This window comes from Synechococcus sp. Cruz-7E5, assembly GCF_024345995.1.
Lineage (GTDB): Bacteria > Cyanobacteriota > Cyanobacteriia > PCC-6307 > Cyanobiaceae > Regnicoccus_A.
The window spans coordinates 1-111,667 of the sequence record NZ_JAGQCE010000003.1 but is presented as its reverse complement, the minus strand read 5'-3'; the positions used below and the strand labels follow the sequence as shown (position 1 = coordinate 111,667).

Below are 111,667 nucleotides of genomic sequence, written 5' to 3'. Positions count from 1 at the left end.
GGCCACCCGGCTGTGGCAGTGGAAGCGACTGGGGTTCTCCACACCGCTGAAGCGGGCATCCGGCAGGTACCGCTGCAGCACGGCGGTGGCCTCCGCCACCAGATCGCCCTGCTCTTCGGCGGGCCGCAGGTACACCCGCCAGCGCTGCTCGGGCAGGGCCGTGAGGATCAGCGGCGACGCATCGAGATAGGCCGCGTTCAATTCATGGCTGTCGGCCCAGCCCTCCACCGCCGCATCGAACACGGCCCAGGGGCGGGTGATGGCATGGCCCTCGAAGCGGATGCCGCTCAGCTCGCGGGTGGTGCTGCGCAGGCCGTCGCAGCCCACCACCCAGCGGGCCTGCACGAATTGCTCACGCTCGCCGCAGCTCACCGTGGCGGTCACGCCGTCGCCGCTGGGCTGGAGAGCCACCAGCCGGCAGGCGCGATTCACTGTTCCCCCCGCGCTCTCGAGATGATCCGTGAGGATCGCTTCGGTCACCTCTTCTGAGAGGCCGAGGTTGAAGCCGTAGCGGCTGCCGCAGACGGCCAGATCCAGTTCCCCCAGCCGTCGGCCGTCGGCATGGATCAGGATCCTGCGCTGCCGGCAGCCGGCTTCAAGAAACCGATCCACCAGCCCCAGCGCCTCGAAGATCTCCAGCGAGAGTGGGTGGATCACCGTGGCCCGGTCCCAGTGCAGGGCCTCGGCCCGGGCGTCGATCAGCAGGGTGGGCACGCCACGGCGCTGCAGTTCCCCCGCCAGCAGCAGGCCCGTGGGACCCGCTCCCACCACGAGAACGCAGGTCTGGCCGGGCAGGGAGGCAATCACGGGGCGGTGGCGGGTCGTGGTTCAGATGGCCCCGACATGGCTCAGATTAAATTCACCACAGGGCCCAAGGGTCTGTGGCGCCTCGCTGTTCCCCCGCTGCCCGGCTCAGCCGGCATTGGCTTGAGGCCTGACGGGTGGAGCTTCATCCGGCGCCAGGTACGCGCCGATCGCGCGGAAGATGTCATCAGCCGAATTCCCGTACTCACCGCTCGGATCGAAGGCCTCTTCGTCGAAGGTCACCGCCACCGCGATCGCGATCTTCTTCGACGGCAGGTAGGCCATGACCCCAGCCTGTCCAGAGAACAGCGGGTTCTGGAGGAGCCAGGGGCCCGAGAGCACGATCCCGATCCCATAGGTGTAGAAGTTGCTGAGCGTTGCGCAGGTTGCACAGTCCTTGATCGGTGTTCCGAAGCCCCGAAGCTTCGGAGCGATCTGCAGTCTGTGGGTCTCAGGCGACAGTAATCGTCCCGTCCCGATCGCCTCGGCCGACGTCGCCATGTCGTGGATGTTGGTGTACTGAACCGCACCGCGTGTGATCGTCCACGAAGGGTTCCAGTAGGTCGACTCTTCATAGAAGCGAGTCCCTGGTGCGATGCCGAGCGACTGCCGCCTTTCCGACGAGAAGGCGTGAAGAACGGGCGCCGCGACCCTGGGCGTGCCGCCGGGATCCAGGGTGTTGCGGAGTGCCAGGGGTGTGAAGATCCGCTCCTGCATCAGCACAGGGATCGTCTTGTCCGTGATTTTTTCGAGCGCCAGGCCGAGGAGGATGTAGTTCGTGTGCGCATAGTTCCAGCTCGTGCCGGGCTCGTACAAGAGCTTATGCAGATCCGCATACGAGAGCAGATCCTGCACCGCAAACTGGCGGAACGGATTCTCGAGCAGAACCTTGTCGAACGTGTCATTGCCGATCACGTAGTCGCGGTAGCCGGAGGTCATCTGGGCCAGCTGGCCGAGCGTGACGCGATCCGCGTTCGGGATCTCCGGAAGCCAGGTCGCGAGCTTGTCATCAAGGCTCACCCTGTTCTCGTCGACCAGTTGCAGGAGCAGCGTCGCCACGTAGGAGATGGCGACAGCACCATTGCGGAAGTGCATGTCCTTCGTTGCGGGCACGCCCGTCATCGACTCCCCCATCGCCTCGGTGACGATCTCCTTGCCGTCGATCGTGACGCGCACGATCACTGCTCTGAGATGGTCAACGGCCATGCGGTTGCGGACGATTCGCACGATGCCGGCAGCCTGGGCCTGATCCGCCGCCTGCCCCTTGTTGGCGTTCATGGCCAAGGCTGGAGCAGCTCCGCTCAGGCAACCAGCGAGTACGGCACCAAGCACGCGCCTCGCAAATTGGGTGAGCCAGCGACGATTTTCAGTCGCTCGTGCAGGCAGCCGCAACTGTCGAATCACCATGGCCATCTCCTGCACGCCTGTATTCGTTCGCCCGCAAGTATGGCCCTGGCTGTTCGGCTGGCCGAGCGAGTCAACGGCAGCGGCAATCGCCTCGACGTGCGCCAGGCTGCTGGAGAGCGTTGCCTTTCCAGCCTGGGGTTTCACTCCACCTGTGACAACATCGTTGTGGATTGATTCAAGTGGCAATGGCATTGTTATTGAATCCATCGGCGGCATGCTGCATGTTCATGGCAATCCCTCGGGATCTTCGCGAGTGCGCCGTCCTTTGTCTGGCAGATGACCCTTGCAGAATGATCTGCTGATCGCTGTCGCCGATCGTTACAGCCCAAATAGCTTCGGCAGGGAGATTGACCATCGCTCCGACATGATCCGATCACGCCGCTGGCTTGCCCTTGCTGCAGCTCTGCTCCTCCAGGTGCCGGCCCGGGCTGAGCTGGCTGCTGCCTTGCCCGAGCAGAGCATTCGCGGCTACGTGAGGGCTGTGCTTGGCGCCGATGGTGCTGCCTACGCCGCCCACACCACAGGAGATCCGCTCGGTGAGCGGCGCCTTTTCGGTGCAGAGCGGAACGAGGAGCTGCTGCGCCGGCTGGAGGACCACCCTGAAAATCTTGTGATCGAACCGATCCGTCCGTTCGAATTCCGCGGTCGGCCCCTGGCGGAGCAGGAAGCCTCAAGGCTGCCGACCGGCGCGGTGGGGCTCTACCGCCTGCACATTCTGGGCGGAAACGTCTCGATCGTGCGGCTGATCCGAAGGGATGACGGCTGGAAGGTGGACCTGCGCTGGGGGCTGGAAGGCAGGGCTGATGTGGAGAGCACTTCGCCCCCGGAGCTTGAGCCGCCAGGATCGCCGCAAGCGGTCGCACGCCGGCTGCTCCTCGCCCTGCTGGCCCTGGACCCCATAGCCGCCCAATCCCTGATCGTCTCCGGCGGCAGTGAGGAGCTGCTTTTTCTGGGGGCGCCCTCCAGTTCTGAGCCCTCGGGCCAGCTGATGGCACTGGCGATGGAGATGCCGCTGGTCTCGCTGCAGCCAGGTGAGTTCGCGGCCCTGCCCGACGGTGAGGTGGCGGAGGGGAGCTCAGACCCTGACAGGCTTCTGCTGCTGGGTCTCTTCGGAGTCGTGGAACTCCCCTTTCTGCTGCGGCGCATCGCCGGAGAGTGGCGTGCCATGCCCCAGCCCTATTTCAGGGTTCTGCAGTGATCGCTGTCCTCGCCGAGCACCCGATCGTGCTGCTCTTTGCAGTTCCCACCGCCGCGGTGAACTACAGCCACCGCCTCCATGAGCCGGCCCACCGGTGACCAAGGAGCAACCCGGAGCCTGGCGAGTGGAGATCCGCGAGAACGGACGCAGCGGGTCTGTCGTTTATCACGAAGGGGCAGACAGCATCACCTTTCACTGGGAATTCTGCGGCGGCAGGAGATTCTGGAGCGCATCGCCGAGCAGTCGGGATTCATCGCGATCAAGCGCCGTCTCCAGCTGGCTGGATCAGTGCTCTGAATGAAGCGGCCCTGGCTGCGCCTTCAGAAAGGCGATCACCTCATCGCACCAGCGGATCCATTCCTGCTCGAAGAGAATGCCGCGGCGCAGGGTGAGATATCGGTACTGCTCCTGCAGCGGCAGGTCGGTATGGCTGCGGAACAGCGTTTCTTTCTCCTGGTAGGAAGCAAGCTGGGCGGTATGCACGGCGCGGCGACGTTGCACTTCCGCCAGCAACTGATCAGGTGCGGCATAGGGGCCGCCGAGCACCTTCACCAGCAGGTCTTCGCGGATCGGTGTGGGTATTGAGGGTTCCGCGGCCCACTGGCGCAGCTCCTGCCGGCCTGCCTCTGTGATGGCGTACACCTTGCGATCGGGCTTGCCCTGCTGCGGCACCACCTGGGAGCAGGCCCAGCCGTTCTGCTCGATCCGCCCCAGCTCCCGGTAGATCTGCTGCTGGCTGGCCGTCCAGTAGCAGGCCATCGACTCCTCGAACTGCTTGCTGATGTCGTAGCCGCTGGCGTCCTTCTCGCAGAGCACCGTGAGGATCGTGTGCGCCAGGGCCATGGCAGGGGAAAGGTCGCAACGGCTTGGCTGATCCTGGCCCAGCCGCAGCCGTCGTCGCTTGACCTACTCAAAAGGTTGTGCATACACTGCCGCACATAACCAACTTGTTGTGCAGTCAGCGCTGGGCATCCCGCCGCTGCCCGCCAGCTCCTGCCCGCTCGAGCCCGCCCATGGATTCCGTGCCCGCTGCCACGCCCGCCGGCCGGTTCCGCTGGGGCCGCCCGCTTGCCGCCGCCTCCGCCGCCTCCGTTGGCCTCGCCGTGGCCCTGTCGGTGAGCCTGCGTCCCAGGCCCCCCGTCGTTCGCCCCCTGCCGGTGTCGGTGCTGACGGCCCAGCCTGTCAGCCAGTACTTCACCACCCGCGCCTACACCGGCGAAGTGGTGGCCGGCCGCAGCAGCAGCCTCGGCTTTGAGCTCGCCGGCACGTTGGAGCAGGTGCTGGTGCAGGAGGGAGACAAGGTGTGGGCAGGGCAGCCGCTGGCCCGCCTCGACAGCCGCCGGATCCGGGCCCAGCGCCAGCAGCTGCTGGCCCAGCAGAGCGTCGCGCGGGCCGCCGTGGAGGAGGTGCGTCAGCAGCTGATCCTGGCGGAGCTCCAGCGTGACCGCCGCCGCCAGCTCCATGCCCAGGGCGCCATCGCCCGTGAGGATCTCGACCAGCAGATCCATGGCAGCGCCGCCCTGCGCAGCCGCCTGGTCCAGGCCGAAAGTCAGGTCGACGACGTCAGCGCCCGCCTGCTCCAGATCGATGTCGACCTGGGCCGCAGTGTGCTGCTGGCCCCCTTTGCCGGCACGGTGAGCAGGCGGCTGCTCGATGAGGGCGTGGTGGTGAGTGGCGGCCAGGCGTTGATCACCCTGGTGGAGGCGGCCCCGCAGGAGGTGCGGGTGGGGGTGCCTCCCGCGGTCGCGCAGGACCTGCGGGTGGGCGAGAACCATCCCGTGCAGGTGGGGGATCGGCGCCAGGCGGGCACCGTGAGCGCTCTGCTGCCTGAGCTCGATGCCGCCAGCCGCACAGTCACCGTGGTGCTGCGGCTGGCTGCGGAGGATCTGCCGGTGGGGGCCACGGCCCGCCTCAGCCTGCGGCGCAGCGAGCGGGGCGAAGGCTTCTGGCTTCCCACCACCGCCCTGGTGGCGGCAGAACGGGGCCTCTGGTCGGTTTATGTGCTGGCGCCGCCGCCGGCAGGCAGCAGCGGTGCCCCTGGGCAGGCCCGGCAGGTGGCCCGGCGCCTGGTGGAGCCGCTGCACACCGAAGGCGATAGCTCGCTCGTGCGCGGAACCCTGCGCCCCGGGGAGCAGGTGATCGCCGCCGGCACCCATCGCGTGGTGCCGGGCGTCTGGGTGAAGGAGGCGATCTGATGCTCGATGTCTTTTATCGCAACCGGCAGCTACAGCTGCTCACCCTCCTGCTGGTGGTGGTCTGGGGGTTGTCTGCCCTGCTGACCTTGCCGCGGCTGGAGGATCCCCTGATCAGCCAGCGCAATGCCCTGGTGTTCACCGCCCTGCCGGGGGCCACGCCGGAGCGGGTCGAATCCCTCGTGACCGAACCCCTCGAGGACGCCCTGCTGGAGCTGGAGGAGGTGGACCATCTCGATTCCACCTCGGCCGCCGGCAGCTCGGTGATCGCGGTGAGCCTGAAGGATTCGATCCGCCAGGTGGCGCCGGTGTGGGGCAAGGTGCGCAGCAAGCTCGAGGAGGCGACCCCCAAGCTGCCGCCGGAGGCCACGGATCCGGACTTCCGCGACGGCAACGTCGGTGCCAGCGCCCTGATCGTGGGCCTCACCTGGGAACTGCCCGGCCCCCCCAACCTGGGGATGCTGGCCCGACTGGCCGACGACCTGGCCACCCGTCTGCGCTCCCTGCCAGCCACCGACAAGGTGGAGATCAGCGGCGAACCCCAGGAGGAGATCCGGGTGGAGATCGGTGCGCGGGAGCTGGCCCGGCTCGGGCTCACCGCAGGCGATCTCTCCGGGAGGATCGCCGCCAGCGATGCCAAGGAGGCCGCCGGGCAGGTGCGGGGCGAGGGCAGCGAGCTGCTGCTCCAGCTGGACGGCGCCCTCGACTCCCTGGAGCGCATCCGCGCCATCCCCCTGCAGACGGGGGCCGATGGCGCCAGCGCCCGCCTGGGCCAGGTGGCCGCCGTGAGCCGGGGCGTGCGCAGTCCCGCCGCCCGCCTGGCGCTGGTTCAGGGCCATCCGGCAGTTGTGGTTTCGGCCACGGTGGCCTCCGGGTCGCGGGTGGATCAGTGGGCGCAGCAGGCGCGCGGGCTTCTGGGGGAGGTGCGCGCCACCCTGCCCGAGGGCCTGGGGTTGCAAACGGTCCTGGATCAGAGCCGCTATGTGGAGGAGCGTCTTGATGGCGTGATCGGCAATCTGATCACCGGCTCCCTGCTGGTGGTGGCCGTGTCGGTGGTCATGCTCGGCGGCAGGGCGGCCCTGGTGGTGGGTGCCGCCCTGCCCCTCTCCGCCCTGATGGTGTTCGGCTGGATGCGGGTGCTGGAGGTGCCGCTGCACCAGATGTCGGCCACCGGCCTGGTGATCGCCCTCGGGCTGCTGATCGACAACGCCATCGTCGTGGTCGACGAGGTGCAGCAGCGGCTGCGCGCCGGCGTCACCGCCGGGCAGGCGGTGCGGCAGTCGGTGAGCTATCTGCTGGTGCCGATGCTGGCCGCCACACTCACCACCGTGCTGGCCTTCGTGCCCATCGCCACCTCGCCGGGGGCAACAGGGGAATTCATCGGCACGATCGGCCTCACCGTGATCCTGGCCCTGACCAGTTCCCTGTTTCTTTCACTCACGGTGATCCCCGCCCTCACCGCCCGTCTGCAAACCTGGCAGCCGCTGGGTCCGCGGGCGCGCTGGTGGTGGGAGCAGGGCGCCTCCCCGGCTGTTCTGGCCCGGCCCTACCGCCGGATCCTGCTCCAGGCCCTGCGCCATCCCCGCCAGGCGGTGGCCCTCTCGCTGCTGCTGCCGGTGCTGGGGTTCGCTGTCTTCGGCAGCCTCGACCAGCAGTTCTTCCCGCCCACCAACCGCGACCAGTTCCAGATCGAGCTGCGGCTGCCGCAGCAGAGCCCCCTGCTGCGCACCGAAGCCCTGGCGATGGCCGTGCGGCAGCGGATCCGGGCGGATCCCCACGTCGACGACGTGCACTGGTTCCTCGGGGAGAGTGCCCCTCCGTTCTTCTACAACGTCGTCGCCTCCGAGGAGAACGCTCCCCACTACGCCCAGGGACTGGTGCAGCTGCGGGGTTCGGAGCGGGTGCGCGAGACGATTCACTCCCTCCAGGGGGAGCTGGATCGGGCCTTCCCCGACGCCCAGATCCTGGTGAAGCAGCTGGAGCAGGGACCCCCCTTCGAGGCACCGATCGAGCTGCGGCTCGAAGGTGCCGATCTGGGGCTGCTGCGCCAGATCGGCGATGAGTTGCGCCGTCACCTGGCGCAGCTGGCGTCCGTGACCCACACCTCCGCCACCCTGAGCGAAGCGCTGCCCCGCCTCGCCCTGGCAGTGGATGAGGAGCAGGCCCGGCGCAGCGGCCTCGACAACCGCGCCATCGCCCGTCAGCTGCAGGCTGGCCTGGAGGGGAGCGTGGGTGGCTCGATCCTGGAGGGCGTCACCACCGTGCCGGTGCGGGTGCAGGTGGCCGAGGCCCAGAGGGGAGATCTCCAGCAGGTGGCCTCGCTCGATCTGGTGGCTCCCGGCCGCGCCGAACCGATTCCGCTCGGGGCCCTGGCCCGGCTGCAGCTGGAGCCGGAGCTGGCCGCGATCGCCCGTCGCGACGGGCAGCGCATCAACACCGTGCAGGCCTTCCTTGCGGCGGGAGCCCTGCCGGATGCCGTGCTGCGGGAGTTTCGCAGCCAGCTGGAACGGGAGGGCTGGCAGCTGCCGGCCGGGGTGACGCTGGCCTACGGCGGCGAAGCCGATGCCCGCGGCGATGCGGTCACCAACCTGCTCTCCACGGTGGGGGTGCTGATGATCCTGATGACAGCCACATTGGTTCTGTCCTTCCGCTCCTTCCGGATGGCCGCCCTGATCGCCTCGGTGGCGGTGCTCTCTGTTGGACTGGCGGCCCTGGCCCTGAAGCTCAGCGGATCGGTGTTCGGCTTCACCGCCATCCTCGGCACGCTCGGCCTGATCGGGCTGGCGATCAACGACTCGATCGTGGTGCTCAACGCGCTGCGCACCGATCCGGCTGCCGCCAGCGGTGACCCGACCGCCACCAGTGCCGTGGTGCTGCATGCCACTCGCCATGTCATCGCCACCACCCTCACCACCGTGACGGGTTTCCTGCCGCTGATGCTCGACCCCACCGGCTTCTGGCCGCCGCTGGCGATTGCGGTGTCCGGCGGACTGGTGGGGGCCACCGGCCTGGCCCTGTTCTATGTGCCGGCAGCTCACAGCCTGCTGGTCCAGGCACCTGCTGGCCATCGGCCCAGCGTTCTCTCTGGCTTGGCTTGGCTTGGATCCGCCGGTGAGCAGCTTGACGGGGCAACGCGTCAGGCGCTTCGGTAGGGAAACAGCCAGCGGCTGCGGTTGGCGATCGCCACCAGCGCCAGCATCACCGGCACCTCCACCAGCACTCCCACCACCGTGGCGAGTGCGGCGCCGGAGCGCACCCCGAACAGGCTGATCGCCACCGCCACCGCCAGCTCGAAGAAGTTGGAGGCGCCGATCAGGGCACCGGGGGCGGCCAGATCGTGGGGCTGGCGCCACTTGCGCATCCACAGGGCGGTGAGGGCGAAGATCAGCACCGTCTGCAGGATCAGCGGGATCGCCACCAGCACGATCAGGGCCGGGTTGGCCAGGATCGTGCTGGCCTGGAAGCCGAACAGCAGCAGCACCGTGGCCAGCAGCCCCACGATCGACCAGGGCTTGAGCCGCGCCTCGATCCGCTCGATCGCCCGCTCACTGCCGATCGACCGCCGGGTGAGCCAGCCGGCCACCAGCGGAATCACCACGAACAGCGCCACCGACAGCTGCAACGTGTCCCAGGGAACCGCCACCTGGCTCACCCCAAGCAGCAGCCCGGCGATCGGGGCATAAGCCAGCACCATCACCAGATCATTGGCCGCCACCTGAACCACGGTGTAGGTGGCGTTGCCACGGCAGAGCTGGCTCCACACGAACACCATCGCCGTGCATGGCGCCACGCCGAGCAGGATCATGCCGGCCACCAGCTGGTCTGCAAGGGCAACGGGAATCCAGGCTGCGTAGAGGCCGCGGATGAACCACCAGGCCAGCAGCGCCATGGTGAAGGGCTTCACCAACCAGTTCATCGCCAGGGTGACGATCAGCGCCTGGGGTTCGCCGCGAATACGACCGACGGCTGAGAAATCCACCGCCAGCATCATCGGGAAGATCATCAGCCAGATCAGCACCGCGATCACGAGATTGATGCGGGCCACCTCCACAGCGGCCAGGGCGGCGAACAGCCCGGGGAACAGCTGCCCAAGCACGATTCCTGCGCTGATGGCCAGCGCCACCCATCCACTCAACCAACGCTCGAAGAGGCCCATGGATTCAGAGAAAGGGGGTTGTGGGCAGGGCAGCCGCTGCCAGCTTTGACGGACGTTGACCCCAGCCTCGCTGACGGATGAGCAGCTTCTGCAAGCTGTCCGCCGCCAGCACCGCCACCGGTGCCAGCGCGATCGGGCCGAGGTAACCCAGAGGGAAGCGGGCCATTTCGAACACGGCGGCCATGGGGGCCACCAGCACCAGGATGCCGGCCACGACCGGCTCGCTCAACCAACCCAGCCACAGCAGCGGGTTGGGAATGGACAGCAGCTCCCAGAAGGGGCGCCGGTCGCTGCGGCAGGCCAGCAGTGCCCCCATCTGGCCGGCCACGATCAGGCAGAAGGCCACCGTGGAAGCCCGTTGCTGGATCGCCTGCAGCGCAGGCGCGGCGCGGTGGTGGAGCAGATCGGGGGCCAGCTGCTGCAGGGCGGCCAGGTCGACGCCGTTGTTGTGCCACACCAGCAGGTAGCCCGCCATCGACATCAGACCCTCCACCAGCCCCAGCACCAGGTAGGCCCGCACCATCAGCGGCCGGTTGAGCAGGGGCAGGTCACGGGGGCGTGGCGGCTGGCGCATCACCCCCGCCTCAGGGGCTTCCGAGCCCAGGCCCAGGGCCGGCAGCAGATCGGTGCCGAGATCCACCGCCAGAATCTGCAGCACCGTGAGGGCCGCCGGGATCCGCAGCACCACCATCGCCAGGAACGGCAGGATTTCCGGCACGTTCGAAGCCAGGATGTAGGTGATGAACTTGCCGATGTTCGCCACCACCGAGCGGCCGAAACGCACGGCCTCAACGATCGTGGCGAAGTTGTCGTCGAGCAACACGATGTCGGCGGCCTCGCGGGCCACATCGGTGCCGCTGATGCCCATGGCGAGGCCCACGTCGGCGGCACGCAGGGCCGGTGCGTCGTTGACGCCATCGCCGGTGACGGCCACCACCTCGCCCAGGGCCTGGTAGGCCTGCACCAGCCGCAGCTTCTGCTCCGGGGCCATACGGGCGAACACCAGCCGGTGGCGGTATTTCAGCAACTGCCGCAGATGCACGTCGCTGATCTGGGCCAGGGTGGAGCCCTCGATCACCCGCACGGGATCGGCACCTGCACGGCCACCCTGGGCGGAGCTCGGCTCCAGCAGGCCGATCTGGAGGGCGATCGCCTGGGCCGTGAGTCCGTAGTCGCCCGTCACCATCGTCACCTTGATGCCGGCGTCGCGGCAGCGGCGGATGGCGTCCGGCACTTCCGGTCGGGGCGGGTCATAGAGGCCCAGCAGACCGAGCAGGGTCTGGCCCGATTCCAGAACGTCCGCCGGCGCCACGTGCAGGTCTTCCGCCCCGGCTCGCAGGGCCACGGCAATCACCCGGTAGCCCCTGGCGGCCAGGTCGTCGTTGGCGGCCACAACCCGCCGGCGGCGGATCGGATCGAGCGGTTCGCTGCCGCTGGGCGTGAGCCAGGCTTCGCAGCGCTCCAGCACCTCCAGCGGCGCTCCCTTGGTGATCACCAGGCTGCCGCTGGCGGCGATCGGCAACGGCGAATCGTTCCACTTCACCAGCACCGTCATGCGCCGCCGGTGTGAATCGAAGGGGATCTCGCGGTGGCGTGGGTGGAGGCGCTGCCGCTCCGCCGGATCGAGGCCGGCGGCCTGTGCCGCCTGCAGCATCGCCGTTTCGGTGGGATCACCGACTGCACCACCGCCATCGAGGCGGGCGTTGCTGCACAGAGCGGCCCCCTCGAGCAGCAGCCGCTGCAGATCCTCGCCGGGAACCGGCAGCCAGGTCTCCTCCACCGCCATGCGATTGCAGGTGAGGGTGCCGGTCTTGTCGCTGCAGATCACACTCACCGATCCGAGCGTTTCCACCGCCGAGAGACGCCGCACCAGCGCCTTGCGACGGGCCATGCGCTGCACGCTCAAGGCCAGCGCCAGGGTGACCGTGGGCAGAAGGCCTTCGGGCACGTTGGCCACGATGATCCCGATCGCGAAGACAAGGCTCTCCAGGGGCGTCATGCCCACGAAGACCAGGCTCAAGGCGAAGGCGAGCAGGCCCATCGTGATGGCGATCGTGCTGATCGTGTGCACGATGCGGGCCACCTGCTGCTCCAGAGTGCTGGCGCTGCGGTGGGTGCCGGCCGTGAGGCGGGCCACCTGGCCGAATTCGGTTTCGGAGCCGGTGGCAAATACGATGGCCTCGCCCCGGCCGGAGGCGATCGTGCTGCCCGCCAGCAACAGGTTGGGCCGTTCAGCGGTGGGCAGATGCAGCTCGGCCTGAGCGGCGGGCAGGTCGATGGCCTGGCGAGCCACCTGCACCGATTCACCGGTCAGCACCGAAAGATCGACGCGCAGCTCATGGCTCACGCTGACGCGGCAGTCAGCCGGCACCCGATCGCCCTCCTCCAGCAGCAGCCGGTCGCCGGCCACCAGCTCCTCGGCGGAGCGGAAGCAAAGCCTGCCGTCTCGCCACACCTGCACCTGGCGGGGCAGGGAGCGGGTGAGGGCGGCCAGGGTGCGCTCCGCCTGGAACTCCTGCCAGAACGAGAAGATGCCGTTGATCAGCACCACCGCCCAGATCGCCCAGCCCAGCTGCGGGGTGCCGGCCACGAAGGCCAGCGCCCCGGCGATCCACAGCAGCAGGGCCATGAAGTGGAGCATCTGGTCGAGGAAACGCAGCACCAGTGGCCGGCGTTTCAGCGGCGGCAGCCGGTTGGCGCCGTAACGCTCCAGCCGCTGCTCCGCTTCCGGCTGGCTGAGACCCTCGGGGGTGGTGCGCAGACCTGGATACACCTGCTCCAGCGGCAGAGACCAGATCGGCTGGGAGGCAGCAAGCAGCACCGAGTCAACAGGCTGGGGTGCCTTCAGGATGGCCGCCATGAAGGCGAGCGAATCAGGGCGCGCACTTCCTCTGCGGCAGGCACCTGGCCGGCCACCACAATCTGCCCGTCGAGCACCAGCACAGGGGGGTTCTCATCACGCCGGCCAGCAGGTTCACATGGCCCGGCCGGCTGGTGCGCAACCACCGCATCGCCGGGGCGGGCTCGCTCACGGGCAGGGGCTGGCGGAGTTGCGGCAGTCGGCAGTCAAGGCGGCGAGCCAACCGCGGAGATCATCGAGGGCTTCGGGGCGCAGGCGGTAGTAAACCCAGCGGCCCTCCTGCCGGTCGGCCAGCAGCCCGGCCTGCTTGAGCACCTTGAGGTGAAAGGAGAGCTTCGACTGGGACAGGCCCAGATCGGCGGTGAGATCACAGACGCAGCGCTCGCCGCTGCCAAGGGCCTCGATCACCCGCAGCCGCAACGGGTCGGCGAGGGCCTTTAGCAGCGCTCGGGCCTGGTCGCTTTGGAGGGACGTGGTGGCGACGCTCATCGGATCGGGCCTGCCTCATTAATCAACGCTAGTTGATTGGTTTGAGGCAGCGGATCAGAAGGTCAGGCAGGACGCCTCAGGTGCTGAAGGCGCAGCTCGCTTACCGAGGCGATGGCCTCGAAGTCGGCGTCGAAGCTCACCAGCACGGCGTTGTGGTGCAGGGCCACGGCGGCCACCAGCAGATCGAGGCTGCCCACCGTTCGGCCGACCTGGCGGCAGGCCTGGCCCAAGGCAATCGACCGCTGCCATAGATCCGCTGGGGTAGGGAGCGTGGGAAGGGTGGCGAACTGGGCCTCCAACAACCTGGCTTCTTCAGGCCGGGCTGAGCGCAGGACTTCAAAGAGCACGGGTTCGGCCAGGTGGGCCCCCGGATCCAGCACGAAAGGCGCGATGAACTGCTTCAGCGCAGCCTGACTACGGGCACGGGTGAAGTCGATCCAGAGGCTGGTGTCGAGCAGCAGGGTCATGGGGCCAACTCATGCTCCCGCTGGCGATCGCGCTCCTGATCGGCTTCGTAGCCCTCCAGCTCCACGCCCCACTCGCCGCTGAGGAAGCGCTGAGCGATCTGGGCCCGGCGTCGATGCTGGAGGGCCTCCTCCATCAAGCGCCGGATGGCAGGGCCCTTCTTGCGCTCACCGGTGAGATCCAGGATTTCCCGCATCTCATGATCCGAGAGATCGACGGTCACTTTCATGGTTTCAGTGAGAACTTATCTGATTCTGGGGCAACCCAGGAGCTGTGGCGACCTCAATCCAGGTCCTGCGGAGTTCCTGGGATGCCGGGTCAAGGGATGGAGCCGTTGCGGGTGGCCAGCCGGGCGGCCTTCCAACTCCGCTGCAGAGCATCAACAGGATCCCCAATGGCCGGCAACATCTGCTTGCGGGTGCTCTCCAGCACTCTCCCATCAACCAATCTTGATCTAAGTTTCCAGGGCTTGCCTCTGCCTTCATGAAGATCGGCATCAACGGCTTCGGCCGCATCGGCCGCCTGGTGTTCCGCGCCCTCTGGGGCAGGCCCGGCATCGCCTTGGTGCATGTCAACGACCCGGCCGGTGATGCCGCCGCTGCCGCTCACCTGCTCGAATTCGACTCCGTGCATGGCCGCTGGCCCCAGGTGGTGCTTGCCGAAGCCGACGGCGAAGCGGATGGTTTTCGGGTGGCCGACCAGCCGGTGAGCTACAGCCGCCACAAGGATCCAACCGCCGTGCCCTGGCTTGATGCCGGCGTGGACCTGGTGCTCGAGTGCAGCGGCAGGATCAAAACGCCCGAAACCCTCGAGCCCTATTTTTCGAAACTGGGCCTGAAGCGGGTGATCGTGGCCTGCCCGGTGAAGGGGGTGATCGCCGGGGAAGAAGCGCTGAACGTGGTGTTCGGCATCAACCACGCGCTCTACGACCCCAGCCGCCACCGCCTGCTCACCGCCGCCTCCTGCACCACCAACTGCCTGGCACCGGTGGTGAAGGTTGTGCACGAAAGCTTCGGCATTCGCCACGGCTCGATCACCACTCTCCACAACATCACCAACACCCAGGTGGTGATCGACAGCTTCAAATCCGACCTGCGCCGGGCTCGCTCCGCCACCAGTTCGCTGATCCCCACCACCACTGGATCGGCCAAGGCGATCGGCCTGATCTTCCCCGAACTGCAGGGCAAACTCAACGGCCACGCTGTGCGGGTGCCCTTGCTCAATGCATCGATCACCGATGCGGTGTTCGAGCTGGAGCGCGCGGTGAGCGTGGAGGAGGTGAACGGCGCCTTTGCCGCCGCTGCCGCCGGCCCGCTGCAGGGAATCCTGGGCTATGAGGAGCGGCCGCTGGTGTCGGTGGATTACCTCAACGACAGCCGCAGCTCGATCGTCGATGCCCTCTCCACAATGGTGGTGAACGGCACCCAGCTCAAGGTGTTCGCCTGGTACGACAACGAGTGGGGCTACAGCTGCCGCATGGCCGATCTGGCCTGCCATGTGGCGGCGCTTGAAGCTTCTCGCCCTTCGGCCGCGGCTGAACAGGGTGCCGTTGCATGAAACAGCTCACCGGGCTGCAGCAATACGCGATCGTGACGGCCAATTACTGGGCCTTCACCCTCACCGATGGGGCGCTGCGCATGCTCGTGGTGTTCCATTTCCACCAGCTGGGTTACACCACCCTGGAGATCGCCTTTCTGTTTCTGTTCTACGAATTCTTCGGCATTCTCACCAACCTTTACGGCGGCTGGTTAGGGGCCCGCTTCGGGCTGCGGCTCACGCTCTGGGCGGGCACGTTGCTGCAGGTGTGTGCCCTGCTGATGCTGATTCCCGTCGCCGAAGGCTGGCCGCGCTGGTGGAGCGTGGCCTACGTGATGGTGGCCCAGGCGATCAGTGGGATCGCCAAGGACCTCAACAAGATGAGTGCCAAGAGCGCCATCAAGACCGTGGTGCCGGAAACCCCCGACGACCACAGCCGCGGCGAAGCCCAGCTGTTCAAGTGGGTGGCGATCCTCACCGGCTCCAAGAACGCCCTCAAGGGTGTGGGTTTTTTCCTGGGTGGGGTGCTGCTCGCCACGGTCGGCTTCAATGCCGCCGTTGCGGCGATGGCTGCCGGGCTGTTCCTGGCTTTCCTGGTCACCCTGGTGCTGCCGGGTGAGATCGGCCGCATGAAGGAGAAACCGGCCTTCACAGCCCTGTTCTCCAAATCGAAGGGCATCAATGTGCTCTCGACGGCCCGCTTCTTCCTGTTCGGCGCCAGAGATGTCTGGTTCGTGGTGGCCCTGCCGGTGTTTCTGCAGACCACCCTCGGTTGGCGCTACTGGGAGGCGGGCGGCTTCATGGGCCTCTGGGTGATCGGCTACGGGATCGTGCAGGGCTCTGCTCCGGCCCTGCGGCGCAGCTGGGGGCAGAGCGCTCCGCCGGGGGTGTCCGCCGTGCAGTTCTGGAGCGCCGTGCTCTCGGCCATCCCGGCCCTTATCGCCGTGGCGCTGTGGCGGGAGGTGGCCCAGCCGGGGGTGGCGATTGTGGTGGGGCTCGCGGCCTTCGGCGTGGTGTTCGCGATGAATTCCTCGATCCACAGCTACATGGTGCTGGCCTACACCGACGCCGAATCGGTAAGCCTCAACGTGGGCTTCTATTACATGGCCAATGCCGCCGGCCGGCTGGTGGGAACCCTGCTCTCCGGCGCCCTGTTTCTGGTGGGCGGCCTGCAGGCCTGCCTGTGGGCCTCGTGCCTGCTGGTGGGGTTGTCGTGTCTGAGCAGCCTGCGTCTGCCGGCGCCGCTGCGGCAGCCTGGCTTGTGCCCGTAAGGTGGGATCCCGTTTGTAGAGGCGTGGTCTGCGGCGATGACCCGAATGTTGGCCCTGTCGCCCGAACCTGCCACCGAAGCGTTGCCTTCAGGCGCCACGCTTCGGTCGGTGCCGAAGGAATTCCTCGATCCCCCATCGGCCTGGAATCCCACCGTGGCGCTCTTCCTCGGAGGCTTCGCTCTAGCGGGACTCACCATCTGGGGCTGGTTCGTGCCCCAGTGGCCGCTGCCGCTGCTGCTGGCTCTGGGATTCCTGGCCCTGCACCTCGAGGGCACCGTCATCCACGACGCCTGCCACAACGCCGCCCACCCCAGCCGCTTCTGGAACGCGGTGATGGGCCACGGGGCCGCGCTGCTGCTGGGCTTCAGCTTCCCGGTGTTCACCCGGGTACATCTGCAGCATCACGCCCACGTCAATGATCCGAAGCGCGATCCCGACCACATCGTCTCCACCTTCGGACCGCTCTGGCTGATTGCACCGCGCTTCTTTTATCACGAAGTCTTTTTCTTCCGCCACCGTCTCTGGCGCAAGTGGGAGTTGCTGGAATGGGGCCTGGCCCGTGCCATTTTCTTCTCGATCGTGCTGGCTGCCTTCAAATTCAACTTTCAGTCGTTCATCTTCAATTGTTGGTTTGCCCCAGCGTTGATGGTGGGCGTCACCCTCGGCCTCTTCTTCGACTACCTGCCCCACCGCCCCTTCAAGTCACGCAACCGCTGGCATAACGCCAGGGTCTACCCCAGCCGGGTGATGAACTGGTTGATAATGGGGCAGAACTATCATCTCGTGCATCATCTCTGGCCATCGATTCCCTGGTTCGAGTATCAACCGGCTTACCGGGCCACCAAGCCACTTCTTGATGCCAAGGGATCCCCCCAGCGCCTGGGGTTCTTCGAAACCCCCCACGACGGCATCAACTTTCTCTACGACATCTTCTTGGGCATCCGCAGCCACAAGCGCCGGCGCAGCCGCCTGCGCCCCATCGCGGCGTTGATGCCCACAGCCCGCTCACGCCGCCACCTGCTTTCGCTGTTGCACCGAACGGCTGTCTCGCCGGTGCCGCGTTCCTCCGCCGGCTGAGACTTGAGGCGATTGGATCAACCTCAATCAACCCAAGTCATCCCAGTCAGCTCAGCTGGCCAGGATCTGAGGAACCCTGAAGAAGTCGCCTTCGCGCTGGGGTGCCAGCTCCAGCAACTCCTCTCGCACGGGTGTTTCCTCCACCTCGTCGGCGCGGGTCACATTGACCACTTCCACCGCCCGGGTGGTGGGAGGAACTCCCTCCGTATCCACCTGCTCCAGGTGCGCCACATACTCGAGGATTCGCTCCAGCTGGCTTGTGTAGGTCGCGATCTTGGCCTCGGGCAGCTCCAGGCGAGCCAGCTGGGCCACCTTGCGCACGTCGTCTGAGGAAATCTGGGCCATCGTTGCGGTGAAGCTGGCTCTGCTGGCCTGAACCTAACTGGAGCACCCCGGGCACGTCCCGGACCTGTCCCGTTCACTCGCTCAGAAAGGTCTCCAGATCCTTGCTGAGGGCCTCGGCGGCCAGTTCAAGGAAGCGTTTGCCATCGTCGGCGCTGGCGAGGTAGGGGTCGGAGCCCATCCGACCGTCGGGGTGGCGTCGGCGGAAATCCTCGGGCCCGTGGATCGGCCCGGCGGGCGCCGGCTCCGGCAGGGGCCGCTGCTTCGCCACCAGGCTCGGCTCCAGGTGCATGGTGAGGGCGATTTCGCTGGGGGTGGCGTGATGCCCTTCACGGTTGCCGTAGCGCTCGCGGGCCTCCCTCATCACCGGCCCTGCCATGAACCAGTTGGCCAGTTGGCAGCGCAGCCCAGGCGCCCCCGCCAGACCCCTGCTGGCGGCACTGGCGTAGGCCTCGGCAAAGGCGGCCCGGGTGGTGGCGATGTTGCCGCCATGGCCGTTGATCACGAAGATCCGCTCGAAGCCATGGCGGGCCAGCGACAGCACCACGTCGTGGATCACGGCCAGAAGCGTGGAGGGCTGGAGGCTGATCGTGCCCGCGAAGCCCAGGTGGTGCTCGGCCATGCCGAAGGCCTGGGCGGGCGTGACCAGCACACCGGTGCGGCGACCCACCTCCAGGGCCACTGCTTCGGCGGTGAGGGCATCGGTGCCGATGGCGCCGGTGGGGCCGTGCTGTTCGGTGGAGCCCAGGGGCACGATCACCCCCTTGCAGCCCTTCAGATACTCCTCCACCTCCGGCCAGCTGCGCAGCTGCAGCCGGATCGCCTCCACGCTGGCGGCGGGGCCGGGCAGCGGGCTGCCGGCCGGCGCGGTGGTCTGGGGCGAGGAGATCGTCACCAGGGGCAGCTCGGCCACGGGGCCGAAACGAGGGATCCTCTGAAGTATCCCTAGGATCAGAGGGATCCGGGCCCCGATCCGCGCTCGGCCCGCTGGAGTCGGAGCTCAGGATGCTGCACCGGAAGCTGGATCAGTTCTGCAGCGAGAAGCGACCGGTCTGGGTGTTCCTGCGGGATCAGCAGCGCTGGATCGAGCAGGCTCTGGTGGTGGAGATCGCCGGCGACCTGGTCACCCTGCGCTACGACGAGGAGGAAGACGACGAATTGCACAGCTGGGAGGAGAGCGTTCGCCTCGATTCGATCGGAGCGGTGAGCACCCGCCTGGCCCACTTCAGCCGCAGTGCCAGGGCAGAGGATCTAGAAACCTCCGAAGACTGCCCTGAATCGGAGCAGCTGCACCGCCAGGGCTGAGCGCCGCGCCCGCCGCCCCAGCGCCGCAAGTTCAGTGGGCAGTGCCGTTGCCGTCGTAGTCGTCGCTGTCGTAGTAACCACCCCGGGTGCCGAAGTAGAGGGTCGCCAGGCAGAACAGACCGCTGCCGGCCAGCAGCACGGTGCCGAGATTGAAGCTGGAGAGAGCGTTGGACACGAAACGGTCGCGAAAGACAAGCAGGGACCAACCCCCGCAGGAGGTGGCGAACTCCAGTCTGGCGGCATCCGCTCCCGGGGCCGCTCCTGGCCCCGGGGGTGTCGATCTCCTGACGCCCGCCTTCTTTGCGCGCGGCGCCGATCAGGTGGCCCCGGATCTGGTCGGCTGCCAGTTGCTGCGCCGCTTCGAGGATGGGCGCTGCCTCCGGGGGCTGGTGGTGGAAACCGAGGCCTACTGCCAGAGCGAGCCCGCCTGCCACGGTCACAGGCGCCGCTCTCCCTCCAACGACACCCTGTTCGGCCCGCCGGGCCGCTTCTACGTTTACGTCAGTCATGGCATCCATCACTGCGTGAATGTGGTCACCGACCGTGAAGGCTGGGCGAACGGTGTCCTGCTGAGGGCCGTGGCCCTGGCGGGTGAGCCCGAACGCAGCGCCGCTGGCCCCGCCCTGCTGGCGCGTCGCTTCGGCCTGGATCGCCGCCAGGACGGCCAGCCGGTGGATTCCGCCGGCGGAGTGTGGCTGGCGCCGAGGCCCCCGGCCCTGCTGGCCTGGTGGCGGCAGCAGCAGCTGAAGGGTCAGGACCCGCTGCTCACCACCACCCGCATCGGCATCACCAGGGGGGTGGAGCTGCCCTGGCGCTGGTACCTCAAGGCCAGCCGCAGTGTCAGTCGCCGGGCCCGGGGCGACCGCACCCCGGCCCATTCCGTGGCCCTGAAGCCAGAGGCGGTGTTGCCCGCGGCGGCTGGGTCGGGGATGGAGCCGTGAGCGGCTGGTCGCACCGGCACCTGATCGATCTGGCGGCCTTCAGCCTCGAGGATTTCGCCACCGTTCTGGAGCTGGCCCAGCGCTTCAGGGTGATGCCCGTCAGCGGCTCCCGCAAGCTGCCGGCCCTGCAGGGCCGGCAGGTGACCAGCCTGTTCTTCGAGCCCAGCACCCGCACCCGCAGCAGCTTCGAGCTGGCGGCACGGCGCCTCTCGGCCGATGTCCAGAGCTTCTCCCCCTCTTCGAGCTCCCTCAGCAAGGGGGAGAGCCTGCTCGATACCGCCCTCACCTACGTGGCCATGGGCGCCGATGTGCTGGTGGTGCGCCATCGCTGCGCCGGTGTTCCGGCGGCGCTGGCCCGCGACCTCGACCGCGAACGTGAACGCCGGGGCGGCGGCCGGCCGGTGGCGGTGCTCAACGGTGGAGATGGACTCCACAGCCACCCGAGCCAGGGGCTGCTCGACCTGTTCACCCTCGCCCGTCATTTCGCCCCGGAGCAGCCGACCCCGGCGGCGCTGCGCGACCGCACGATCGTGATCGTGGGAGATGTGCTCCATTCGCGGGTGGCGCGCTCCAACCTCTGGGCACTCACCGCCTGCGGTGCCCATGTGGTGCTCTGCGCCCCTGCCACGCTCCTGCCCGATGCCTTCGCCCAGTTCGTGGCGGCACCACCCCCTGGTCAGGCCAGGGATCCGGTGGCAAGCCGTGGCTCGATCCGGATCGAGCGCCAGCTGGAGCGGGCCCTGCCCGGAGCCGATGCCGTGATGACCTTGCGGCTGCAGCGGGAGCGCATGCACCAGCACCTGCTCACCAGCCTGGAGAGTTACCACCGCCGCTTCGGCCTCAGCCAGGCCCGCCTGCAGCTCTGCGGCCCCTCAGTGCCGGTGTTGCATCCGGGCCCGGTGAACCGAGGCGTGGAGATGAGCGGCGATCTGCTGGATGACACCGAGCGCTGCCTGGTGGCGGAGCAGGTGCGTAACGGCATTCCGATGCGCATGGCCCTGCTTTATCTGCTGGCCGCCCGTGGCGATGAGCTCAGAGAAGCTTGAAGCCCTCCTGCAGCAGCCCATAGAGCAGGCCGATGCGCCCGGCGTCCAGCAGCTGCAGGGTCAGGCGGTCCTGGGGGCGCTGCAGCAGCCAGCGCCGGCAGCGGATCGAGAGTTCGATCGGCACCACACAGATCAGGGCCGCCAGCGGATCCAGATAGGCCAGGGCTCCGGTGAGCATTCCCACCGCCCCGCCGAAGAAGAAGGCTCCAAATCCGGTGATCAGCACCAGGGAGAGCCGCCGCCAGGGATTCTCTGCCCAGTGGCGCAGGCGCTCCCCCTGCAGAGCCACCTGACGATGCAACCGGGTCTGCTGCGGGCGGATCAACGCTGGGCCTTGGACGGGAAGAATGGGCAGGTGCGTTGGCTGGAGATCCCCATCACCCGGCTCAGCCACCTGCCGCCGCAGGTCTACACCCTTTCAGGCCGTCCTGCCAGTCCTGCGCCGGAGCTCAGCTTTCGCTGTCCTTGCTCTTGCGCGATCCCTTGCCTTCCAGCAGCTCCAGCAGCGCCTCCATCTGGGCCATCACACCGCGCACCTCACCCGCCTCCGGCAGCAGACCGTCTTCCATCACCCCCTGGTGCATCTCCCGGAGTTCCTGGCGGATGTAGCGCAGGTGACTCACCACCTGCTCTCGCTTGGACTGCGACATGGATGGGGCAACCTGTAATGCCCTCTCTTTTACCTTACGGCCGGTCAGGGGGGCTCCGACCAGGCGAAACAGGCCTGCCTGGCTGGGCCGGAGTCGATCAGGCCCCCCTCGCTCAAGCGCTCAGCAGACCTTTATTTTTCGCCGAAACGGGCCTTGGCGGCTGAGTAGAAATCAAGGTCGATGCTGGTCAGGGAGGCCTCTACGGCCAGGCTTTCGATCTTTCGCCGTACGGCGGGGCGCACGAAGAACGGCACTTCCTTGAGCCTGGCTTCAGCTTCGGGGGTCCACTCCATACGTTGTATTCAGGGCAGGTCCTGTGGAAGAATAGGGGGCTGAATCGTCGACATTGAGCGTCTGTGGGCTGAGAAGGAGATCACTTAGGCCCCCAGCCGCTGTAAAGAAATAAAATATGAACATGAAGTCAATCCAGCGATTGTGACCATCCTGCCCAGACCCCTGTCATGACAAGAGAGACAGTTGCAACCGACCCATGGCCGCCCCTGGACCCTCACCCGTTGTCAATACTCAGTTTCTGAGTGACGATGGCGTCTGGAATTTTTCAGACTTTGCTGACAATGTGCAGCTGAATAATTTTCCAGCCTCCTTCGGCGCCCCGATCCGTATGTTTGCGGGCAACGACATTGTCACTGGCACCAACTTCAATTCGCCAGGCTGGGCTAACCAGGTGAATGGAAACCTGGGGACTGATACTTTGATTGGGAATATCCTGCGAGACAAGTATCTGGGGGGTAAGGAGGGCGACCAGCTTTTTGGCGAGGCAGGGGCGGATTGGTTGAACGGCAATGATGGTAATGATTTGGTGTTCGGTGGGGCCGATAACGACATCGTGCGTGGTGGGAAGAACAACGACACTCTTCTCGGAGATGCTGGTAATGACATCTTGGTGGGCGACTTTGGCCGGGATTTCCTTGTCGGTGGGATTGGGAACGATCGCTTTGTGCTGCGCACAGATTCGGTCACAGAAGCTGGCGTCCTCTTGACGAACACCTCAGCAAACTCTTCCGAGGTCGACGTAATTACTGACTTCTCAACCGCCGTTGGCAACAAGGACAAGATCGTGATTCCAGGAGTGAGTTCTTTTGCTCAACTTGCCTTCACTAATACTAGTATTGATGGTTTTGCTGGCGCGTTGATCTCATTTACTGCAGAGGCAGGCGGCGAGCGCATCGGCTTTGTGAGAGGGATTACGGCAGCAGCGCTTAGTTCTGGCGGCGGCGCTAACTTCGTGATCGGGGCCACCGCCGACGACTTCCTCTCGAAGATCACCCCGGAGTTCTTCCTGGCCAACCCCAACATGGCCACGGATCTGATCCCTGTCTAAGCATCTACAGACACTTTCTGGAGATGGAGAATAGGGGACTCGAACCCCTGACCTCTGCGGTGCGATCGCAGCGCTCTACCAGCTGAGCTAATTCCCCTTGGGGTTATCCCTTCCAGAAATTTATCAGCCCTGCCCAGTGGCGGGGCTGATGCGCTGGAATTGAGCTGTGCTCCGCCCCATTGGCCCCTTGTCCGCAACCCCGATCACGCCTGAGCGACTGGCCGCCTTCGATGAGGCGTCCATCGCCGAGCTGGCCCAGCGCCTGGACGACGACGACTACCCCACCCCCTTCGCAGCTCTGCAGGACTGGCACCTGATCCGGGCTCTGGCGATCCATCGACCTGAGTTGGCGCACCCCTACGTGCATCTGGTGGACCAGGAACCCTTCGATGAGGAGTGAGCAGGATCCCCTCGCCGGTTGCAGGATCCTGGTGGCGATCAGCGGCAGCATCGCCGCAGTCAAGCTGCCTGCCCTGGTCAGTGCCCTGGCCCAGCGGGGGGCCCAGCTCCGCTGCGTGCTCACCCCCAGTGCCGCCCGGCTGGTGAGCCCGGTGGCCCTGGCCAGCCTCAGCCGGGCCGCCTGTCACCTCGACGAGGACCAGTGGAGCCACCGGGCACCCCGGCCCCTGCATGTGGAGCTGGCCGAGTGGGCCGAGCTGGTGCTGCTGGCTCCCCTCAGCGCCACCAGCCTCGCTCGCTGGGTTCAGGGTTCCGGCGACACCCTGCTTTCCAGCACCCTGCTGGCCACAGAGGCGCCGGTGCTGGCGGCTGCTGCCATGAACACGGCGATGTGGGGGGCGCCCGGGGTGCGGCGCAACTGGGATCAGCTGCAGGCCTTTGAGCGGGTGCTGCCCCTGGGGCCGGCCGCTGGCCTGCTCGCCTGCGACCGCCAGGGGGCCGGCCGGATGGCCGAGCCTCAGCAGCTGCTGCTGGGATTGGAAACCCTGCGCCTGCATGGCTGGCGGCGTGATTGGCAGGGGCGGCGGCTGCTGGTGAGCGCCGGTCCCACCCGCGAGTGGCTCGATCCCGCCCGCTGCCTCACCAATCCCAGCAGTGGCCGGATGGGGGTGATGCTCGCCCAGGCCGCCCTGTTGCGGGGGGCTGAGGTCGACCTGGTGCACGGACCCCTCAACCTCGATCCGCTCTTGCTGGAAGGTCTGCATGTGCATCCCGTCGAGAGCGGTGCGGCCATGGGTCAGGCGCTGGAGCAGCTGCAACCAGCGGCCGATGCGGTGGCCATGGCCGCTGCCGTGGCCGATCACGGCCGTGCCGCACCCGAACTCCAGAAGCTCAGCAAACAGGATCTGCTCGCCAGCCTCAGCGCCGGCTGGTGCGAGGTACCGGATCTGCTGGGCCAGCTGGTGGCCCGCCGCGCCGCAGGCCAGCGGATCCTGGGGTTTGCCGCCCACTCGGGGGATGTGCTTCCCCAGGCCCGCGCCAAGCTGCTGCGCAAGGGCTGTGATCTGCTCTTCGCCAACCCGATCGACCAACCGCAGGCCGGCTTCGGGGTGAACAGCAATGAAGGCTGGCTGCTTGGTCCGGGGGAGCGGGAGCTGCGCATCCAGTCAGCCGGCAAGTTCGCCGTGGCCCATCAGCTCATCAGTGCCCTCGGCGCCCTGCTGGATCCGCTCATGCTGCCAGCGGAGGCTCCTCGTGAAGGTCTGGCCGGTCGTCGCGCTGCAGCAGATCCATGAAGGTGCGCAGCTGCAGGCGGGGGATGTAGGGCCAGCCGCCGCTGCGCTCCATGTTCCTGAGCAGGCCGAACAGCTGCTGGCGGTCCTCCGGCAGGCTGCGGCGGAAGGCGCCGTCCTGAATCGAGCGATGCAGGGTTTCCAGCTCCCGCAGCAGGGTCAGCAGTGCCTCGGGCTGCCCTTCGAGCCCTTCGGCCAGCCGGTGGAGATCCTGTGCCAGCCTCCTCGCGGCCAGCAGGGGATCCTGAGCTTCGGGCGGCTCGTTGAAACCTTCGGTCATGACTGCCGTGTCGCGTCCCGCCCTACGGGTTGTTGAGAGCCGCAACATGCTATCGGGACTCGGGTTTTTCATCTGTAGGATCGCCGTTGGCGCACCCTCCATCAAGGTTTCACCCTGCTTGTGCGGCTTCTCCCAATGCGTTTTCGACCCCTGCTGGCCCTTGTGCTGGCGCTCTGCCTGACGCTGGTCACAGCGTGCAGCGGCGGTGCCACAGCCGTTGAACGGGCCAATGTCACCTACGACGACATCGTCAACACCGGCAAAGCCAACGACTGCCCGACCCTTCCCGATTCGGCCCGCGGCTCCATCCCCCTGGATCCGTCCGCCAGCTACCAGCTGCGTGAAATCTGCCTCCACCCAAGCGAAGTTTTCGTGAAGGGTGAGCCAGCCAACAAGCGCCAGGAGGCACAGTTCGTGGCGGGCAAGATCCTCACCCGTTACACCTCCAGCCTCGATCAGGTCTACGGCGATCTCAGCATCGACGGCGACAAGCTCACCTTCAAGGAGCTTGGCGGCATCGATTTTCAGCCGATCACCGTGCTCATGCCGGGTGGTGAGGAAGTCCCCTTCACCTTCTCCAGCAAGAAGCTGATCGCCACTGCCGTTGGTGCCTCGATCAGCCCCAGCACGGATTTCGAGGGTTCTTACCGCACTCCGAGCTACCGCACCAGCAACTTCCTCGATCCGAAGGGTCGTGGCCTCACCTCCGGCTACAGCAGTGCTGTGGGTCTGGTGCCTGCCGGTGACGACGAAGACCTCACCAAGGAAAACGTCAAGCAGTACGTCGATGGCACCGGCACCATGAGCCTTTCGATCACCAAGGTCGACAGCGCCACGGGTGAGTTCGCCGGGGTGTTCTCAGCGATCCAGCCTTCCGACACCGACATGGGCAGCAAGGCCGTCGTCGATGTCAAGGTCACAGGTCAGCTCTACGGCCGCCTGGAGAAGGTCTGAACCGAGCCGCCTCAGGCTCAGGCCTCTGGCTGTTGTTCGTCTCTGCCGCTTGCACCGTTGCTGCAGATGCTTCAAAAGGCCCCAGTCGGGGCCTTTTTTTGTGGCAGATCCACCCAGTCGCAACCGTATTCGCCACCTGGGCCACACGTTCTTGCCGCCCGGTCTGGAACAATTTCCCCACCTACCGCTGGCCCCCCATGACCACCGCCGCTCCTTCTGGTCGCTCCAGCACCGGTCTGATCCCGCCCCACGGGGGCTCGCTTGTGGATCTGATCGTGCCTGCGGAGCAGCGTGAGGCGGTGAAGGCGGGCGTGGATCGGGTGCTGGAGTGCAGCCACCGCAACGCCTGCGATGTGGAGCTGCTGATGGTGGGTGGCTTCTCGCCCCTGCTGGGCTTCATGCACCAGGAGGACTACGAGGCGGTGGTGAAGGGGAACCGCACCACGTCGGGGCTCCTGTTCGGGCTGCCGATCATCTTCGACACCGCTGACGCCACGATCCAGGTGGGCGAGCGCCTGCTGCTCACCTACCAGGGTCAGGAGCTGGCGGTGCTCACGGTGGAGAGCCGCTGGGAGCCCGACAAGGTGAAGGAGGCCAAGGGCTGCTACGGCACCACCTCTCTGGAGCATCCTGCGGTGCGCATGATCGCCACCGAGCGGGGCCGCTACTACCTAGGCGGTGCTCTCCAGGGCCTGGAACTGCCCCAGCGGGTATTCCCCTGCCGCACCCCGGCCCAGGTGCGTGCCGATCTGCCCCATGGCGAGGACGTGGTGGCCTTCCAGTGCCGCAATCCGATCCACCGGGCCCATTACGAGCTGTTCACCCGCGCCCTGCATGCCACGAACGTGAGCGAGGGGGGAGTGGTGCTGGTGCATCCCACCTGCGGTCCCACCCAGGAGGACGACATCGCCGGTGAGGTGCGCTTTCAGACCTACGAGCGCCTGGCGGCTGAGGTGGCCAACCCCCGCATCCGCTGGGCGTACCTTCCCTACGCCATGCACATGGCCGGCCCGCGGGAGGCGCTGCAGCACATGATCATCCGCAAGAACTACGGCTGCACGCACTTCATCATCGGCCGCGACATGGCTGGCTGCAAAAGCTCCCTGAGCGGTGAGGATTTCTACGGCCCTTACGACGCCCAGGACTTCGCGCGCGACAACGCGCCGGAGCTGGGCATGGAAACTGTGCCATCACTCAACCTGGTGTACACCGAGGAAGAGGGCTACGTGACGGCGGAGCATGCCGAGGCGAGGGGGCTGCATGTAAAGAAATTGAGCGGAACCCAGTTCCGGCAGATGCTGCGCAGCGGTGAGGAGATCCCGGAGTGGTTCGCCTTCCGTAGCGTGGTGGAGGTGCTGCGGTCCGCCTGACGGTCCCGGCGACGGTTAACATTCTGTTACTTCCCCTCTCAGGAGCACGCAGGTTGAAAAAACGCTGGCGCAACGCGGGGCTCTATGTGCTCCTGGCGATCGTGGTGATTGCGGTGGGGTCCGCTTTCCTGGGGCGCCCTGATCAGGCCAATGCCCCCAGAAGCCTCCGCTACAGCGATTTCGTCGAGGCGGTTCAGGAGAACCAGATCTCCCGCGTGCTGATCTCCCCCGACCGCGGCACCGCCCAGGTCGTTGAGAACGACGGCAATCGGGCCGTGGTCAACCTCGCCCCTGACAAGGACCTGCTCAAGCTGCTCACTGACCACAACGTCGACATCGCGGTTCAGCCCAACCGTGAACCCGCCGCCTGGCAGCAGGCCGTGGGCAGCTTGCTCTTCCCGCTGCTGCTCCTGGGAGGTCTGTTCTTCCTGTTGCGGCGCGCCCAGGGTGGCGGCGGCAATCCCGCCATGAGCTTCGGCAAGAGCAAGGCACGGGTTCAGATGGAACCCCAGACCCAGGTCACCTTCGGTGATGTTGCCGGCATTGAAGGCGCCAAGCTCGAGCTCACCGAAGTGGTCGACTTCCTCAAGAATCCCGATCGCTTCACGGCGGTGGGCGCCAAGATTCCCAAAGGTGTGCTCCTGGTGGGCCCTCCCGGCACCGGCAAGACCCTGCTTGCCAAAGCGGTCGCCGGTGAAGCAGGCGTGCCGTTCTTCTCGATCGCCGGTTCTGAGTTCGTGGAGATGTTCGTGGGTGTGGGCGCCAGCCGCGTGCGTGACCTGTTCGAGCAAGCCAAGAAGAGCGCTCCCTGCATCGTCTTCATCGACGAGATCGACGCGGTGGGGCGTCAGCGTGGCGCCGGCCTCGGCGGCGGTAACGACGAACGGGAGCAGACCCTCAACCAGCTGCTCACCGAAATGGACGGCTTCGAGGGCAACACCGGCGTGATCATCGTGGCTGCCACCAACCGCCCAGACGTGCTGGATTCGGCCCTGATGCGGCCGGGTCGTTTCGATCGCCAGGTGGTGGTCGACCGTCCGGACTACGCCGGCCGTTTCCAGATCCTGGGAGTCCATGCCCGCGGCAAGACCCTGGCCAAGGACGTAGATCTCGACAAGGTGGCGCGTCGCACCCCCGGTTTCACCGGAGCCGATCTGGCCAACCTGCTCAATGAGGCGGCGATCCTGGCGGCCCGCCGTCAGCTCACCGAGGTCTCGATGGATGAGGTCAATGACGCCATCGAGCGCGTGATGGCCGGTCCTGAGAAGAAAGACCGGGTGATGAGCGAGAAGCGCAAGCGGCTGGTGGCTTATCACGAATCGGGCCATGCCCTGGTGGGAGCCCTCATGCCCGACTACGACCCCGTCCAGAAGATCAGCATCATTCCCCGCGGCCAGGCCGGTGGTCTCACCTTCTTCACCCCCAGCGAAGAGCGGATGGAGTCTGGCCTCTATTCCCGCGCATACCTGCAGAACCAGATGGCTGTCGCCCTCGGTGGCCGCGTGGCTGAGGAGATTGTCTACGGCGAAGACGAGGTGACCACCGGAGCCTCCAACGACCTGCAGCAGGTGGCCCGTGTCGCCCGCCAGATGGTCACCCGTTTCGGCATGAGCGACAAGCTGGGCCCTGTGGCCCTTGGTCGCGCCCAGGGGGGCATGTTCCTCGGCCGCGACATCGCAGCCGAGCGCGACTTCTCCGAAGACACCGCCGCCACCATCGATGAGGAGGTAGGGCTGCTGGTCGCTGAGGCCTACCGCCGTGCCAAGCGTGTGCTTATCGATAACCGCTCGGTTCTCGATGAACTGGCCGAGATGCTGGTGGAGAAGGAAACCGTCGACGCCGAGGAGCTTCAGGAACTTCTGATCCGCAGCGATGTGCGGGTCGCGGAATACGTCTGAGTCCAGGTCGCTGCTGGCCGAACTCCGGGCACTGCCGCTGCTTGCGGTAGTGCGCCCGGTCCGTCCCCTTGATGCCGCTTCCCGGATCGCCATGCTGAGCGCGGCCGGGATTCGCCATGTGGAGATCGCCTGGAGCCCATGGCCCTGCTGGAGCCACGACTGCCGTGAGCTGGCCCAACGCTTCCCCGCCATCCGTTTCGGGGCGGCTTCTGTGCGAACGCTCCAGGCCCTGGAGGCTGCCGACCAGGCCGGCTTCAGCTTCGCGTTCTCGCCCGTACTGGATCCAGGCCTTCTGGGCCGAGCCCACCAGCTGGGCATCACCCTGGTGCCGGGGGTCTTCTCCCCCACGGAGGTGCACCAGGCGGTTGAGTTGGGCTGTATGGCCGTGAAACTCTTCCCGGCCAAGACCCTGGGGCCTGGTTACTGGGCCTCGCTCTCCGGTGCTTTGGCTCCCTTGCCCTTCTGCATCGCCGCGGGTGGACTGGGGGTCGCTGACCTCAGCGGCTGGCTCCATGGAGGTGTGGATGCACTGGCCCTGGGCTCCACGCTGTTCGAGCCGATCAGCGAGGCGGGAGCCTGCCCCCGCTTGGATCCGCGCCTGGCCGGCTGGGTGGCGACCTACCCCTCAGCCCTTCACCAGAGGCTGCACTGAGCCTGCTGACGCAGCAGGTGGTCGGCCAGCACCAGGGCCACCATCGCTTCCACCATCGGCACCGCCCGGGGCAGCACGCAGGGGTCGTGGCGGCCCTTGGCCTCCAGCACCGTGGCTTCGCCGCTGGAGGTCACCGTCTGCTGGGCCTTGCGGATCGTGGCGGTGGGCTTGAAGGCCACCCGCAGCACGATGTCCTCGCCGTTGCTGATGCCCCCCTGGATGCCGCCGGAGTTATTGGTGGCGGTGCGCAGGCTGCCGTCGCCGGTGGCGATGAAGGGGTCGTTGTGCTCACTGCCCCGCTGCAGGCTGCCGGCGAAGCCCGAGCCGATCTCGAAGCCCTTGGTGGCCGGCAGCGACATCACCGCCTTGGCCAGGTCGGCTTCCAGCTTGTCGAAGACCGGCATGCCCAGCCCCACCGGCGCCTGGCGCACCACGCACTCGATCACGCCGCCGCAGGAATCACCCTCGCGGCCGATCGCCTCGATGCGCTCGATCATCCGCTCCGCGGAGGCGGCATCGGGGCAGCGCACGATGTTGGCCTCCACGTCGTCGAGGGTGACAGCGGCTGGATCGATCGTGGCCTCGATCGTGTGGATCCGCTTCACCCAGGCGATCACCTCGGTGCCATGGGCGCGGGCGAGCAGTTGCTTGGCGATGGCACCGGCCGCCACCCGGCCGATCGTTTCCCGCGCCGAGGCCCGGCCGCCGCCACTTAGGGCCTGGATGCCGTATTTCGCCTGGTAGGTGGCATCGGCGTGGGAGGGCCGAAAGGCGACCGCCATCTCGCTGTAGTCGCCGGGGCGCTGGTCCCTGTTGCGCACCACCATCGCGATCGGCGTGCCCAGGGTGACCCCATCCAGCAGGCCGCTTAGGATCTCGACGCGATCGTCTTCCTTGCGGGGGGTGGTGATCTTGCTCTGACCAGGCTTCCTGCGGTCGAGCTCCGCCTGAATGGCTTCAAGATCGAGCGCCAGCCGTGGCGGACAGCCATCGACGATCACACCGACACCACCGCCGTGGGACTCCCCGAAGGTGGTGATCCGAAAGAGGTGTCCGAAGCTGCTGCCCATGGGCTGGAGCCTACTGAAACGCTCCGACTGCGGTCCTGCTGGTTCGACCGCCGCGGTGTGTCGTCCTCAGCTGCCGGTCTCCCTCATCCTGCCCACGAAGGCCGCTTCGGCCTCCTTGCTGGCCAGGGCACCATCATCCACAATGATGATCCGATCGGCCACATCGAGAATCTTGTTGTCGTGGGTCACCATGATGATCGTGGTTTTGTGATTGGTTGCCATCTCGCGCATCAGGTTCACCACATTGCGGCCTGATTCCTTGTCGAGAGCGGCGGTGGGTTCATCGCCGAGCAGGATCTTCGGTTGCGCCACCATGGCCCGGGCAATCGCCACCCGCTGCCTCTGGCCGCCGGAGAGATTGGCAGGGAAGTAGTCTTCGCGATCTCCGAGACCCACTTTCTCAAGCATTTCTGCTGCCAGCTTGTCCATGTCTTGCTCGTAGTACTGATTGTGCAGTTCCAGGGCGAGGCGCACGTTCTTCCTGGCGTTGAGGAACATCATCAGGTTGTGGGCCTGGAAGATGAAGCCCACGTTGAGGCGCAGCTTCGCCAGTACCTCCTTGCCGGCTCCATGGAGTTCCTTGCCGAGGATCTTCAGGCTGCCGTCCTGGCATGCCCGCAATCCCCCGAGCATGGTGAGCAGGGTGGTCTTGCCGGAGCCGGAGGGTCCTGTGCAGATCACAATCTCGCCTGGCTGGATGTCGAGAGTGATGTCCTTGAGGGCATGCTTGCGGTTTTCGCCGCTGCCGAACCAGTGGTTCACGTGATTCAAGGAGATCACGGGTTCGCCGGTCGGCAAGGATTCAGCGGCGGTCAGAGATTCACCAGGTGGCACAGATTCGGATTCAGAAGACATCGGCCGGATCGAGTTCCACAAGTTTGCGGGTGGCCATGGCGCCCGATCCCACGCACATCACGAAGGTGAGGATCAACACCTGCAGGGCCCGGTTCAGGGTCATGAACACTGTGAGCTTGGTGACGTTGGCCAGCAGGCTGTAAAGACCCATGGAGATGATCACACCCGGCACGAAGCCGATCACCGCCAGAATGGCCGATTGCTGGATCACCACGCTGATCACGAAGGAGTCGGTGTAGCCCATCGCCTTCAGTGTGGCGTACTGGGGCAGATTATTCATCACATCACCGAAGAGAATCTGGTATACGATGATGCTGCCCACCACGAAGCCCACAAGAACGCCGAGGGAGAAGATGAATCCCACCGAGGAGTTGCGTTTCCAGTAGTTCACCTCCAGCTCGGCAAGTTCATTGCGGGTGAGCACCTTCACTTCTTTCGTCATCAATGGCTGCAGGGCTGCCTGCACAGCGGTGGCGGAGCTGCCGGGCCGCAGCCGGATCAGACCCAGTTGGATCATGCGGCGATCCGCCTTGGGGAACATGTAGAGGAAGCTGTTTTCGCTGACGATCAGATTGGCCTCGGCTGCGAAGGTGGCCCCCATCGAGAAGGTGTCGACGATTCGGATCGATTTGCCGTTGATCTCCAGTGGATAGACGCCATCGCGCTTCACGATGCCGGCGACATCGCCGTACTGCTTCTTGGAGTTGCGATCGAAGAGCGCGTTGCGCAGTGGCTGCAGACGGAAAGGATCGTTCTCGAGTTCGGGAAAGGCTAGGGATGGCTTGGCGAGATCCACGCCAAAGGTGTAGATGTCGTACGACTGTCGGGTGGCGGGGGTGATCCAGGTGCCGCGCGAGATGCGCAGCGGCGAGATGCTCTCCACCCCTTCAACCCCGAGGGCCTGGTAGAGCCGGCTGCGCTGGAAGTCCTGCAGGGATCCGAGGTTGCTGTAGCCCTCACTGACCATCACCAGATCGGCGCGGAGGCGGTCGATGGGTTTGCGCTGGCTGTTGTAAAGGCTGTCCATCAACCCCAGCTGAAAGAACATCAGCAGGTTGGAGAAGCTCACACCCGCCAGGGCGATCATCATCTTCACAGGGTTGTTGGTGACCTGCAGCCAGGCCACCGGGGTGCGTTTCAGCAGCTTGCGCAGGGGGCTGATCATGGTGCCGGCGCCGGCTTGGGGTCGAACACCACGTTCACCTGGAGATTGGAGGCGTAGCCGATCCGTTTCTGCTCTGATTCATTGAGCTGGAGCTGCAGCTTCACCTCGAACACCCGCTGGTCCTGATTCTCACCGGGCTCCCCGGCGAAGATGGTCTGCTTCTGCACCTGGGGAATCACCTTGTACACCTTGCCCTTGAGGCTGCCCTCGATGCCATCGGCGGTGATGGTGGCGCCCTGGCCCATGCCGATCATGCGCATGTCGGTCTGATAGACCTCTGCCGTGACGACCATGCGGCTGGTGTCGGCCATCTCGAGGATGCCCTCGTCGCTCACCTTGTCGCCAGGCCTGGCGATGATCTTGAGGATGCGTCCGTTCTGGGGTGCCCGCACCGTGGCGAACTCGAATTCCTGGCGGGCACGGTCGCGGGCGGCTACCGCTTTGCGCAATTCATTGTTGGCGGTGGTGATGTCTTCGGGGCGCACTTCCTTGATCTGCTCCAGGGTCTGCCTGGCGCTCTCGATGTCGGAGCGAAGGGTGAGCAGGGTGCCGTCGCGGGTTTCGATCGCCTTGGCCAGATCGGCAGCACTGGTCTCGGCGCGGGTGCGGTAGCGGTCCCGTTCGAGCGCGGATACGCCCCCATTGGCGTACAGGCCGTCATAGCGCTGCTGTTCAACCCGTGCCTCGGTGGCCTTGGCGCGGGCGGCATTGACAGCCTGGTCCTGGGCGAGCTTCTGGGCGGCCAGTTTGCGCTCCAGGCTCTGCACGTTGAACTCCTGCGCGCGGATCTCCCCCTGCTTGGCACCGGCCCTCACCTGGGCCAGCTTGCTCTGGGCCACGGCCACATTCTCGTTGGCCTCGTCGTAGGACGCCTTGAGGGTGCCATAGCTGTTCAGCCGGGCCAGGGGTGTTCCCCGCGTCACCCAGGTGTCCTCCTGCACCAGGATCTCTTCGATGCGGTCGCCGCTCAGAGAGCTCGACACAGCCACCTTTCGGATCTTGGTTTCCGGCTCGATGCGCCCCAGGGCGGACACGCGCCGAGCAGCGGCGACGGGGGGCGGTTCGCTTGGTTTCGGCTGGCACCCCAACAGGGTCGCTCCCACCCCGGTCAATGACAGTCCGATCAGAACGATCGCCAGACCCCCTTGAGATTGGCCCCGCCGCAGCAGCTGGCGATGGGCGTGGGGTATGCCGCGACGGGCGGCATCTGGACGTGCGGGTCGGACCCTCAAAGAAACGAATCCAGTACAGCCGTTTTGACTGTACGCAGGGTTTCCAGACCGCAGCACAGGGTGACACAGGTTGTTGATCACAGGGGCAGCCCCCGCAGCTCCGACTGATTGCTCTGTGGATGATCGCTCCTGGAGCTGCTGGGGTCATGGAGCTGCAGGTATGAGCCATAAAAAAGCCCCCGCCAAGGCGGAGGCTTTCATTCCTATTGAACTGAGTTGAATCAGCTGGTGGACCGCAAGGACCAACCGGTTGAATCAGCCGATCGCCGGGGCGGTCAGTGCCACAGGGGTGGCTTCTGCAGATGCCAGGTCAAGCGGGAAGTTGTGAGCGTTGCGCTCGTGCATCACTTCCATGCCCAGACCAGCGCGGTTCAGCACATCAGCCCAGGTGTTGATCACGCGGCCCTGGCCATCGAGGATCGACTGGTTGAAGTTGAAACCGTTCAGGTTGAAGGCCATCGTGCTCACGCCAAGGGCGGTGAACCAGATGCCGATCACGGGCCAGGCAGCCAGGAAGAAGTGCAGGCTGCGGCTGTTGTTGAACGAGGCGTATTGGAAGATCAGGCGACCGAAGTAACCGTGGGCAGCCACGATGTTGTAGGTCTCTTCCTCTTGGCCAAACTTGTAACCGTAGTTCTGGCTCTCGCTCTCGGTGGTTTCACGCACCAGGGAGCTGGTCACCAGTGAACCGTGCATGGCGGAGAACAGGGAGCCACCGAACACACCAGCCACACCCAGCATGTGGAAGGGGTGCATCAGGATGTTGTGCTCTGCCTGGAACACCAGCATGTAGTTGAAGGTGCCGGAGATGCCGAGGGGCATGCCGTCAGAGAAGGAACCCTGACCGAAGGGGTAGATCAGGAACACAGCCGAGGCAGCGGCCACAGGGGCGCTGTAAGCCACGCAGATCCAGGGGCGCATGCCGAGGCGGTAGGAGAGTTCCCACTCGCGGCCCATGTAGCAGAAGACGCCGATCAGGAAGTGGAAGACCACCAGCTGGTAGGGACCGCCGTTGTACAGCCACTCGTCGAGGCTGGCGGCTTCCCAGATCGGGTAGAAGTGCAGGCCGATGGCGTTGCTGGAAGGAACAACGGCGCCGGAGATGATGTTGTTGCCGTAAAGCAGCGAGCCGGCAACGGGCTCACGGATGCCGTCGATGTCGACGGGAGGTGCAGCGATGAAGGCCACGATGAAGCAGATCGTGGCAGCCAGCAGGGTGGGGATCATCAGCACACCGAACCAGCCCACGTAGAGGCGGTTGTTGGTGGAGGTGACCCACTCGCAGAACTGGCTCCAGGCAGACGCGCCCTGGCGCTGCTGAAGGGTGGTGGTCATGAGAGCGTGAGTGTGTGCCCCGGAAGGAGCGGGTAGGTAGAACGACAAAACGGATCAGGAATTCCTGTCCGGTGGGCCCGAAAGCCTGTCGCCTGCTGCAATGTAACAGACCATTGCGGGATGTGTGAAGCGCTTAAGGTTTGCTTCCGGCTTCGGTGGGCTGGCTGATCTTCCAGGCCGGGCCACTTCCCCGCATGCACGCTTGTTAGCGTCCGGCCTTGCCTGAGGAAGCCGATGGCGCGGCCTGAGCAGCAGTTGGAAGCGAACCCGCCAGTCTCCGGCGCAGACTCTGAGCGGGTGCTTCTGATTCGCCTGCCCTGCAATCCGATCTTCCCGATCGGCCCGGTCTATCTGGCCGATCACCTGCACAAACGCTTCCCGGAACTGCCCCAGCGAATCCTCGATCTGGCAGCCCTGCCCCTGCTGGATGTGGAGCGGGTGCTGCTGGCCACGATCGAGGCCTTCCGCCCCACCCTGCTGGTGTACTCCTGGCGCGACATTCAGATCTATGCGCCGGTGGATGGCCGCGGCGGTAATCCCCTGCAGAACTCCTTCGAGGTGTTCTATGCCTCCAATCCCATCCGGCGCCTGCGGGGTGCCCTCGGTGGCCTGCGCCTGATGGGGGCTTTCTACGGCGAGCTCTGGCGCAACTTGCGTCTGGTGCGCCGAGGCCTGCGCCGTGCCCGCCGCTTCCAGCCGGGGGCGCGGGTGGTGATCGGCGGCGGGGCGGTGAGCGTGTTCTACGAGCAGCTCGGCAAGAGCCTGCCGGCGGGCACCGTGGTCTCGGTGGGGGAAGGGGAGCCCCTGCTGGAGAAGCTGATCAGCGGCCGCTCCCTGGCTTCCGAGCGCTGCTACGTGGTGGGCGAGCAGCCTCGGGAGGGCCTGATCCATGAGCAGCCCGAGGGGGTGATCAAAACCGCCTGCGACTACCCCTACATCGCCTCGATCTGGCCCCAGCTCGACTGGTATCTCGAGGGAGGTGATTTCTACGTTGGCGTGCAGACCAAACGCGGCTGCCCCCACAACTGCTGCTACTGCGTCTACACCGTGGTGGAAGGCAAGGCGGTGCGGGTGAATCCGGTGGAGGAGGTGGTGGCCGAGATGCGCCAGCTCTACGACCGTGGTGTGCGCGGCTTCTGGTTCACGGACGCCCAGTTCATTCCGGCCCGTCGCTACATCGAAGACGCCAAACAGTTGCTTCGGGCGATTCTGGCGGCGGGCATGGACGACATCCGCTGGGCGGCCTACATCCGCGCTGACAACATCGACGCCGAGCTGGCAGAGCTGATGGTGGCCACCGGCATGGACTACTTCGAGATCGGCATCACCTCCGGCAGCCAGGAGCTGGTGCGCAAGATGCGGATGGGCTACAACCTGCGCACCGTTCTGGAGAACTGCCGCCTGCTGGCCAGAGCTGGTTTCCGAGAGCACGTGTCAGTGAATTACTCCTTCAACGTGATCGACGAGCGACCTGAAACCATCCGCCAGACCGTGGCCTATCACCGCGAACTGGAGCGCATTTTCGGGGCCGACAAGGTGGAGCCGGCCATCTTCTTCATCGGCCTGCAGCCCCACACCCACCTGGAGCAGTACGGCTTCGAGCAGGGCCTGATCGAGCCCGGCTACAACCCCATGAGCATGATGCCCTGGACGGCCCGCAAGCTGCTCTGGAATCCCGAGCCGATGGGCAGCGTGTTCGGTCGGATCTGCCTGGAGGCCTTCGAGACCAACCCCGGCGATTTCGGCCGCACCGTGATGGCGCTGCTCGAGCGGAACTACGGCTTGGCTCCGTTGGAGGAGGCGCTGCATGCGCCGGTGGAGGGCCGCAAGGCGCTGGCCACGGCGGTGCGCTGATCCCGGCTCACCAGAAGCGCCGCCGCACCCAGAGCAGAGCGGCCAGTCCTGCCCAGCCCAGCAGGCCGCCGATCGGATTGGGATCAGCCCCACCGGGGCCGGCCAGCCAGAGAGGCACTTCAGGGCTGATCTGCAGCGGTCCGGCCAGCAGGGAAAACCATCCCCCCACCAGGCCACCGTGCAGGCCCACGGCACCCCAGAGGGAGCCGCCGTCGGCTCGCCGCTGCAGCCCCAGCGCCAGTCCCAGCAGCAGCAGACCCACCAGCAGCCCGGACATCGGCGCGACGCCGAGATTGAAGCGGGTGTGGGCGAGGCTGAAGATTGCCGCCTGGGCGATCAGGGCCCGCTGATCGGCCTGTGCTCCCCCACCCAGCCGCTGTCTCAGCTCACCCCAGAGCCAGCCGCGGAACACCAGTTCTTCGGCGAAACCGACCCCCAGGATCAGCAGCACGGCATTGAATACCTGGGCTGACGTCAGTCCGCCATTCCAGCTGGCCTGCCCGCTGATCAGCAGCAGACCCGCCACGAAGACCAGCAGCAGCAGGGCTTTGAGCAGACCGCGCAGCAGGGAGCGCAGACCCACACCCCAGCCCATGGCAACGCCGAGTGCCTGCCAAGGCCGCCGTTCACCCCAGGTCCGGCCCAGGCGCAGGGGCAGGGTCAGCAGCAGCAGCAGGAAGGAGATCCCCGTGCCCAGCAGGGCGATCTGATCAGCCCTCCAACCACCCAGAAGGCCTGTCGCCACCAACGGTTGCACCGTCAACCAGCCGAGGCCATAGAGCACCGGTAGGTAGAGCAGGGTGCCGATCCAGCCCAGCCAGGCGCGCCGCGGCACTCAGCTCTCCGGCTCGATCGTGCTGGTCAGGCCTTTGGCCTTGAGGGTCTCGCTGTAGAACTCAGCGGGCTCCAGATCGCAGACGATCACCAGGCCGACGCCGGTGTTGTGTGCTTCCAGCATCACGGCGATGGCGTCCTGTTCACTGAGGGAGGGCACCACCTGGCGCAGGGTGCCCACCACGTACTCCATCGAATTCACGGGATCGTTGTGCAGAAGCACCTTGTAGCGAGGCGAGGGCTTGCGCACCCGCTGCTTCTCCTTCTCGATCACCGCGGCACCGCCGGGCGAGCGGCTGGGGGTTTCCACGGCGAGGGGAGGAGCCATCAGCAAAGGGGAGACGATCATCCGGCAGGAACAGTTGGGGGTATCGCTGGCGACAGGACCTTGGCCCGCGGAGCAGGGTCCCAAATTAGGCGGCGGCCCCGGCGGTCGAAGGCATCAAGCAGCCCCGCGCGATCCTGGCCATCGCCTCCTCCACATTTGCCCGGCTGTTGAAGGCCGAGAGCCGGAAGTAGCCCTCACCGGCGGCGCCGAAGCCGCTGCCTGGCGTGCCCACCACATGGGCCTCGTTTAGGAGCTGGTCGAAAAAGCCCCAGGAATCCACCCCCTCAGGGGTTTTCAACCACACATAAGGGGCCTGCTCGCCGCCGTGCACCTGCAGGCCGGCGGCAGTGAGTTCCCGGCGGATGATCGCCGCGTTCTCCATGTAGAAGGCCACCAGCGCCTTCACCTGGGCCTGGCCTTCGGCCGAGTACACCGCTTCGGCACCTCGCTGCACGACATAGCTGACCCCATTGAATTTGGTGCTCTGGCGGCGGTTCCACAGGGCCCAGAGCTCGGCGCTCTCCCCCTCCGCGCTGGTGCCCATCAGGCCCCGGGGCACCACCGTGAGCGCACAGCGGGTGCCGGTGAAGCCGGCATTCTTTGAGAAGGAGCGGAACTCGATCGCGCACTCCCGCGCCCCCTCGATCTCATAGATGGAATGGGGCAGTTCGGGGTCCTGGATGAAGGCCTCGTAGGCGGCATCGAACAGGATCAGGGCGCCATTGGCGCGGGCGTAGTCCACCCAGGCTTTGAGCTTCTCCCTGGTGGCCACCGCGCCGGTGGGGTTGTTGGGGAAGCAGAGATAGATCAGATCCACCGGCTCGCTTGGGATCTGGGCGCTGAAGCCGTTCTCGGCATTGATCGGCAGGTAGGTGAGGCCGCCGTACTGGCCGTTGCCATCAGCGTCGCCGGTGCGGCCGGCCATCACATTGCTGTCTACATAAACCGGATACACCGGGTCGGTCACGGCGATGCGGTTGTCCGGCCCGAGGATGTCAAGGATGTTGGCGCTGTCGCATTTGCTGCCGTCAGACACGAAGATCTCCTCGGCGCTGATCTGGCAGCCGCGGGCCTGGAAATCGTGCTGGGCGATCGCCTCCCGCAGCCACAGGTAGCCCTGCTCGGGGCCGTAGCCGTGGAAGCCCTCGTGGGTTCCCATGGCGTCGATGGCCGTTTTCATCGCCTCGCGGCAGGCCAGGGGGAGGGGTTCAGTGACATCACCGATGCCCAGGCGAATCAACTGGGCCTCGGGGTGGGCTTCGGCAAACGCCTTCACCCGGCGGGCGATCTCCGGGAAGAGATATCCCGCCTTGAGCTTGAGATAGTTGCCGTTGATCTGAACCATCTCGCGCGGAGCTGCTGGGACTGGTCGGATTGTCCTATGGAGCCGGTGGTGGGCTGGCTGGCTTCCAGCGGCGACCGCACCCAGATGCCTGGTTTCACTGCATAGCTCCCATCCACCGGCGCGATCAGTTCCGCCCGCTCCGGTTGGAGCTGTTGCACCAGCTCATGGAAGCCGCGTGAGAGCTTCGGGGCTTTTGAGAGTTTGATTTCGTACACCCGCCGGCGCTGGCCCCGCTCCAGCACCAGATCAAGTTCGGCCCCATTGCTGGTGCGCAGGAAATGGGCGCGCCAGCGTGGATGGGCAGCAATCAGCTGCTCGATCACGAAGCCCTCCCAGCTCTCGCCGGCCTGGGGGTGGGCCAGGAGGTCGTCGTAGGTCTCGATGCCGAGCAGGTTGTGCAGCAGGCCGCTGTCGCGCAAATAGAGCTTGGGCGAGCGCACCAGCCGCTTGCTCAGGTTCGCTTCCAGCGGCGGCAGGCGCCGCAGCATGAAGGTTTGCTCCAGCACTGCCAGCAGCTGCTGCAGCCGGGTGCTGCGTAGGTCCAGCAGCCCCGACAGTCTGCTGGCATTCAGAGTCTGGCCCTGGCTGTGGGCAAGAAGGCGCCACAGCCGCTCCATGAGTGGCAGAGGCAGCCCCAGCTCGAGGGAGGCGATATCCCGTCCCAGGAAGGTGTGGATGAAGTCCTCACGCCAGTCGATGCTGTCTTCTCCCGTGGCGGCCAGCAGGCTCTCCGGGAAGCCACCGCGCAGCCACAGCTGCTGCCAGCTGCTGGTGCCGGTTACCTCCTGCAGCAGAAATGGAGTGAGTTCCACCTGGGCGATGCGTCCTGCCAGGCTTTCCTGGCTCTGGCGCAGCAGGGGTCCGGAGGCCGAGCCCAGCAGCAGAAAGCGACCGGGCCGGCGATCCCGGTCGATCTCGGAGCGCAGCAGGCTGAAGAACTCCGGCAGTAGCTGGATTTCATCCAGACACACCAGCTGGCTGCGGTGGGCCTCGAGGAACAGCTCCGGCTCCGCCAGCTTGGCCCGATCGCCGCGGTCCTGGAGATCCAGCAGCACGCCATCGCCGCGCTCCGCCAGAAGCTTTCTGGCCAGGGTGGACTTGCCGCACTGGCGTGGCCCCAGCAGCAGGGCCGCTGGCGCCCGAGCCAGGGCCTTCGCCAGGCCCGCGGCTGCATTCCTAAATAGATAGCCATGCATTTCTGCATTATAAGCGCAGATTTGCATGGTTAATGCTTTGGTGGGGAAGTCCGGCTTTGCCTGCGTGGTCTCTGGCCTCCATACGATCAAGGCTGCACCCAGCCGCCACCCCCCGTGACCGTCGCCCCTGCGAGCGAGCCGATCGAGCGGGCACCGATCGATTTCGATCGCCTGGTGGACCCGACCATCGCCAGGCCCGGCCGCTACCTCGGCAATGAGCTGGGGGTGGAGCCCCGCGACTGGTCGGCCGCGGCCGTGCGCTGGGCTCTCACCTACCCCGAGATCTACGAGGTGGGTGCCAGCAACCTGGGCCACATCATTCTCTATTCGATCCTCAACGCCGTGCCCGGCCAGCTCTGCGACCGGGCCTACCTGCCGGCGCCGGATCTGGCCGCCCGGCTGCGGGAACGGCAGCAGGCCCTGTTCGCGGTGGAAAGCCGCCGGCCCCTGCCCGCCTTCGACCTGCTCGGCTTCAGCCTCAGCTACGAGCTCGGAGCCACCAACATTCTGGACATGCTGGATCTGGCCCATGTGCCGATCCACGCCTCAGGCCGTGGCGACCTGCCCTTGGCGGATCCCGCCGCACCGCCGCTGATCTTCGCCGGTGGCCCCACTGCCACCAGCAATCCCGAGCCCTTTGCCGCGTTCTTCGATTTCATCGCCCTCGGCGACGGCGAGGAACTGTTGCCCGAGATCGGTCTGGTGGTGGCGGAAGGCAAGGCTGCCGGCCTCAGCCGCTCCGCCCTGCTGCTGGATCTGGCCCAGGTGCCGGGGGTCTACGTGCCATCGCTCTATGGCCCCGGTCCCGATGGCATCAGCCTGGTGCCACTGGTTGCCGGCGCGCCGCCGCGGCTGCTGCGCCGGGTGGCCACGCCCATGCCCCACTACGGCATGGGGCTGGTGCCCCACATCGAAACCGTCCACGACCGGCTCACGATCGAGATCCGCCGTGGCTGCACCCGTGGCTGCCGCTTCTGTCAGCCCGGCATGCTCACCCGCCCGGCCCGCGACGTGGAACCCGAGGCGGTGATCGAGGCGGTGGAAACGGGTATGGAGCGCACCGGCTACAGCGATTTCTCCCTGCTTTCGCTCAGCTGCTCCGACTACCTGGCCCTGCCGGCGGTGGGGGTGGAGCTGCGCAACCGCCTGGCCGAGCACAACGTGAGCCTCACCCTGCCCAGTCAGCGGGTCGACCGCTTCGATCAGAACATCGCCCATATCCTCGGCGGCACCCGCAAGGCCGGGCTCACCTTCGCCCCGGAGGCCGGTACCCAGCGCCTGCGCGACATCGTCAACAAGGGCCTCACCGATGCCGAGCTGCTGCGCGGCATTCGCACCGCCATGGAGAGCGGCTACCGCAAGGTCAAGCTCTATTTCATGATCGGCCTTCCTGGTGAAACCGATGCCGATGTGCGCGGCATCGCCGACACCTGCCGGGCGTTGCAGCAGCAGTGCCGCGACCTGGGGCGCCTGGAGCTGAATCTCACGATCAGCAACTTCACCCCCAAGCCCCACACTCCCTTTCAGTGGCACAGCGTTTCCACATCGGAGTTTCGGCGGCGCCAGGAGCTTCTGCGCCGGGAACTGCGCACGCTCAGGGGCCTCAAGACGAATTTCACCGATCCGCGCCTCTCGGCGATGGAGGACTTCGTGGGGCGGGGTGATCGCCGCCTGGCGCCGGTGATCGAGGCCGCCTGGCGTGCCGGTGCCGGCCTCGATGCCTGGTTCGAGACGATCGAGGCAACCCACGCCGCCTGGACCGGTGCCATCGAGGCGGCTGGGCTGGGCGGCCGCTACCGGGCCCTGGAGATGGGCGACTGGGGCACCACCGAAGCCCTCGGGCCCGAAGACCTGGCGTCCTTCTGCGCCCAGCCCCTCCCCTGGGATCACATTGACACCGGTGTCGACAAGGCCTGGCTGGCGGAGGACCTGCAGCGGGCGCTCGCCGCGGTGGTGGTGCCCGACTGCTCCTTCGACGGCTGCAGCAGTTGCGGCGTCTGCGGGCCGGAGTTCGGCCACAACGTAGTGGTGAATGCTCCGCCTATCCCTGTGCAGCAACCCAGCCGCGCTCCGGCCAGTGAGCGGTTGCAGCGCCTGCGCTTCGCTTTCAGCAAAACCGGTTCCCTGGCCCTGCTGAGCCACCTCGATCTGGTGCGGTTGATGGAGCGGGCCCTGCGCCGCAGCGGCCTGCCCGTGAGCTTCACCGGTGGTTTCCATCCGCTGCCCCGCCTGCAGTTCGCCCTGGCGCTGCCCCTGGGGGTGGAAGCCGGCGGCGAGTGGTTCGATCTGGAGTTCAGCGGCAGGGTCGCCCCCCCGGACGCCTTGGCACAGCTTCAGGCCACCCTGCCCGAAGGACTTGTGCTGGCCGGTGTGGAGGAGGTGCCGGTCCGCGCGCCGAGCCTGTCCCAGGAGCTGGAGGGGGCTGAGTGGCAGGCCGAGCTCGTGGCCGACTCCCCCGGCCCGGGCGCCGCAGCCTGGGGGGCTGCCATGGTGAGCCTGCTCGCAGCGGCTGAACTTCCCTGGAGCGACACCGACAAGAAAGGGAGGCCGCGCCAGCGGGACTGCCGTCCCTGGCTCGACGATCTCACCCTGGTGACCGCAGAGGATGAGTCCTGCCGGTTTCAGCTTGCGGCCCGCATCGATTCCCAGGGGCGGAGCCTGCGCCCGGAGCAGGTGCGCGTCTGGATTCAGGAGCGGCTGGGGCGTCCCCTGCAGCTCCGTTGTGTGAGCCGTGAGCGGCTGCGGCTTCGACCAGCGGAAGCATGTTCCCAGGAAGGCCCATGCTAAATTCGGCAGAAGACGGCAGATCTGTCTGTAGCATCCACTCTGCAGACGTTGTCCTACGGCACATGGTTCCGTAGGACCTGTTCCGCGCTTTGGCCGGTCTCGTTCCGGCAGCATCGCCGCGAATGGAGGTTGATCCTCCTGAGGATGCTCCTCAAAAGGTTTTTCTCCTCCGTCTTCTTCCTGCTGGTCCAGCAGTCGAGCAGCTTTGCGTCGCGCTCTGCCCGGCGGGTTTGTGCTTCAGGGATCCACTCCCATCCATGGCTTGGCTCCAAAGAGCCACCCCCTATCCTCCATGCCCCAGCAGATCGTCATCGCTGAGCAACTGCGGATCGCCGCGGTGCTCACCGACGAACGTGTTGATGAACTGGTCGTAGCTCAGGGTCGCTATCAGATCGGCGACGTCTATCTCGGCCGAGTTGAAAATGTTCTCCCAGGTATTGATGCCGCCTTTGTCAACATCGGCGAGAGCGAAAAGAATGGCTTTATTCATGTCACCGATCTCGGCCCCCTGCGCCTGAGAAAAGGTGCTGCAGGCATCACCGAACTGCTTGAGCCCCGCCAGAAGGTGCTCGTTCAGGTGATGAAGGAGCCCACCGGCACCAAAGGGCCTCGCCTCACCGGCAATCTCACCCTGCCCGGCCGCTTCCTGGTGCTGCAGCCCCAGGGCCAGGGTGTGAGCATTTCACGGCGGATCAGCGGTGAGAACGAACGCAACCGTCTCAGGGCCCTCGGGGTGCTGATCAAGCCCCCAGGCGCCGGCCTGCTGGTGCGCACAGAAGCCGAGGGCGTGAGCGAAGACCAGCTGATTGACGACCTCGAGACTCTGCTCAGGCAGTGGGAGGGGATTCAGGAGGCCGCTGAGACGGCCACCCCTCCGGTGCTGCTCAACCGCGACGAAGACTTCATCCACCGGATCCTGCGCGATCTCTACGGCCCCGAGGTCTGGAGGGTGGTGGTGGACACTCCCGCCGCGGTGGCCCGGGTGAACGCCTTCCTCGGCGTCGATCAGGCCAATCTGCTGGTGGAGCACCACAGCGATGGCACCGATGTGCTCGAGCACTACCGGGTCAATGCTGCCATCCGTGATGCTCTCAAGCCAAGGGTTGACCTGCCCTCCGGCGGTTACGTGATCATCGAGCCCACCGAAGCGCTCACGGTGATCGATGTGAACTCGGGCTCGTTCACCCGCTCCGCCAGTTCACGCGAAACGGTGCTCTGGACCAACTGCGAAGCCGCCGCTGAGATTGCCCGTCAACTCAAGCTGCGGAACATCGGTGGGGTGGTGATCATCGACTTCATCGACATGGAGTCGCGCCGAGATCAGTTGATGCTGCTGGAGCACTTCACCCAATCGGTGCAGGACGACGCGGCCCGCCCCCAGATCGCTCAGCTCACCGAACTGGGTCTGGTGGAACTGACCCGCAAACGGCAGGGTCAGAACATCTACGAACTGTTCGGTCGTGCCTGCCCCAGTTGCGGTGGCCTCGGCCATGTGGCGGTCCTGCCGGGCAAGGACACCCTCCAGCCCCTGGCCACCGTCACCGGCCTGGTGCGCTCGGCCGCCTCGGCGCGGGCTGAAGTGCCCAGTCCCAACGGGGCCGAACCGACCACAGGCCGGCGCCGGGGTGGCCGCGGCGGTCGTGGCGGTCGTGGCGCCGGCGAAGCGGTCGAGACCGCCCCTGCAGCCACTTTCTTCCCAGACACCCAGGACGAGGCCCCTGCCGCCGCGACGGAGCCAGGCCATGGCGGCACCGCCACTGACAGCAGCGGCGGAATCAACCTCAGCCGCCGGCAGGATCCCGATCTGGTGGCGGTCCCCATGGACTCTGACCAGGAACTCGTTTACGGCTGGATGGGCCTCAGTCCTGCCCTGCTGCTGGATCCGCCCCCCACGGGCGAGAATCTGGTGGTACGGGTCGTGCGGCCCGGTGAAGACGGCGATGCGGTGCTTGAAGCCGCCCGCCAGCAGCTGGCGGCTTCCGGCTCCCGCCGGCGACGCCGCGGTGGCCGTGGTGGCAGTGGCGGCGAATCCCCAGCCCCCAGCGTCCGTACGATCGGGGAGCCGCCAGCTGTCCGCCGCGACGACGACGCCCAGGCGACGCTCGTGGAAATCACCCCCTTGCCTGAAGCCTTTGGCGAGCCCGACGAGGCTCCGATGACCACCGTGATCGAGACCTCGGTGATGCACATCCCCGTTTCCCAGGTGTCTTCGCCTGAGTCGCGGCGGGTGGGTCGCTCCCAGCCCAGGACACGCCGTCAGGAACTGCGTGAAGACGGCGGCGGCAGCTCCGTCGCCGTGGCCGAAGCCCCCCTGGAAGCTCCCCCCGCGCCGCTGCTGGAAGAGAGTGAGAGTGATCCCAGCGGTGAGCCCCGCCGCCGCCGTCGTCGCTCCTCCGCCAGCGTCTGAGTGGTCCAGAGGACCCTGGCCGGTGTGGATGAGGTGGGCCGGGGGTGTCTGTTCGGCCCGGTCTTCGCCGCCGCTGTGGTGCTGCCGCCCCAGGCGGCGGCGCCCCTGGCGGCCGCTGGTCTGACCGACAGCAAGGCCCTGCGCCCTCTCCATCGCCAGCGGCTTGTGCCCCTGATCACTGCCTGGGCCTCAGCCTGGGCGCTTGGTCAGGCCTCTGCCTCCGACATTGACCGCGTCGGCATCAGGGCCGCCACGGAGATGGCCATGCTCAGGGCCCTGCAGCGGCTCTCCCAGGCGCCGGCCCTGGTGGTTGTCGACGGTGTCCTGCCCCTGCGGCTGTGGCCGGGCCGGCAGCGCACTCTCGTGCATGGCGATCGCCGTTGCCTGGCGATCGCCGCCGCCAGCGTGCTCGCCAAGCAGGCCCGCGATGCCCTGATCGTGCGTCTGGCGGGGCGCTTCCCCGGCTATGGCCTCGAGCGCCATGCCGGCTATGGCACCGTCCTTCATCGGGAGGCCCTGGCCTGTCTTGGCCCAAGCCCCCTGCACCGCCTCAGCTTCCTGGGACGGGTGCTCAGCGGCCCTCGCGCCAGTGGCTGAAATCCTTGAGGAGCTGCTGGCTCACCCGGGAGCGGATGCCCAGCAGGACGCCTCCCAGCAGTGAGCGGCCGGTGGCTTCGAGCACCCCTGGGGCAATCAGGCGCAGCATCGGCGGCCGGCTCACGCTCACGGCCATCTGGGCCTCCCCCTCCAGCCCCTGGCCGCCCACCTCCAGCCAGGAGGTCAGATTCAGCTGGAAGTCCTCCACCAGGCCAAGCCCCTCCAGGTGGCACTCCACCGCTTCGAGCTCCAGACGTCCTGGCCGCCGCTGGGCGCGCAACTGCACCACCGGCTTGACCTGCAGCTGGAACACCTGGAACCGCGTCACGTCGTAGCGGTAGGTGCCCGGGCCGAGGCGGGTCAGCTGGCTGGGATCGAGCAGGGCCTGAATCACTCGCTCCTCGTCGTCGAGGTAAGTCACCAGCTCCTCGGCCCGCTCGTCGATCGGGAGGCTGAGCTGCTGGCTGGCACTGAAGGCCAGGGTCATCGCCTCGTCTCGGTGGGCGGGGAGGGATGATCTTATCGACCGCCGTTTCACCCCCTTCACCATGCGTCTTGCCTTCCTCGGCCCTGCCGGCACCTACGGTGAGCAGGCGACGCGGCAGCTGGCGGCCCTCGAGGGGATCGACGCGCCGGAACTGCTTCCCCAGAGCGGCATCCGCTCGGTGGTCAAGGCCCTGGCGGAGGGTCGCTGCGATGCCGCCGTGGTGCCCGTGGAGAACTCGGTAGAAGGAGGCGTGACCGCCTGCCTCGATGGCCTCTGGGAGCATCCCGAACTGCGCATCCGTCGCGGTCTGGTGTTGCCGATCCGCCATGCCCTGCTGGGCTCCGGGCCGATCGAGCGGGTCAGTGAGGTGCTCTCCCATCCCCAGGCCCTGGCCCAGTGCAGCCTCTGGCTGAGCGAACACCTCAGTGAGGCCCTGCAGCTACCCACCAGCTCCACCGCCGAGGCGGCCCGGCTGGTGGCCGGCAGCCGCTTCCGCGCAGCGGTGGCCTCTCCCCGTGCCGCCCAGGAGCATGGGCTCAAGGTGCTGGCCTACCCCATCAACGATGTGCCAGGAAACTGCACCCGTTTCCTGATGCTGCAGCGGCAGGTGGAGAGCCGGACTGCCGATGCGGCCACGCTCTGCAGCCTGGCTTTCTCGCTGTGCAGCAACAGCCCCGGAGCCCTGCTGGAGGCTCTGAGCTGCTTCGCGACGCTGAAGCTGAACATGAGCCGGATCGAGTCACGCCCTTCCAAGCGGGAGATGGGCGAGTACATCTTCTTCGTCGATCTGGAGCTGCCGGCGGATCCCGCTCTGCTGGAGGAGGCGATCGAAGCCCTGCGCGGCCATTGCCAGCACCTGGCCCTGTTCGGGAACTACCCGCTCACCAATCTTTCCGAGGAGCAGTAGCGGAACACCCCGAAGCGCATCATTCCGGTGCTGAAGGCCCAGTGCATCAGCAGGATTGTGGGGGCTTCGCGCAGACCCTGCAGCACGGCTGCCGGTCCAAGGCTGAGGATGGCACCGGGACGCCGTATCCCCTCGAGGATGGAGTCGATCCAGGAGGGCAGGGTGGCCTCACTCCAGTCAGCGGTATCCACCAGCCCGCCCCGCCGATGGGGGCTGGCCTCGAGGTTGCGGCGGAACGAGGGGATGGAGGCGAATTCCGGATGGGCCCATTGGTGCAGCAGCTGATCCATCACCCAACGCTCCAGACCGTTGAGTTCGCCGTCGGCAGGATCACGCCGGTTCCAATCGGCCACCACCAGCTGCCCTCCGGGCGTCAGCATCCGCAGCAGTTCGTCGGCGTAGCGCTGCTTGTCAGGCATGTGAGGCCCAGCTTCCACGCTCCAGACGGCCTGAAAACTGGCGTCCTCCAGCTCCAGCGCCAGGGCGTCCATCACCGCGAAGCGGCACGAGAGCCCGGCTGGGGTGAGCTGGCGGGCCCGCTCCACCTGGGCTGGGCTGATGCTGATGCCGAGCACATCGAAGCCGTAGTCGCGGGCCAGGATGCGGGCGCTGCCGCCGATGCCGCAACCCACGTCGAGCAGGCGGGTGCCGCGGGGCAACCGGTCCAGGCCCGACCAGTGCACCAGCTCATGCACGAACTGCTCCTTGGCGGCCCGGAAATCGCGTGATTCAGGGGGGGTGCCGTAGTGCCCCAGGTGCACGTGCTCACCCCAGAGATTTTCCAGCAGACGATCACCGGTCCAGCGGTCGTAGGCCTCGGCCACGGTGGCGGTGCTCTGGAAGCGGCGGTCACGGCGCTGCCATTCCCGCACCAGACCAAGACAGAGCAGACCGGCTCCAGCGCCGATGGCCAGAGGCGGCAGCCAGGTTGGAAGCGGCATCAGGAGGGTTCTTGCCTGGGTTCGCCCAGGTCCTTGAAGGTGTCCTTCAGAACCGTGCGTGCCGCGAGCTGCCGTCGGGTCTGGTCGAGCAGCGCGAATTCCTGGCGCAGGCGTTCGGAGGTGTCGGTGAGCTCCAGCAGGGCCTGTTGATGGTCCGCCACGGGACCCCCCAGGTGAGAACCGATCCAGAAGGACAATTCGCGTGGAAGATCGGGCAGATCAGCTGGAAGGGTGGTCGGCTTGCCGATCAGTTTGCCGGTCAGATCCACCACATCCCTCAGGGCCTGGGTGACCTGTAAGCCAAGATCCTGAAGCACGTCGTGGCTGGTGTTGGGATCGTCCTCGATCCAGCTGACCATGGCCACACGGAAAGGGGCTTCCCGCACCACTTCGAGTACGCGAAATCGTTGCTGGCCGAGGGTGACGATATTGCTGCGATCATCGTCCTGGGTCTGGTGTTGAAGAATTTCAGCGCAGCAGCCCACTTGGGCCATCTCCTGCTGATTCGGGTCCCAGCGCACCACACCGAAACGACGGTCTGTCTCGAGCACCGTTCGCAACATCATGCGATAACGGGGTTCAAAAATATGCAGGGGTAAAACTTCTTGCGGGAACAGCACCACATCCGGCAGGGGGAAGAGTGGGAGTTCCCTCACGGCCAGATCACTCACGGAAGGTCGGCGGGGCGGCAATGGGTGGTTGGAGGTTTGGTCAGCGAAGCTGCTTGAGGCGCCTGGTGGGCAAAATCAGTCTAGAAAAAAAGGACCCACCAAGAGGGTGGGCCCAGGAATTCGTCGCGTCGGGCCAGCCTGGAGCTCAGAGCTTCACTTCGATGTCGACACCACTGGGCAGATCAAGCTTCATCAGCGCGTCGATCGTCTTGGCCGTTGGGCTGTAGATGTCGATGATGCGACGGTGGGTGCGGGTCTCGAAGTGCTCACGGGAATCCTTGTCCACGTGGGGCGAGCGCAGCACGCAATAAATCCTGCGCTTGGTGGGCAGGGGGATCGGACCGATGGCCGTGGCGGCCGTGTGATCGGCCGTTTCGATGATCTTTTCGCAGGAAAGGTCCAGCATGCGGCGATCAAACGCCTTTAAACGGATGCGGATCTTCTGCTGGGCGATGGCGGCTGACATGGCAGGACTCGTGGGAACGCAGGCCTTGGTGGAGACCGCGGCCGAAGAACAGGTGAAGGGGGGAAGGGAGGCTGGAGAGTGTTTGGCCGAGGCCAAGCCCATTTCCGCCGAAGACAACCGAGGCCGGTTGGGGGCAACTTGTCGAGGTGCGTGACGAAGGGCCGATCCAACGGTGGATCGGCCCCTGGCTGAGCTCAGCCGTTTCAGCCTCAGGCGACGATCTTGGAGACCACGCCTGCACCGATGGTGCGGCCGCCTTCGCGAATGGCGAAGCGCATGCCTTGCTCAATGGCCACCGGGCAGATCAGCTCAGCGGACATCTTGATGCGATCACCAGGCATCACCATCTCCACGTTGGTCCCGTCATCGGCGGTGAAGGCGGTGATCTGGCCGGTCACATCCGTGGTGCGGATATAGAACTGGGGACGGTATCCAGCGAAGAAGGGGGTGTGGCGGCCACCCTCTTCTTTCTTAAGGACATAAACCTCACCTTCGAACTTGGTGTGGGGCTTGATCGAGTTGGGCTTGACCAGCACCATTCCGCGCTCAATGTCTTCCTTCTGCACGCCACGCAGAAGCAGGCCGACGTTGTCTCCGGCCATGCCCTCGTCGAGCAGCTTGCGGAACATTTCCACACCGGTGACGGTGGTTTCGCGGGTGTCCTTGATGCCCACGATCTGGACGGTTTCGCCCACTTTCACTTTGCCGCGCTCGATCCGGCCAGTGGCCACGGTGCCGCGTCCGGTGATCGAGAAGACGTCTTCGACAGCCATCAGGAAGGGCTTGTCGATCTCACGCTCGGGTTCGGGGATGGATTCATCAACCCCATCCATGAGATCAAGGATCTTGTCGACCCACTCGTTTTCACCACGGATGCCTTTGCCGCCGCCCTGGATGTGCTCAAGGGCCTTGAGGGCAGAGCCGGCGATGATGGGGATGTCGTCACCGGGGAAGTCGTAGCTGCTGAGCAGCTCACGCATCTCCAGTTCGACGAGCTCGAGGATCTCCTCGTCGTCGACCATGTCCTTCTTGTTGAGGAACACCACCAGAGCGGGGACGCCCACCTGCTTGGCCAGCAGGATGTGCTCCTTGGTCTGGGCCATCGGGCCGTCAGTGGCAGCCACCACCAGGATGGCGCCGTCCATCTGGGCGGCGCCGGTGATCATGTTCTTGACGTAGTCCGCGTGACCCGGGCAGTCGACGTGGGCGTAGTGACGCTTCTCGGTTTCGTACTCGACGTGGGCCGTGTTGATAGTGATGCCCCGCTCCTTCTCTTCAGGAGCACCATCGATGTCGTCGTAGGCCTGGGCCTTTGCCTGGCCAATGGATGCCAGCACGTTGGTGATGGCGGCAGTGAGGGTGGTCTTGCCGTGGTCGACGTGGCCGATGGTGCCAATGTTGACGTGAGGTTTGTTCCTCTGAAACTTCTCGCGAGCCATTGAAGGAAAGAATCGGGGGGTTGTGGTTAGGGTTGAGAGATCAGGAGTTGCCCTGATTCTTGGCAATGATGGCTTCAGCAACATTGCGAGGAACTTCCTCGTAATGGCTGAACTCCATCGAGAAAATACCCCGACCCTGGGTCATGGATCGGAGTTGAGTGGCGTAGCCGAACATTTCGGCCAGAGGCACCTTGGTCTGGACTTTAGACTGTCCGTTGTCGATGGATTGCCCTTCGACCTGTCCGCGACGGGAGGAGAGGTCGCCGATGACCGAACCGAGGTAATCCTCGGGGATCTCGACCTCAACCTTCATCATCGGCTCAAGAAGTACGGGATTGCACTTCTTGACGCCGTCTTTGAAGGCCATGGAGCCGGCAATCTTGAACGCCATTTCAGAGGAGTCCACATCGTGGTAGGACCCATCGACCATGGTGACCTTGATATCGATCATCGGGAAGCCTGCAATCACGCCGGACTGGCAGGTTTCCTTCATGCCGTTCTCGGCTGGACCGATGTATTCCTTTGGCACGATGCCGCCAACGATCTTGTTGACGAATTCGAAGCCGGAACCAGGTTCGCCCGGCTCCATCTCAATCACCACGTGTCCGTACTGGCCCTTGCCACCGGTTTGGCGGGCAAACTTGCCCTCACCTTTGGCGCTGGCGCGAATGGTTTCGCGGTAGGACACCTGGGGGGCGCCGATGTTCGCTTCAACCTTGAATTCGCGCAGCATCCGATCCACCAGAATTTCCAGGTGCAGCTCGCCCATGCCGGCGATCACGGTCTGGCTGGTTTCGGGATCGGTGGACACCCGGAAGGTGGGGTCCTCTTCTGAAAGAGATTGAAGAGCTTTGGAGAGTTTCTCCATATCGCCCTTGGTCTTAGGCTCCACCGCCACCGAGATCACCGGTTCAGGAATGAACAGGGATTCCAGAATGATCGGGTCGCTTTCCACGCAGAGCGTGTCGCCGGTGGTGGTGTCCTTGAGGCCGAGCACCGCTCCAAGATCACCGGCACGCAGCTCGTCCACCTCCTCGCGGTCGTCGGCTTTGAGCAGGATCAGGCGGGAGATGCGCTCTTTCTTGTCTTTGGTGCTGTTGAGCACGTAGCTGCCCTTCTTCAGTACCCCGGAGTACATGCGCACGAAGGTGAGCTTGCCGTAGGGGTCGGCCATGACCTTGAACGCCAGGGCGCTGAAGGGGGCGTTGTCGTCGCAGGCACGATTCGATTCGGTTCCGTCGGGCAGCAGACCCGTGATCGGTGGCACGTCCACCGGGGCAGGCAGGTAGTCGACCACGGCGTCCAGAACCAGCTGGACGCCCTTGTTCTTGAAGGCCGAGCCACAGAGCATCGGCACAAGACCGTGCTTGACCACACCGATGCGAATGCCCTTGATCAGCTGTTCCTGGGTGAGTTCACCGTTTTCCAGGAAAGCTTCCAGCAGCTCTTCATCGGTTTCGGCAACCGATTCCATCAACTTGCCGCGCCACTCGGCGGACTCTTCCTTCATGTTGTCAGGAATCTCGCCCTCGACGATGTCGGTGCCGAGATCATTGGTGTAGAGAATCGCCTTCTCCCGTACCAAGTCAATGATTCCCTTGAGTTCCCCTTCAGCGCCGATCGGCAACTGCAGCGGAACGGCATTGGCCTTGAGGCGATCCTTGATCTGGTCGTAGACCTTGAGGAAATTGGCGCCGGTGCGGTCCATCTTGTTGACGAACACGATCCGAGGCACGTTGTAGCGATCGGCCTGGCGCCACACCGTTTCCGACTGGGGTTGCACACCACCCACTGCGCAGAAGACGGCCACGACTCCGTCAAGCACACGCATCGAGCGCTCCACCTCAATGGTGAAATCGACGTGCCCGGGGGTGTCGATGATGTTGATGCGGTGATCCTTCCAGCTGGTGGAGATGGCCGCAGCCGTGATGGTGATGCCGCGTTCGCGCTCCTGCTCCATCCAGTCGGTCACTGCGGCGCCATCGTGCACCTCGCCCATTTTGTGAACGACACCTGAATAAAACAGGATCCGTTCGGTCGTGGTGGTCTTGCCCGCGTCGATATGGGCAGCAATGCCGATATTTCTGACGCGGTCCAAGGGATAGGCGCGGGCCACGGGGAAGGTCTCCGGTGTTTGATCTACGAATTTTGCGGGCGCAAGTTTAAGGGTTGGCCTGATCTGGGTGGAGGCGCCCGCCATCCAGCCCAGGAAGGGTGCTCAGTAGCGGTAGTGGGCGAAGGCCTTGTTGGCCTCGGCCATCTTGTGGGTTTCTTCGCGCTTGCGCACTGCACTGCCGGCTTCGTTGGCGGCGTCCATCAGTTCACCGGCGAGCTTCTGGGCCATGCTGCGGCCATTGCGTGCCCGGGAAAAGTTGACCAGCCAGCGCAGGGCCATGGCAGTTCCGCGTTCCTGCCTCACTTCCATTGGCACCTGGTAGGTGGCGCCGCCCACCCGGCGAGCTCGCACCTCCACCAGCGGGGTGGAGTTGCGGACGGCCGTTTCGAACACCTCGAGTGGGTCGCTGCCGGTGCGGTCGTTGATAAGTCCGAATGCGTCGGAGAGAATCCGCTGAGCAGTGGACTTCTTGCCGTGCTTCATCAGGCGCGCCACAACCATTGAGGCCAGGCGGCTGTTGAATTGGGGGTCAGGAAGAACTGGGCGCTTCTCAGCGGCGTTACGGCGGGACATAAACCTGTGGGGATCGGCGGTGCGAGGGAGTGGGGATAAAGACGATCAGGGCATGGAATGCAAGCCCCTGGAATCAACCTTTGGGGGTCTTGGCGCCGTACTTGGAGCGGCTCTGGCGGCGATCCTTCACACCGGACGTGTCGAGGGTGCCACGAATGATGTGGTACCTGACCCCGGGGAGGTCCTTGACGCGACCTCCTCGGATCAGCACCACGGAGTGCTCCTGGAGGTTGTGGCCGATCCCGGGGATGTAGGCCGTGACTTCGAAGCCTGATGTGAGACGCACACGGGCCACCTTGCGAAGGGCCGAGTTCGGCTTCTTCGGGGTGGAGGTGTACACACGGGTGCAGACCCCACGGCGCTCTGGGCAGGCGCGCAGAGCCGGGGACTTGGTCTTGCGGGTGAGGTGCTGCCGTTCGGTGCGGATCAGCTGCTGAATCGTGGGCATCGAGGGCCGGAGAATTAGGCCGGACGTCCGACCGTTTCGACAATCCGTCACCTTACTTTGTCGTGGTCCCCCCAGGACCTGTGCGGCTGAAGGCGGCTCCACAGGCGCAGCAGCTCACTCCCTCGCCGGAGCGGATCAGGAAGCCCCCACCGCTGAGATCTCCCCGGTAGTCCAGGCTCAGCCCCGCCAGCAGAGGGATCTGGGCGGAAGGCGCATGCAGGGTGATGCCATCGGCCCGGGCCACGGGAACACCGGCGAGATGGCCGGGGCGGATCCTGAGCACCCATTGCTCACATCCACCCTCCAGCAGGTCGAGGTGCATCAGGCCAGGGGTGCCGGCCACGGCAGCCTGCCGGCCCAGCTCGGCCGCCGCCGCTGAGGACAGGCGCAGGCTCAGACCCTTGGGCATGGGGCGTTGGCGCTCGTTGGCGGCAGAGGCAGGCTCCAGCTTGCCAGGGCTGGAGCCCGCGCGGCTCAGCCGCCGGCCCGGTCGCTGGCTCGGTCGCCCTCGGCCCGCCCGCCGCGGGGCACCAGACCGAGGCCGTTATGGATGGAGGCGGCCACTCCCCGGCCCCGCACCGTCTGGGTGTTGCCCACGAACAGTCCGGTGGAGCTGCCGCCATCGAGATTCAGGGCCTCGCGCAGGCCCAGTTGCCGAAGCAAGGTGGCCGTCTCGCCCAGGGTCGGCCCGGCGTGATCCACCCCCTGCAGAGTCAGCAACCAGATCTGACGGCCATCGCTGCCGATCACAGTGCGCGGGGCGCCTTGTCCCTGGAAGGCGCTGCTGAAACCTTCGGCAGTGCCGTTGAGGACGACCCGACCGGCTTGAAGCAGCAGGGGACCGCCTCCCATCACGTAGGCCTGCTGGCCAACCGGGTCGCTGGATTGGCTGGAGAGTGTCAGTCGGCTGGCCTCGGACCAGGGCGGAATCACACCGGACCTGCCCACCACCAGCGTGTCCTCGTTCCCCAGGGGGATGCCCCGTTGCAGTTGGGCGCCATTGAGCCGCTGCAGCACCACCCCACCCCGGATCAGCACCCCCGATTCATTGCCGCTGAGGGCCTGGTATCCCCTCCCCCAGTCGGCGGTGTAACGGGCCAGGCCCCGCTGCACGTACCCGCTGTTCAGGCTCGTGAGGGGCCAGCGCTGGCCCCTCTCATCGATCAGCTGCTCCTGCAGGACCAGCCGACCGAAGCTGGGCAGGCCTCCCGGCTGCCATCCGATGGCCCCGCGGTTGAGGATCGGGCCGGAGAGCCAGCGCCCCTCGGCCTTGAGGGCTCCCAGCGGCAGCCGCCGCACCCGGTTGAAGAAGCCGCCATTGATGGCCACCAGGGCTTGCTCCTGCTGGGCCAGGGCGGTCAGAGACGTCAGCCCCTGCATCCCGTCCGGACGGGTGAGCAGCCGCAGATCGAGGGGACTCTGCTGGGGATCGAAGCGGACGCTGCTGATCAGCATCCGCCGTGATCCCACAGGCAGAACCTGGCGATCAAGCTGGACACTGCGACTGAGCAGGGCCTGCAATCGGGGGGGCAGGGGCGGCGCTGCAGGGCTCGCCGCCGTTGTTCCTCCGGCGCTGGACCCCGGCGGGATGGCAAACACCACCCGGTCGGGCCCACCGAGGGTCAGCACCCGCCCACCGCCGCGCGGGCGCAACAGCAGCCCCTCCCTGCTGACGCTGACCGCCACGCCAAGGGCCTGCAGCTCAGAGCGCTGGCTGGCGGTGCTCTGCAAGCCCAGCAGGATCTGACCGGACTCCTGGCGGACCACGGCCGCCCCATCGAGATCGAGTACCACCTGGCGATCGGCTCCCGGGGGCGACGCCCTCACCCGAAGCAGCCCGGGCATGGGCATCTCCAGAAGCAGGCGGTCTCCGTCGGCCTGGAGGCGGATGCCAGCCGCTTGCAGCAAGGGGCTGGCATCCACGGCCACCTCATCGTCGAGGCTGTGCTGCTCGCTGCTGGGCACCAGCTGCTTCCGCCCGAACCACTCCAGATCCAGGCTTCCATCGACACGGGGACTGCTGGCTACCCCCAGCTGGCCTTGCAGCACCTCAAGCGGCAGCCAGAGCTGGGAGGGGTTGCCCCCCACGGACGGGAGCAACTGCCAGCGTGCAGTCTGCTCCCGTCCGTTGATGACGATCCGGCGGCCCTCCTGGCGGGAAGAGACCGGGCTGCGGGCCGGCAGACCCTGGGCGGTGGCGCCAGCGATGGATGCGGTCGGTCGAGCCTGGGCCCGGGAAAGGCCGCCGTCGGCCGCCGGCAGCAAGGCCATCACCGTCAGGCTGATCAGCCCGGCAGGAAGGGATCGGCACCGCATCACGATTGGACCCGCATCCGTTGGTGGTGAACGCTAACGCTGAACACACGTCTCTAGGATCCGATTTCTCTTCCGCGCGGAAGTCGCCTTGTTCGAGGCTTCCGCGGTCTACCGACAGGTTGTTGCCGGGCTATGCCTCTTCATCGCCGCTCTGTTTGGCCCCATTGCGACAGTCCGGCACCAACGGAGGTTGCGGGCGAAAAGGATGCCTGTGGCGTTGGCTTCCTGGCCCAGCTCAGCGGTGAGCCCAGTCACTGGCTGCTGGAGCAGGCCCTGCGCGGTCTGGGCTGCATGGAGCACCGCGGAGGCTGCGGTGGCGATGGCGATTCCGGCGACGGCGCAGGTGTGCTGTGCGGTATTCCTTGGGGCTATCTGGCAGAGGTCTGGCCCGAATCCGCCCTGGCGGCGGAGGGTCGCCGGGGCCTGGCGATGGTCTTCCTGCCGGTCGATGAGCAGAAACTCCTGGAGGTCAAGCGGTTGTGCGAGCAGGCTGCCGCCCTGGTGGGCCTGCGCAGCCTCGGCTGGCGAGAGGTGCCCGTGGAGCCTTCCGTACTCGGCCCCCTCGCGCTTCAGACGGCCCCGCGCATTCAGCAGTGGCTGGTGGAGGGCCCCGAGTCGGGCGATGCGCTCGAATCCCTGCTGTTCCGCTGCCGCCGCCGGGCCGTCGATCTGGTGAGGGCCACCCCAGGCGTTGATCCCAGCGACCTCTACTTCGCCTCCTTCAGTGGCCGCACCCTCGTCTACAAGGGAATGGTGCGCTCCGAGGTGCTGGCGGCCTTCTACGGCGACCTGTGCGATCGGCGCTTCGCGGTCAGTTTTGCGGTCTACCACCGCCGCTTCAGTACCAACACCCTGCCCCGGTGGCCCCTGGCCCAGCCGATGCGGCTCCTGGGTCACAACGGCGAGATCAACACCCTGCTGGGGAACATCAACTGGGCGCAGGCGGCCGAGTCCCACCTTGATGCGGTCTGGGGTGAGGCCGCCTCCGACCTAAAGCCTGTGGTCAACGCCGCCTTCAGCGATTCGGCCAACCTCGACGCCATGCTCGAGCTGATGGTGCGCAGCGGCCGGCCGATCACCGACAGCCTGCTCACCCTGGTGCCGGAAGCGTTTCGAAAGCAGCCCGAGCTTGAGGGCCGGCCGGAGATCAAGGCATTTTATGAGTATTCCGCCTGCCTGCAGGAGCCCTGGGACGGTCCTGCCCTGCTGGTGTTCAGCGACGGCCGCAGTGTGGGCGCCACCCTCGATCGCAACGGACTCCGTCCTGCCCGTTACTGCATCACCAGTGATGGTCTGGTGGTGATGGGTTCGGAAACCGGGGTGGTGGAGATCGAAGAAAGCCGCATCGTCGAAAAGGGCCGCCTCGGCCCCGGCCAGATGCTGGCCGTGGATCTCGAGCAGGGCCGCCTGCTGCACAACTGGGAGGTGAAGGAGGAGGTGGCCTCCCGCTACCCCTATGCCGCCTGGCTGCAGGAACACCATCGCTCGCTGAAGCCCCAGCCCTGGCGCACGGAGCATCAGCTCACCGACCTGGACCTGCTCTGCCACCAGACCGCCTTCGGCTTCACCGCCGAGGACCTGGATCTGGTGATCGACGAGATGGCCGGCCAGGGCAAGGAGCCCACCTACTGCATGGGCGACGACATCCCCCTGGCGGTGCTCTCCGACAAGCCCCACCTTCTCTACGACTACTTCAAGCAGCGCTTCGCCCAGGTCACCAATCCTCCGATCGACCCACTCCGCGAGGAGTTGGTGATGAGCCTGGACATGCACCTGGGCCGGCGTGGATCGGCCCTGCGGCCGGAGCCATCGGCTGCCTCGGTGCTCCACATCGCCACGCCAGTTCTCAACGAGTCCGACCTGGATGCGCTGCCCCACCAGGGCCTGGCCACCACCACCCTCTCCACCCTCTACGGGCTTGAGCAGGGTCCAGCTGGCCTGGAGGCTGCTGTGCAGTGTCTCTGTCAGGCGGCGGAGCAGGCGGTGCGAGACGGCAGTCAGATCCTGGTGCTCTCCGACCGGGTTGCCGGTGGCCTGAGTGCCACCACCACCTTCATCCCGGCGCTGCTGGCGGTGGGTGCCGTCCACCAGCATCTGCTCAGGCTTGGGCTGCGCCTGCACTGCTCCCTGGTGATTGACACGGCCCAGTGCTGGAGCACCCACCACCTGGCCTGCCTGATCGGCTTCGGAGCCAGTGCCGTCTGCCCCTGGCTCACCTGGGAAACCACCCGCCACTGGCTGGCCCACCCCAAGACCCGCTCCCTGATGGAGCGAGGCAAGTTGCCGGAGATCGATGCCGCCAAGGCTCAGGCCAACGTGCGCAAGGCCCTGGAAGCTGGCCTGCGCAAGATCCTCTCCAAGATCGGTATCTCTCTGCTCGCCAGCTACCACGGCGCCCAGATCTTCGAGGCGATCGGCATCGGCGCCGATCTGATCGATCTGGCCTTCCGCGGCACCACCAGCCGAGTGGCGGGCCTCAGTGTCCGTGATCTCGCCAACGAAACCCTGGCGTTCCACGCCAAGGCCTTTCCTGAGCTCAACCGCACCAAGCTCGAGTTCATGGGCTTCGTGCAATACCGCTCCGGCGGTGAGTTCCATCTCAACAGCCCTGAGATGGCCAAGGCCCTGCACGCGGCCGTGGCCGCAGGCCCCGGCTACGACCATTTCGCCACTTATCGCACCCTGCTTGAGAACCGTCCTGTCACGGCCCTGCGCGACCTGCTCGAGCTGCGCCCAGCCCCCGCCCCATTGCCGATCGAGCAGGTCGAGAGTGTGGAGAGCATCTGCAGCCGGTTCTGCACCGGTGGCATGAGCCTGGGGGCCCTCTCCAGAGAAGCCCACGAGGTGCTTGCGGTGGCGATGAATCGCATCGGCGGCAAGAGCAACAGCGGTGAGGGAGGCGAGGATCCCGCTCGCTACCATCCGCTGACGGATGTCGACGCGGACGGCCGCTCGGCCACCCTGCCGACCCTGCGGGGCCTGGTGCCCGGTGACAGCGCCTGCTCGGCCATCAAGCAGGTGGCCTCGGGGCGTTTCGGGGTCACGCCGGAGTATCTGCGCAGCGGCCAGCAGCTGGAGATCAAGGTGGCCCAGGGGGCCAAGCCCGGCGAGGGCGGCCAGCTGCCCGGTCCCAAGGTGGATGCCTACATCGGCTGGCTGCGCAACAGCAAGCCCGGCGTGGCGCTGATCTCCCCGCCTCCGCACCACGACATTTATTCAATTGAAGACCTGGCCCAGCTGATCCACGATCTGCATCAGGTCCATCCCACCGCCAAGGTGTCGGTCAAACTGGTGGCCGAAATCGGCATCGGCACGATCGCCGCCGGCGTGGCCAAGGCCAATGCCGATGTGATTCAGATCTCCGGCCACGACGGCGGCACCGGTGCGTCTCCACTCAGCTCGATCAAGCACGCCGGCAGCCCCTGGGAACTTGGCCTTTCCGAGGTGCACCGCAGCCTTCTGGCGAACGGCCTGCGCAACCGGGTGCTGCTTCGCGCCGATGGCGGTCTCAAGACCGGCTGGGATGTGCTGATGGCGGCCTTGCTGGGTGCCGAAGAATATGGATTCGGTTCGGTGGCCATGATTGCCGAGGGCTGCATCATGGCCCGGGTCTGCCACACCAATAACTGCCCGGTGGGGGTGGCAACCCAGAAGGAAGCCCTGCGCAAGCGCTTCACCGGTCTGCCTGAGCACGTCGTCAATTTCTTCCATTACGTAGCCGAGGAAGTGCGCCAGCTGCTGAGCGTGCTCGGGGTGGCCCGCCTGGAAGACCTCATCGGCCGCGTTGAGCTGCTCCATCCCCGTCAGGTGGCCCTGGCCAAGACCAGCGCCCTTGATCTCACCTGCCTGCTGGCTCCGCTGCCTGGTCCCGACGACCGCAGTTGGCTGCGCCATGACAGCCAGGCCCACGGCAACGGAGTGATTCTGGAGGATGAGCTCCTGGTAGATCCCGAGGTGCTCTCGGCCATCGATCAGCATGGGTCGGTGGCCCGCCGACTGGCGATCGTGAACACCGATCGGAGTGTGGGGGCCCGCCTGGCCGGCGAGGTGGCTGCCCGCCATGGCAACAAGGGGTTCAAGGGCCTGCTCGATCTCTGCTTCGAGGGTGCCGCAGGCCAGAGTTTCGGTGCCTTCACGCTGCAGGGCATGAACCTTCGCCTGGAGGGGGATGCCAATGACTACGTCGGCAAGGGCATCAACGGTGGCCGCATCACGGTTGTGCCTTCCGCTGCAACCCGTGATCCCGGCAACCAGGTGATCCTGGGCAATACCTGCCTCTACGGCGCCACCGGTGGCGAGCTGTTCGCCCTCGGACGGGCCGGTGAGCGCTTCGCCGTCCGCAACAGCGGCGCGCGCACCGTGGTCGAAGGCTGCGGCGACCACTGCTGCGAATACATGACCGGTGGTGTGGTTGTTGTGCTGGGCAGCACCGGCCGCAACGTGGCTGCTGGCATGACCGGCGGAGTGGCCTTCCTGCTCGACTCGGAGGATGCCCTGGGAGGGCGTCTCAACCCCGAGATCGTCTCGGTTCATTCCCTGGAGACGCCAGAGCAGGAGCAGCTGATCAAACCGCTGCTGGAAGCCCATCTGGAGGTCACCGGCAGCCGCAAAGCGGCCGAGATCCTGGCGAACTGGCCTCAGTGGCGCTCACGCTTCAAGGTGCTGGTGCCCCCCAGTGAAGTGGCCACAGTTGGCCTGCTGGAGCGTGAGAAACTGGCCATGGCCACCTGAGCCTGGCCGTTCGGATTGGGGCGTAGCCAGCGATTCAGCTGCGCTCGAATTCAATCAGCCTCGAAAAGTAGAACGGAGCCTGGTTGAGGCTGCGGCGTTTGGGCTTGAAGCCGGCCTCAGCTGCGGCGGCCACGATGCCGTCCTCCCGCAGGGTGTAGGCCCGGGTTGTTTTGTTTGGCCCCGGGAACAGCTGCCCGATCGATTTGAGCAGGGCCAGCAGCGGGGTGTGGGGAGCAAAACTGACGATCAGCCGCCGCTCGGCCAATCCGGCCAGGTGGCGCACCATCTCCTCGGCCGCGGCCTGTGGGTAGTGAATGAACACGTCCAGGCAGACCACCGTGTCGTAGCGGCCCTGGAGGCTCTCCAGATCGGAGGCGCTGAACTGCACCCGATCAAGGCCGATGCCGCCGGCCTCCAGACGATGGCGGGCCTCCTCCACCATGGCTTCGGAGAGGTCGCTGGCGGCGATGCTGCCTGCCCCGAGCTGGGCCAGCGGCAGGCTGAGGCTGCCCACGCCGCAGCCTGCATCGCAGAAGCTGCGCTGGGGCAGGTCGCCCTCCTCCTGCAGCCACTCGAGCACCTGATCCACCGTCTTCTGGTGCCCCAGGCGGATGTTGCGCTGCACCTTGTTGACGTCGTCGCTGTCGCTGTAGATCCGTTTCCAGCGCTCGAAGCCCGTGCTGTTGAAGTAGTCGCGCACTTCTTCCTTCTCGGCCAGCTTGGCGCCGGCGTCAGGCGCTGGAGACGTGGCCATGGGTGCGCTTGTACGGGTGGGCGGATCTTAAGGAGCCGCTTCGGACCCACGCCGCCAGCGCAGCTCCCCGTCGGCCCCCGCATGCCAGCGCAGGGATTCGGCCAGGGGCCTTCCAAGCAGCATCTGAGACAGCGTGCGCCGCTCCCCGAGCACCCGCCGGGGCACAAGGGTCGCGGCGGCGATCGCCCGCCCAGGTTCGCCGCTCCAGCGGGCCAGGCGCGTCACCCCCTCCAGCAGGGGCAGGGTCACGCCCGCCAGGGTGCCGTCCTCCAACCTGCAGCTTCCGTCCTCCACCAGCAGCACCCGTTCATCCCAGCGGTGGCGCCCCTCGCTCAGGCCATAGGGTCCGAGCGCGTCGCTCACCAGCAGCACCTGTTCGGGTGCCAGCCGCTGCAGCAGTACCGCCATCGAGGGGGCCACATGCACCCCGTCTGCGATCAGCCCTAGGGCCACATCGCCGCGCAGCAGCGCAGCCGCCACCGGACCGGGGGCTCGCCGGTGCATGTCGGCCATGGCATTGAAGACATGGGTGAGCATGCCCACTCCCGCCGCGAAAGCCCGCCCTGCCTCGGCCTCCGTTGCCGCGCTGTGGCCCAGGCTCACCACGATGCCGTGCTGCCGCAGGGCGGCGATCACCGCTTCGGCCCCCTCCAGTTCCGGGGCAAGGGTCACCAGGGCGATCTCCTGCTCATGCCCGCTGATCCGCTCCTGCAGGGCCTCCAGGCTGGGGAGGGCCAGGTGGGCCGCCGGGTGGGCACCGCGACGCGCCTCGGCCAGGAAGGGGCCCTCCAGATGGGCGCCGAGAAGCTGGCAGCGCCCGGGTCGATGTTGGAGGCGGGCCTGATGCAGCACGGCCAGGGCCTGGCGCAGGGCAGGTACAGCGCAGGTCACCAGGGTGGGGCAGATCGCCTCCACCCCATCGTCCCAGAGCAGCTCCAGCAGCTCCAGCAGCCGCGGCAGGTCGGCCGGCTCCAGCTCGGGAAAGGCCAGCCCCAGGCCTCCGTTGATCTGCAGATCAACTCCCATGGGGCTGATCCAGTCGCCGTCCCAGTCGTCGCCGGCGGCGCAGCTGCCGGGATCGATTGCCAGCACCCGATCGATCAAACCCCGGCTGTCCACCCCGAGACGCCAGCGGCGCTCGGAGCCATGGCTGCAGCGCGACGCCTGGGGCAGGCGGACGTTGCTGATCCAGCGCACGGTCATCAGCTCCGGGGCGAACGGGCGGGAGAATGCCATCCTCGCCGCACGGCCCCCGCCGCTCCCCTTTGACCCTCGAACCCGTCTCCGCTGCCGTTGAGGGAGCCAACCCGCCGCCCCCCAGTTCCGGGGATGCCCCTCTCGTGGCCGTGGTGATGGGCAGCGATTCCGACCTGCCGACGATGCAGCCGGCGGTGAAGGTGCTTGAAGACTTCGGGGTGGGCGTGGAGGTGCGGGTGCTCTCGGCTCACCGCACCCCGCGGGAGATGCTGAACTTCGCGGAAACTGCAGCCAGCCGCGGCCTCAAGGTGATCGTGGCGGGGGCCGGCGGTGCCGCCCACCTGCCGGGGATGGTGGCGTCCCTCACCACCTTGCCGGTGATCGGTGTGCCGGTGGTCAGCCGGACCCTCTCGGGGGTCGATTCGCTTCATTCAATTGTGCAGATGCCGGCCGGGATCCCCGTCGCCACGGTGGCCATCGGCAACGGCACCAACGCCGGACTGCTCGCGGTCCAGATCCTGGCCACGGCCGATCCTGTCCTGGCCGAGCAGCTCAGGCGGCATCGCCTGGGGCTGCATGACCAGGTCTGCGCCAAGGACGCCCGCCTGGGGGAACTTGGCAGCAAGGCCTATCTGGCCGCCATGGAGGGCTGAGCAATGCTGGAGTCGGGTTCTGCACCAGCTCGTGGGCCGGAGCGGCCGGCGCCGGCGGCCGCCTGGATCTGGTGGCTGCTGCTGTTCTTCGCTGGTGCCCTCAGCCGCTGGCTCACTCGCACGGAGCTGGTGCAGGCCTGGGATGCGGGCAACTTCGTGCTTGCTCTCACCGACTTCGACCTGGATCGCCACCAGCCCCACCTGCCCGGTTGCTTCTGGTGGCTGATCAGCCTTGGACGCCTGAGCCTGCCGCTCACCGGGGGCAATGGGGTGGCGGCCCTGGAGTTGGTGAATGCGCTGGTGTCGGCGGCCGCGCTGCCCTTCGGCTGGATCCTGGCCCGGCGCTGGGGAGGGCAGCGGGCCGCCTGGTGGATGGTGGTGCTGCTGTTCAGCAGTCCCCTGCTCTGGTTTTACGCCAGTCAACCGCTCAGTTATGGCACCGAGCTGGGCTGGGTCACGGCGATCGCCTGCTGCGCCTGGTTCGTGGCCGAGGGGGATCAGCGCTTCCTGCCCCCCCTGGCGCTGCTGATGGCTACTGCCGGTGGCATCCGGCCGAACACCCCCCTGTTCCTGTTCCCCCTGGTGCTGGTGTGCTGCCTCAGGGGTAGCCGCCGAGGCCTGAAGGCCTGGCGGCTGCTGGTGGCTGTGGCACTCGGCCTCGGGGTGCTCGTGTGGTGGGGCCAGGCCTTTCTGGAGGAGGCGGGTGGGCTGGCCACGTTCTGGTCGCAGTTGATGTCCTGGAAGGGGGACCACGCCCAGCAGGCCTCCGACCGCGGGGTGCTGGGCAACAGCTGGTTGATGATCCGCACGGTGGCGCTCACGGCCCCGGCTGGTCTGGCCCTGGCCCTGGCCACCAGCAGGGCAGGGCCGGTCGCAAAGGCCCCTGGACCGCTCCCGCGCCAGGAACGGATCTGGCGGCGCTGGTTCATCGCCCTCTGGACGCTCCCCTCGGCCTCTTACCTGCTGGCCGTGCACTTCACCCGGATGGGACACGCCACCACGCTGCTGCCGGCCGTGCTGCTGCTGCTCGCCGCCCGCCTGGCGGAGCGGACAGGTGGGGCCGGGGCGCTGCGCTGGCCCCGCCCACTGCTGCTGGTGCTGGCCCTGCAATGCGCCCTCTTTCTGCTGGTGCCCGGCGATCGCTTTCTCGAGAATCTGCGCTCCTACGATCACGACTGGGGCCTGGCAATCCGCGCGGTGAAGCGCTTCGATCCCGCCACCACACTGGTGGTGGTGACCGGCCGTTCCAACCGCCGTGCCTATCGCCTGCCCTCGGTGCATCTTCCCGCCTACGACCACGGCGAGGCCGATCTGGTGCTCGACCAACGGGACGAGAGCATTGAAGTGCGACCTCCCCTGAAGCGGGTGGTGCTGATCGATCGCGGGCTGTCGGTGCAGCCTGACGAAGTGCCTGGCGGGCGGTTCGAGTCTCTGATCCCTGGGAGGCTGCAGCTGATCGATGTGGCGGTGCCTGCCTCAGGCCTGGAGGTGTTCCGCCGTCAGGTGAAGCCTCTGCCCCCAGCCGAGCCGGACCCGGCGGCGGCAGTTCCAGCACCATGATCCGCCCGGCCCCATTCACCACCTGGCAGCGGCTCGGCCTTGTCCTGCCCCTGCTGGTGCTCAATTTCTGGGTGCTGCGTCAGCTGTTGTTGCCGCTCGCTCCCTTCCCGGCGCTGTTTCTCACGGCTGCGCTGATCGCCTTTCTGCTTGATCTCCCCAGCCGCTGGCTGACGGGCCGGGGCCTGCCCAGGCCCCTCGCCCTCGCCCTGGTGCTCGGACTGGCCCTGCTGGTGCTTGTGCTGGTGGCCCTCTGGATCATTCCCCTGCTGGTGGAGCAGCTGGCGGACCTGCTCACGGCCTTGCCGGGCTGGTTCGTGGAGGCGGAAACCCTGCTCAACCAGGCCCAGGACTGGGCTGTGGAGCATGGCCTGCCGGCGGATTTCGGCGATCTCAGCAGTGCCCTGCTCACCCGCTCCACCCGGTACGCCTCGCAGCTCAGCCAGAAGCTGCTGGGACTGCTGGGTGCCACCCTCACCCTCACGATCAACAGCGTGATCGTGATCGTGCTGGCCATTTTCCTGCTGCTGGGTGGCGAGTCAACCAGTCGCGGACTGGCCCGTTGGTTGCCGGCCAGCTGGCGGGAGCTGGTGCTGGCCACCGTGAACCGCACCTTCCGCGGTTACTTCGGCGGCCAGGTGATTCTGGCGCTGATTCTGAGCTTGGCCCAGATCATGGTCTTCACCCTGCTGGGGATTCCCTATGGCGTGCTCTTTGCCGTGGCAATCGGGTCCACCACCTTGATCCCCTACGCCAGTGCCTTCACGATCGTGCTGGTGAGCCTGCTGCTGGCCCTGGAGGATCCACGCACCGGCCTGGAGGTGCTGGCTGTGGCGATTGCCGTGGGCCAGGTGGTGGACCAGGTGATCCAGCCCCGGTTGATGGGCAAGATCGTGGGGTTGCAGCCTGCCTGGCTGCTGCTCAGCCTGCCGGTCGGTGCTCGGATCGGCAGCCTGCTGGGCCTCGGCGACCTGCTGGGCCTGCTGCTGGCCGTGCCGGTGGCGAGCTGCCTCAAGGCCTTTCTCGATGAGGTGGCCCGTCGCCTGGGGCTGCCGGAGCCAGAACCATTCACCAGTCAGGCGGCCATGGCGCCGGTCTTCAGCCCGCCGCGATCAACCCCTGATGCTCCAGGTAACTGATCACCTGGGCCACGTTCTGCTCCAGCCTGCCGCCGGTGTCCACCCGCAGTTCAGGGGACTCCGGAGCTTCATAGGGGCTGGAGATGCCGGTGAAATCCTTGATCACGCCAGCGCGAGCCTTGGCATACAGCCCCTTGGGATCCCGCTGCTCGCAGACCGCCAGTTCGGCGGCGCAGTGAATCTCGATGAAATCCCCGGGCTGCACAAGGGAGCGGGCCCGATCGCGGTCGGCCCGGAAGGGTGACACGAAGGCGGTGAGGGTGATCACGCCGGCGTCGAGGAAAAGCTTGGCCACCTCGCCGATGCGCCGGATGTTCTCCTCCCGGTCGGCATCGGAGAAACCCAGGTCGTTGCAGAGGCCATGGCGAACGTTGTCACCATCGAGCAGGTAAGTGGCCAGCCCTCGCTGGAACAGTTCCACGTTCACGGCGTTGGCGAGGGTGCTCTTACCGGCGCCCGAGAGCCCCGTGAACCAGAGGATGGCGCTGCGGTGTCCCCGCTGGCTGGCGCGGGAGTCGCGGTCCACCGCGGCCTCATGCCAGACGATGTTGGTGGCGTTGCTGTCGGTGGGGGAGCTGGTCATCGACGTGGCTGACGTGTCTGGAAGGGTGGAGCGATGCTCTCACCTTCCAGACACCTCTGGTGGTCGGGGCTGCTCAGCCCCCCGCCTGTCTGGGCCGGAAGCCCTCTGCGGTGAGCGTCTCCAGGCAGATGGCCACCTGATCCCCCTGCAGCTCGATCACGCCGTCTTTGAGGGTGCCGCCGCTGCCGGCTCTGGCCTTCAGACGCTTGAGCAGGGCCCGGGCATCGGCGTCGTTGAGCTCCATGCCGGTGATGGCTGTCACGGTCTTGCCGCCCTTCCCCGCCTTGGTGCGCTGCACCCGCACCCGTTGCTGCGGGCGAGGGGTGTCCGCTGCCCCCGCAGCCGCTGGCCGGGCTGTGCTCGCCCCGGCGCTGAATTCCTGCCAGCCTCCCTTGCCCATGGCGCCCGTTGCCGCTACTCCGTCCATCACAGCGCACCCATGGGCTGATGGATCTGTCGCTGCGGCCCGCTTCCTAGGCTGAAGCACCCCGATCGATCACCGGTGACGAGCACCCTCCCCCCGATCCCCCAGGACTCCGCTGCCCTCACCGGTGCCGCAGCACTGGAGGAGGACGCCCGACCGAATGCGCTCGGTCGTTTCGGGCGTTACGGCGGGCAGTACGTACCGGAGACGTTGATGCCGGCCCTGGCGGAGCTGGAGCAGGCCGCAGCTGAGGCCTGGGCTGATCCTGCCTTCACCAGCAGGCTCGATCACCTGCTCAAAACCTACGTGGGCCGTCCCTCGCCGCTCTACGAGGCCGAGCGGCTCACAGCCCACTACCGGCGCCCAGAGGGTGGCCCCCGCATCTGGCTCAAGCGGGAGGACCTGAACCACACGGGGGCCCACAAGATCAACAACGCTCTGGGTCAGGCGTTGCTGGCCCTGCGCATGGGCAAGAAGCGGATCATCGCTGAAACCGGCGCCGGTCAGCATGGCGTCGCCACCGCCACAGTCTGCGCCCGCTTCGGCCTGGAGTGCGTTATCTACATGGGCGCCGAGGACATGCGCCGCCAGGCCCTGAACGTGTTCCGCATGCGCCTGCTGGGGGCCACGGTGCAGCCGGTCACCGCCGGTACCGCCACTCTCAAGGACGCCACCAGCGAAGCCATCCGCGACTGGGTCACCAACGTGGAGAGCACTCACTACATCCTGGGGTCAGTGGCCGGGCCCCACCCCTACCCGATGCTGGTGCGCGATTTTCACGCGGTGATCGGCGAGGAAACCAAGGTCCAGTGCCAGGCGGCTTTCGGCCGTCTGCCCGATGTCCTGCTGGCCTGCGTGGGCGGTGGCTCCAATGCCATGGGCCTCTTCCACCCCTTCGTCACCGACACCTGCGTCCGTCTGATCGGCGTGGAGGCTGCCGGCGAAGGGGTGGCGACGGGCCGCCATGCCGCCACGATCACCGAAGGTCGTGTCGGGGTGCTGCACGGTGCCATGAGCCTGCTGCTTCAGGACGAGCAGGGGCAGGTCCAGGAGGCCCACTCGATCAGCGCCGGTCTCGACTACCCGGGGGTGGGCCCCGAGCACAGCTACCTGCAGGAGCTGGGCCGGGCCGAATATGCCGCCGTGACCGACCGGGAGGCACTGGATGCGCTGCAACGGGTCAGTCTGCTCGAGGGCATCATCCCGGCCCTGGAAACGGCCCATGCCTTCGCCTGGCTGGAGCAACTCTGCCCCACCCTGGCGCCGGGCACCGAGCTGGTGATCAACCTCTCCGGCCGCGGCGACAAGGATGTGAACACTGTGGCCGACCAGCTGGGAGACCGATTGGCTGGCGGCTGACCCACCGGGCTCAGTCCGGAGGTTCCTGGGACTGCTCCCAGGGGAAGCGGGGCAGTTTCTGCATGGCCTGGCGCTGGGTTTCGATCCAGATCCTGTTGATTTCGGCGATCTCGCGGGCGCCCCGCTCCAGCCGCTGGTGGTGCGCCACCACCAGGCTGTCGCGGGGGTAGAGAGCCACCTCGAAGGGAGGCCCCACGGTGAGGTTGGAGCGGCGGGTGATCACCTGCGACACCAGGCAGAGCCGGGCTGCGTCTTCCAGCGACATCCGGCAGTGCCCCACCGCATCGAGGGGGGGTTTGCCGTACTTGCTCTCCCCGATCTGCAGGAAGGGCGTTTCCGGGGTGGCCATGATCGTGTTGCCCTGCGGGTAGATCAGGTACAGGCCATGGGGCTGGCCGGCGATCTGGCCGCCGAGGATGAAGCTGGCTTCACCGCTGGCGCCTACCTGGTGCAGCGCCGAGTGATTGTCGTTCTGCACTTTCACGCTGAGCCGGCCGATGTAGGCGGCCACCTCGAACAGGTAGTTGGCACTGAGCAGGTCGTGCTGTCTGGGGGGCACGCCGGAAGCCCCCTGACTGGCCAACGGCCGCCCCGCCAGGCCCGGACCATCGCGCCGGGCCTGATTCAGGTCGCGCTTGATGTGGTTGATCACGGCCTGGGTGGTGGCCAGGTTGCCGGCGGCCAGAAGCATGAACAGCCGGTCGGGAGCCGGCTCGAAGGTGTACAGCTTTCTGTACGACGAGATGTAGTCGACCCCGGCGTTGGTGCGGGAATCGGAGGCCATCACCAGACCGGCCTCCAACCAGAACCCCACGCAATAGGTCATTCCGTTGGGGCCTCAGCTGAGCAGACGTTGCAGGCTAGTGGCCACGGAGCGCACCGCTGAGATCGCCGTGGCATAGGCCATGCGCATCGGTCCAAGCAGGGCCACCTGGCCCTCGCTGCCGTCCCCGCTCCGATAGGTGGCTCGTACCACGGCGCACTGGCGCAGGGCCGGATGGGGATGCTCCGCTCCGATCCAGATTCCCTCAGGTTCCTGCTGCTGGGCCGGTTGCAGCAGTCGCAGAGGCTCCTCCTCCACCAGCTGCAGCAATGGTCTGAGATCAGCGCTGCGGCTGAATTCGGGCTGGGCCAGCAGTCCGCCCATGCCCACGACCAAGGCGCCATCGCCATCGCTGCTTCGGACCTGGCGATGGCTGCGCAGAGCCTGGCGCAGCACGCCGCCGCTGCTGCGCAGCTGGGAGGGCAGGCTCTCCCAGCGGATCAGGCCCCCGGGGGGGCGATCGAGTTCCGTCTGCAGCCACCCTTCCAGGGCAGGCAGCTCAAGGCCGCTTCCTGTGGGGAGCCGCAGGTTGAGGCTGCTGGCCACCAGAGCGTTCTGCACCAGCAGCACCAGCAGCCGCTCGCCGTTGGGCACCAGCCGGATCGCCTGCAAGCGTGATTCAGCCCGCTGGGGACGGGTTATCAGGCTCATCAGACCGGTGAGATCCGCCAGGCGACGGGCCAGATGCAGCAGCAGATCATCCAGGGCCGCCCATTGCAGGCTCAGGCCCAGCATTTCCCGTTGCAGTTGCACTGCCCCGGCACCAGGGGCCGGCAGGAGAGCATCCACGTAGAGGCGGTAGCCCTGCTGGCTGGGGATGCGGCCAGCTGACGTGTGGGGCTGCAGTAACAGGCCCCGTTGTTCAAGGGCTCCCATGGTGGATCGCACAGTGGCTGGGCTGGCTGGCAAGCCGAAGCGGCGGATCAGGGTGCTGCTGCCCACCGGCTCCATGGTGTCGACGTAGTGATGCACCGTGGCCTGCAGCACCTGCTGTTGGCGGTGGGGCAGGGCGATCACATGCGAGCTGGCGGAACGTCTGGAGCTGATGGTAGGGAAAGATTCCTCATGTCAAGGTCACTCTGTTGCGGCCAGGCCAGGAACCGGCTCTGCGGATCAGCTCTCAATAGCGCGGCACGGAGGGATCCACCTCCACACTCCAGGCGTCGATTCCCCCCTGCAGGTTGAGCACGTCGTCATAGCCCTGGGCCTCCATCAACCAGCAGGCGAACTGCCAGCTGCGGATTCCGGCATGACAGAGCACCACCACCGTCTGGTCCCGCCCGATCAGGCTTTCGATGCGCTCCACCCACTCGGCTGAGCGGCTCAGCGGCAGATGCAGCACCGGCTCTGGCAGCGAGGCCAGCTCCAGTTCAGCGGGTTCGCGCACGTCCACCAGCTGCAGCGGCTCCCCGTCGATCAGCCGTTGCTGGAGTGCGCTGGCGCGGATGGCCCTGGGGGTCGGGGTGGTCATGGCGTCCATGGTGGCGGGATCGGCTCAGCACTGGGTCCTGGGGACCTGGGGCTGTCAGCGGGCGTGGTCATGGATGAAGATGACAGGAACCCTGCGTGCGGCGCATGAAGGCCCGCCCCTTCCTGGCGGCTGTGCTGACGGCAGCACTGCTCCTGCTCTCCCTGGGAGGAGGCTTCTGGTGGCTGGCTCTCCGTCAGAGTCCCTTGCGCCTGGAGCAGCAGTCACTGCACCTGCCCCTGGCGGCCCGCTTCGTGCCGAGGAGCGCGCTGCTCAGTCTTCACCTGCTGGTCAAACCCGACGACCTGGTGGCCTACGCCAGGGCCGTGGCTCCGCCGTCCCAGCGACGGGAAGCGGCCGAGCTGATGACGAACCTGCGCGATGGCGCCTTCGCCACGGCCGGCCTGGCGTACTCCAGTGAGCTGGCCGGATGGCTGGGCCCTGACACCAGCCTGGCGGTGATCGCTCCTGAGGGGAGCGGTGGTCCCAGCGGCTGGTTGCTGGCTCTCGGGTGCCGCGAACCCGAGGGTGCCCGCCTCTTTCTGCAGCGCTTCTGGCAATCCCGCAGCCTTGCAGGCACTGCCCTTCAGATCAGCAGTTACCGGGGCATGGGGCTGATCAGTGGACGCGGCGCCCTGGCTGGTGAGTCAAGCCAGCCACTGGCCACGGCCCTGATCGACGACCAGCTGGTGTTGATCGCCTCCGGCCGCGGTGTGCTGGAGCAGGCCCTCGACGTCTCCCAGATCGAGGAACTCAACCAGGCAGGACAACACTCGCTCCAGGCCGCCGTAGGTCGGCTGGAGAAGGGAGTGGCCCTGCTCACCGCCCGCCCGCAGGCCTTCAGCGACTGGCTCGATCTACCCACCACCCTGAAGGGGGCTGAGGGGGTGGGTGACCTGGTGGTGACCCTGATACCCGACGGCCGGAGTCTCCAGCTCCAGGGGCTCCTGCCTGTGCGCCAGCAATTGCAGCAGCTGCAGCTGGATCCGCTGCCCGACTTTCCTGCCCAGCTACGCGGGCCAGTGGCCAGCCTGGCCCTGATCCAGGATCCGGCCTCCCTGCTGGCGGAGCCTGGCGAGCAGGCCAGCTCTGACCTCTGGAATGACCTGGTGGGCCCGCTGCTGCGCCAGGCTCTCGCTCAGCTGAATGGGCCGCTGCCATCGTTGGTGGCGGCCGCCAACCATGGACCCTTGCTGGGCCTGCTCCGGGAGGGGGGCTGGATGCTTGCCACCGCCGCTTCCCCCCTGGCCACCGAGCAGCTGAGCCCTCCCCTGCTCCAGCAGGGCTACAGCCCAGCACCCCTGAATCGTGCTGGCCAGACCCTTCAGGTCTGGAGCCGCCTGGAGGCCCGCTCCGGCAAAGGCGATCCCGACCGCCTGCAGGCCACGCTGGCCGGTGCCCGCTTCGATCAGGGCGAGACGTCCTGGTGGAGCGAGGGCCTGGCGGCCCTCGAAGATCAGCTGCAGGGCCGCCAGCCCCCTCCCCGGGAGCGAATCGAGCAACTGCAGGCTCTGGGCAGCAGGGGTGCTCCTCTGCAGGCTGCCCTGGCCGCTGGGCCCGCACAGGCCCTGCTGGCACCTTGGCACCCGTGGCAACTGGTCTCCAGCCTGGTGGGCCATCCCCTGCTGGCCGGCGTGCAGGGCCTGGCCTTCAGCCTGGCGATCGAGCCGCCCTTGCCGGAGGATGCGCCGCCGCCGCTGGGCCCCTCTTCGCTGCTCGCCCTGCGGGCACGCCTGGAGCTGGGTTGACCATGGCCACCGTTTCCCTGCTGTTGCTGCGCCATGGCATTGCCGAGGAGCGCCAGGAGCCTGGTCCTGGAGTGCGGTCCGATCGTGAGCGCCCGCTGACGGAACGGGGGCGCCGTCGGACTGCCGCGGTGGTGCGGCGGCTGCTTGAGCTTGACCTGCACTGCGATCAGCTGTTGAGCAGTCCGCTGGTGCGGGCGCTCCAGACAGCCCAGATCGCCCGGGAGGAGGGCCTCTGCGCTGCGTTGGCGATCGCGGCGGAACTCTCCCCCGACGCTGACCCGATGCCTCTGCTGGGGAAGTGGCTGGCGGTGGATGGTCCCCTGGCCGCTGGAGGCCGCCTTGGGCTGGTGGGCCATGAGCCCGATCTAAGTGCACTGGCCGCCCGCCTCTGCGGCGCTCCTCCCGGGGCCTTGTGCCTGAAGAAGGCCGGAGTGGCGTTGCTCGAACTGCCCGCCCCCCGCAGCGTTGGCGAACAGCCGCTTATGGGCAGCGCCTGCCTGCGCCTTCTGCTCAGCCCAGCATGCCTCATCTGAGGGGTGGTCAGCAGGGCTACGGCAGGGGGCGGAGCCTCGGCCTAGCTTCGGATCTGAAGCCGGGATGATGCGGATGGTGGTGGATGCAAACCGGGTTGCGACAGAAGCGGCACCCGTCTTCCGTCCTGGGCTGGAGGGTGTACCGGCGACCCAGTCGGCCATCTGCGACATTGACGGTCTCCAGGGTCTGCTCACCTACCGCGGCTATCCCCTGGAGGAACTGGCTGCCCACAGCACCTTCCTCGAAACCACCCACCTGCTGATCTGGGGTGAGCTACCCACTGTCGAGAGCCTGCGGGCCTTCGAACAGGACGTGCAGATGCATCGGAGGGTGAGCTTCCGGATCCGGGACATGATGAAGTGCTTCCCGGCCAACGGGCACCCCATGGACGCGCTGCAGTCGAGCGCGGCCTCTCTGGGGCTGTTCTATTCCCGCCGTGCCCTGGATGATCCCGGTTACATCGAGGCGGCCGTGGTGCGCCTGATCGCCAAGATCCCCACGATGGTGGCCGCCTTCCAGCTGATCCGTCTGGGCCAGGATCCGATCCAGCCCCGCGATGATCTCGCCTATGCGGCCAATTTTCTCTACATGCTCACCGAGCGTGAGCCCGACCCGTTGGCGGCCCGCATCTTCGATGCCTGCCTGATCCTGCACGCCGAGCACAGCCTCAACGCCAGCACCTTCAGTGCCCGCGTCACTGCCAGCACCCTCACCGATCCCTACGCCGTTGTGGCCTCTGCCGTCGGCACCCTGGCCGGCCCTCTGCACGGCGGTGCCAACGAGGACGTGCTGGCCATGCTCGAGCAGATCGGCAGCGAGGACCGGGCCGAAGCCTGGCTGGATCGGGCCATTGCCGAAAAGCAGAAGATCATGGGTTTCGGGCACCGTGAATACAAGGTCAAGGACCCCCGGGCCGTGATTCTCCAGGGGTTGGCCGAGCAGCTGTTCGACCGTTTTGGGCACGACGCCATGTACGACGTGGCCAGGCGGCTCGAGGAGGTGGCCTCCGAGCGCCTTGGCCCCAAGGGCATCTACCCCAACGTTGACTTCTATTCAGGGCTGGTTTACCGCAAGCTGGGCATCCCCAGGGATCTGTTCACGCCGATCTTCGCGATCGCCCGGGTGGCTGGCTGGCTGGCTCACTGGAAGGAGCAGCTGGGGGCCAACCGCATTTACAGACCCACGCAGATTTATACCGGTTCCAAGCGCAGGAGTTGGTTGCCTCAGGATGCCCGCATTGCCCTGCCAGCCGTTTAAGTTGCCCCCATCTCAGCTCGACGCGGAGTTGTCACGGTGTTGATCGACCCGGCACCAGTCCCCTTGATCACCAGCTGGCCTGACCTTGCTGTGGTGGGCCCTGGTATTGACCTTCAGTCCAGTTTCACCAGCACCCTGGAGGGATTCGGCCTCAGCCAGGGCACGGCCTATCTGCTCTGGCTGCCCCTGCCGATGCTGCTGGTGCTGGTGGCGGCCGTCATCGGCGTGTTGGTCAACGTCTGGCTGGAGCGCAAGATCTCCGCCGCCGTGCAGCAGCGGATCGGCCCTGAATACGCCGGCGCCCTCGGGGTGCTGCAGCCGATGGCCGATGGCCTCAAGCTGCTCTTCAAGGAAGATGTCATCCCCAACCGCGCCGACGGGCTGCTTTTCACCCTCGGTCCGGTGCTCGTGCTGGTGCCGGTGATCCTGTCCTGGCTGGTGGTGCCCTTCGGTCAGAACCTGCTGATCAGTGATGTGGGCATCGGCGTGTTCCTCTGGATCGCCCTCAGCAGCATCCAGCCGATCGGTCTGTTGATGAGCGGCTACGCCAGCAACAACAAGTACTCCCTGCTGGGGGGTCTACGGGCCGCGGCCCAGTCGATCAGTTACGAGATCCCCCTGGCCCTGGCGGTGCTGGCGGTCGTGATGATGAGCAACTCGCTCAGCACCGTCGACATCGTCAACCAGCAGAGCGGAGCCGGCATTCTCAGCTGGAACATCTGGCGCCAGCCGGTGGGCTTCCTGATCTTCTGGATCTGCGCCCTGGCCGAGTGTGAACGGCTCCCCTTCGACCTTCCAGAGGCGGAAGAGGAGCTCGTTGCCGGCTATCAGACCGAATACGCCGGCATGAAGTTCGCCCTCTTCTACCTGGGCAGCTACATCAATCTGGTGCTCTCGGCCCTTCTGGTGGCCGTCCTCTATCTCGGCGGCTGGGGTTTCCCCTTTCCGGTGGAGTGGTTGGCTGCTGCCCTGGGCCAGTCGGTGGACGCCCCTCTGGTGCAGGTGATCACCGGTTCCCTGGGCATCGTCATGACGGTGCTAAAGGCCTACCTTCTGGTATTCATCGCCATCCTGCTGCGCTGGACACTGCCGCGGGTGCGCATCGACCAGCTTCTGGATCTGGGCTGGAAGTTCCTGCTGCCCATCGCCCTGGTCAATCTGCTGGTCACCGCTGCTCTGAAGCTCGCCTTCCCAGCCTTTTTCGGCGGTTGAGAGGCCAGCCGGTCATCATGGGTTCAGCCCCCCGATTCCTGCCCAGCCACAGCTCCAACCCTTCAGCTCCTGTCCACGTTCCACTCCGACTCCTCCTCCATGTTCGGATTCCTGCAAAAGGTCGGTGACTACACCAAGGACGCCCTTGGCGCGGCCAATTACATCACCCAGGGCCTCTCGGTCACTTTTGATCATCTGCGCCGCCGCCCGATCACCGTCCAATACCCTTATGAGAAGCTGATTCCCTCGGAGCGTTACCGCGGCAGGATCCACTACGAATTCGATAAGTGCATCTCCTGCGAGGTCTGTGTGCGGGTGTGCCCAATCAACCTGCCGGTGGTTGATTGGGTGATGAACAAGGAGACAAAGAAGAAAGAGCTGAAAAATTACTCCATTGATTTTGGAGTCTGTATTTTCTGCGGTAATTGCGTGGAGTACTGCCCCACCAACTGCCTCTCCATGACTGAGGAATACGAGCTGGCGGCCTTTGATCGCCACAGTCTCAATTACGACAACGTTGCTCTGGGTCGCCTGCCCACCAGCGTCACCAGTGATCCGGCCGTGATGCCGCTGCGCGAGCTGGCTTACCTGCCCAAGGGTGAGATGGACCCCCATGGGGTCGACCCCTCCAGACCGAGAGCCGGTCAGCTGCCCGAGCAGGTGCAGGCTGAGATGGCTGCCGCAGCGGCCAAGCCCGCGGAGAACGCCTGATGACGATCGCGTCCGTCACCCAGCTCGTCTGCTTCATTGCCCTTTCCCTCACTCTGGTGCTGGGGTCTCTGGGGGTGGTGCTGCTGCCCAACATCGTCTATTCCGCCTTCCTGCTGGCTGGCGTGTTTCTCTCGGTGGCGGGCCTCTATCTGCTGCTGAATGCCAGTTTCGTTGCCGCAGCCCAGGTGCTCGTTTATGTGGGCGCCGTGAATGTGCTGATCCTGTTCGCGATCATGCTCGTGAACAAGAAGGAGGCCATGGCTGAGATCCCCGGCCTGCTTCTCCGACGCGTCCTCTCAGGGGCCGTCTGCCTCGGGCTGTTTTTGTTGATCCTGCGGGTCGATCTCACCACTCCATGGGCAGTCCCGGGGCCCATCCCCCTCGGAGACGACTCCACGGTGCTGATCGGGATCCACCTGTTCAGCGATTATCTCCTGCCCTTTGAGCTGGCCTCTGTGCTGCTGCTGATGGCGATGATCGGAGCGATCGTGCTCGCCCGACGTGATGTGTTCAGCAGCGATGTGATCACGGGCGAAGCTGCGGATCAGGGACTGATCGAAAAAGAGCGCACGCCCCTGCTGCTGGAGAGCACAGCCGGCGAGACCAACCTGCTGGAGAAAGTCTGATCATGCCCGCCACTTCCATCGACATTCCGCTGCAGGCCTACCTGGTGCTTGCAGCCATCCTCTTCTGCACCGGGGTCTGGGGTTTGATCAACAGCCGCAATGCCGTGCGCGTGCTGATGAGCATCGAGCTGATGCTCAATGCCGTGAATATCAACCTCATGGCCTTTTCCAGCTACATCGATGGTCAGCAGATTCGTGGGCAAGTCTTTGCCATTTTTGTGATCACGGTCGCGGCCGCCGAAGCTGCCGTGGGTCTGGCGATCCTGCTCTCTCTCTATCGCAACCGCGAAACTGTCGATATGGAGCGCTTCAACCTGTTGCGTTGGTGAACGGTCCCGCCGCTTACTCACTTCTGAGGCCATTCAGGATTCGCGCTTGATTCCATGCAGCTCCAGAGGGTCTGGCTGATCGTTCGCACAGGCAGCCAGGCCGCCCAGCGTCAGGCTCGCCGCTGCTGTGAAGATCTGCGCTCCCAGGGGGTTCAGGTTTCCGTGGCCAGCAGTGGAGCCAGCTCCAATCCATTTCCGGGCCTGCTGGCCACCGAGCCTTGCCTGCCTGACCTCACTGTGGTGCTGGGCGGGGATGGCACCGTCCTGGGGGCGGCCCGTCACCTCGGCCCGCTGGGGGTGCCGATTCTGAGTTTCAACGTGGGCGGGCACCTCGGCTTCCTCACCCATGAACGCAAGCTCCTGGTGCTCAGCACCACCTCCTCAGACGACAACCTCTGGCAACGGCTGCGCGATGACCGCTTCGCCCTCGAGCGCCGCATGATGCTGGAGGCCTTCGTTGATCGTGGCGACGGAGTTCCGGAAGGGGATGAGCCGGAAGACCCTGCCAGCGATGGGCCCGCCCGGCTGCACCGTGCGCTCAACGATTTTTATTTCCGCCCTTTCCTTGATGAGCTCTCGCCCACCTGCGTGCTTGAGCTGGAGATCGACGGGGAGGTCGTGGACCAGTTTCGCGGCGATGGTTTGATCATCGCCACCTCCACCGGCTCCACTGGATATGCCATGGCGGCTGGAGGGCCGATTCTCCATCCCGGCATCGATGCCATCGTGGTCAATCCGATCTGCCCGATGAGCCTCTCCAGCCGACCGGTGGTGGTGCCACCACGCTCCCAGCTGGCGATCTGGCCGCTGGGTGAGCCGAGCCGGCGGGTGAAGCTCTGGAAGGATGGCGCCCACGCCACGGTGCTGGAGCCGGGGGATCGCTGCGTCGTGCAGCGCTCCGGCCACTGCGCCCTGATGGTGGTTCTGCAGCAGAGCCCCTCCTATTACCGCACCCTCAGCCATAAGCTGCACTGGGCTGGCGACCTTACCTCCTCAGAACCCTCCGCCAACTGAACGGAGCAGCGCCAAGCCGACGGCCCTGGCAGCAGGATGACCTGATCGTCTTGGCTGAGTGGATCGGTGTCTCTGGAGATCGAGCGCCGCTTCCTCGTGGGGGGAACCGGGTGGAGAGAGCACATCCTCTGGCGGCAGCACCTTTGCCAGGGCTATCTGCAGACTTCAGCCGATGGGGTCACCGTGCGGGTGCGCCTGGAGGACAGGCGAACCGATGCGACGGCGACGGCAGGACGGTTGGTGGTTCAGCCTGATCCGGAGCGTTCAGCGGGCTGCTCGGAGGGTGGTGCCAGGGCGTGGCTGACCCTCAAGGCCACCGTCACCGCCATCACCCGGAAGGAGTTCGAGTATGTGATTCCAGCCGACGACGCCCGCCAGCTGCTGGGTCTGGCCGCGGCCAGCCTGAGCAAGGAGCGCTACGGGCTTGATCTGCCTGGCGGAGACTGGGTGCTTGATGTATTCGAAGGAGAGAACGCCCCCCTGGTGGTGGCGGAGGTGGAGCTGGAGCGGGAGGACCAACCCCTGACGCTGCCGTCCTGGTGCGGTCGGGAGATCACCGGTCGTGGGGAGCTCAGCAATGCGGCCCTGGCCAGACGCCCCTGGAGCTCCTGGTCAGAGGCGGCCCGGCAGGAACTGTTGGTGGATAGTCTTTGTAACGACAGCGACATCCGCTAGGATTTCGTTAAGGATTTCTCCTTAATTCCCCCTTCCCCAGCTGCGTCCGTGATTGGCCTCTACGACCACCAAGGCCTTCTCCGCTTCGCCGGCCGCGACAGCGATGATTGCCTCGACTACGCCGATCTGTTCGGGCTCGGACCAGACGGCTATATCCTCCAATCCCTCACGGCCTGCGCTGAGGTGCCACCCCTGCCGAGGGCCCTATCGGTCGCCACGGCCCAGAGTGTCTGATTGGCCAGGGGTGCTGCTCTGATACTGAAAGCATTGATTCTGGATCACTGCTGGATTTTGGAGCGCCATTGAGTGCCCGCACCCCCGGCACCTGCAGGCGTCGCGGCTGAGTCCGGAACTCAGCTTTCAGGGCTGGGTAAATTGCAGCAATTGAAACCATCTCGGCAGATCTTGCCGTTGTCCATCGCCCAGTTCAGCAAGGCGACCCGATTCTTGGCGCCGGTCTTGGTGAAGATATTGCTGACGTGGTTGTCGACCGTTCGCTTGCTGATCATCAGCTCAAGGGCTATCTCTTGATTGGTCAGGCCCGTCGCAACCCGCTCGATGATTTCCAATTCGCGTTCCGAAAGGCTGGAGCGCAGTTGGATGAGATTGTCTCGATCGGACATCCAGACTCCACACCTCCACTGGCCCACTGTAAGCAGCAGCCGTTGACGCATGATGGGCCCTGAGCGATCCCCTGTCCCTTGCTTCTGCGCCAGGCCCTGGAGACCGGTCAGTTCGCGATCACGGCTGAGGTGACCCCGCCGAGGGGAGGCGACCCCAGCCGAACCCTCGCCGTGGCCGCCAAGCTGCGCGGACTGGTCCATGCCGTCAATGTCACCGATGGCAGCAGGGCAGTGATGCGGATGAGCAGCCTCGCCCTCTGCCGCCTGCTCCTTGATGCCGGACTCGAGCCCGTGCTGCAGCTGGCCTGTCGCGACCGTAACCGGATTGCCCTCCAGGCCGATCTGCTCGGAGCCCATGCCCTCGGCATCCGCAATGTGCTCTGCCTCACCGGAGACCCGGTGGGTGCCGGTGATCAGCCAGGCGCCCGGGCCGTCAATGAGCTGGAAGCCGTGCGCCTGCTGCAGTTGGTGGGCCATCTCAACGCTGGCCTCGATCCAGTGGAGGGCCTGCTGCCGGATGGTTCCACGGCCCTGTTCCCAGGGGCTGCGGCCGACCCCCAGTCGAGCAGTTGGAGCGGCCTGCGGGCCAGGGTGGCGCGTAAGCAGGCCGCCGGTGCGTGCTTTCTGCAGACCCAGATGGTGATGAATACAGAAGCCCTGCGCCGCTTCTGCGGGGAGATCAGTGAACCCCTGGGTCTGCCGGTGCTGGCTGGGGTGTTCCTGCTCAAGTCGGCGCGGAACGCGGCCTTCATCAACCGGGTCGTGCCTGGGGCCTCGATTCCCCAGCCGATCATCGACCGGCTCGCGGCTTCAGCGGATCCGGCGGCCGAAGGTGTGGCGATCGCCGCCGAGCAGGTGCGCTCCTACAGCGCCATTGCCCAGGGTGTTCACCTGATGGCCGTGAAGGCGGAGGAGCGCATACCCCTGATCCTGGCTGAGGCCGGTGTTTCGGCTCCTGGGGGATCGCTGCCGATGGACGTCAGTTCTCTCCCACACTGAGGGCAAGGTCCGTGCCAAGCAGATCAGCCATCGCCTTCTGCTGGGGCGAGGGCTGCACCACATCCTGACGGCGCACGTCGGTGATCAGCCAGTCGAGCGAAGCTTCCTGCAGGTCGAAGTGGTCGCCGTTGCGATCCACGCAGTAGCGGCCGAACACCAGCTTCTCCACCAGACGTACGCCGGCACCGATGCGGGAGTAATCGAAGATGATCGAGTTGTCGATCGTGGCGCCTTCACAGATGTGGCAGCTCGGTCCGATCATCGCCGGCCCCACGATCGTCACCCCAGGATCGATGCGGGTCATGCCCCCCACATAGATGGGCCCGGTCACGTTGATCTTGTCCCAGTCGGCGGCCACGTTCAGACCCGTAAAGATCCCAGGCCGCACTTCCCGGCCTGGCACCTGCACCTGACGCACTTCGCCCTTGAGCACGCTGCGGATCGCCTGCCAGTAGTCGGGCACCTTGCCGATGTCCACCCACTCGAAATCCATCGGCAGGGCGTAGAAGGGGGCTCCTGCAGCCACCAGCCGGGGGAAGAGATCGGCACCGATGTCGAAGGGAACGCCGGCAGGGATGTGTTCGAGAACCTCGGGTTCGAAGATGTAGATGCCGGTGTTGATCATGTCGCTGGCGGCCTCCTGGATGGAGGGCTTCTCCTGGAAGCTCAGCACCCGGCTGTCCTGATCGGTGACCACCACGCCGTAACTGCTCACCTGGTCCTTGGGCACCTGCTTGGTGACCAGGGAGGCCATTGCGCCTTTCTCCTTGTGGCGGCGCACAGCCTCGGTGAGATCGAGGTCGATCAGGGCATCGCCGCAGAGCACCACGAAGGTGTCGTCGAAAAATGGTTGAAAGGTCTGGATTTTCTTGAGGCCGCCAGCGGAACCAAGGGCTGCGCCGATCAGTTCGCCGTCTTCGATGCGCCCTTCGAAGCTGTAGGCGATCTCCACGCCGAAGCGCTGGCCATCTCTGAAGTAGTTCTCGATCTCCTCGGCCAGGTGTGAAACATTGACCATCACTTCGGTGAACCCGTGCTCACGAAGCAGCTCAAGCAGAAACTCCATAACGGGTTTCTGCAGGATCGGGATCATCGGTTTGGGGATCGTGTGGGTGATGGGCTGCACCCGAGTTCCCTTTCCGGCCGCGAGAATCATGGCCTTCATGGGCACCTGTCCGCTTCTGATCAGACTTTGGGCAGCCTAAACAAGACCCTCAGGCGGCCTGTGCTTGCCGAGCCGGAGCCGGAGCTGGCCCCAGTCCCTGAGGCTGGGCGGAGGTCAGCCTGCCCACTCCTTCCAGGCAACCCCTGAGGAAGAGGGGCCCGAACAGATCACCACCCTGCTGCAGGTCGATCCTGCCCTGGGAGCAGAGGAAGAGCAGGGCCCAGAAAACCCCCACCCGGTCCTGGTCCAGATCCGCCGGTGCGGCCTCGGCCCAGGCTTCCACCAGCACCTCGAAGTTCACCCAGTCGCTGGCGGCGTGCCACTCCAGGAGGAAGTGGCTGAGGGCTGCGGTGGTTTCGGGAAGTTTCTCGCGGTGGGCCAGGGCCGCCACCTGCTCGATCGCCGCCCGCTCGCTGTAGCGACGTCCGCGTTGTCTGGTTCGCCCGCTCGCTTCCCCCTGCTCCAGCCGCTCGGCGATGTCCTCCAGCTGGCGGATCAGTTCCCCCAGTGTGACGGGGCGCTGCAGCGGCGGTGGAGCCACGGCCCGCCGCAGCAGGTGACGTTCCGGCCGGCGCGGCAGCTGGAAGGAGAGCAGCTCAAAGGAGTCGGCGCCATCCTCATCGATGCTGAAGGCCTCCAGCTCCGGCTCCGGTGGCAGGGTCTGTTGCTCGAGGATCTCGGCCTTCAGGCTCACCAGCACAGAAGCGGCCAGGAACGCCTCGCTGGTGGCGGCCAGATCGCTCTCGAAGCTGCCCCCCTCACCGGGCCGGCTCACCAGCCGGGGGGCGCCGATCCGCTGGCGCAACTGGTCCAGGAAGCCGTCGACCACGGCAATGACATCGACGTCCCAGGGGTCAATCTCGCCACGCTCGGCGGCATCCTGAAGCAGGCGAATCGCCAGCCTGGCGCCTGCATCAGCCAAGTTCTTTCCACGTCTGCCGGAAACGTACCCCGCCTGGGGTCCGAGGGCCAGCCGGGCCCTGGTTCAGATTTCGTCAGGCTCGAGCTCTGGGCTCGGAGCTGAACTCTGACCGGCGGCCGGCAGCAGGCTCAGCTGCGCATCGACAGTGGCCCGGTAGCGCTGGATGTCTGCTTCCAGCTCCTGGATCCGCACCTGCTGGGCCTCCAGCTCGCCCTGCTCCTGCAGCTCCTCCACCTTCTTGACGACGCCGGTCCAGACGGCGAACACCCAGGCGGAGGTGGCACCGATGCCTCCCACCACCAGCATCATCGCCGCCAGGGGCAAGGTGGCGCTCACCCCGGGCAGAAAGTGCACCGTGGTGGCGGTGGTGTTCTCCAGGGTGAACATCACCGTGGCCAGGCCAAAGCTGAAGATCAGCAGGAAGTTCAGCTGACGCATGGTTCGAGACGCTTGATGCGAGGCGAAAGGGTGAAGGCTGGAGCAGGGGGGGATGGGCGGTCGGTATTCCGCAGAGTTTCGTAACCCCTCGCTCAGGGCAGCAGCGGCGCCACCAACAGGGGCTGATGGGCCTCCACGCCAGGGCCGATCAGGGCCAGGGGAGGGTTCTGACGGATCAGGCCCTGGCGTCCGGCTGGAATCATGCGGGCCATGGAGGCCTCTTCCCGTTGCACCAGGGCCTCGATCGAGGCGCGGTAGCTGTCGGTCATCAGGCGCGGATAGAGACCGATGCCGATGATCGGCACCAGCAGGCAGGAGATGACGTAGATCTCACGCGGTTCGGCGTCGACCAGCTTGGTGTGGGAGGCCAGCTCGGTGTTCTCCTTGCCGAAGAAGATCTCCCGCAGCATCGAGAGCAGGTAGATCGGGGTGAGGATCACCCCAACGGCCGCCAGGACCGCCATCACGATGCGGAAGCTGAGCGAGTAGGCCTCGCTGGTGGCGAAGCCCACGAACACCATCAGCTCGGAGACGAAGCCGCTCATGCCAGGCAGGGCAAGGGAGGCCAGGGAGCAGACCGTCCAGAGGGCGAACATCTTGCGCATCTTCTGGCCCACGCCGCCCATCTCATCGAGCTGGAGGGTGTGGGTGCGGTCGTAGGTGGCCCCCACCAGGAAGAACAAGCTGGCGCCGATCAGGCCATGGCTGACCATCTGCAACATGGCGCCGCTGGTGCCGAGGGCGGAGAAGCTGCCGATACCGATCAGCACGAAGCCCATGTGACTGATCGAGCTGTAGGCAATCTTGCGCTTGAGGTTGCGCTGGGCGAAGGAGGTGAGCGCCGCGTAAATGATGTTCACCACCCCCAGCACCACCAGCAGGGGGGCGAACTGGGCGTGGGCGTCGGGGAGCAGCTGCACGTTGAAGCGCAGCAGGGCATAGCCCCCCATCTTCAGCAGGATGCCCGCAAGGAGCATGTGTACCGGCGCCGTTGCTTCGCCGTGGGCATCGGGGAGCCACGTGTGCAGCGGCACGATCGGCAGCTTGACGCCGAAGGCGATCAGCAGACCGGCGTAGGCCAGCAGCTGGAAGCGGGTGCCGAATTCCTTGGCCGCCAGGGTGGTGTATTCGAAGCTGGGGGTGCCACCGCCGTGGAATCCCATCGCCAGGGCAGCCAGCAGAATGAACACCGAGCCACCTGCGGTGTAGAGGATGAATTTGGTGGCAGCGTACTGGCGCTTCTTGGCGCCCCAGATCGCCAGCAGCAGGTAGACCGGCAGCAGCTCCAGCTCCCAGGACAGGAAGAAAAGGAGCATGTCCTGCACCGCGAAGACGGCGATCTGGCCCCCATCCATGGCCAGAATCAGGAAATAGAACAGGCGTGGCTTGAAGGTGACTGGCCAGGCCGCGAGCACAGCCAGGGCTGTGATGAAGCTGGTGAGCAGGATCAGGGGCATCGAGAGCCCGTCGGCCCCCACCGACCAGGCCAGGCCCAGATCGGGCACCCACTCCACCCGCTCGATCAACTGCAGACCGGCCACCGAGGGGTCGTAGCCGTTGAGATAGGCCCCGGCGGTGACCAGGAAGGTGACCAGGGCGACGCCGAGGGCGTACCAGCGGATCGTCTTGCCGTCGCCTGGATCGGGAATGAAGGGGATCAGCAGAGCCGCGGCGATCGGCATCAGGATCGAAACGCTCAGCCAGGGAAAGACGGTGGCAGGTGCGTCGCTCAAGGCACCAAGGGCGCCCGTGGCAACGGCAGGATCGAGCGGCACGGGGGCAGGGATGAGGTCTGGGCGGAGTGTAGAAATACCTGCTGCTCAGGCCGCTCCCAGATAAGGGTTGAAACACACAGAGCCAGGTGGTCTGCCGGCCTGGCTCAGAAACTGCTGAACAGCACAACCAGAGCGATCACGCCGCCGAACACGATCAGGGCATAGAACTGGGCCCGGCCGGTTTCGAAATACTTGAGGCCTTCACCGCTGCCCAGGGTCAGCAGGCCGGTGAGGTTCACCACCCCATCCACCACCTTGGCGTCCACTTCCAGCACCTGACGGGCCAGCTTGCGGCTGCCCTGAACGAACAGCTTGTCGTTGAGGTCGTCGAGGTACCACTTGTTGGCCAGGAAGGCGTTGAGGCTGGGGAAGCGGGCGGCCACCAAGCTGGCCAGATCCAGCTTGTGGAGGGAGTAGGCCAGCACCGCAATGGTGATTCCGGTGATCGAGATCGCCACCGACGCACCTGCAAGGGGCAGGAATTCAGCCCAGGAGAAGTGCTCAGCCATTTCGGCGGCTTCCTGGGGATCAAGCAGGCCGGCGAAGCGGCTGTGCCAAGGGGTTCCCAGCAGGCCGATCAGGGCCGACGGAACCGCCAGCACCGCGAGCGGCAAGGCCATCTGCCAGCCGGACTCGTGCGGGTGGCTGGCGTGGTGACCATGGCTGGCGCCATCGCCCTCCCCATCCGAGCCCGGGGCGACCTTGCCGGCGTCCTTGAGCAGCTGGGCCTGGACGGCCGCGTCGTTGCCGCGGAACTCGCCCTCGAAGGTCAGGAAGTAAAGCCTGAACATGTAGAAGGCCGTCATGCCGGCGGTGAGAAAGCCCACAACCCAGAGCACTGGATAGCTGTTGAAGGCCTGGCCTAAAATCTCGTCCTTGCTCCAGAAGCCTGCCAGTGGCGGAATGCCGCTGATGGCCACACAGCCGATCAGGAAGGTGATCGCCGTCACGGGCATGAACTGACGTAGGCCGCCCATCAGGCGCATGTCCTGGGCCAGCACCGGCTCATGGCCCACCACCTCCTCCATGGCATGGATCACCGAGCCGGAGCCAAGGAACAGCATCGCCTTGAAGAAGGCGTGGGTGACCAGGTGGAACATGCCGGCGACCGGGGCGCCGCAGCCCATGGCCAGCATCATGTAACCCAGCTGGCTGACGGTGCTGTACGCCAGGCCCTTCTTCAGATCCATCTGGGTGAGGGCAATCGAAGCACCCAGGAAGCAGGTGATGGTGCCCACCACGGCGATCACCAGCTGGACCTGGGGGAAGGGGGCATAGACAGGTTGCAGCCGGGCCACCAGGAACACTCCCGCCGCCACCATCGTGGCGGCATGAATCAGGGCGGAGATGGGGGTGGGACCCTCCATGGCATCCGGCAGCCAAACGTGCAGGGGGAACTGGGCCGACTTGGCCATCGGTCCCATGAACACCAGCAGGCAGAGCAGCACCGCAGCTCCATTGGAGAGGCTGCCGCCAGCCACGGCGTCCGCCAGGCGTGAGCCGATCTCCTCGAAGCCGAAGGAGCCTGTGGCCCAGAACAGCCCGAGAATGCCAAGCAGCAGGCCGAAGTCTCCGACCCGGTTCACCACGAAGGCCTTCTGGGCGGCATTGGCGGCACCATCACGGTCGTACCAGAAGCCCACCAGCAGGTAGGAGCACATCCCCACCAGCTCCCAGAACACGTAGATCTCAAGCAGGTTCGGGCTGATCACCAGGCCCAGCATCGAGCTGCTGAAGAGCGCCAGATAGGTGAAAAAGCGCACATAGCCCTTGTCGTGGGCCATGTAGCCATCGGAGTACACCATCACCAGCAGGGCGATGGTGGTGACAAGCGAGAGCATCACAGCCCCGAGCGCATCCACCCGGAAGCCCATCTGCAGATTGAAACTGCCCGCGCTGGCCCAGTCGAAGAGCACTTCAGTGGCGGGAGCCCCAGCCAGCTGCTCCGCCAGCACAGCGAAACTGAGCACGGCGGCCGCTCCGACGCAGCTGATCAGGAGCAGGGCCACCGGCTTGCGCAGCCGGTTGACGGTTCGATTGAAGCTGATCAGGCCGAGGCCGGTGATGGCCGCCCCAGCCAGGGGCAGCACGGGGATCAACCAGGCAAGTTCGGCAGCCGACGTCATCCAGCTCAGGGTGCGGGCCACTGGAGTGTAAGCAGCCTGCCCTGGCGGGTTCGGGCTGTGTGTTGGACCGCGATCAGGGGTCCTGACCAGGCACCTTGGGCGTCCTCAGCCCAGCAAGCGACCCAGGGGTCCCGCCAGAAACGCCTCTGACGCCAGCCCCAGGAAGCGGTGGCTCCACCAGATCAGACCGATGGCGATGGCGATCCCCAGCTGGGCTGGCCGCAGGAATTCCGCCCAGACCAGCTGCTGGCGGCCGTCGAGCACGGCGCGGAAGGGGATCACGGAGGTGCTGGCGCGCAGCTCCTCGAATGCCTCCCCGAAGCGGGCCCGCAGCCGTCGGTCGCCATGCCAGACCGCGAAAAGGTGGTGGCCGATCAGGCCCGCGCAGGTGACCAGCATGAAGCTGCTGCCGATCCAGAGCAGGTGGGTGGCGCACCAGAGCACCTGCCCCACCGCCTGGGGATGGCGGCTGATGCGGATGATCCCGCTGGCGTAGAGGCGAACCCGGGGCTTCAGCAATGCCGGGATCTCCAGCAGGTTGTAGGTGGCTGGATAGAGAAAAAAGAAGCTGATGGCCGTGCCCACCCAGACCAGGGGGATCAGCCCGGGGGTGCCCTGGACGTTCCACAGCCGTACTCCCTCGTAGCGGTGGGCGATGAAATAGCCCACCACCACCACGGCCGCCGGGATGCTCACGGCCGCGAACAGCAGGCGCCACAGCCGGGCCCCGACGAGCTGCTCAGCCCGGACCCGTAGGGCCGCACCGCCGCTGTGGAGCAAAGCGAACCCCACCAGCAGGGCGAACATCACCAGGCTGGAGCGGTGCTCCGGCGCCATGGCGCCGAGTCCGGTGGTGAACAGGGCGAAGCTGGGCGGAGACGGGGCCAAGAAGCCGGAGCGGAAGCGGTGATTCTGGCGGAGGTGTCATTCCATCCCGCTCAGGGATCTCAGGCCCCGGGGTTCACGAGTTTCCCCTTTAGAGTTTCCACTCCCAGCCGGAGCAAGGCCCAGGGCCCATCCCATGGCTGATCTGCCCTTCACCCTCGATCAGCTGCGCATCCTGCGCGCCATCTCCAGCGAGGGCAGCTTCAAGAAGGCTGCCGACAGCCTGTACGTCACCCAGCCAGCGGTCAGCCTCCAGATCCAGAACCTGGAGAAGCAGCTTGATGTCTCCCTGTTCGACCGGGGTGGCCGCAAGGCGCAGCTCACCGAAGCCGGCCATCTCCTGCTCAGCTATTGCGACCGGATCCTGAGCCAGTGCCAGGAGGCCTGCCGCGCCCTCGACGACCTTCACAATCTGCGCGGTGGCTCGTTGATCGTGGGGGCCAGCCAGACCACGGGCACTTATCTGATGCCCCGCATGATCGGGCTGTTCCGCCAGAAATATCCCGATGTTTCGGTGCAGCTCCAGGTGCACAGCACCCGTCGCACCAGCTGGAGCGTGGCCAACGGTCAGATCGATCTGGCGATCATCGGCGGCGAGTTGCCCAGCGAACTGGTCGATCTGCTGCAGGTGGTGCCTTACACCAACGATGAACTGGTGCTGGTGCTGCCGGTGAAACACCCCCTGGCACGTCTGCCCGAGCTCAACAAGGACGATCTCTACCGCCTCGGCTTCGTCTGCCTCGATGCCCAGTCGACCACCCGCAAGATGGTGGATCAGCTGTTGGCGCGCTCTGGTTTGGAGGTGCAGCGCCTCAAGATCGAGATGGAGCTCAACTCCTTCGAGGCGATCAAGAACGCCGTTCAGTCTGGTCTCGGTGCCGCTTTCCTGCCGGTGGTCTCGATCGAGCGCGAACTGGCCACGGGCAGCTTGCACCGCCTGAGCGTCTCTGATCTGCACGTGCGTCGTCAGCTCAAGTTGATCACCCATCCCGCCCGCTATTGCTCGAGGGCCTCAGAGGCCTTCCGCCGCGAAGTTCTGCCGTTGTTCGCCAGCCCCGACAGTCCCCTGCGCCAGCCCGCGGCACGGCCCGCGACCACTCCGCTTCAGGACGCTGTGGTCCAGGCGGCCACGGCCTCCTGAAGCGGAGGCCCCGATCAGAACTGGCCGGCTTCGGGAGTGATCCCGGTGGCGTCGTCGGCGGTGCCGGCAATGCCCCTGGTCTGGAACTTGTTTCCGCTGATATCAGTCTGATAGACGCAGCGCACGATGGGTTTGTCGCGGATCGAGCCGATGTAGGCGAAGGTGTTCATGCGCTGCTTGCACTGACGCATCTGCTCGGAGGTGACGGCACCCTCCTTCTGGAGCACGCTCCAGTTTTCCCGCCGGATCACGCAGCCCGGCTGCAGGGTGGGCTGAGTCACGAAGCTGCTGCTGGGGTTCATCGTGGTGTACAGCTCGACGTCCATCACGAAGGCGCTGGCCCCCCACTGCTTGCAGAACTCGGGATCTGGCACTGCCAGATCCAGCTGTTGGCTGCTGGCGATGTTGCCCTGGTTGCCGGGAGTGTTGCTCGAGAGGGCCGTGCCGATGCCGATGCCCAGTACCAACACGCCGGCAAGAACGGCGATGGTGCCCACATTCAGCTGAATGGGACTGCCAGCACCCCCGCCGCCGCCGGATCCACCACCGCCTCCCGGCCCCCCGTTGCCCCCGCCCCCGCCTTGCTCGGCTGTCCGCCGTCCCCGGGGCAAGCGGTCGTAGGTCTCGTAGGGATCGCGTCCCTCTGCTGCTGGCACTGAGCGGGACTCGCTGCCTCGGCCATAGCCGCCGCGGGCGGCATCCCCACGGCTGTTGTCGTTCCAGCCGGCGCGGCCACCTCGGTCGTAACGGGAGCGGGTCAAGCGGCCTCCGGCGTGCGGGGCAGGCCCATCGAGTAATTGAGCACGCGGGCTTCGGGGTTGTAGCGCAGCTCGCCGGCCTGCAGCAGCTGGCGGATGAAGCCTTCGAGCTCCGAGCCGATACGGCGCAGGTTGTATTCGCTCAGGTCGTGGCCGGCGCTGGCGGACACCAGCTCGCGAAAGCGCTGCTGGACCTTGCCGAGAACAGGAGCGTCCCAGAGGAATTCGTTGTCGGGATCGAGATCAAGGGTCAGCTGGCTGGGATCAGCGATCAGCTGACCGTCCTCCACCCGGGCGGTGAACACCCGCACATGGCGGGTGGTGGACTTGAGCAGGCTGGCATCGACCATGGTTGGGGGTCGTGGGCAGGCAGGCGCCCCACGTTCCCGGACTTTAGGAACCCCAGTCGCCTCTGGGATGGCGCACGGGGCGCCGTTGCCAGCGGCAACCCTTTTATGGTTGCTGTTGACTTTTCGTTTTCCCATGCGCGTCGCCATCGCTGGAGCAGGCCTGGCCGGTCTCTCCTGCGCCAAATACCTCAGCGATGCAGGCCACACGCCCGTGGTGGTCGAGGCGTGCGATGTGCTCGGCGGCAAGGTGGCCGCTTGGCAGGACGAGGACGGCGACTGGTACGAAACCGGCCTGCATATTTTCTTCGGGGCTTACCCCAACATGCTGCAGCTCTTCGCCGAGCTGGGCATCGAAGACCGTCTGCAGTGGAAAGACCACGCAATGATCTTCAATCAAAAGGATTCACCAGGCAACTACAGCCGCTTCGACTTCCCCGACCTGCCGGCACCTCTGAATGGCGTGGCAGCGATTCTCGGCAATAACGACATGCTGAGCTGGCCGGAGAAGATCCAGTTTGGCCTGGGGCTTGTGCCGGCGATGTTGCGTGGGCAGAATTATGTTGAAGAGTGCGATAAGTATTCCTGGTCGGAGTGGCTTGAGCTTCACAACATTCCCAAGCGGGTCAATGATGAAGTGTTCATCGCCATGAGTAAGGCTTTGAATTTCATCAACCCTGATGAGATCTCCAGCACGGTTATCCTCACGGCTCTGAACCGGTTTCTACAGGAGAAAAACGGCTCGAAGATGGCTTTTCTTGATGGCAATCCGCCTCAGCGGCTCTGTGAGCCGATCGTGGAGTGGGTCCGGGCTCATGGAGGTGAGGTGCACCTCAACAGTCCCCTGCGCCAGATCGAGCTTGCTGAGGACGGCAGTGTTTCCGGCTTTCGTCTGGCCGGCCTGCAGGGGCAGGAGCCCCGCCTGCTGCAAGCTGACGCATACGTCAGTGCTCTGCCGGTGGATCCGCTCAAGCTGCTGCTGCCCGAGCCGTGGAAGCAGCTTCCTTTCTTCGAGAAGCTTGAGGGCCTCCGGGGGGTGCCGGTGATCAATATTCACCTCTGGTTCGACCGCAAGCTCACCGAGATCGATCACCTGTTGTTCAGCCGCTCCGATCTGCTCAGCGTCTATGCCGACATGAGCAACACCTGTCGGGAGTATGCCGATCCCGACCGCTCGATGCTGGAGCTTGTCTTCGCCCCGGCCGAGGAGTGGATCGGTCGCAGCGATGAGGCGATCGTGGAGGCCACCATCGCCGAGCTGCGGCGGCTGTTCCCGGATCACTTCACCGGTGACGACCAGGCCCAGCTCCGCAAGGCACGGGTTGTGAAGACACCGCTCTCCGTCTACAAGACGGTGCCAGGCTGCCAGCAGCTGCGACCGACGCAGGACACGCCGATTGCCAATTTCTTCATGGCCGGTGACTACACCATGCAGCGCTACCTCGCTTCGATGGAGGGCGCTGTGCTGAGCGGCAAGCTCTGTGCTGAGGCCGTCAGCCACAGCCAGGCCATCGCTCCCCTGGCGGTGTGACGGTGCTGGCTGCCTCCACTACGGTGCCTTGCCCTTCCCTGCCGACGTTGGAGGAGGCCTACCAGTCCTGCCGCCAGGAAACAGCTCAGTGGGCCAAGACCTTCTATCTCGGCACTCTGCTGATGCCGCCGGCGAAGCGGCGGGCGATCTGGGCGATCTACGTCTGGTGTCGTCGCACCGATGAGCTGATGGACAGTCCCCAGGCTCAGGCCCTGCCGGTGGAGTGTCTGGCCGAGAGGCTTGATCGCTGGGAAGAGCGCACTCGCTCGCTCTTCAATGGAAAGGTGCAGGATGCCCTCGACCTGGTGATGGTCGACACTCTCCAGCGCTATCCCCAGCCGCTGCAGCCCTACCTCGACATGATCGAGGGGCAGAGGATGGATCTGCAGCGGCACCGCTACGCACGCTTCGAGGACCTTGAGCTTTACTGCTATCGGGTGGCGGGCACGGTGGGTCTGATGACGCAGGAAGTGATGGGCCTGGATCCCGCCTACACCTCAGCCCCCTGGAGCGAGCGTCCGGACACCTCCGGCGCGGCCGTGGCTCTTGGCATCGCCAACCAGCTCACGAACATCCTGCGGGATGTGGGCGAAGACCGCGCCCGCGGGCGGATCTACTTACCTCTGGAGGACCTCGAACGCTTCGGTTACTCCGAGGCCGATCTGCTTGCGGGCACCCTCAACGACAACTGGCGAGCCCTGATGGACTTTCAGCTGCGGCGGGCCCGCCAGTGGTTTGCCCGCTCGGAAGCGGGAGTGCGCTGGCTCTCAGCCGATGCCCGCTGGCCGGTGTGGGCTTCCCTGCGGCTGTACCGGGGCATCCTTGCTGTGATCGAGCGGCTCGACTACGACGTGTTCAGCCATCGGGCCTACGTGCCCCGCCCGCTCAAGCTGCTCGATCTTCCCTGTTCTTTTGTGATCGCTCAGTCGCGCTGAGCCACTCGATCAGGATCGGGTTCACCAGTTGTGGGGCTTCGTCGTGGGGACAGTGACCCAGCCCCGGCAGCAGCCGCAGCTCACGGATGCAGCTGAACTGCTCCGCCCATTTACTGGCTTCAGTGGGATTTTCCCAGGGATCCTGCTCGCCCCAGATCATGCGCACCGGCAGGGAGCCCAGCCGGGCAAGGATCTCCGGGGCAAGGTGATCGTCGAACAGGTTGACAAACCCGCGGAAGCTCTCCGGGGCTCCGGGATCGGTGCTGGGGCGAAAAAGCAGCTCCACCAGCGCGTCATCGACGTTGGCGCCGCTGGGATAGGCCATGGCCAGGACCCGCCGGATGAAGCCGGGCCGCGCCAGGGTGCGGAACAGGGGGGCGATAAGCCAGCGCTGGCGCACCAGTTGCTTGATCAGGGGGCGGCCGGCCCGCTGGGGCCAGGGCAGCAGTGCCACCCGTTTCTCGTCGAGAGTGCGCTGGGCACAATCGATCAGAATCACCTGGCGCAGGGGCAGGCCGCGAGCGATCAACAGCTCACTGGCTCTCAGGGCCACCACACCGCCGATGGAGTTCCCCACCAGCTGCAGGCTTGGCACCGCGAACGACTGGTCGATGCAGGCGCTGGCCAGGATCCAGGCGGCGAAGTCGGCTACCTGCTCCGCCCAGAGATCGAAGCCGTAGCTGACGGACCCTGCCCTGGCTGCTTCCCCACTCAAGAGGGAGGTGGGCTTGTCGCTGGATCCGAATCCCAGCAGGTCGATGGCGTATGTGGGAAAGTGCTTCCCCAGCTCGGGCAGGTTGTGGCGCCAGTGGCCACTGGATGCCCCGAAGCCGTGGATCAGCACCACAACGGCTTGAGCCGAATCCCGGGATGGAGTGTCTTCTGAGCCCGATCCCGGGGTCTGACTGGTGAAGCCGATCGAGTGACCCCGCCAGCACCAGTACTGGAGCGGGCGGGGATCAGCAACAGCTGGTTCAGTCACACACCAGGCCTGAGGGGAGCAAAAGGGGGTTCCCGGCTCAGACGGCAGCCTCAGACGGCGGCAGTCTGGTTGGCCAGGAGGGACTTGAGTTTGGACAGCTCGCCGGCCCAGCGTGGATCGGGGGCGCCTTCAGTGATGTCATCGCTGTGTACCACCTTGTTGACGGCCTTACGGGCCACGGTGGAGGTGGCGCCACCGCTACGGCGGTCGGTGCTGGGGGCGGCAGTGCGGGAATCGCGTCGCTCGGAGCGCTCGATGCGCAGGCTGTTGCCACCGAAATCGCGGCCGTTGAGCTGCTCGATCACCACATCAGCCAGCTTCTCGTCGTCGACGTTGGCGAAGCCGAAACCGCGGCAGGCGCCAGTATCGCGGTCCTGAACGGTCTTGAAGCGAACGCCTTCACCCACGGCGGTGAACAGATCGGTCAGTTCCTTGTCATCGAAGCTCTGCGGCAGGTTGCCGACGTAAAGACGAACGCTCATGAAACGAGGGGAGGAATGGGAATGTTGGACCGATGGCGGAGTGTTGATCGATGAACAGGTTGGTCTGGAGAGCCATTGGCTCGGAAATCCCTTGACGAAACCTCTGACGATCAGCCGATGCTCACGGGCGGTGTCAGGCTGTGGATGAATGCCTTTTCACTATCAAGTAAATCATGCCGTGGTTCGCTCAAGCCAGAGCCTGGCCTGGCGCAGGGCTGCCTGTCGGCCCTGGATGCGGCCGTAGGCGGCCTCGTGCGTGAGATGGGCGAGCAGCTCCCCCAGCTGCCTGGACGGGCTCAGTCCCAGGTGGTCCTGCAGGCTGCGGCCATCAATCGGTGGACGGGGATGAAACAACGGATCCTGGGTATTACGCCAGCGCGCTAACCAGTCCGCCGCCAGGTTGGCTGGAAAAAACAGCAGCAGGGCCGGAAGATCCTCCTCCAGCTGCTGATGCAGGCTCAGTCGCTCCGCCTCGCCCAGGCGCTGCAGCCCGGAGGCGGCGCCCTCGGCATTGTCGAGCAGCCGTAGCAACCAGTGCCGCAACCGTTCGCAGCGCTGCTGCAACTGACGGCTGCTGCGCAAGCGCTCCAGGGACGCGGCATCAAAAACCCTCGCCAGTCGGGCCAGGGGCAGGGCCCGGGCTGCTTCCGCGGTGGTCAGCTCCAGCTCCAGCTCTGGTTGCCAGACCGGGTACGGACCGCTCGAGCGCCAGGGATCGAGCAGGCCGTAGCTGAGAGCCTCCCCCAGGCCCTTCCCGCCGCTGGGGGCCTGCACCAGCTTCTCCAGTTCCTGCAGCACCCGCTCCGGTGCCACCTCGCTGATCCGGCCGTGGTGCCGCTCGATCCAGCCGCGGGTGCGGGGCTCCAGGCGAAAGCCCAGCTCCGCGGCCAGGCGCACTCCTCGCAGCATCCGCAGGGGATCGTCAAGCAGGTTCGCTTCCCGCACCGCCACCAGTTCTCCTCCCACCAGGTCACCCAGACCACCTGTGGGATCCATCAGCTCGGAACCTGGCGCCAGCGGCAGGGCCAGGGCATTCAGTCTGAAGTCCCTTCTCCAGAGATCACTCTCCAGGTCGTCCCCCACCTGTCGGGCCAGGTCAAGGCTCCAGCCGCGCAGCACCAGCCGGGCGATGGAGCGCTCGGCATCAAGTACCACGACGCGGCCGCCATGGCGGCGACTCAGGCTGTTGCAGAGGGCGAGTGCGTCCCCGGGCACCACCAGGTCCAGATCGGGCTGAGGTCCAAGGCGCCCCAGCAGTCCATCGCGCACGGCGCCCCCCACCAGGGCTGTGCCAGTGGGGAAGGAGTCCGGGGGCCACGGCCAGTCCTCGACGGCCAGGGCCTGGCGCAGCACGGCAGTGGCCGCAGCCCTGCGCCCCTCAGGGGAGCAGGCCCACTTCAGAATGGGGTAAGTGGAGGGCTCCGGCGGCATGTGCATCTGCGTCGACTGCCACTGGGTGGAGCGCTGTCAGGCCTATCACGCGGTGGAACGGCAGCACGGTGTGGAGCACCTCAGTGCAGATCCGGACCTGTGTCCCACGGCCCCCCGCATCCACGTGCAAGTCATCAGCCTGGAGGGCGCTCGGGTGGGGGTTGAGTGGGATGTGCGGGCCTGCGGCAGCTTCCAGTCGGACCCGGGCCGCTGGAGTCGCCTGCGCCCGGGTGAAGTGGTGCCGGCATGAGCACTGTCGCCCCCTCATGGCTGCTGGCGCTGCACAGCACCAGCGACGAGCTTGGGCTGGGCCTCGCCCCCCTGTTGTTGTCCTCTGCTCCTGGGACCCTGGCCCCGCCGAGCCCCCGCATCACCAGCCATCCCCTGGGCCGGCGGCTCTCCAACGATCTGCTGGCCTGTGTCGAGCAGCTGCTGCCGGCTCACCAGTGGCGTGAGCTGGGGCGTCTGGCCGTGGCCACGGGTCCTGGGGGGTTTACCGGCACCCGAGTGACCGTGGTTTTCGCCCGCACCCTGGCCCAGCAGCTGGCGCTGCCACTGGATGGATTCAGCAGCTTCCTGCTGATCGCCCAGCGCCTGCGTCAGCGCGCCGAAGTGAGCGATCAGCCCTTCTGGCTGTTGCAGGAGCTTCCCCGTCGCGGCATTGTGGCTGGTTGCTACGCCGCGGACGAGTGGGCACTGGGGGGAATGGCCGAGCGGGAGTCCCCGCGCCTGTTCGGACAGCTGGCCGATCTGCCGCCAGGCGCTCGGCTGGAGGCTCGGGTCGATCCGGCGGCCGACGTGGCCCAGTTATTGCGGCTGAGTGGGCTGGCGGCGGCGGCGGAATCCGCGGCTCCCTGGGCCAGCGTGCTGCCCCTGTATCCCACCAGTCCGGTAGGGCAGCCCTGATGCGACGGCTGCTGATGCTGGCGCTGCTGGCCGGCTCTCTGGTGCTGGTCGGCCGCGGATGGCTGCTGCCCAGTCTCGGCCAGCCTCAGTTGATCCTGGTGCTGGGTGGCGATATCGAGCGGGAGAAGCTGGCCGGTCGGCTGGCCCATCGTGACGGTCTGCCCCTGCTGGTGAGTGGTGGCAGCAATCCTGAATATGCCCAGTGGCTGTTCAGTCAGGAGGGGCTTGATCGCCGCCAGTTTCGGCTCGATTACCGAGCCCGCGACACCCTCGGTAACTTCACCACCGTCGTGGATGACCTCAAGCGACTGGGGATCCACCATGTGTTGCTGGTCACCAGCAGCGATCACATGGACCGGGCCCTCCTGGTGGGACGGATTGTGGCCGGCAGTCGCGGCATCCACCTCACCCCGGTGGCCGTGCCCTGCGGGGACGGCTGCCTGCCGGAGGGGCGCCGCAAGGTCTGGGGCGATGGCCTCCGGGCCGCTGCCTGGGTGGTCACCGGTCGGGATCTGCGCTCGTGGGCGGCAGGGCAGCTGGAGCCCGCGCTGGGGCCAGCAGGCCCTGGTCAAGGAGCGCGTTGATCTGCTCTTGACAGGCGGCGGTGGTGGCCAGCAGGTCGACGCGGCGACGGGAGGCGGGTGGCGGGATGATCTGGCCGATGCGGATGTGGATCGGCACCAGCCTTGGGGTGCTCTGACCCGTCCCGAGGGCCCGGTGACTGTTGATGATCGCCACCGGCAGGAGAGGAACCCCGGCCCGTGCCGCCAGCAGGGCGGCCCCAGGCTGCGGCTGGTTCACGCGCCCATCCGACTGACGGGTGCCGTCGATGAAGACTCCGGTGGCCCAGCCCTCGAGCAGGCGGTCGGTGGCGATGCGGATTGCCTCCCGGTCGCTGGCACCACGGGAGACGGGATAGGCCCCGCAGGCCCTGATGATGGGCCCCAGCAGAGGCACCCGGAACAGTTCGGCCTTGGCCATGAAGGCCACCGGACGCCCCAGGGCGTGCCCCAGCAGAGGCGGGTCGAGGTGCGAGCCGTGGTTAGCGACCACCACAAGGGCTCCATCCAAGGGCACCTGGTCGTTGCCGCTGGTACGCCCCCTGAACAGCAGCCGGAACACCGGAAATACCAGCAGGTAGCTGATCAGGCGGTATGTGAGGCTTGGCCTGGGCGTCAGCAGGGCCGGGGGGTCAACCCGGCGGCGCCGGCCGCGGCGGCGGGGCGCGATCGGCCCGTTGGCCGGGAGACCCTTCCCTGTGTCGCTCACAGTCCCAGGTCGGCGGCGCTGCTGATCTGGGCGGTGGTCACCCCCGTCAGGCTGCGTTTGATCAGACCACTGAGCACGTTGCCAGGGCCGATCTCCACCACGGTGTCGATGCCCTGGGCCGCCAGCTGATCCATGATTTCGCGCCAACGCACACCGCTCACCATCTGCCGCCGGAGGCGTTGCTTGAGCTCGCTCCCGTCGCGGCAGGGGGTTGGATCGGTGTTGCTCAGCACCGGGATGCTGGCGTCGGCGAAGGGCACCTCCTCCAGCACGGCGGCGAAGGCGGCGGCCGCATCGGCCATGAACGGCGAGTGGAACGCCCCGGAGACCGCCAGGGGAATGGCCCGCTTGCAGGAGAGCTGGGCTGCCACGGCGGCCACGGCCTCCGGCAGCCCGGAGATCACTACCTGGGCCGCACTGTTGTCGTTGGCGATCACCGCGCCCTCGCTGGCTTCCACCAGTGCCTCCAGTTCGCTGCGCTCGAAGCCCATCACCGCGGTCATCGCCCCACCGCCCGCAGCCGCCATCAGCTCGCTGCGGCGGCGCACCAGCTCCAAGCCGGTGCCGAAGTCGAAGACCTCGGCGGCGTAGAGGGCCACCAGTTCGCCCAGGCTGTGGCCGGCCACCAGATCGGCCTGGCGGCCCTGGGCCTTGAGGCCATCCACCAGCAGGCTTTCCAGCACGAACAGGGCGGGTTGGGTGTTTCTGGTGTCGCCCAGATCGGACGGCTCCCCCTGGCCCTCGCTCGCCTCGCCCGCGCAGATCGCCAGCAGGTCGCGGCCCAGCAGGTCGGAGGCGGCGGTGAAGCGCTCGCGAGCACCAGGGAGCTCCAGCACGCCGCTGGCCATGCCGGCTTTCTGTGAGCCCTGACCGGGAAACACCCAGGCAATCCCCATGACGACACGCGCTTGAACCGGCTGGAGATTAAGTCGGTGCCGTTCAACCGGGGTCAGGGGAAGCCTTGCCGACCTCGGCACCACCCCAGCGCAGCAGGGCCGCGCCCCAGCTGAGTCCGGCCCCGAAGCCACTGCTGGCGATCAGATCGCCTGGGCGAACCCGGCCATCCCTGACTGCCTCATCCAGCATCAGCGGGATGGTGGCGGCGGAGGTGTTGCCGTAGCGGGCCAGATTGCTGAGTACCCGCTCATGGGGGATGGCAAAGCGGTCGGCCACCGCATCGAGGATGCGCTGGTTGGCTTGGTGGAGCAGCAGCCAGTCGAGCTGTTCCGCGGTCGTGCCGGTGCTCTTCAGCAGTTCCTGCAACACCGCCGGCACCTCCCGCACCGCGAACTTGTAGACCTCCTGTCCATTCATGTGGATGGTCTCGAAGCCGCCTTTCTGGGTCGAATGGCCCTCCAGCAGGGGAACGTGATCATCCTGCTGGCGCAAGGAGAGGCAGTCGGCCCGGCGGCCATCGGAGTGCATCTTGAAGCCCAGCAGTCCGTTGCTCGACTCCTCGCAGGCTTCCACCGCCACGGCGGCGGCACCGTCACCGAAGAGCACGCAGGTGCTGCGATCGTCCCAGTCGATCCAGCGGCTGAGCTGATCGGCGCCGATCACCAGGGCCCGCCCCACCGTTCCCCCGCGGATGTACTGGCCGGCGGTGATCAGTGCAAACAGAAAGCCGCTGCAGGCGGCAGTGAGATCGAAGGCCGCTGCCCCTCGGGCGCCGAGGGCTCCCTGCACCCGTGGGGCGGTTCCGAACAGATCATCCGGGCTGGAGGTGGCCAGCAGGATCAGGTCCAGATCCTCGGCGTCCCAGCCGGCCTGCTCAAGGGCAGCCTGGGCGGCGGCGGTAGCCAGGCTGGTGAGGGTTTCACCTGGACCGGCGACTCGGCGAGAGGAGATGCCAGTACGGCTGCGGATCCAGGCGTCGTTGGTGTCGACCCGGCGGCTGAGCTGCTCATTGCTGATGCTGACCAGCGGCAGGGCGCTGCCGCTACCCACCAGGGCCATCCCTGCGCCCATCCGGCCGAGCGACACCGTCTCAGTCCTCAGTTGCGCTCAGTCAACCACAGGCGGTGACGGTGTCTTCCTGGGCGCTGAGCCTGTGCAGGTCGTCCATGACCCCGTGGCTGGCGGCCAGGTGGGCGAGTCGCAGGGCACTGACCACCGAGAGGGCCTTGCTGCTGCCATGGCCGATCACGCAGACACCGTTCACGCCCAGCAGCAAGGCCCCCCCGTGTTCGGCATGGTCGAGGCGTTTCTTGATCCGGATCAGATTGCTGCGCAGGAAGGCCGAACCCACCTTGCCGCGGCGACCGCGGGGCAATTCCGCACGCAGCACGTCGAGGAGAACGCTGCCCACCGACTCGAGAAACTTCAGGAGCACGTTGCCGGTGTAGCCATCGCAGACCACCACATCGAAGCTGCCTGAGAGCACATCGCGGCCTTCACAATTGCCCTTGAAGGAAATCCGGGGTTCGGCGGCCAGCAGGGGGAAGGCCTTGAGCGTGAGTTCGTTGCCCTTGCACTCCTCTTCGCCGATGTTGAGCAGACCGACGCTCGGCTTGGGTACCCCGAGTACGTCGCGGCTGTAGATGCTCCCCAGCAGGGCGAACTGGTGCAGGTAGCCCGGTTTGCAGTCCATGTTGGCGCCTACATCAAGCACCAGCACCTGCTGGGAAGGGTCCTTGGTGGGGAAGAGGGCGCCGATGGCCGGCCGATCGATGCCTTTGAGACGTCCGAGCCGGAAGATGGCCGAGGCCATCACGGCCCCGGAGTTGCCTGCCGAGTAGACCGCGGTGGCCTCCCCCCGCTTCACCAGGTCCATGGCCAGGTTGATGCTGGCGTCGCGCTTGCGCCGAACCACCGTGGCCTCGTCGTCCATGCCCACGGATGGGCCGCTGGGCACCAGCTCGATCAGGCCCCGCTGGATAGATTCCCTCAGCAGCTCTCCCAGGCCCAGCTTGGGCACCACCGCCTCCACCGCCGCTGCTTCGGCCACGAAGCGGATGCGCACGGGCAGGATCTGCACCGCCCTGAGACAACCCTCCAGGATCGGTCCCGGAGCGTGGTCGCCCCCCATGCCGTCGACGGCGACCCAGAGGCGCTCGCCACGGCTGATGGCGGCCAGTTCTTCCCCACCACTCTGCTGGAGCCGGCGCAGGGGATCCATCACCAGCGGGTTGAGGACCGAGCCGGCCGTCGAGGCCATACTGCCGGCCACGGACCCTGCGGCAGAGGCCATCGTGCCTGCCACAGAACCCGCGGCCGACGCTGCCGTGCTGGCGGAGGAGGTGGCTGTGCCCACGATCGTGGTGACCGCCGCATTGCGGCGGTACCAGATCACCAGGCGACGGATGGCCCGGCTGGGCTTGGCACGCCTGCCGGAGCGAGGATCGAGATCAGGTTCCTTCGGAGGCAACGGCTTCCACGATGCGCTGAAACAGGTATCCCGTGCCACGAGCCGTGAGGATCAGCTCGGGATTGGCTGGATCATCCTCCAGCTTGGAGCGCAACCGGGAGATGTGGACATCCACCACCCGGGTGTCCACATGGCGCTCGGGTGTATAGCCCCACACTTCCTTGAGGATTTCGCCACGGCTGAAGGGTTCGCCCGAGCGGCTCACCAGCAACTCCAGCAAACTGAATTCCATGCCTGTGAGGCGGATGCGCTCCTCGCCCCGGTAGACCTGCCGCTTGTTGGTGTCGATGCGCAGCTCCCCCACCTGGATGACTCCGGAATTGGGGATCCCCACCACCTGGTCCTTCTCCACCCGTCGCAGCACGCAGCGGATGCGAGCCTCCAGTTCCTTGGGGCTGAAGGGCTTGACGACGTAGTCATCGGCCCCCAGCTCCAGGCCGGTGATGCGGTCAGCCACATCGCCCAGGGCGGTGAGCATCACGATCGGCACATCCGACTCCTTGCGCAGCTCCTGGCAGACCCCATAGCCGTCGAGCCTGGGCATCATCACGTCGAGCACCACCAGATCCGGACTCGACTGACGGAATGCCTCGAGAGCCTCTATCCCGTCGGATGCGGTGACCACGTGGTAACCGATCATCGAAAGGCGTGTGTCCAGAATCCTGCGGATGCTGGCTTCGTCGTCGACGACCAGGATGGTCTCCTTCGCTGAGCTGGAAACCGTCATCGCGTCGCCGGCACGGTTGCAAAATCTCCGACCACTGAACTGGTGCGAGCACCCGCCAGTTCACCCAAAGCCACCATTCTTCACAAACCTCTTTGGGACGTTCCGCCCCTTTCTACGTCTGCCAGAGCTGCGGCGCTCAGTCCCGTCAGTTCTTCGGCCGCTGTCCCGGTTGCGGCAGCTGGAACAGCCTGGTGGAGCAGAGCAACCCCGCCGCTGATGGCCGCCGTCGGCGCACCACACCAGCTCCCCCTGCAGATGGCGCCGCTCCCCGGGCGCGGCGCTCTGAGCCGATCCATACCGTGGGGGAACGCCCGCTGCGGCGGCTCGCCACGGGTTTCCCTGAACTGGATCGGGTCCTCGGGGGTGGCCTGGTGCCCGGGTCGCTCGTGCTGGTGGGCGGGGATCCAGGCATCGGCAAGTCGACGCTGCTGCTGCAGAGCGCACAGTCCCTGGCGGATGTCTGCTCCGTGCTTTACGTGAGTGCAGAGGAATCGGCCCAGCAGGTGAAGCTGCGCTGGCGGCGGCTGGGCCCGGAGCAGGCAGCGGAGGGAGAGGGGGCGAGCGACCAGGCCGGACTGCAGCTCCTGGCCGAAACCGATCTGGAGCTGGTGCTGCAGGAGCTGGAGGCGCTGCGCCCGGCGGTGGCGATCATCGACAGCATCCAGGCGCTCCATGACGCCGAACTGAGCAGCGCCCCGGGCTCGGTTTCCCAGGTCAGAGACTGCGCCGCGGCCCTTCAGCGGCTGGCCAAGCGCCAGGACACGGCCCTGCTCCTGGTGGGCCATGTCACCAAGGAGGGAATGCTGGCAGGGCCGAAGGTGCTTGAGCATCTGGTGGATGCCGTGCTCACCTTCGAGGGCGACCGCTTCGCGAGCCATCGCCTGCTGCGGGCCGTCAAGAACCGCTTCGGTGCCACCCACGAGCTGGGGGTGTTCGAGATGCGTGACCGTGGTCTGGTCGAGGTGACCAACCCCAGCGAGCTGTTCCTGGGGGGAGAAGGCCCCTGCGCCGGCACCGCCACGATCGTGGCCTGCGAAGGCACCCGGCCGCTGCTGGTGGACCTCCAGGCTCTGGTGAGCACCACCAGCTACGCCAGCCCGCGGCGAACCGCCACAGGGATCGGCATCAACCGCCTGCACCAGATCCTGGCGGTGCTGGAGAAGCACCTGGGCCTGCCCCTTTCCCGTTTCGATTGCTATCTGGCCGTGGCCGGGGGGCTCGATGTGGAGGAGCCCGCCGCCGACCTGGGGGTAGCTGCCGCGGTGGTGGCCAGCTACCGCGACCTCACCTTGCCCGCCGGCACGGTGCTGGTGGGAGAGCTTGGCCTGGGGGGACAGATCCGCTCGGTGGGCCAGCTGGAGTTACGGCTGCAGGAAGCGGCCCGCCTGGGGTTCACCAGGGCCGTGGTGCCCCGTGGCAGCGGCCTGGCTCCGGCTGCGGCCGCGCTGGGGCTGGAGCTGCTCGAGGCGGGAGGAGTGGCTGAAGCCCTGGTGACGGCTTTGGGAGTGGATCCCGCCGCCGACTGAGGCCTCAGAAGTAGACATCCACGGCACCGCGGCCGCTGGTCTTGAGCCAGTTCTGGGCCTCGATGTAGTTGTTTGGGGCCATCCGGATCGCCTTGGTCCAGTACTCGGCCGCCTGGGCGAAGCGACGGTCGGCCTCGTCGGTGTCGCCACGCTCCTCAGCGAGGGAACCGAGGTGGTGGTGGATCACCGCCATGTTGTTGAGGGCCTGGGGCATCTTGCTGTTGAGCTCCAGCACCTGCTCGTAGGTCTCGATCGCCCGCTGGTGGTCGCCGTTGCTCGTATACACCAACGCCATGTTGTAGAGGATGAAGGCGCGATCGAGGGGGTCGTCCTCGAGCTTCAATGCCTCGTCGTAATTCTCAAGCGCCTCGGCATATTCCCCATCCCCCTGGGCGCTCATGCCGTCGCGGTAGTAGGCGAAGGCCTCCTTGGCCCGGCGGTTGGTGGGCAGCACCTTGAGGATCAGGTCGGCCATCACCGTGAAACTCTTGTCGATGAAGTTGTCGTTGCGTTGGCTGCGGGGCACGGCGCGACTGGCGTGATCGGTGCTCCCATCCTGACGGGTGCCTGCCAGGCCAGGGAGCCTCCGCCACACTCCCTACCCTTGGGGCCTGAGCCTCGGCCTGTGACCCTGACCTCCCCCCTGCCTGCGCCCAGCCCCCCCGTCGAGCCCTTGCTCCTGGATGTGGATGGCATGAAGTGCGGCGGCTGCGTGCGGGCGGTGGAGAGGCGCCTGCTGGAGCAGCCCGGGGTCAGCCAGGCCAGCGTCAATCTGGTGACCCGCACCGTCTGGATCGGTCTGGATCCTGTCCAGAGCACCCCGGCGGGGGATCAGGCGACAGCTTTGATCGCCAGCCTGCAGGCCCTGGGATTTGAGGCCCACCGGCGCGATCTGATGGGCCCTGATCCCAGCCGCGCCGAGCGCGACCAGCAGCGCCGCTGGCGTCAGGAGTGGCGCCAGCTGATCGTGGCCCTCAGCTTGATGCTGGTGTCGGTGCTCGGTCACCTGGCCCAGGGTGGCCACCTGCCGCCGGCCCTGATGGCCCTGCCGGGGGTGCCCAGGCTGGGTGATCTGGGCTTCCACGCTCTCGTGGCCAGCGTGGCTCTGCTCGGACCCGGGCGGGGAATCCTTGTGCGGGGCGCGCGCAACGCCTGGCAGCTGACCCCGAGCATGGACACCCTGGTGGGGTTGGGCATGGGCAGTGCCTACCTGGCCAGCCTGGTGGCTTACCTGCGACCGGGGTCCGGCTGGCCCTGCTTTTTCAATGAGCCCGTGATGCTGCTGGGCTTCGTGCTGCTGGGCCGCTTCCTGGAGGAGCGCGCCCGTAACCGCACGGGCCAGGCCCTCGAGCAGCTGGTGCGCCTTCAGCCCGACACCGCCCTGCTGCTCCTCGGCGATGGACCGCCGCGAGAGGTGCGCGTCGGCGGTCTTCGCCCTGGCGACCGCGTGCGCCTGCTACCCGGAGATCGCGTCCCTGTCGATGGTGAGGTGGTGGATGGGCACTCCGCAGTGGATGTCTCCAGCCTCACGGGCGAACCCATGCCCCTGGAGGCAGGGCCTGGTACCGAGCTGATGGCCGGCATGCTCAACCTGCAGGCCCCTCTGGAGCTGGAGGTGCGGCGCACGGGCCCCGAGTCGACCCTGGCGCGGATCATTGCCCTGGTGGAGCAGGCCCAGGCCCGCAAGGCGCCGATCCAGAGCCTGGCCGACCGGGTGGCTGGCAGATTCAGCGTGGCCGTGCTGCTGCTGGCCATGGCCACGTTCGTGTTCTGGTGGCAATGGGGCACCAAGCTCTGGCCCCAGGTGCTGATGGGGCCGGGCCACGGGGCCCACGGCGTTCATGGAGTGCTTGGAGGCGCGGCCACAACTCCCTTCTCTTTAGCTCTGCAGCTGGCGATTGCGGTCCTGGTGGTGGCCTGCCCCTGTGCCCTGGGTCTGGCCACCCCCACGGCGATCACGGTGGGATCGGGCCAGGCGGCCCGCTCTGGCCTGCTCTTCCGCGGCGGCGACGCGATCGAGATGGCGGCCCGCCTCGACAGCGTGCTCTTCGATAAGACCGGAACCCTCACCCTCGGCCGCCCGCTGGTGGTGGCCGTCCTGCCGGCCGGCGGCGGAGATCCCGCCGGCGAGGCGGCTGATGCCCTGATCCAGCTCGCCGCCAGCCTCGAGCAGCACACCCGCCACCCCCTGGCCCATGCCCTGCTGCAGGAGGCCCAGTGCCGCGGGCTGAGCCTTGCGGACGTGAGCGACAGCCGCACCGAGGTGGGATCCGGTGTGCAGGGCCGGCTGGGGGGGCATGCCGGCATGGCCCGGGTCGGTCGCCCGGGCTGGCTGAGCGCCCATGGTCTGACCATTCCCGCTGAGCTGGAGCGGCAGCTGATCCAGCTGGAGTCGGAGGGGGCCACTGTGCTGGTGGTGGCCTCACCCGAGGCCGTGCTTGGTCTGGTGGCGGTGCAGGACCAGCCCCGTACCGATGCGGCCCAGGCCCTGGCTGAGCTTGGTGACATGGGCCTCCGGCTTGGGGTGCTCAGTGGAGATCGCCGCGAGCCGGTGTTGCAGCTGGGTGAGCGGCTGGGGTTGCCCAGCGCAGGCCTGGCCTGGGAGCTCGATCCCCAGCAGAAGCTCGAGCACATCCTCAACTGGCGCCAGCAGGGGACTGTGGCGATGGTGGGAGACGGCATCAACGACGCCCCGGCCCTTGCGGCCGCTGACCTGGGCATCGCGGTGGGCACCGGCACCCAGATCGCCCAGGACACAGCTGATCTGGTGATCCTCGGTGACCGGCTGGAGTCGCTGGTGGAGGCCCTGCGCCTGGCGCGCCGCACCCTGGCCAAGGTGAGGCAGAACCTGTTCTGGGCCTTCGGCTACAACCTGATCGTGCTGCCGATCGCCGCGGGGGTCCTGCTGCCTGGCTTCGGCTTGCTGCTCTCGCCTCCGCTGGCTGCCCTGCTGATGGCCGTCAGCTCGATCACCGTGGTTGTCAACGCGCTGCTGCTCCATGGCCCTGCCTGAGCGCCCGCGAGGCCGTTTTCTGGTGCTGGAGGGCATCGATGGCTCGGGCAAATCGAGCCAGCTGGAGCGCCTTTCGAACTGGCTTCCCGTCAGCGGCCTGATGCCTGCCGGCGCCAGCCTGGTCACCACCCGGGAGCCAGGAGGAACCCCTCTCGGTCAGGGGCTGAGGCAGCTGTTGCTCCATCCCCCGGCTGAGGCGGCCCCAGTGGCCAGCGCCGAGCTTCTGCTTTATGCAGCCGATCGCGCCCAGCACGTGCAGAGCCTGATCGAGCCGGCCTTGGCGGCCGGTCACTGGGTGCTTAGCGATCGATTCGCCGGCTCCACGGCCGCCTATCAGGGCCATGGCCGGGGCCTGTCCCTGACCCTGATCGACCAGCTGGAGTCCATCGCCACCGCCGGCCTGGTGCCCGATCTCACCCTCTGGCTCGATCTGCCCTTGACGCTGTCCGCCCAGCGCCGGGGCCATCGCGGCGCTGATCGGATCGAAGCGGCTGGCCTCCCGTTTCTGGAGCGGGTGTCGGCGGGGTTTGCGCGGCTGGCCACGGAGCGGGGCTGGCAGCGGCTGGATGCCTCCGGCTCGCCCCCTGAGGTGGAGTCGGCCCTTCGTGCTGTGCTGCTGGAGCATTTTCCCCCGGTCCTGGCCAGGCCAGCCGATGCCGATGGCTGATCTGTTTGCTGATCTGATCGGTCAGCCCACTGCGGTGGCGCTGATGCGCTCCTCACTGGAGCAGCAGCGCCTGGCGGCGGCCTACCTGCTCAGCGGTCCCGAGGGGGTGGGCCGCAGGCTGGGAGGGCTGCGCTTCCTGGAGGGAGTGCTGGCCGGACCCGCCGGCGCCCCTGCGGTGCGCCGGCGCCTGAGCCAGGGCAACCATCCTGATCTGCTCTGGTTGGAGCCCACTTACTCCCACCAGGGTCGGCTCGTGCCGGTGAGCCAGGCGATGGCGGAGGGGGTGAGCAAACGGGGTCTGCCGCAGATCCGGCTGGAGCAGATCCGCTCCGTCGGGCCGTTCCTGGCGAGGCGGGCAGTGGCCGGCCCACGCCCGGTGGTGGTGATCGAGGCTGTGGAGCTGATGGCGGAGGGGGCGGCCAATGGGCTGCTCAAGACCCTGGAGGAGCCAGGGGCGGGACTGCTGCTGCTGCTGAGCACCGCGCCGGAGCGCCTGCTCAGCACGATCCGCTCCCGCTGCCAGCAGATTCCCTTCCGCCCCCTCGACCCCGTTGCGATGGCCGAGGTGCTGGCGCAGCAAACCGATGCCACCCAAGCTTCTGGCGCCACAGATGCCGCCGATACTTTCGGCGCCCCAGAAGCCACTGACCCTCCCGAGCTGATCGAGCTGGCGGCTGGAGCCCCGGGGGCCCTGCTCGAGCATCGCCGTCAGTGGCGGGGGTTGCCCAGTGGCCTGGCTGAACGCTTGGGGGGGCTGCCAGCCGACCCGCTCGAGGCGATGGCGCTGGCCCGCGACCTGAGTGAAGCGCTTGATCTGGATCAGCAGTTGTGGCTGCTCAACTGGTGGCAGCTCTGCCTCTGGCGCCGGGAACCCCGGCTGCCCCAGCAGCACCGGCTGGAGCGGTTGCGGGGCCAACTACGAGGCTTCGTGCAGCCTCGCCTGGCCTGGGAAGTGGCCTTGCTTGAGCTGAGTGGTGTGATCGTCTGAGCTGCCGCGTCGTTCCCAGCCCAGCTGGGCTCAGGCGCTTTCTAGAGCGTGGGAGGCCTCGGCCAGTTGCTCCTCCCGTTGGCTGCGGATCAGGGCCTCCTGCTGGGCGAGTTTGGTTCCGGTCGGCAGTTCCAGGCAGTAGCCGGCTCCATAGACCGTCTTGATGAAGCGCGGTTTGCGTGGATCGGGCTCGAGCTTGGTGCGCAGGTGGCGCACATGGACCCGAATGGTTTCGATGTCGTCGTCGGGTTCGTAACCCCAGACTTCCTTGAGGATCAGCGACGGCGCCACGGTCTGGCCATGGCGTTGCAGCAGGCAGTGGAGCAACTCGAATTCCAGGTGGGTCAGGCGCACGGGGTCGTCGAACCAGATCGCCTCAAACCGCTCCGGAACCAGGGTGAGGGGTCCGTAGCTGAGGATTTCGCTGTGCTTGGTTGAGAGCGGAGCTCGGTCGCTGCGGCGCAGCAGGGCTTTGACGCGCACCATCAGCTCCTCGAGATCGAAGGGTTTGGTGAGGTAGTCGTCGGCACCGGAGTTGAACCCGCTCACCTTGTCCTTGGTGCCGCCCAGGGCTGTGATCATCAGGATTGGGATGGCGGCAGTGCGCTCATCCCGGCGTAGCCGCTGGCAGAGGGTGAGACCGTCGACCTTCGGCAGCATCAGATCGAGCAGGATCAGATCAGGGTTGGCCTGCAGCGCCAGGGCCTGACCCTTGATCCCATCGTCGGCGGTCTCAACCACGAAGCCGCCGTGCTCAAGATGGCCGGCCACCAGCTCGCGCATGTCCTCGTCGTCCTCAATCAGCAAGATGCGGGCTTTCATGGCAAGTGCTGAGGGACACGAGTCGGCAGGACGAAGACGGCCGGCACCAACGACGTGAAACCCATTTTCTCCTGATCCGAGGTTTCCCTGAGCTCCGCCGGACCGTGCCAGCGGCTGATTCCGGGGCTGCAAGCCTGCTCTGACAAGGTTTCTGACTGGGACAGGCCCAGAACAACTTGAATTGAATCTACAGATTTTCTTCCGGTCAAATTGTTGCCAGCCCGTTCTGGCTGTGACATCGGTTAGTCGCTGGTGGTTAGGCGTCGGTGGGCAGGCCGGAATCGGGCGTTGTGCTCGGACCGTTCAGGTTGGAGATTTCATGCCATAAGCCACCACCAATTCAGGCTGGCTCTGTTGGTTAAAAACTCCCCGGGCAGGATTCGAACCTGCGACCAATCGGTTAACAGCCGACCGCTCTACCACTGAGCTACCGAGGAACGGGCTCTGGTGAACCTACCCGTCGGCCCTGCCGCCCGGCAAGGGGGGAAGTCGGCTCTCGATGCGCCGCCGCAGGGCTTGGCCCTTCTGCCAAGGCCCGATCCGGCCCCGCTCCATCTCGGCGGCACCGTCACAATGGTCGAGCTCTTCCAGCCGATGGGTGATCCAAAGTGCCGTCAGCGGCCGCTCACGCCGGTGGCAGAGCTGCTCGATCAGTTGCAATACGTCTAGCTGGCTTTCGGGGTCGAGCAGGGCGGTGGGTTCATCTAGCAGCAGCAGGCCCGCGTCTCCTGCCAGGGCGCCGGCGATCGCCAGCCGCTGTTTCTGACCGCCGCTGAGGGTGTGAATCGGCCGCCCTTCGAACCCCCCCAGCCCCACCTGGGCGAGGGCCGCGGCCACCCGTGCCTGCCGCACCGCTGCCGGCAGTCCCTGCTCAAGGCCGAGCTGCAGATCTGTGCCGCAACTGGGAAGCAGCAGCTGGTGATCAGGGTTCTGGAACACCAGGGCGGGCTTGAGCGTCAGCGCCACTCGGCCGCCACTGGGCTCAAGCAGGCCGGCAATCAGGCGCAACAGGGTGCTCTTGCCGCTGCCGTTGCCGCCCACCAGCATCCAGAGGCCGGGTCCTGGCAGGCGCAGGTCGCAGTGATCAAGGGCGGCACTGCCGTTGGGCCAGCCAAAACAAAGCCCCCCCACCTCCAGGGCGGGAGATCGGGGCGATGCGGCTTCGCTGGAGGGTTTGCCCCAGGTCATCAACCGTCGACGCTGAAGCCCGGCCGCTTGCTGCCGCCGCCGACCGCCGACTTTTCATACAGCTGAACTGCCAGCAGCTCGCCACTGAGCAGGCTGACGCGCTTCTCCTCGGATTTCTCGCAGTGAAGTTCGAGCACGCGGGGATGGCCGCTTTCCATGGCCGCCCGGATCTCGCTGTGGAGCGCCTGGGCGTCGCTCAGTTCCTTGCGCTGCACCGAGATGGGCATGGGGCTGAGCTTGAGAGCGAGCTCGACGACGTACACGTTCTGTGCTTGAAGACCAAGGGCCACTCTGGCGAATGGCCTGCCTCGCCGCCGCCGGTCTTGGCCAGGGTCCGCTGGGTGTATGTACTCATTTACGGGTGTGCTCAATCGGACGGGGTCCCGGAGCGCGCCGGTTTTCCGTAAAGTGATTCTGTAAAGGTTCATGAAGTACCCGCATGACGATCGCTCTAGGGCGCGCACCTGCCGCACGGGGATGGTTCGACGTCCTCGATGACTGGCTCAAGCGTGACCGCTTTGTTTTCGTGGGGTGGTCCGGTCTGCTGCTCTTTCCCACCGCCTAT

Annotated in this window: 109 protein-coding genes, 2 tRNA genes and 1 pseudogene (1 of these 112 cut by a window edge); 48 read left to right on the top strand and 64 right to left on the bottom strand. The window is 66.3% G+C overall.

Annotated features, from left to right (window positions below):
* Positions 1-807, bottom strand: the 5' portion of a protein-coding gene (locus tag KBY77_RS05430; RefSeq protein ID WP_255102552.1) for an FAD-dependent monooxygenase. It extends 765 nt beyond the left edge of the window; 807 of the gene's 1,572 nt are visible here — the first part of the coding sequence; its start codon is at positions 805-807; its stop codon lies off the left edge, out of view.
* Between the two features lie 105 nt (positions 808-912).
* A complete protein-coding gene (locus KBY77_RS05425) occupies positions 913-2,355 on the bottom strand; it encodes a serine hydrolase (protein ID WP_255102551.1) in 1,443 nt (480 codons plus the stop codon).
* A 220-nt stretch (positions 2,356-2,575) separates the two neighbouring features.
* Here KBY77_RS05425 and KBY77_RS05420 point away from each other — a divergent pair, with 220 nt between their 5' ends.
* Positions 2,576-3,409 carry a hypothetical protein gene (locus tag KBY77_RS05420; RefSeq protein WP_255102550.1) on the top strand — a complete coding sequence of 278 codons (834 nt, stop codon included), beginning with the start codon at positions 2,576-2,578 and terminating at the stop codon, positions 3,407-3,409.
* 285 nt (positions 3,410-3,694) lie between these two features.
* Here the strand turns inward: KBY77_RS05420 and KBY77_RS05415 are convergent, their stop codons facing one another.
* Entirely contained in the window at positions 3,695-4,252 is a 558-nt protein-coding gene (locus tag KBY77_RS05415) for a PadR family transcriptional regulator (protein ID WP_255102549.1), read from the bottom strand.
* Positions 4,253-4,422: 170 nt separating this feature from the next.
* On the opposite strand from KBY77_RS05415, the gene KBY77_RS05410 reads away from it, so the two are divergent.
* Together KBY77_RS05410 and KBY77_RS05405 are read left to right on the top strand one after the other, a co-directional pair.
* A complete protein-coding gene (locus KBY77_RS05410; protein ID WP_255102548.1) occupies positions 4,423-5,604 on the top strand; it encodes an efflux RND transporter periplasmic adaptor subunit in 1,182 nt (393 codons plus the stop codon).
* Complete coding sequence (locus KBY77_RS05405) at positions 5,604-8,753, top strand: efflux RND transporter permease subunit (protein WP_255102547.1); 3,150 nt, start codon at positions 5,604-5,606, stop codon at positions 8,751-8,753. Before KBY77_RS05410 ends, KBY77_RS05405 begins: the two co-directional genes overlap by 1 nt.
* On the opposite strand, the gene arsB is transcribed toward KBY77_RS05405, so the two are convergent.
* The 5 genes from arsB to KBY77_RS05380 form a co-directional block, all read right to left on the bottom strand.
* A complete protein-coding gene (gene arsB, locus KBY77_RS05400) occupies positions 8,738-9,757 on the bottom strand; it encodes an ACR3 family arsenite efflux transporter (protein ID WP_255102546.1) in 1,020 nt (339 codons plus the stop codon). The two genes, KBY77_RS05405 and arsB, sit on opposite strands and share 16 nt — an antisense overlap.
* 4 nt (positions 9,758-9,761) lie before the next feature.
* A complete protein-coding gene (locus tag KBY77_RS05395; RefSeq protein WP_255102545.1) occupies positions 9,762-12,617 on the bottom strand; it encodes a cation-transporting P-type ATPase in 2,856 nt (951 codons plus the stop codon).
* Positions 12,618-12,785: 168 nt separating this feature from the next.
* Positions 12,786-13,106 carry a helix-turn-helix transcriptional regulator gene (locus KBY77_RS05390; protein WP_255102544.1) on the bottom strand — a complete coding sequence of 107 codons (321 nt, stop codon included), beginning with the start codon at positions 13,104-13,106 and terminating at the stop codon, positions 12,786-12,788.
* Positions 13,107-13,168: 62 nt separating this feature from the next.
* Positions 13,169-13,573: a PIN domain-containing protein gene (locus KBY77_RS05385; protein WP_255102543.1), complete on the bottom strand. Its 405-nt coding sequence runs from the start codon at positions 13,571-13,573 to the stop codon at positions 13,169-13,171.
* Positions 13,570-13,800, bottom strand: a complete 231-nt coding sequence (locus tag KBY77_RS05380) for a hypothetical protein (RefSeq protein ID WP_255102542.1) — start codon at positions 13,798-13,800, stop codon at positions 13,570-13,572. Before KBY77_RS05380 ends, KBY77_RS05385 begins: the two co-directional genes overlap by 4 nt.
* A gap of 254 nt (positions 13,801-14,054) precedes the next feature.
* Between KBY77_RS05380 and KBY77_RS05375 the strand changes: the two genes are divergently transcribed.
* From KBY77_RS05375 to crtR, 3 genes are read left to right on the top strand one after another with little or no spacing between them, the layout of a single operon-like run.
* Entirely contained in the window at positions 14,055-15,128 is a 1,074-nt protein-coding gene (locus KBY77_RS05375; protein WP_255102541.1) for an ArsJ-associated glyceraldehyde-3-phosphate dehydrogenase, read from the top strand.
* On the top strand, positions 15,125-16,378 hold the full coding sequence (gene arsJ / locus KBY77_RS05370) for an organoarsenical effux MFS transporter ArsJ (RefSeq protein ID WP_255102540.1): 1,254 nt from the start codon (positions 15,125-15,127) through the stop codon (positions 16,376-16,378). The genes KBY77_RS05375 and arsJ overlap by 4 nt, the downstream gene beginning before the upstream one ends.
* Positions 16,379-16,414: 36 nt before the next feature.
* Positions 16,415-17,455, top strand: a complete 1,041-nt coding sequence (crtR, locus tag KBY77_RS05365) for a beta-carotene hydroxylase (protein WP_255102539.1) — start codon at positions 16,415-16,417, stop codon at positions 17,453-17,455.
* A 51-nt stretch (positions 17,456-17,506) separates the two neighbouring features.
* On the opposite strand, the gene gatC is transcribed toward crtR, so the two are convergent.
* Both gatC and KBY77_RS05355 read right to left on the bottom strand, forming a co-directional pair.
* Positions 17,507-17,800, bottom strand: coding sequence for an Asp-tRNA(Asn)/Glu-tRNA(Gln) amidotransferase subunit GatC (gene gatC / locus KBY77_RS05360; protein WP_255102538.1), 294 nt, complete (start codon positions 17,798-17,800; stop codon positions 17,507-17,509).
* Positions 17,801-17,873: 73 nt separating this feature from the next.
* Positions 17,874-18,692, bottom strand: a complete 819-nt coding sequence (locus tag KBY77_RS05355) for a creatininase family protein (protein ID WP_399212356.1) — start codon at positions 18,690-18,692, stop codon at positions 17,874-17,876.
* 110 nt (positions 18,693-18,802) lie between these two features.
* On the opposite strand from KBY77_RS05355, the gene KBY77_RS05350 reads away from it, so the two are divergent.
* On the top strand, positions 18,803-19,102 hold the full coding sequence (locus KBY77_RS05350) for a DUF6679 family protein (protein ID WP_255094806.1): 300 nt from the start codon (positions 18,803-18,805) through the stop codon (positions 19,100-19,102).
* Between the two features lie 31 nt (positions 19,103-19,133).
* Here the strand turns inward: KBY77_RS05350 and KBY77_RS05345 are convergent, their stop codons facing one another.
* Positions 19,134-19,277: a hypothetical protein gene (locus KBY77_RS05345; protein WP_006172340.1), complete on the bottom strand. Its 144-nt coding sequence runs from the start codon at positions 19,275-19,277 to the stop codon at positions 19,134-19,136.
* A 43-nt stretch (positions 19,278-19,320) separates the two neighbouring features.
* Between KBY77_RS05345 and KBY77_RS05340 the strand changes: the two genes are divergently transcribed.
* On the top strand, positions 19,321-20,043 hold the full coding sequence (locus KBY77_RS05340; protein WP_255102537.1) for a DNA-3-methyladenine glycosylase: 723 nt from the start codon (positions 19,321-19,323) through the stop codon (positions 20,041-20,043).
* The gene (locus KBY77_RS05335; RefSeq protein WP_255102536.1) at positions 20,040-21,089 is read left to right on the top strand and encodes an aspartate carbamoyltransferase catalytic subunit; all 1,050 of its coding nucleotides are present in this window, start codon (positions 20,040-20,042) and stop codon (positions 21,087-21,089) included. The genes KBY77_RS05340 and KBY77_RS05335 overlap by 4 nt, the downstream gene beginning before the upstream one ends.
* On the opposite strand, the gene KBY77_RS05330 is transcribed toward KBY77_RS05335, so the two are convergent.
* From KBY77_RS05330 to KBY77_RS05320, 3 genes are all read right to left on the bottom strand, one after another.
* A complete protein-coding gene (locus tag KBY77_RS05330; RefSeq protein WP_255102535.1) occupies positions 21,076-21,483 on the bottom strand; it encodes a DUF565 domain-containing protein in 408 nt (135 codons plus the stop codon). The two genes, KBY77_RS05335 and KBY77_RS05330, sit on opposite strands and share 14 nt — an antisense overlap.
* 55 nt (positions 21,484-21,538) lie before the next feature.
* Positions 21,539-21,739, bottom strand: coding sequence for a hypothetical protein (locus tag KBY77_RS05325; protein ID WP_255094803.1), 201 nt, complete (start codon positions 21,737-21,739; stop codon positions 21,539-21,541).
* A gap of 131 nt (positions 21,740-21,870) precedes the next feature.
* Positions 21,871-22,032, bottom strand: coding sequence for a PCP reductase family protein (locus KBY77_RS05320; RefSeq protein WP_255102534.1), 162 nt, complete (start codon positions 22,030-22,032; stop codon positions 21,871-21,873).
* 197 nt (positions 22,033-22,229) lie between these two features.
* On the opposite strand from KBY77_RS05320, the gene KBY77_RS05315 reads away from it, so the two are divergent.
* Entirely contained in the window at positions 22,230-23,081 is an 852-nt protein-coding gene (locus KBY77_RS05315) for a calcium-binding protein (RefSeq protein WP_255102533.1), read from the top strand.
* Between the two features lie 24 nt (positions 23,082-23,105).
* Here KBY77_RS05315 and KBY77_RS05310 read toward each other — a convergent pair.
* A tRNA-Ala gene (locus tag KBY77_RS05310) sits at positions 23,106-23,178 on the bottom strand.
* Between the two features lie 90 nt (positions 23,179-23,268).
* On the opposite strand from KBY77_RS05310, the gene KBY77_RS05305 reads away from it, so the two are divergent.
* The gene (locus KBY77_RS05305) at positions 23,269-23,481 is read left to right on the top strand and encodes a DUF2555 domain-containing protein (protein WP_255102532.1); all 213 of its coding nucleotides are present in this window, start codon (positions 23,269-23,271) and stop codon (positions 23,479-23,481) included.
* The gene (coaBC, locus tag KBY77_RS05300; RefSeq protein WP_255102531.1) at positions 23,471-24,775 is read left to right on the top strand and encodes a bifunctional phosphopantothenoylcysteine decarboxylase/phosphopantothenate--cysteine ligase CoaBC; all 1,305 of its coding nucleotides are present in this window, start codon (positions 23,471-23,473) and stop codon (positions 24,773-24,775) included. Before KBY77_RS05305 ends, coaBC begins: the two co-directional genes overlap by 11 nt.
* Here the strand turns inward: coaBC and KBY77_RS05295 are convergent.
* Positions 24,711-25,052: a hypothetical protein gene (locus tag KBY77_RS05295; protein WP_255102530.1), complete on the bottom strand. Its 342-nt coding sequence runs from the start codon at positions 25,050-25,052 to the stop codon at positions 24,711-24,713. The genes coaBC and KBY77_RS05295 overlap by 65 nt on opposite strands.
* Before the next feature lie 135 nt (positions 25,053-25,187).
* Here KBY77_RS05295 and KBY77_RS05290 point away from each other — a divergent pair, with 135 nt between their 5' ends.
* From KBY77_RS05290 to KBY77_RS05275, 4 genes are all read left to right on the top strand, one after another.
* Positions 25,188-26,006, top strand: a complete 819-nt coding sequence (locus KBY77_RS05290; protein WP_255102529.1) for a photosystem II manganese-stabilizing polypeptide — start codon at positions 25,188-25,190, stop codon at positions 26,004-26,006.
* Between the two features lie 197 nt (positions 26,007-26,203).
* Positions 26,204-27,376 (top strand): sulfate adenylyltransferase, encoded by a 1,173-nt coding sequence (gene sat, locus KBY77_RS05285; protein ID WP_255102528.1) that lies wholly within the window; start codon positions 26,204-26,206, stop codon positions 27,374-27,376.
* A 53-nt stretch (positions 27,377-27,429) separates the two neighbouring features.
* Entirely contained in the window at positions 27,430-29,274 is a 1,845-nt protein-coding gene (gene ftsH3, locus KBY77_RS05280) for an ATP-dependent zinc metalloprotease FtsH3 (protein ID WP_255102527.1), read from the top strand.
* A complete protein-coding gene (locus KBY77_RS05275) occupies positions 29,249-29,926 on the top strand; it encodes a bifunctional 4-hydroxy-2-oxoglutarate aldolase/2-dehydro-3-deoxy-phosphogluconate aldolase (protein WP_255102526.1) in 678 nt (225 codons plus the stop codon). Before ftsH3 ends, KBY77_RS05275 begins: the two co-directional genes overlap by 26 nt.
* Here the strand turns inward: KBY77_RS05275 and aroC are convergent.
* From aroC to psbA, 5 genes are all read right to left on the bottom strand, one after another.
* On the bottom strand, positions 29,908-30,996 hold the full coding sequence (aroC, locus tag KBY77_RS05270; RefSeq protein ID WP_255102525.1) for a chorismate synthase: 1,089 nt from the start codon (positions 30,994-30,996) through the stop codon (positions 29,908-29,910). The two genes, KBY77_RS05275 and aroC, sit on opposite strands and share 19 nt — an antisense overlap.
* A gap of 66 nt (positions 30,997-31,062) precedes the next feature.
* Positions 31,063-31,794, bottom strand: coding sequence for an ATP-binding cassette domain-containing protein (locus tag KBY77_RS05265; protein WP_255102524.1), 732 nt, complete (start codon positions 31,792-31,794; stop codon positions 31,063-31,065).
* 46 nt (positions 31,795-31,840) lie between these two features.
* Complete coding sequence (gene devC / locus KBY77_RS05260) at positions 31,841-33,016, bottom strand: ABC transporter permease DevC (protein ID WP_255102523.1); 1,176 nt, start codon at positions 33,014-33,016, stop codon at positions 31,841-31,843.
* Entirely contained in the window at positions 33,013-34,248 is a 1,236-nt protein-coding gene (locus KBY77_RS05255; RefSeq protein ID WP_255102522.1) for an efflux RND transporter periplasmic adaptor subunit, read from the bottom strand. Before KBY77_RS05255 ends, devC begins: the two co-directional genes overlap by 4 nt.
* Positions 34,249-34,503: 255 nt before the next feature.
* A complete protein-coding gene (gene psbA, locus KBY77_RS05250; RefSeq protein WP_255102521.1) occupies positions 34,504-35,583 on the bottom strand; it encodes a photosystem II q(b) protein in 1,080 nt (359 codons plus the stop codon).
* A gap of 234 nt (positions 35,584-35,817) precedes the next feature.
* Here psbA and KBY77_RS05245 point away from each other — a divergent pair, with 234 nt between their 5' ends.
* Positions 35,818-37,437 (top strand): photosystem II high light acclimation radical SAM protein, encoded by a 1,620-nt coding sequence (locus KBY77_RS05245; protein WP_255102520.1) that lies wholly within the window; start codon positions 35,818-35,820, stop codon positions 37,435-37,437.
* 7 nt (positions 37,438-37,444) lie between these two features.
* Here KBY77_RS05245 and KBY77_RS05240 read toward each other — a convergent pair whose 3' ends face one another.
* The 4 genes from KBY77_RS05240 to KBY77_RS05225 all read right to left on the bottom strand — a co-directional run bounded on the left by KBY77_RS05240 (position 37,445) and on the right by KBY77_RS05225 (position 41,167).
* A complete protein-coding gene (locus KBY77_RS05240; RefSeq protein ID WP_255102519.1) occupies positions 37,445-38,272 on the bottom strand; it encodes a CPBP family intramembrane glutamic endopeptidase in 828 nt (275 codons plus the stop codon).
* The gene (gene clpS / locus KBY77_RS05235; RefSeq protein WP_094555935.1) at positions 38,273-38,599 is read right to left on the bottom strand and encodes an ATP-dependent Clp protease adapter ClpS; all 327 of its coding nucleotides are present in this window, start codon (positions 38,597-38,599) and stop codon (positions 38,273-38,275) included.
* Positions 38,600-38,684: 85 nt separating this feature from the next.
* Positions 38,685-39,944, bottom strand: coding sequence for an LL-diaminopimelate aminotransferase (locus KBY77_RS05230; RefSeq protein ID WP_255102518.1), 1,260 nt, complete (start codon positions 39,942-39,944; stop codon positions 38,685-38,687).
* On the bottom strand, positions 39,872-41,167 hold the full coding sequence (locus KBY77_RS05225; protein ID WP_255102517.1) for an ATP-binding protein: 1,296 nt from the start codon (positions 41,165-41,167) through the stop codon (positions 39,872-39,874). The genes KBY77_RS05230 and KBY77_RS05225 overlap by 73 nt, the downstream gene beginning before the upstream one ends.
* An 87-nt stretch (positions 41,168-41,254) precedes the next feature.
* Here KBY77_RS05225 and KBY77_RS05220 point away from each other — a divergent pair, with 87 nt between their 5' ends.
* The 3 genes from KBY77_RS05220 to KBY77_RS05210 all read left to right on the top strand — a co-directional run bounded on the left by KBY77_RS05220 (position 41,255) and on the right by KBY77_RS05210 (position 46,931).
* Positions 41,255-43,927 carry a TIGR03960 family B12-binding radical SAM protein gene (locus tag KBY77_RS05220; RefSeq protein WP_255102516.1) on the top strand — a complete coding sequence of 891 codons (2,673 nt, stop codon included), beginning with the start codon at positions 41,255-41,257 and terminating at the stop codon, positions 43,925-43,927.
* A gap of 292 nt (positions 43,928-44,219) precedes the next feature.
* Positions 44,220-46,334: an Rne/Rng family ribonuclease gene (locus tag KBY77_RS05215; protein ID WP_255102515.1), complete on the top strand. Its 2,115-nt coding sequence runs from the start codon at positions 44,220-44,222 to the stop codon at positions 46,332-46,334.
* Complete coding sequence (locus KBY77_RS05210) at positions 46,335-46,931, top strand: ribonuclease HII (protein ID WP_255102514.1); 597 nt, start codon at positions 46,335-46,337, stop codon at positions 46,929-46,931.
* Here the strand turns inward: KBY77_RS05210 and KBY77_RS05205 are convergent.
* Complete coding sequence (locus KBY77_RS05205; protein WP_255093757.1) at positions 46,906-47,418, bottom strand: DUF1997 domain-containing protein; 513 nt, start codon at positions 47,416-47,418, stop codon at positions 46,906-46,908. The two genes, KBY77_RS05210 and KBY77_RS05205, sit on opposite strands and share 26 nt — an antisense overlap.
* 61 nt (positions 47,419-47,479) lie before the next feature.
* On the opposite strand from KBY77_RS05205, the gene pheA reads away from it, so the two are divergent.
* Positions 47,480-48,325, top strand: a complete 846-nt coding sequence (gene pheA / locus KBY77_RS05200) for a prephenate dehydratase (protein WP_255102513.1) — start codon at positions 47,480-47,482, stop codon at positions 48,323-48,325.
* Here the strand turns inward: pheA and KBY77_RS05195 are convergent.
* The 9 genes from KBY77_RS05195 to KBY77_RS05155 form a co-directional block, all read right to left on the bottom strand.
* Complete coding sequence (locus KBY77_RS05195; protein ID WP_255102512.1) at positions 48,292-49,266, bottom strand: methyltransferase domain-containing protein; 975 nt, start codon at positions 49,264-49,266, stop codon at positions 48,292-48,294. The two genes, pheA and KBY77_RS05195, sit on opposite strands and share 34 nt — an antisense overlap.
* Entirely contained in the window at positions 49,266-49,937 is a 672-nt protein-coding gene (locus tag KBY77_RS05190; RefSeq protein ID WP_094555910.1) for an LON peptidase substrate-binding domain-containing protein, read from the bottom strand. Before KBY77_RS05190 ends, KBY77_RS05195 begins: the two co-directional genes overlap by 1 nt.
* Before the next feature lie 145 nt (positions 49,938-50,082).
* On the bottom strand, positions 50,083-50,403 hold the full coding sequence (gene rpsJ / locus KBY77_RS05185) for a 30S ribosomal protein S10 (RefSeq protein WP_094555934.1): 321 nt from the start codon (positions 50,401-50,403) through the stop codon (positions 50,083-50,085).
* Between the two features lie 209 nt (positions 50,404-50,612).
* The gene (tuf, locus tag KBY77_RS05180; protein WP_255102511.1) at positions 50,613-51,842 is read right to left on the bottom strand and encodes an elongation factor Tu; all 1,230 of its coding nucleotides are present in this window, start codon (positions 51,840-51,842) and stop codon (positions 50,613-50,615) included.
* A gap of 40 nt (positions 51,843-51,882) precedes the next feature.
* Complete coding sequence (gene fusA, locus KBY77_RS05175) at positions 51,883-53,958, bottom strand: elongation factor G (protein ID WP_255102705.1); 2,076 nt, start codon at positions 53,956-53,958, stop codon at positions 51,883-51,885.
* Positions 53,959-54,060: 102 nt separating this feature from the next.
* Positions 54,061-54,531, bottom strand: coding sequence for a 30S ribosomal protein S7 (gene rpsG, locus KBY77_RS05170; RefSeq protein WP_094555908.1), 471 nt, complete (start codon positions 54,529-54,531; stop codon positions 54,061-54,063).
* Positions 54,532-54,604: 73 nt separating this feature from the next.
* On the bottom strand, positions 54,605-54,979 hold the full coding sequence (gene rpsL / locus KBY77_RS05165; protein WP_094555907.1) for a 30S ribosomal protein S12: 375 nt from the start codon (positions 54,977-54,979) through the stop codon (positions 54,605-54,607).
* Between the two features lie 52 nt (positions 54,980-55,031).
* Entirely contained in the window at positions 55,032-55,388 is a 357-nt protein-coding gene (locus KBY77_RS05160) for an AIR synthase (RefSeq protein ID WP_255093760.1), read from the bottom strand.
* 65 nt (positions 55,389-55,453) lie between these two features.
* Positions 55,454-57,295: a phosphodiester glycosidase family protein gene (locus tag KBY77_RS05155; RefSeq protein ID WP_255102510.1), complete on the bottom strand. Its 1,842-nt coding sequence runs from the start codon at positions 57,293-57,295 to the stop codon at positions 55,454-55,456.
* A 132-nt stretch (positions 57,296-57,427) separates the two neighbouring features.
* Here KBY77_RS05155 and gltB point away from each other — a divergent pair, with 132 nt between their 5' ends.
* Positions 57,428-62,026, top strand: coding sequence for a glutamate synthase large subunit (gene gltB, locus KBY77_RS05150; protein WP_255102509.1), 4,599 nt, complete (start codon positions 57,428-57,430; stop codon positions 62,024-62,026).
* Between the two features lie 34 nt (positions 62,027-62,060).
* Here gltB and bchM read toward each other — a convergent pair whose 3' ends face one another.
* Positions 62,061-62,780 carry a magnesium protoporphyrin IX methyltransferase gene (gene bchM / locus KBY77_RS05145; protein ID WP_255102508.1) on the bottom strand — a complete coding sequence of 240 codons (720 nt, stop codon included), beginning with the start codon at positions 62,778-62,780 and terminating at the stop codon, positions 62,061-62,063.
* A 27-nt stretch (positions 62,781-62,807) separates the two neighbouring features.
* Positions 62,808-64,016: an N-acetylglucosamine-6-phosphate deacetylase gene (locus tag KBY77_RS05140; protein WP_255102507.1), complete on the bottom strand. Its 1,209-nt coding sequence runs from the start codon at positions 64,014-64,016 to the stop codon at positions 62,808-62,810.
* 116 nt (positions 64,017-64,132) lie between these two features.
* Between KBY77_RS05140 and purE the strand changes: the two genes are divergently transcribed.
* The 3 genes from purE to KBY77_RS05125 are packed head-to-tail and all read left to right on the top strand — an operon-like array spanning position 64,133 to position 67,326.
* A complete protein-coding gene (gene purE / locus KBY77_RS05135) occupies positions 64,133-64,630 on the top strand; it encodes a 5-(carboxyamino)imidazole ribonucleotide mutase (protein WP_255102704.1) in 498 nt (165 codons plus the stop codon).
* A gap of 3 nt (positions 64,631-64,633) precedes the next feature.
* A complete protein-coding gene (locus KBY77_RS05130; RefSeq protein ID WP_255102506.1) occupies positions 64,634-66,190 on the top strand; it encodes a glycosyltransferase family 39 protein in 1,557 nt (518 codons plus the stop codon).
* The gene (locus KBY77_RS05125) at positions 66,187-67,326 is read left to right on the top strand and encodes an AI-2E family transporter (RefSeq protein ID WP_255102505.1); all 1,140 of its coding nucleotides are present in this window, start codon (positions 66,187-66,189) and stop codon (positions 67,324-67,326) included. Before KBY77_RS05130 ends, KBY77_RS05125 begins: the two co-directional genes overlap by 4 nt.
* Here the strand turns inward: KBY77_RS05125 and cysC are convergent.
* Both cysC and KBY77_RS05115 read right to left on the bottom strand, forming a co-directional pair.
* Positions 67,286-67,909 (bottom strand): adenylyl-sulfate kinase, encoded by a 624-nt coding sequence (gene cysC / locus KBY77_RS05120; RefSeq protein ID WP_255102504.1) that lies wholly within the window; start codon positions 67,907-67,909, stop codon positions 67,286-67,288. The genes KBY77_RS05125 and cysC overlap by 41 nt on opposite strands.
* 73 nt (positions 67,910-67,982) lie before the next feature.
* Positions 67,983-68,309: a translation initiation factor gene (locus KBY77_RS05115; RefSeq protein WP_255102703.1), complete on the bottom strand. Its 327-nt coding sequence runs from the start codon at positions 68,307-68,309 to the stop codon at positions 67,983-67,985.
* 102 nt (positions 68,310-68,411) lie between these two features.
* On the opposite strand from KBY77_RS05115, the gene trpB reads away from it, so the two are divergent.
* The gene (trpB, locus tag KBY77_RS05110) at positions 68,412-69,692 is read left to right on the top strand and encodes a tryptophan synthase subunit beta (protein ID WP_255102503.1); all 1,281 of its coding nucleotides are present in this window, start codon (positions 68,412-68,414) and stop codon (positions 69,690-69,692) included.
* Between the two features lie 10 nt (positions 69,693-69,702).
* Here trpB and KBY77_RS05105 read toward each other — a convergent pair whose 3' ends face one another.
* The 3 genes from KBY77_RS05105 to KBY77_RS05095 form a co-directional block, all read right to left on the bottom strand.
* The gene (locus KBY77_RS05105) at positions 69,703-70,518 is read right to left on the bottom strand and encodes a 20S proteasome subunit A/B (RefSeq protein ID WP_255102502.1); all 816 of its coding nucleotides are present in this window, start codon (positions 70,516-70,518) and stop codon (positions 69,703-69,705) included.
* Positions 70,519-70,530: 12 nt separating this feature from the next.
* Positions 70,531-71,532: a heat-inducible transcriptional repressor HrcA gene (locus KBY77_RS05100; protein WP_255102501.1), complete on the bottom strand. Its 1,002-nt coding sequence runs from the start codon at positions 71,530-71,532 to the stop codon at positions 70,531-70,533.
* Between the two features lie 103 nt (positions 71,533-71,635).
* Positions 71,636-71,986 carry a rhodanese-like domain-containing protein gene (locus tag KBY77_RS05095; protein ID WP_255102500.1) on the bottom strand — a complete coding sequence of 117 codons (351 nt, stop codon included), beginning with the start codon at positions 71,984-71,986 and terminating at the stop codon, positions 71,636-71,638.
* 104 nt (positions 71,987-72,090) lie between these two features.
* Here KBY77_RS05095 and KBY77_RS05090 point away from each other — a divergent pair, with 104 nt between their 5' ends.
* The 10 genes from KBY77_RS05090 to KBY77_RS05045 all read left to right on the top strand — a co-directional run bounded on the left by KBY77_RS05090 (position 72,091) and on the right by KBY77_RS05045 (position 80,323).
* Positions 72,091-73,731: a DUF3352 domain-containing protein gene (locus KBY77_RS05090; protein ID WP_255102499.1), complete on the top strand. Its 1,641-nt coding sequence runs from the start codon at positions 72,091-72,093 to the stop codon at positions 73,729-73,731.
* A gap of 2 nt (positions 73,732-73,733) precedes the next feature.
* A complete protein-coding gene (locus KBY77_RS05085) occupies positions 73,734-74,264 on the top strand; it encodes a histidine phosphatase family protein (RefSeq protein ID WP_255102498.1) in 531 nt (176 codons plus the stop codon).
* Between the two features lie 67 nt (positions 74,265-74,331).
* Positions 74,332-75,522: a citrate synthase gene (locus KBY77_RS05080; protein ID WP_255102497.1), complete on the top strand. Its 1,191-nt coding sequence runs from the start codon at positions 74,332-74,334 to the stop codon at positions 75,520-75,522.
* Positions 75,523-75,615: 93 nt separating this feature from the next.
* The gene (gene nuoH, locus KBY77_RS05075; protein WP_255102702.1) at positions 75,616-76,734 is read left to right on the top strand and encodes an NADH-quinone oxidoreductase subunit NuoH; all 1,119 of its coding nucleotides are present in this window, start codon (positions 75,616-75,618) and stop codon (positions 76,732-76,734) included.
* A gap of 99 nt (positions 76,735-76,833) precedes the next feature.
* Complete coding sequence (ndhI, locus tag KBY77_RS05070; protein WP_255102496.1) at positions 76,834-77,445, top strand: NAD(P)H-quinone oxidoreductase subunit I; 612 nt, start codon at positions 76,834-76,836, stop codon at positions 77,443-77,445.
* Positions 77,445-78,071, top strand: coding sequence for an NADH-quinone oxidoreductase subunit J (locus tag KBY77_RS05065; protein ID WP_255102495.1), 627 nt, complete (start codon positions 77,445-77,447; stop codon positions 78,069-78,071). The genes ndhI and KBY77_RS05065 overlap by 1 nt, the downstream gene beginning before the upstream one ends.
* 2 nt (positions 78,072-78,073) lie before the next feature.
* Positions 78,074-78,400 (top strand): NADH-quinone oxidoreductase subunit NuoK, encoded by a 327-nt coding sequence (nuoK, locus tag KBY77_RS05060; RefSeq protein WP_094555889.1) that lies wholly within the window; start codon positions 78,074-78,076, stop codon positions 78,398-78,400.
* 54 nt (positions 78,401-78,454) lie between these two features.
* On the top strand, positions 78,455-79,414 hold the full coding sequence (locus KBY77_RS05055; RefSeq protein WP_255102494.1) for an NAD(+) kinase: 960 nt from the start codon (positions 78,455-78,457) through the stop codon (positions 79,412-79,414).
* Positions 79,415-79,480: 66 nt separating this feature from the next.
* Positions 79,481-80,089 carry a CYTH domain-containing protein gene (locus KBY77_RS05050; RefSeq protein WP_255102493.1) on the top strand — a complete coding sequence of 203 codons (609 nt, stop codon included), beginning with the start codon at positions 79,481-79,483 and terminating at the stop codon, positions 80,087-80,089.
* Positions 80,090-80,137: 48 nt separating this feature from the next.
* Positions 80,138-80,323 carry a hypothetical protein gene (locus KBY77_RS05045; protein WP_255102492.1) on the top strand — a complete coding sequence of 62 codons (186 nt, stop codon included), beginning with the start codon at positions 80,138-80,140 and terminating at the stop codon, positions 80,321-80,323.
* A gap of 119 nt (positions 80,324-80,442) precedes the next feature.
* Here KBY77_RS05045 and KBY77_RS05040 read toward each other — a convergent pair whose 3' ends face one another.
* Positions 80,443-80,712, bottom strand: coding sequence for a LuxR C-terminal-related transcriptional regulator (locus tag KBY77_RS05040; protein ID WP_255093775.1), 270 nt, complete (start codon positions 80,710-80,712; stop codon positions 80,443-80,445).
* 78 nt (positions 80,713-80,790) lie between these two features.
* On the opposite strand from KBY77_RS05040, the gene KBY77_RS05035 reads away from it, so the two are divergent.
* Positions 80,791-81,711 (top strand): methylenetetrahydrofolate reductase, encoded by a 921-nt coding sequence (locus KBY77_RS05035; protein ID WP_255102491.1) that lies wholly within the window; start codon positions 80,791-80,793, stop codon positions 81,709-81,711.
* Here the strand turns inward: KBY77_RS05035 and KBY77_RS05030 are convergent.
* The 6 genes from KBY77_RS05030 to KBY77_RS05005 form a co-directional block, all read right to left on the bottom strand.
* Complete coding sequence (locus tag KBY77_RS05030; protein ID WP_255093777.1) at positions 81,692-82,876, bottom strand: NDP-sugar synthase; 1,185 nt, start codon at positions 82,874-82,876, stop codon at positions 81,692-81,694. The genes KBY77_RS05035 and KBY77_RS05030 overlap by 20 nt on opposite strands.
* Positions 82,877-82,925: 49 nt before the next feature.
* Positions 82,926-83,798, bottom strand: a complete 873-nt coding sequence (locus tag KBY77_RS05025; protein WP_255102490.1) for a segregation/condensation protein A — start codon at positions 83,796-83,798, stop codon at positions 82,926-82,928.
* A 63-nt stretch (positions 83,799-83,861) separates the two neighbouring features.
* Positions 83,862-84,236, bottom strand: coding sequence for a LapA family protein (locus KBY77_RS05020; RefSeq protein ID WP_255102489.1), 375 nt, complete (start codon positions 84,234-84,236; stop codon positions 83,862-83,864).
* Positions 84,237-84,328: 92 nt separating this feature from the next.
* Positions 84,329-85,918 (bottom strand): NAD(P)H-quinone oxidoreductase subunit 4, encoded by a 1,590-nt coding sequence (locus KBY77_RS05015; RefSeq protein WP_399212353.1) that lies wholly within the window; start codon positions 85,916-85,918, stop codon positions 84,329-84,331.
* Positions 85,919-86,115: 197 nt separating this feature from the next.
* Positions 86,116-88,137, bottom strand: coding sequence for an NAD(P)H-quinone oxidoreductase subunit 5 (locus tag KBY77_RS05010; RefSeq protein ID WP_255102487.1), 2,022 nt, complete (start codon positions 88,135-88,137; stop codon positions 86,116-86,118).
* A gap of 105 nt (positions 88,138-88,242) precedes the next feature.
* Positions 88,243-88,974: an NnrU family protein gene (locus tag KBY77_RS05005; protein ID WP_255102701.1), complete on the bottom strand. Its 732-nt coding sequence runs from the start codon at positions 88,972-88,974 to the stop codon at positions 88,243-88,245.
* Positions 88,975-89,158: 184 nt separating this feature from the next.
* On the opposite strand from KBY77_RS05005, the gene KBY77_RS05000 reads away from it, so the two are divergent.
* Complete coding sequence (locus tag KBY77_RS05000; protein WP_255102486.1) at positions 89,159-90,163, top strand: LysR family transcriptional regulator; 1,005 nt, start codon at positions 89,159-89,161, stop codon at positions 90,161-90,163.
* A 14-nt stretch (positions 90,164-90,177) separates the two neighbouring features.
* On the opposite strand, the gene KBY77_RS04995 is transcribed toward KBY77_RS05000, so the two are convergent.
* On the bottom strand, positions 90,178-90,924 hold the full coding sequence (locus KBY77_RS04995) for a DUF3172 domain-containing protein (protein WP_399212265.1): 747 nt from the start codon (positions 90,922-90,924) through the stop codon (positions 90,178-90,180).
* On the bottom strand, positions 90,921-91,271 hold the full coding sequence (locus tag KBY77_RS04990) for an NAD(P)H-quinone oxidoreductase subunit M (protein ID WP_255102485.1): 351 nt from the start codon (positions 91,269-91,271) through the stop codon (positions 90,921-90,923). Before KBY77_RS04990 ends, KBY77_RS04995 begins: the two co-directional genes overlap by 4 nt.
* A gap of 133 nt (positions 91,272-91,404) precedes the next feature.
* Here KBY77_RS04990 and pds point away from each other — a divergent pair, with 133 nt between their 5' ends.
* Complete coding sequence (pds, locus tag KBY77_RS04985; protein ID WP_255102484.1) at positions 91,405-92,799, top strand: 15-cis-phytoene desaturase; 1,395 nt, start codon at positions 91,405-91,407, stop codon at positions 92,797-92,799.
* A gap of 23 nt (positions 92,800-92,822) precedes the next feature.
* Positions 92,823-93,734 (top strand): phytoene synthase, encoded by a 912-nt coding sequence (locus KBY77_RS04980; protein WP_399212351.1) that lies wholly within the window; start codon positions 92,823-92,825, stop codon positions 93,732-93,734.
* Here KBY77_RS04980 and KBY77_RS04975 read toward each other — a convergent pair.
* From KBY77_RS04975 to KBY77_RS04965, 3 genes are all read right to left on the bottom strand, one after another.
* A complete protein-coding gene (locus KBY77_RS04975) occupies positions 93,685-94,716 on the bottom strand; it encodes an alpha/beta fold hydrolase (protein WP_255102482.1) in 1,032 nt (343 codons plus the stop codon). The two genes, KBY77_RS04980 and KBY77_RS04975, sit on opposite strands and share 50 nt — an antisense overlap.
* Before the next feature lie 50 nt (positions 94,717-94,766).
* Positions 94,767-95,198, bottom strand: a complete 432-nt coding sequence (locus tag KBY77_RS04970) for an RNA-binding protein (RefSeq protein WP_255102481.1) — start codon at positions 95,196-95,198, stop codon at positions 94,767-94,769.
* Positions 95,199-95,369: 171 nt separating this feature from the next.
* Positions 95,370-96,629, bottom strand: a complete 1,260-nt coding sequence (locus KBY77_RS04965; RefSeq protein ID WP_255102480.1) for a CCA tRNA nucleotidyltransferase — start codon at positions 96,627-96,629, stop codon at positions 95,370-95,372.
* Here KBY77_RS04965 and KBY77_RS04960 point away from each other — a divergent pair.
* Genes KBY77_RS04960 through KBY77_RS04950 form a run of 3 tightly spaced genes read left to right on the top strand, consistent with a single transcriptional unit; the run spans position 96,628 to position 98,119 of the window.
* Positions 96,628-96,879, top strand: a complete 252-nt coding sequence (locus tag KBY77_RS04960; protein WP_255102699.1) for a Ycf34 family protein — start codon at positions 96,628-96,630, stop codon at positions 96,877-96,879. The two genes, KBY77_RS04965 and KBY77_RS04960, sit on opposite strands and share 2 nt — an antisense overlap.
* Entirely contained in the window at positions 96,876-97,535 is a 660-nt protein-coding gene (gene tsaB, locus KBY77_RS04955) for a tRNA (adenosine(37)-N6)-threonylcarbamoyltransferase complex dimerization subunit type 1 TsaB (protein WP_255102479.1), read from the top strand. The genes KBY77_RS04960 and tsaB overlap by 4 nt, the downstream gene beginning before the upstream one ends.
* Positions 97,535-98,119, top strand: coding sequence for a YdcF family protein (locus KBY77_RS04950; protein WP_255102478.1), 585 nt, complete (start codon positions 97,535-97,537; stop codon positions 98,117-98,119). Before tsaB ends, KBY77_RS04950 begins: the two co-directional genes overlap by 1 nt.
* Here the strand turns inward: KBY77_RS04950 and KBY77_RS04945 are convergent.
* From KBY77_RS04945 to rpaB, 5 genes are read right to left on the bottom strand one after another with little or no spacing between them, the layout of a single operon-like run.
* Complete coding sequence (locus tag KBY77_RS04945; RefSeq protein WP_255102698.1) at positions 98,034-98,765, bottom strand: 1-acyl-sn-glycerol-3-phosphate acyltransferase; 732 nt, start codon at positions 98,763-98,765, stop codon at positions 98,034-98,036. The two genes, KBY77_RS04950 and KBY77_RS04945, sit on opposite strands and share 86 nt — an antisense overlap.
* A 35-nt stretch (positions 98,766-98,800) precedes the next feature.
* Positions 98,801-99,700: an ACP S-malonyltransferase gene (fabD, locus tag KBY77_RS04940; protein WP_255102477.1), complete on the bottom strand. Its 900-nt coding sequence runs from the start codon at positions 99,698-99,700 to the stop codon at positions 98,801-98,803.
* Positions 99,701-99,743: 43 nt separating this feature from the next.
* A complete protein-coding gene (locus KBY77_RS04935; RefSeq protein ID WP_255102697.1) occupies positions 99,744-100,760 on the bottom strand; it encodes a beta-ketoacyl-ACP synthase III in 1,017 nt (338 codons plus the stop codon).
* Between the two features lie 52 nt (positions 100,761-100,812).
* Positions 100,813-102,171 carry a phosphate acyltransferase PlsX gene (gene plsX, locus KBY77_RS04930; protein WP_255102476.1) on the bottom strand — a complete coding sequence of 453 codons (1,359 nt, stop codon included), beginning with the start codon at positions 102,169-102,171 and terminating at the stop codon, positions 100,813-100,815.
* Entirely contained in the window at positions 102,152-102,898 is a 747-nt protein-coding gene (gene rpaB / locus KBY77_RS04925) for a response regulator transcription factor RpaB (protein WP_255102475.1), read from the bottom strand. Before rpaB ends, plsX begins: the two co-directional genes overlap by 20 nt.
* 92 nt (positions 102,899-102,990) lie before the next feature.
* Here rpaB and radA point away from each other — a divergent pair, with 92 nt between their 5' ends.
* Positions 102,991-104,424 carry a DNA repair protein RadA gene (gene radA / locus KBY77_RS04920; RefSeq protein ID WP_255102474.1) on the top strand — a complete coding sequence of 478 codons (1,434 nt, stop codon included), beginning with the start codon at positions 102,991-102,993 and terminating at the stop codon, positions 104,422-104,424.
* 4 nt (positions 104,425-104,428) lie between these two features.
* Here radA and KBY77_RS04915 read toward each other — a convergent pair whose 3' ends face one another.
* Positions 104,429-104,950, bottom strand: coding sequence for a photosystem I assembly protein Ycf3 (locus KBY77_RS04915; protein WP_255093794.1), 522 nt, complete (start codon positions 104,948-104,950; stop codon positions 104,429-104,431).
* 99 nt (positions 104,951-105,049) lie between these two features.
* On the opposite strand from KBY77_RS04915, the gene KBY77_RS04910 reads away from it, so the two are divergent.
* From KBY77_RS04910 to KBY77_RS04900, 3 genes are read left to right on the top strand one after another with little or no spacing between them, the layout of a single operon-like run.
* Entirely contained in the window at positions 105,050-107,437 is a 2,388-nt protein-coding gene (locus KBY77_RS04910; protein ID WP_255102473.1) for a cation-translocating P-type ATPase, read from the top strand.
* On the top strand, positions 107,424-108,104 hold the full coding sequence (tmk, locus tag KBY77_RS04905; RefSeq protein ID WP_255102472.1) for a dTMP kinase: 681 nt from the start codon (positions 107,424-107,426) through the stop codon (positions 108,102-108,104). Before KBY77_RS04910 ends, tmk begins: the two co-directional genes overlap by 14 nt.
* Positions 108,097-109,092 (top strand): DNA polymerase III subunit delta', encoded by a 996-nt coding sequence (locus tag KBY77_RS04900; protein WP_255102471.1) that lies wholly within the window; start codon positions 108,097-108,099, stop codon positions 109,090-109,092. Before tmk ends, KBY77_RS04900 begins: the two co-directional genes overlap by 8 nt.
* Before the next feature lie 30 nt (positions 109,093-109,122).
* Here the strand turns inward: KBY77_RS04900 and KBY77_RS04895 are convergent, their stop codons facing one another.
* The 4 genes from KBY77_RS04895 to KBY77_RS04880 all read right to left on the bottom strand — a co-directional run bounded on the left by KBY77_RS04895 (position 109,123) and on the right by KBY77_RS04880 (position 111,365).
* Positions 109,123-109,914, bottom strand: a complete 792-nt coding sequence (locus KBY77_RS04895) for a response regulator transcription factor (protein ID WP_255102470.1) — start codon at positions 109,912-109,914, stop codon at positions 109,123-109,125.
* A gap of 365 nt (positions 109,915-110,279) precedes the next feature.
* Positions 110,280-110,351: transfer RNA gene (locus tag KBY77_RS04890), tRNA-Asn, on the bottom strand.
* A gap of 16 nt (positions 110,352-110,367) precedes the next feature.
* A complete protein-coding gene (locus KBY77_RS04885; RefSeq protein ID WP_255102469.1) occupies positions 110,368-111,102 on the bottom strand; it encodes an ABC transporter ATP-binding protein in 735 nt (244 codons plus the stop codon).
* Positions 111,102-111,365: a hypothetical protein gene (locus KBY77_RS04880; protein WP_255093812.1), complete on the bottom strand. Its 264-nt coding sequence runs from the start codon at positions 111,363-111,365 to the stop codon at positions 111,102-111,104. The genes KBY77_RS04885 and KBY77_RS04880 overlap by 1 nt, the downstream gene beginning before the upstream one ends.
* Before the next feature lie 176 nt (positions 111,366-111,541).
* Between KBY77_RS04880 and KBY77_RS04875 the strand changes: the two are divergent.
* Positions 111,542-111,667, top strand: a pseudogene (locus tag KBY77_RS04875) (photosystem II D2 protein (photosystem q(a) protein)); the annotation flags it as partial.

Bases quoted from the DNA above. Each gene is read 5' to 3' on its own strand.
- rpaB (WP_255102475.1), bottom strand. From the start codon at position 102,898: ATGACGGTTTCCAGCTCAGCGAAGGAGACCATCCTGGTCGTCGACGAC.
- KBY77_RS05015 (WP_399212353.1), bottom strand. From the start codon at position 85,918: ATGCCGATCGCCGCGGCTCTGCTGATCCCCTTCATTCCCGATCCAGGC.
- KBY77_RS05080 (WP_255102497.1), top strand. From the start codon at position 74,332: ATGCGGATGGTGGTGGATGCAAACCGGGTTGCGACAGAAGCGGCACCC.
- KBY77_RS04885 (WP_255102469.1), bottom strand. From the start codon at position 111,102: ATGACCTGGGGCAAACCCTCCAGCGAAGCCGCATCGCCCCGATCTCCC.
- KBY77_RS05090 (WP_255102499.1), top strand. From the start codon at position 72,091: ATGAAGGCCCGCCCCTTCCTGGCGGCTGTGCTGACGGCAGCACTGCTC.
- KBY77_RS05295 (WP_255102530.1), bottom strand. From the start codon at position 25,052: ATGACCGAAGGTTTCAACGAGCCGCCCGAAGCTCAGGATCCCCTGCTG.
- KBY77_RS05005 (WP_255102701.1), bottom strand. From the start codon at position 88,974: ATGGCGCCGGAGCACCGCTCCAGCCTGGTGATGTTCGCCCTGCTGGTG.
- tsaB (WP_255102479.1), top strand. From the start codon at position 96,876: ATGAGCACTGTCGCCCCCTCATGGCTGCTGGCGCTGCACAGCACCAGC.
- fabD (WP_255102477.1), bottom strand. From the start codon at position 99,700: ATGGGGATTGCCTGGGTGTTTCCCGGTCAGGGCTCACAGAAAGCCGGC.
- clpS (WP_094555935.1), bottom strand. From the start codon at position 38,599: ATGGCTCCTCCCCTCGCCGTGGAAACCCCCAGCCGCTCGCCCGGCGGT.
- KBY77_RS05275 (WP_255102526.1), top strand. From the start codon at position 29,249: ATGTGCGGGTCGCGGAATACGTCTGAGTCCAGGTCGCTGCTGGCCGAA.
- KBY77_RS05325 (WP_255094803.1), bottom strand. From the start codon at position 21,739: ATGTCGCAGTCCAAGCGAGAGCAGGTGGTGAGTCACCTGCGCTACATC.
- KBY77_RS05125 (WP_255102505.1), top strand. From the start codon at position 66,187: ATGATCCGCCCGGCCCCATTCACCACCTGGCAGCGGCTCGGCCTTGTC.
- KBY77_RS04935 (WP_255102697.1), bottom strand. From the start codon at position 100,760: ATGGCCCTGGTGGGTAGCGGCAGCGCCCTGCCGCTGGTCAGCATCAGC.
- KBY77_RS04950 (WP_255102478.1), top strand. From the start codon at position 97,535: ATGCGACGGCTGCTGATGCTGGCGCTGCTGGCCGGCTCTCTGGTGCTG.
- KBY77_RS05390 (WP_255102544.1), bottom strand. From the start codon at position 13,106: ATGAGCGTCGCCACCACGTCCCTCCAAAGCGACCAGGCCCGAGCGCTG.
- crtR (WP_255102539.1), top strand. From the start codon at position 16,415: ATGACCCGAATGTTGGCCCTGTCGCCCGAACCTGCCACCGAAGCGTTG.
- bchM (WP_255102508.1), bottom strand. From the start codon at position 62,780: ATGGCCACGTCTCCAGCGCCTGACGCCGGCGCCAAGCTGGCCGAGAAG.
- rpsJ (WP_094555934.1), bottom strand. From the start codon at position 50,403: ATGTCAGCCGCCATCGCCCAGCAGAAGATCCGCATCCGTTTAAAGGCG.
- coaBC (WP_255102531.1), top strand. From the start codon at position 23,471: ATGAGGAGTGAGCAGGATCCCCTCGCCGGTTGCAGGATCCTGGTGGCG.
- KBY77_RS05385 (WP_255102543.1), bottom strand. From the start codon at position 13,573: ATGACCCTGCTGCTCGACACCAGCCTCTGGATCGACTTCACCCGTGCC.
- KBY77_RS05380 (WP_255102542.1), bottom strand. From the start codon at position 13,800: ATGAAAGTGACCGTCGATCTCTCGGATCATGAGATGCGGGAAATCCTG.
- KBY77_RS05315 (WP_255102533.1), top strand. From the start codon at position 22,230: ATGGCCGCCCCTGGACCCTCACCCGTTGTCAATACTCAGTTTCTGAGT.
- rpsG (WP_094555908.1), bottom strand. From the start codon at position 54,531: ATGTCCCGCCGTAACGCCGCTGAGAAGCGCCCAGTTCTTCCTGACCCC.
- KBY77_RS05195 (WP_255102512.1), bottom strand. From the start codon at position 49,266: ATGCCGCTTCCAACCTGGCTGCCGCCTCTGGCCATCGGCGCTGGAGCC.
- KBY77_RS05350 (WP_255094806.1), top strand. From the start codon at position 18,803: ATGCTGCACCGGAAGCTGGATCAGTTCTGCAGCGAGAAGCGACCGGTC.
- KBY77_RS05085 (WP_255102498.1), top strand. From the start codon at position 73,734: ATGGCCACCGTTTCCCTGCTGTTGCTGCGCCATGGCATTGCCGAGGAG.
- KBY77_RS05155 (WP_255102510.1), bottom strand. From the start codon at position 57,295: ATGCGGTGCCGATCCCTTCCTGCCGGGCTGATCAGCCTGACGGTGATG.
- ndhI (WP_255102496.1), top strand. From the start codon at position 76,834: ATGTTCGGATTCCTGCAAAAGGTCGGTGACTACACCAAGGACGCCCTT.
- gatC (WP_255102538.1), bottom strand. From the start codon at position 17,800: ATGGCCCAGATTTCCTCAGACGACGTGCGCAAGGTGGCCCAGCTGGCT.
- KBY77_RS04895 (WP_255102470.1), bottom strand. From the start codon at position 109,914: ATGAAAGCCCGCATCTTGCTGATTGAGGACGACGAGGACATGCGCGAG.
- purE (WP_255102704.1), top strand. From the start codon at position 64,133: ATGGGCAGCGATTCCGACCTGCCGACGATGCAGCCGGCGGTGAAGGTG.
- KBY77_RS05020 (WP_255102489.1), bottom strand. From the start codon at position 84,236: ATGCGTCAGCTGAACTTCCTGCTGATCTTCAGCTTTGGCCTGGCCACG.
- KBY77_RS05160 (WP_255093760.1), bottom strand. From the start codon at position 55,388: ATGCCCAAGGGTCTGAGCCTGCGCCTGTCCTCAGCGGCGGCGGCCGAG.
- aroC (WP_255102525.1), bottom strand. From the start codon at position 30,996: ATGGGCAGCAGCTTCGGACACCTCTTTCGGATCACCACCTTCGGGGAG.
- nuoK (WP_094555889.1), top strand. From the start codon at position 78,074: ATGCCCGCCACTTCCATCGACATTCCGCTGCAGGCCTACCTGGTGCTT.
- KBY77_RS05000 (WP_255102486.1), top strand. From the start codon at position 89,159: ATGGCTGATCTGCCCTTCACCCTCGATCAGCTGCGCATCCTGCGCGCC.
- KBY77_RS05375 (WP_255102541.1), top strand. From the start codon at position 14,055: ATGAAGATCGGCATCAACGGCTTCGGCCGCATCGGCCGCCTGGTGTTC.
- KBY77_RS05215 (WP_255102515.1), top strand. From the start codon at position 44,220: ATGCCCCAGCAGATCGTCATCGCTGAGCAACTGCGGATCGCCGCGGTG.
- KBY77_RS05395 (WP_255102545.1), bottom strand. From the start codon at position 12,617: ATGGCGGCCATCCTGAAGGCACCCCAGCCTGTTGACTCGGTGCTGCTT.
- pheA (WP_255102513.1), top strand. From the start codon at position 47,480: ATGCGTCTTGCCTTCCTCGGCCCTGCCGGCACCTACGGTGAGCAGGCG.
- KBY77_RS05290 (WP_255102529.1), top strand. From the start codon at position 25,188: ATGCGTTTTCGACCCCTGCTGGCCCTTGTGCTGGCGCTCTGCCTGACG.
- KBY77_RS05230 (WP_255102518.1), bottom strand. From the start codon at position 39,944: ATGGTTCAGATCAACGGCAACTATCTCAAGCTCAAGGCGGGATATCTC.
- KBY77_RS05410 (WP_255102548.1), top strand. From the start codon at position 4,423: ATGGATTCCGTGCCCGCTGCCACGCCCGCCGGCCGGTTCCGCTGGGGC.
- KBY77_RS05245 (WP_255102520.1), top strand. From the start codon at position 35,818: ATGGCGCGGCCTGAGCAGCAGTTGGAAGCGAACCCGCCAGTCTCCGGC.
- pds (WP_255102484.1), top strand. From the start codon at position 91,405: ATGCGCGTCGCCATCGCTGGAGCAGGCCTGGCCGGTCTCTCCTGCGCC.
- rpsL (WP_094555907.1), bottom strand. From the start codon at position 54,979: ATGCCCACGATTCAGCAGCTGATCCGCACCGAACGGCAGCACCTCACC.
- KBY77_RS04990 (WP_255102485.1), bottom strand. From the start codon at position 91,271: ATGGTCGATGCCAGCCTGCTCAAGTCCACCACCCGCCATGTGCGGGTG.
- KBY77_RS05010 (WP_255102487.1), bottom strand. From the start codon at position 88,137: ATGACGTCGGCTGCCGAACTTGCCTGGTTGATCCCCGTGCTGCCCCTG.
- KBY77_RS05225 (WP_255102517.1), bottom strand. From the start codon at position 41,167: ATGCAAATCTGCGCTTATAATGCAGAAATGCATGGCTATCTATTTAGG.
- KBY77_RS05420 (WP_255102550.1), top strand. From the start codon at position 2,576: ATGATCCGATCACGCCGCTGGCTTGCCCTTGCTGCAGCTCTGCTCCTC.
- KBY77_RS05105 (WP_255102502.1), bottom strand. From the start codon at position 70,518: ATGACCTATTGCGTGGGGTTCTGGTTGGAGGCCGGTCTGGTGATGGCC.
- KBY77_RS05405 (WP_255102547.1), top strand. From the start codon at position 5,604: ATGCTCGATGTCTTTTATCGCAACCGGCAGCTACAGCTGCTCACCCTC.
- KBY77_RS05040 (WP_255093775.1), bottom strand. From the start codon at position 80,712: ATGTCCGATCGAGACAATCTCATCCAACTGCGCTCCAGCCTTTCGGAA.
- sat (WP_255102528.1), top strand. From the start codon at position 26,204: ATGACCACCGCCGCTCCTTCTGGTCGCTCCAGCACCGGTCTGATCCCG.
- KBY77_RS04960 (WP_255102699.1), top strand. From the start codon at position 96,628: ATGTGCATCTGCGTCGACTGCCACTGGGTGGAGCGCTGTCAGGCCTAT.
- KBY77_RS04965 (WP_255102480.1), bottom strand. From the start codon at position 96,629: ATGCCGCCGGAGCCCTCCACTTACCCCATTCTGAAGTGGGCCTGCTCC.
- tuf (WP_255102511.1), bottom strand. From the start codon at position 51,842: ATGGCTCGCGAGAAGTTTCAGAGGAACAAACCTCACGTCAACATTGGC.
- psbA (WP_255102521.1), bottom strand. From the start codon at position 35,583: ATGACCACCACCCTTCAGCAGCGCCAGGGCGCGTCTGCCTGGAGCCAG.
- KBY77_RS05205 (WP_255093757.1), bottom strand. From the start codon at position 47,418: ATGACCCTGGCCTTCAGTGCCAGCCAGCAGCTCAGCCTCCCGATCGAC.
- KBY77_RS05095 (WP_255102500.1), bottom strand. From the start codon at position 71,986: ATGACCACCCCGACCCCCAGGGCCATCCGCGCCAGCGCACTCCAGCAA.
- KBY77_RS05140 (WP_255102507.1), bottom strand. From the start codon at position 64,016: ATGGCATTCTCCCGCCCGTTCGCCCCGGAGCTGATGACCGTGCGCTGG.
- KBY77_RS05415 (WP_255102549.1), bottom strand. From the start codon at position 4,252: ATGGCCCTGGCGCACACGATCCTCACGGTGCTCTGCGAGAAGGACGCC.
- KBY77_RS05115 (WP_255102703.1), bottom strand. From the start codon at position 68,309: ATGGGCAAGGGAGGCTGGCAGGAATTCAGCGCCGGGGCGAGCACAGCC.
- cysC (WP_255102504.1), bottom strand. From the start codon at position 67,909: ATGACCAGCTCCCCCACCGACAGCAACGCCACCAACATCGTCTGGCAT.
- arsJ (WP_255102540.1), top strand. From the start codon at position 15,125: ATGAAACAGCTCACCGGGCTGCAGCAATACGCGATCGTGACGGCCAAT.
- KBY77_RS05030 (WP_255093777.1), bottom strand. From the start codon at position 82,876: ATGAAGGCCATGATTCTCGCGGCCGGAAAGGGAACTCGGGTGCAGCCC.
- KBY77_RS04970 (WP_255102481.1), bottom strand. From the start codon at position 95,198: ATGAGCGTTCGTCTTTACGTCGGCAACCTGCCGCAGAGCTTCGATGAC.
- KBY77_RS05065 (WP_255102495.1), top strand. From the start codon at position 77,445: ATGACGATCGCGTCCGTCACCCAGCTCGTCTGCTTCATTGCCCTTTCC.
- KBY77_RS04900 (WP_255102471.1), top strand. From the start codon at position 108,097: ATGGCTGATCTGTTTGCTGATCTGATCGGTCAGCCCACTGCGGTGGCG.
- KBY77_RS05130 (WP_255102506.1), top strand. From the start codon at position 64,634: ATGCTGGAGTCGGGTTCTGCACCAGCTCGTGGGCCGGAGCGGCCGGCG.
- gltB (WP_255102509.1), top strand. From the start codon at position 57,428: ATGCCTCTTCATCGCCGCTCTGTTTGGCCCCATTGCGACAGTCCGGCA.
- KBY77_RS05055 (WP_255102494.1), top strand. From the start codon at position 78,455: ATGCAGCTCCAGAGGGTCTGGCTGATCGTTCGCACAGGCAGCCAGGCC.
- tmk (WP_255102472.1), top strand. From the start codon at position 107,424: ATGGCCCTGCCTGAGCGCCCGCGAGGCCGTTTTCTGGTGCTGGAGGGC.
- KBY77_RS05320 (WP_255102534.1), bottom strand. From the start codon at position 22,032: ATGGAGTGGACCCCCGAAGCTGAAGCCAGGCTCAAGGAAGTGCCGTTC.
- devC (WP_255102523.1), bottom strand. From the start codon at position 33,016: ATGATCAGCCCCCTGCGCAAGCTGCTGAAACGCACCCCGGTGGCCTGG.
- arsB (WP_255102546.1), bottom strand. From the start codon at position 9,757: ATGGGCCTCTTCGAGCGTTGGTTGAGTGGATGGGTGGCGCTGGCCATC.